106 protein-coding genes, 4 tRNA genes, 2 rRNA genes and 3 pseudogenes (2 of these 115 running past the window's edge) are annotated in these 113,042 nt (G+C 63.3%); 29 read left to right on the top strand and 86 right to left on the bottom strand.

Annotated elements, in window-relative coordinates:
- A protein-coding gene (locus tag LOKO_RS00830; protein ID WP_066443741.1) for a sensor domain-containing diguanylate cyclase crosses the window boundary here: on the top strand, positions 1 to 778 show its 3' portion. 554 nt of this gene lie to the left of the window's left edge; the window shows 778 of its 1,332 coding nt (coding positions 555-1,332); its start codon lies off the left edge, out of view; the stop codon is at positions 776 to 778.
- Between the two features lie 51 nt (positions 779 to 829).
- On the opposite strand, the gene LOKO_RS00825 is transcribed toward LOKO_RS00830, so the two are convergent.
- From LOKO_RS00825 to LOKO_RS00815, 3 genes are all read right to left on the bottom strand, one after another.
- Positions 830 to 2,338 carry an SLC13 family permease gene (locus tag LOKO_RS00825; RefSeq protein WP_316935849.1) on the bottom strand — a complete coding sequence of 503 codons (1,509 nt, stop codon included), beginning with the start codon at positions 2,336 to 2,338 and terminating at the stop codon, positions 830 to 832.
- A gap of 72 nt (positions 2,339 to 2,410) precedes the next feature.
- Positions 2,411 to 3,991 carry a phospholipase D family protein gene (locus tag LOKO_RS00820; RefSeq protein ID WP_235588908.1) on the bottom strand — a complete coding sequence of 527 codons (1,581 nt, stop codon included), beginning with the start codon at positions 3,989 to 3,991 and terminating at the stop codon, positions 2,411 to 2,413.
- Positions 3,978 to 4,217, bottom strand: a complete 240-nt coding sequence (locus tag LOKO_RS00815) for a hypothetical protein (RefSeq protein ID WP_066443740.1) — start codon at positions 4,215 to 4,217, stop codon at positions 3,978 to 3,980. Before LOKO_RS00815 ends, LOKO_RS00820 begins: the two co-directional genes overlap by 14 nt.
- Positions 4,218 to 4,349: 132 nt before the next feature.
- Here LOKO_RS00815 and LOKO_RS00810 point away from each other — a divergent pair, with 132 nt between their 5' ends.
- A complete protein-coding gene (locus tag LOKO_RS00810; protein ID WP_066443739.1) occupies positions 4,350 to 5,150 on the top strand; it encodes a TlpA disulfide reductase family protein in 801 nt (266 codons plus the stop codon).
- A gap of 135 nt (positions 5,151 to 5,285) precedes the next feature.
- Positions 5,286 to 8,246, top strand: a complete 2,961-nt coding sequence (gene rapA, locus LOKO_RS00805) for an RNA polymerase-associated protein RapA (RefSeq protein ID WP_066443736.1) — start codon at positions 5,286 to 5,288, stop codon at positions 8,244 to 8,246.
- A gap of 16 nt (positions 8,247 to 8,262) precedes the next feature.
- Here the strand turns inward: rapA and LOKO_RS00800 are convergent, their stop codons facing one another.
- The gene (locus LOKO_RS00800; RefSeq protein ID WP_066443734.1) at positions 8,263 to 9,174 is read right to left on the bottom strand and encodes a TIGR01777 family oxidoreductase; all 912 of its coding nucleotides are present in this window, start codon (positions 9,172 to 9,174) and stop codon (positions 8,263 to 8,265) included.
- Positions 9,175 to 9,277: 103 nt separating this feature from the next.
- On the opposite strand from LOKO_RS00800, the gene LOKO_RS00795 reads away from it, so the two are divergent.
- From LOKO_RS00795 to LOKO_RS00760, 8 genes are all read left to right on the top strand, one after another.
- Positions 9,278 to 10,312 (top strand): NAD(P)/FAD-dependent oxidoreductase, encoded by a 1,035-nt coding sequence (locus LOKO_RS00795; RefSeq protein WP_066443731.1) that lies wholly within the window; start codon positions 9,278 to 9,280, stop codon positions 10,310 to 10,312.
- 192 nt (positions 10,313 to 10,504) lie between these two features.
- On the top strand, positions 10,505 to 11,419 hold the full coding sequence (locus LOKO_RS00790; protein WP_066443729.1) for a MerR family transcriptional regulator: 915 nt from the start codon (positions 10,505 to 10,507) through the stop codon (positions 11,417 to 11,419).
- A 24-nt stretch (positions 11,420 to 11,443) separates the two neighbouring features.
- Positions 11,444 to 12,859, top strand: a complete 1,416-nt coding sequence (phrB, locus tag LOKO_RS00785; protein ID WP_066443727.1) for a deoxyribodipyrimidine photo-lyase — start codon at positions 11,444 to 11,446, stop codon at positions 12,857 to 12,859.
- A 24-nt stretch (positions 12,860 to 12,883) separates the two neighbouring features.
- Complete coding sequence (locus LOKO_RS00780; RefSeq protein ID WP_066443724.1) at positions 12,884 to 13,324, top strand: nuclear transport factor 2 family protein; 441 nt, start codon at positions 12,884 to 12,886, stop codon at positions 13,322 to 13,324.
- A 35-nt stretch (positions 13,325 to 13,359) separates the two neighbouring features.
- Positions 13,360 to 14,151, top strand: coding sequence for an SDR family NAD(P)-dependent oxidoreductase (locus LOKO_RS00775; protein ID WP_066443722.1), 792 nt, complete (start codon positions 13,360 to 13,362; stop codon positions 14,149 to 14,151).
- Positions 14,148 to 15,494, top strand: coding sequence for an NAD(P)/FAD-dependent oxidoreductase (locus tag LOKO_RS00770; RefSeq protein ID WP_066443720.1), 1,347 nt, complete (start codon positions 14,148 to 14,150; stop codon positions 15,492 to 15,494). The genes LOKO_RS00775 and LOKO_RS00770 overlap by 4 nt, the downstream gene beginning before the upstream one ends.
- On the top strand, positions 15,491 to 16,264 hold the full coding sequence (locus LOKO_RS00765) for a DUF1365 domain-containing protein (RefSeq protein ID WP_066443718.1): 774 nt from the start codon (positions 15,491 to 15,493) through the stop codon (positions 16,262 to 16,264). Before LOKO_RS00770 ends, LOKO_RS00765 begins: the two co-directional genes overlap by 4 nt.
- 77 nt (positions 16,265 to 16,341) lie before the next feature.
- On the top strand, positions 16,342 to 17,529 hold the full coding sequence (locus tag LOKO_RS00760; protein ID WP_144439702.1) for a class I SAM-dependent methyltransferase: 1,188 nt from the start codon (positions 16,342 to 16,344) through the stop codon (positions 17,527 to 17,529).
- A gap of 13 nt (positions 17,530 to 17,542) precedes the next feature.
- Here the strand turns inward: LOKO_RS00760 and LOKO_RS00755 are convergent, their stop codons facing one another.
- Complete coding sequence (locus tag LOKO_RS00755; protein WP_066443712.1) at positions 17,543 to 19,405, bottom strand: putative bifunctional diguanylate cyclase/phosphodiesterase; 1,863 nt, start codon at positions 19,403 to 19,405, stop codon at positions 17,543 to 17,545.
- A gap of 248 nt (positions 19,406 to 19,653) precedes the next feature.
- Here LOKO_RS00755 and fabA point away from each other — a divergent pair, with 248 nt between their 5' ends.
- Both fabA and fabB read left to right on the top strand, forming a co-directional pair.
- Positions 19,654 to 20,169 (top strand): 3-hydroxyacyl-[acyl-carrier-protein] dehydratase FabA, encoded by a 516-nt coding sequence (gene fabA / locus LOKO_RS00750; RefSeq protein WP_043513722.1) that lies wholly within the window; start codon positions 19,654 to 19,656, stop codon positions 20,167 to 20,169.
- A 13-nt stretch (positions 20,170 to 20,182) separates the two neighbouring features.
- Positions 20,183 to 21,400: a beta-ketoacyl-ACP synthase I gene (fabB, locus tag LOKO_RS00745; protein WP_066443710.1), complete on the top strand. Its 1,218-nt coding sequence runs from the start codon at positions 20,183 to 20,185 to the stop codon at positions 21,398 to 21,400.
- A 94-nt stretch (positions 21,401 to 21,494) separates the two neighbouring features.
- Here fabB and LOKO_RS00740 read toward each other — a convergent pair whose 3' ends face one another.
- From LOKO_RS00740 to LOKO_RS00725, 4 genes are all read right to left on the bottom strand, one after another.
- Positions 21,495 to 22,262 carry a lysophospholipid acyltransferase family protein gene (locus LOKO_RS00740; protein ID WP_066443707.1) on the bottom strand — a complete coding sequence of 256 codons (768 nt, stop codon included), beginning with the start codon at positions 22,260 to 22,262 and terminating at the stop codon, positions 21,495 to 21,497.
- Positions 22,259 to 23,143: a sugar nucleotide-binding protein gene (locus tag LOKO_RS00735; protein ID WP_066443704.1), complete on the bottom strand. Its 885-nt coding sequence runs from the start codon at positions 23,141 to 23,143 to the stop codon at positions 22,259 to 22,261. The genes LOKO_RS00740 and LOKO_RS00735 overlap by 4 nt, the downstream gene beginning before the upstream one ends.
- A gap of 31 nt (positions 23,144 to 23,174) precedes the next feature.
- On the bottom strand, positions 23,175 to 23,783 hold the full coding sequence (gene ssb / locus LOKO_RS00730; protein WP_066443702.1) for a single-stranded DNA-binding protein: 609 nt from the start codon (positions 23,781 to 23,783) through the stop codon (positions 23,175 to 23,177).
- A gap of 79 nt (positions 23,784 to 23,862) precedes the next feature.
- Positions 23,863 to 25,254: an MFS transporter gene (locus LOKO_RS00725; protein WP_066443700.1), complete on the bottom strand. Its 1,392-nt coding sequence runs from the start codon at positions 25,252 to 25,254 to the stop codon at positions 23,863 to 23,865.
- Positions 25,255 to 25,416: 162 nt separating this feature from the next.
- Between LOKO_RS00725 and uvrA the strand changes: the two genes are divergently transcribed.
- Positions 25,417 to 28,278 carry an excinuclease ABC subunit UvrA gene (gene uvrA, locus LOKO_RS00720; RefSeq protein WP_066443696.1) on the top strand — a complete coding sequence of 954 codons (2,862 nt, stop codon included), beginning with the start codon at positions 25,417 to 25,419 and terminating at the stop codon, positions 28,276 to 28,278.
- Between the two features lie 250 nt (positions 28,279 to 28,528).
- On the opposite strand, the gene rplQ is transcribed toward uvrA, so the two are convergent.
- The 53 genes and pseudogenes from rplQ to ilvC all read right to left on the bottom strand — a co-directional run bounded on the left by rplQ (position 28,529) and on the right by ilvC (position 67,427).
- Entirely contained in the window at positions 28,529 to 28,924 is a 396-nt protein-coding gene (rplQ, locus tag LOKO_RS00715; RefSeq protein WP_066443693.1) for a 50S ribosomal protein L17, read from the bottom strand.
- 39 nt (positions 28,925 to 28,963) lie between these two features.
- Positions 28,964 to 29,962, bottom strand: coding sequence for a DNA-directed RNA polymerase subunit alpha (locus LOKO_RS00710; RefSeq protein ID WP_043518283.1), 999 nt, complete (start codon positions 29,960 to 29,962; stop codon positions 28,964 to 28,966).
- An 82-nt stretch (positions 29,963 to 30,044) separates the two neighbouring features.
- Positions 30,045 to 30,665, bottom strand: a complete 621-nt coding sequence (gene rpsD / locus LOKO_RS00705) for a 30S ribosomal protein S4 (protein WP_043518281.1) — start codon at positions 30,663 to 30,665, stop codon at positions 30,045 to 30,047.
- 12 nt (positions 30,666 to 30,677) lie between these two features.
- Positions 30,678 to 31,064, bottom strand: coding sequence for a 30S ribosomal protein S11 (gene rpsK, locus LOKO_RS00700; protein ID WP_043518279.1), 387 nt, complete (start codon positions 31,062 to 31,064; stop codon positions 30,678 to 30,680).
- A 39-nt stretch (positions 31,065 to 31,103) separates the two neighbouring features.
- Positions 31,104 to 31,460, bottom strand: coding sequence for a 30S ribosomal protein S13 (rpsM, locus tag LOKO_RS00695; RefSeq protein ID WP_066443688.1), 357 nt, complete (start codon positions 31,458 to 31,460; stop codon positions 31,104 to 31,106).
- Between the two features lie 121 nt (positions 31,461 to 31,581).
- Positions 31,582 to 31,695, bottom strand: a complete 114-nt coding sequence (gene rpmJ, locus LOKO_RS00690; RefSeq protein WP_009099023.1) for a 50S ribosomal protein L36 — start codon at positions 31,693 to 31,695, stop codon at positions 31,582 to 31,584.
- Between the two features lie 51 nt (positions 31,696 to 31,746).
- Positions 31,747 to 33,078, bottom strand: a complete 1,332-nt coding sequence (gene secY, locus LOKO_RS00685; protein WP_066443685.1) for a preprotein translocase subunit SecY — start codon at positions 33,076 to 33,078, stop codon at positions 31,747 to 31,749.
- Positions 33,079 to 33,513, bottom strand: coding sequence for a 50S ribosomal protein L15 (gene rplO, locus LOKO_RS00680; protein WP_066443682.1), 435 nt, complete (start codon positions 33,511 to 33,513; stop codon positions 33,079 to 33,081).
- 3 nt (positions 33,514 to 33,516) lie between these two features.
- Positions 33,517 to 33,699, bottom strand: coding sequence for a 50S ribosomal protein L30 (rpmD, locus tag LOKO_RS00675; RefSeq protein ID WP_066452141.1), 183 nt, complete (start codon positions 33,697 to 33,699; stop codon positions 33,517 to 33,519).
- 5 nt (positions 33,700 to 33,704) lie between these two features.
- Positions 33,705 to 34,205, bottom strand: a complete 501-nt coding sequence (gene rpsE / locus LOKO_RS00670; protein ID WP_066443679.1) for a 30S ribosomal protein S5 — start codon at positions 34,203 to 34,205, stop codon at positions 33,705 to 33,707.
- Positions 34,206 to 34,216: 11 nt separating this feature from the next.
- On the bottom strand, positions 34,217 to 34,567 hold the full coding sequence (gene rplR / locus LOKO_RS00665; protein ID WP_066443671.1) for a 50S ribosomal protein L18: 351 nt from the start codon (positions 34,565 to 34,567) through the stop codon (positions 34,217 to 34,219).
- Positions 34,568 to 34,576: 9 nt separating this feature from the next.
- Entirely contained in the window at positions 34,577 to 35,107 is a 531-nt protein-coding gene (gene rplF, locus LOKO_RS00660) for a 50S ribosomal protein L6 (RefSeq protein ID WP_066443669.1), read from the bottom strand.
- Between the two features lie 9 nt (positions 35,108 to 35,116).
- The gene (rpsH, locus tag LOKO_RS00655; protein WP_066443667.1) at positions 35,117 to 35,509 is read right to left on the bottom strand and encodes a 30S ribosomal protein S8; all 393 of its coding nucleotides are present in this window, start codon (positions 35,507 to 35,509) and stop codon (positions 35,117 to 35,119) included.
- A 32-nt stretch (positions 35,510 to 35,541) separates the two neighbouring features.
- The gene (rpsN, locus tag LOKO_RS00650) at positions 35,542 to 35,847 is read right to left on the bottom strand and encodes a 30S ribosomal protein S14 (RefSeq protein ID WP_066443658.1); all 306 of its coding nucleotides are present in this window, start codon (positions 35,845 to 35,847) and stop codon (positions 35,542 to 35,544) included.
- A gap of 10 nt (positions 35,848 to 35,857) precedes the next feature.
- Positions 35,858 to 36,397, bottom strand: a complete 540-nt coding sequence (gene rplE, locus LOKO_RS00645; RefSeq protein WP_066443653.1) for a 50S ribosomal protein L5 — start codon at positions 36,395 to 36,397, stop codon at positions 35,858 to 35,860.
- A gap of 18 nt (positions 36,398 to 36,415) precedes the next feature.
- A complete protein-coding gene (rplX, locus tag LOKO_RS00640) occupies positions 36,416 to 36,733 on the bottom strand; it encodes a 50S ribosomal protein L24 (RefSeq protein WP_066443651.1) in 318 nt (105 codons plus the stop codon).
- A 14-nt stretch (positions 36,734 to 36,747) separates the two neighbouring features.
- Positions 36,748 to 37,119 (bottom strand): 50S ribosomal protein L14, encoded by a 372-nt coding sequence (rplN, locus tag LOKO_RS00635; RefSeq protein WP_008959163.1) that lies wholly within the window; start codon positions 37,117 to 37,119, stop codon positions 36,748 to 36,750.
- 39 nt (positions 37,120 to 37,158) lie between these two features.
- Positions 37,159 to 37,419, bottom strand: a complete 261-nt coding sequence (gene rpsQ, locus LOKO_RS00630) for a 30S ribosomal protein S17 (protein ID WP_066443648.1) — start codon at positions 37,417 to 37,419, stop codon at positions 37,159 to 37,161.
- A 1-nt stretch (position 37,420) separates the two neighbouring features.
- Positions 37,421 to 37,612 (bottom strand): 50S ribosomal protein L29, encoded by a 192-nt coding sequence (gene rpmC, locus LOKO_RS00625; protein ID WP_066443645.1) that lies wholly within the window; start codon positions 37,610 to 37,612, stop codon positions 37,421 to 37,423.
- Positions 37,612 to 38,025, bottom strand: coding sequence for a 50S ribosomal protein L16 (gene rplP, locus LOKO_RS00620; protein WP_066443642.1), 414 nt, complete (start codon positions 38,023 to 38,025; stop codon positions 37,612 to 37,614). Before rplP ends, rpmC begins: the two co-directional genes overlap by 1 nt.
- 15 nt (positions 38,026 to 38,040) lie before the next feature.
- Complete coding sequence (gene rpsC, locus LOKO_RS00615) at positions 38,041 to 38,739, bottom strand: 30S ribosomal protein S3 (RefSeq protein ID WP_066443639.1); 699 nt, start codon at positions 38,737 to 38,739, stop codon at positions 38,041 to 38,043.
- 11 nt (positions 38,740 to 38,750) lie between these two features.
- The gene (gene rplV / locus LOKO_RS00610; RefSeq protein WP_018917732.1) at positions 38,751 to 39,083 is read right to left on the bottom strand and encodes a 50S ribosomal protein L22; all 333 of its coding nucleotides are present in this window, start codon (positions 39,081 to 39,083) and stop codon (positions 38,751 to 38,753) included.
- An 18-nt stretch (positions 39,084 to 39,101) separates the two neighbouring features.
- Positions 39,102 to 39,377: a 30S ribosomal protein S19 gene (gene rpsS / locus LOKO_RS00605; protein WP_008959165.1), complete on the bottom strand. Its 276-nt coding sequence runs from the start codon at positions 39,375 to 39,377 to the stop codon at positions 39,102 to 39,104.
- 33 nt (positions 39,378 to 39,410) lie between these two features.
- Positions 39,411 to 40,241 carry a 50S ribosomal protein L2 gene (rplB, locus tag LOKO_RS00600; protein ID WP_066443637.1) on the bottom strand — a complete coding sequence of 277 codons (831 nt, stop codon included), beginning with the start codon at positions 40,239 to 40,241 and terminating at the stop codon, positions 39,411 to 39,413.
- A gap of 17 nt (positions 40,242 to 40,258) precedes the next feature.
- On the bottom strand, positions 40,259 to 40,555 hold the full coding sequence (gene rplW / locus LOKO_RS00595) for a 50S ribosomal protein L23 (protein ID WP_066443635.1): 297 nt from the start codon (positions 40,553 to 40,555) through the stop codon (positions 40,259 to 40,261).
- Entirely contained in the window at positions 40,552 to 41,157 is a 606-nt protein-coding gene (rplD, locus tag LOKO_RS00590) for a 50S ribosomal protein L4 (RefSeq protein ID WP_043518300.1), read from the bottom strand. The genes rplW and rplD overlap by 4 nt, the downstream gene beginning before the upstream one ends.
- A gap of 14 nt (positions 41,158 to 41,171) precedes the next feature.
- A complete protein-coding gene (rplC, locus tag LOKO_RS00585; RefSeq protein ID WP_066443633.1) occupies positions 41,172 to 41,810 on the bottom strand; it encodes a 50S ribosomal protein L3 in 639 nt (212 codons plus the stop codon).
- A 150-nt stretch (positions 41,811 to 41,960) separates the two neighbouring features.
- On the bottom strand, positions 41,961 to 42,272 hold the full coding sequence (gene rpsJ / locus LOKO_RS00580) for a 30S ribosomal protein S10 (RefSeq protein ID WP_016419080.1): 312 nt from the start codon (positions 42,270 to 42,272) through the stop codon (positions 41,961 to 41,963).
- A gap of 164 nt (positions 42,273 to 42,436) precedes the next feature.
- Positions 42,437 to 43,630, bottom strand: coding sequence for an elongation factor Tu (gene tuf / locus LOKO_RS00575; RefSeq protein ID WP_066443631.1), 1,194 nt, complete (start codon positions 43,628 to 43,630; stop codon positions 42,437 to 42,439).
- 32 nt (positions 43,631 to 43,662) lie between these two features.
- Positions 43,663 to 45,783: an elongation factor G gene (fusA, locus tag LOKO_RS00570; protein WP_066443628.1), complete on the bottom strand. Its 2,121-nt coding sequence runs from the start codon at positions 45,781 to 45,783 to the stop codon at positions 43,663 to 43,665.
- Between the two features lie 42 nt (positions 45,784 to 45,825).
- Entirely contained in the window at positions 45,826 to 46,296 is a 471-nt protein-coding gene (gene rpsG / locus LOKO_RS00565) for a 30S ribosomal protein S7 (RefSeq protein WP_066443625.1), read from the bottom strand.
- A 125-nt stretch (positions 46,297 to 46,421) separates the two neighbouring features.
- A complete protein-coding gene (gene rpsL / locus LOKO_RS00560; protein WP_010626462.1) occupies positions 46,422 to 46,796 on the bottom strand; it encodes a 30S ribosomal protein S12 in 375 nt (124 codons plus the stop codon).
- A 148-nt stretch (positions 46,797 to 46,944) separates the two neighbouring features.
- The gene (rpoC, locus tag LOKO_RS00555; RefSeq protein ID WP_066443622.1) at positions 46,945 to 51,165 is read right to left on the bottom strand and encodes a DNA-directed RNA polymerase subunit beta'; all 4,221 of its coding nucleotides are present in this window, start codon (positions 51,163 to 51,165) and stop codon (positions 46,945 to 46,947) included.
- An 11-nt stretch (positions 51,166 to 51,176) separates the two neighbouring features.
- Positions 51,177 to 55,256, bottom strand: a complete 4,080-nt coding sequence (rpoB, locus tag LOKO_RS00550) for a DNA-directed RNA polymerase subunit beta (RefSeq protein ID WP_066443621.1) — start codon at positions 55,254 to 55,256, stop codon at positions 51,177 to 51,179.
- 231 nt (positions 55,257 to 55,487) lie between these two features.
- Positions 55,488 to 55,856 carry a 50S ribosomal protein L7/L12 gene (rplL, locus tag LOKO_RS00545; RefSeq protein WP_066443619.1) on the bottom strand — a complete coding sequence of 123 codons (369 nt, stop codon included), beginning with the start codon at positions 55,854 to 55,856 and terminating at the stop codon, positions 55,488 to 55,490.
- Positions 55,857 to 55,945: 89 nt separating this feature from the next.
- Positions 55,946 to 56,449 carry a 50S ribosomal protein L10 gene (rplJ, locus tag LOKO_RS00540; protein ID WP_043514693.1) on the bottom strand — a complete coding sequence of 168 codons (504 nt, stop codon included), beginning with the start codon at positions 56,447 to 56,449 and terminating at the stop codon, positions 55,946 to 55,948.
- A gap of 313 nt (positions 56,450 to 56,762) precedes the next feature.
- Positions 56,763 to 57,455: a 50S ribosomal protein L1 gene (gene rplA, locus LOKO_RS00535; protein WP_066443610.1), complete on the bottom strand. Its 693-nt coding sequence runs from the start codon at positions 57,453 to 57,455 to the stop codon at positions 56,763 to 56,765.
- 2 nt (positions 57,456 to 57,457) lie between these two features.
- Positions 57,458 to 57,889: a 50S ribosomal protein L11 gene (gene rplK, locus LOKO_RS00530; RefSeq protein WP_043514686.1), complete on the bottom strand. Its 432-nt coding sequence runs from the start codon at positions 57,887 to 57,889 to the stop codon at positions 57,458 to 57,460.
- Between the two features lie 89 nt (positions 57,890 to 57,978).
- The gene (gene nusG / locus LOKO_RS00525; protein ID WP_043514683.1) at positions 57,979 to 58,512 is read right to left on the bottom strand and encodes a transcription termination/antitermination protein NusG; all 534 of its coding nucleotides are present in this window, start codon (positions 58,510 to 58,512) and stop codon (positions 57,979 to 57,981) included.
- A gap of 8 nt (positions 58,513 to 58,520) precedes the next feature.
- Entirely contained in the window at positions 58,521 to 58,889 is a 369-nt protein-coding gene (gene secE, locus LOKO_RS00520) for a preprotein translocase subunit SecE (RefSeq protein ID WP_066443608.1), read from the bottom strand.
- Between the two features lie 72 nt (positions 58,890 to 58,961).
- Positions 58,962 to 59,037, bottom strand: a tRNA-Trp gene (locus LOKO_RS00515).
- 143 nt (positions 59,038 to 59,180) lie between these two features.
- A tRNA-Thr gene (locus LOKO_RS00510) sits at positions 59,181 to 59,255 on the bottom strand.
- Positions 59,256 to 59,316: 61 nt separating this feature from the next.
- A tRNA-Gly gene (locus tag LOKO_RS00505) sits at positions 59,317 to 59,390 on the bottom strand.
- Between the two features lie 49 nt (positions 59,391 to 59,439).
- A tRNA-Tyr gene (locus tag LOKO_RS00500) sits at positions 59,440 to 59,523 on the bottom strand.
- Positions 59,524 to 59,639: 116 nt separating this feature from the next.
- Positions 59,640 to 60,479, bottom strand: a complete 840-nt coding sequence (locus tag LOKO_RS00495; protein ID WP_066443606.1) for a type III pantothenate kinase — start codon at positions 60,477 to 60,479, stop codon at positions 59,640 to 59,642.
- Positions 60,476 to 61,459, bottom strand: coding sequence for a biotin--[acetyl-CoA-carboxylase] ligase (locus tag LOKO_RS00490; protein ID WP_066443604.1), 984 nt, complete (start codon positions 61,457 to 61,459; stop codon positions 60,476 to 60,478). The genes LOKO_RS00495 and LOKO_RS00490 overlap by 4 nt, the downstream gene beginning before the upstream one ends.
- Positions 61,460 to 61,704: 245 nt before the next feature.
- A 5S ribosomal RNA gene (gene rrf, locus LOKO_RS00485) occupies positions 61,705 to 61,820 on the bottom strand.
- Positions 61,821 to 62,243: 423 nt separating this feature from the next.
- Positions 62,244 to 62,393, bottom strand: coding sequence for a type II toxin-antitoxin system RelE/ParE family toxin (locus LOKO_RS20545; protein WP_470303289.1), 150 nt, complete (start codon positions 62,391 to 62,393; stop codon positions 62,244 to 62,246).
- Between the two features lie 126 nt (positions 62,394 to 62,519).
- Positions 62,520 to 62,840, bottom strand: coding sequence for a CopG family ribbon-helix-helix protein (locus LOKO_RS00475; RefSeq protein WP_235588907.1), 321 nt, complete (start codon positions 62,838 to 62,840; stop codon positions 62,520 to 62,522).
- Between the two features lie 88 nt (positions 62,841 to 62,928).
- Positions 62,929 to 63,048: pseudogene (locus LOKO_RS20540) on the bottom strand (ABC transporter substrate-binding protein); the annotation flags it as partial.
- A gap of 56 nt (positions 63,049 to 63,104) precedes the next feature.
- Positions 63,105 to 64,645: ribosomal RNA gene (locus LOKO_RS00470) — 16S ribosomal RNA — on the bottom strand.
- Positions 64,646 to 65,382: 737 nt separating this feature from the next.
- On the bottom strand, positions 65,383 to 66,261 hold the full coding sequence (pssA, locus tag LOKO_RS00465) for a CDP-diacylglycerol--serine O-phosphatidyltransferase (protein WP_066443602.1): 879 nt from the start codon (positions 66,259 to 66,261) through the stop codon (positions 65,383 to 65,385).
- 149 nt (positions 66,262 to 66,410) lie between these two features.
- A complete protein-coding gene (gene ilvC, locus LOKO_RS00460; protein ID WP_066443599.1) occupies positions 66,411 to 67,427 on the bottom strand; it encodes a ketol-acid reductoisomerase in 1,017 nt (338 codons plus the stop codon).
- A 178-nt stretch (positions 67,428 to 67,605) separates the two neighbouring features.
- Between ilvC and ilvY the strand changes: the two genes are divergently transcribed.
- The gene (ilvY, locus tag LOKO_RS00455; RefSeq protein ID WP_066443596.1) at positions 67,606 to 68,493 is read left to right on the top strand and encodes an HTH-type transcriptional activator IlvY; all 888 of its coding nucleotides are present in this window, start codon (positions 67,606 to 67,608) and stop codon (positions 68,491 to 68,493) included.
- Between the two features lie 51 nt (positions 68,494 to 68,544).
- Here the strand turns inward: ilvY and ilvN are convergent, their stop codons facing one another.
- From ilvN to rluD, 6 genes and pseudogenes are all read right to left on the bottom strand, one after another.
- Positions 68,545 to 69,036, bottom strand: a complete 492-nt coding sequence (ilvN, locus tag LOKO_RS00450) for an acetolactate synthase small subunit (RefSeq protein ID WP_043511804.1) — start codon at positions 69,034 to 69,036, stop codon at positions 68,545 to 68,547.
- The gene (locus LOKO_RS00445) at positions 69,036 to 70,760 is read right to left on the bottom strand and encodes an acetolactate synthase 3 large subunit (protein ID WP_066443590.1); all 1,725 of its coding nucleotides are present in this window, start codon (positions 70,758 to 70,760) and stop codon (positions 69,036 to 69,038) included. Before LOKO_RS00445 ends, ilvN begins: the two co-directional genes overlap by 1 nt.
- 540 nt (positions 70,761 to 71,300) lie before the next feature.
- Positions 71,301 to 73,883, bottom strand: coding sequence for an ATP-dependent chaperone ClpB (gene clpB / locus LOKO_RS00440; RefSeq protein WP_066443586.1), 2,583 nt, complete (start codon positions 73,881 to 73,883; stop codon positions 71,301 to 71,303).
- Between the two features lie 179 nt (positions 73,884 to 74,062).
- A pseudogene (gene pgeF / locus LOKO_RS00435) lies at positions 74,063 to 74,758 on the bottom strand (peptidoglycan editing factor PgeF); the annotation flags it as partial.
- Positions 74,673 to 74,945 carry a laccase domain-containing protein gene (locus LOKO_RS19075; RefSeq protein ID WP_144439584.1) on the bottom strand — a complete coding sequence of 91 codons (273 nt, stop codon included), beginning with the start codon at positions 74,943 to 74,945 and terminating at the stop codon, positions 74,673 to 74,675. The gene LOKO_RS19075 and the pseudogene pgeF, both read right to left, overlap by 86 nt.
- Positions 74,942 to 75,901 (bottom strand): 23S rRNA pseudouridine(1911/1915/1917) synthase RluD, encoded by a 960-nt coding sequence (gene rluD / locus LOKO_RS00430; protein ID WP_066443583.1) that lies wholly within the window; start codon positions 75,899 to 75,901, stop codon positions 74,942 to 74,944. Before rluD ends, LOKO_RS19075 begins: the two co-directional genes overlap by 4 nt.
- 120 nt (positions 75,902 to 76,021) lie before the next feature.
- Between rluD and LOKO_RS00425 the strand changes: the two genes are divergently transcribed.
- Positions 76,022 to 76,843 (top strand): outer membrane protein assembly factor BamD, encoded by an 822-nt coding sequence (locus tag LOKO_RS00425; protein WP_066443581.1) that lies wholly within the window; start codon positions 76,022 to 76,024, stop codon positions 76,841 to 76,843.
- Between the two features lie 53 nt (positions 76,844 to 76,896).
- Here LOKO_RS00425 and LOKO_RS00420 read toward each other — a convergent pair whose 3' ends face one another.
- Positions 76,897 to 78,528 (bottom strand): NAD+ synthase, encoded by a 1,632-nt coding sequence (locus tag LOKO_RS00420; protein ID WP_066443578.1) that lies wholly within the window; start codon positions 78,526 to 78,528, stop codon positions 76,897 to 76,899.
- 239 nt (positions 78,529 to 78,767) lie between these two features.
- On the opposite strand from LOKO_RS00420, the gene LOKO_RS00415 reads away from it, so the two are divergent.
- Together LOKO_RS00415 and LOKO_RS20460 are read left to right on the top strand one after the other, a co-directional pair.
- A complete protein-coding gene (locus LOKO_RS00415; protein ID WP_066443575.1) occupies positions 78,768 to 79,040 on the top strand; it encodes a PP0621 family protein in 273 nt (90 codons plus the stop codon).
- Positions 79,041 to 79,180: 140 nt separating this feature from the next.
- Positions 79,181 to 79,585, top strand: a pseudogene (locus LOKO_RS20460) (GspH/FimT family pseudopilin); the annotation flags it as partial.
- Between the two features lie 14 nt (positions 79,586 to 79,599).
- Here the strand turns inward: LOKO_RS20460 and LOKO_RS18465 are convergent.
- The 7 genes from LOKO_RS18465 to LOKO_RS00375 all read right to left on the bottom strand — a co-directional run bounded on the left by LOKO_RS18465 (position 79,600) and on the right by LOKO_RS00375 (position 88,571).
- Positions 79,600 to 79,995 carry a hypothetical protein gene (locus LOKO_RS18465; RefSeq protein ID WP_470303288.1) on the bottom strand — a complete coding sequence of 132 codons (396 nt, stop codon included), beginning with the start codon at positions 79,993 to 79,995 and terminating at the stop codon, positions 79,600 to 79,602.
- A 300-nt stretch (positions 79,996 to 80,295) separates the two neighbouring features.
- Positions 80,296 to 81,396, bottom strand: a complete 1,101-nt coding sequence (gene hppD / locus LOKO_RS00400; RefSeq protein WP_066443568.1) for a 4-hydroxyphenylpyruvate dioxygenase — start codon at positions 81,394 to 81,396, stop codon at positions 80,296 to 80,298.
- A gap of 261 nt (positions 81,397 to 81,657) precedes the next feature.
- On the bottom strand, positions 81,658 to 81,966 hold the full coding sequence (locus LOKO_RS00395) for an MTH1187 family thiamine-binding protein (RefSeq protein ID WP_066443560.1): 309 nt from the start codon (positions 81,964 to 81,966) through the stop codon (positions 81,658 to 81,660).
- A 43-nt stretch (positions 81,967 to 82,009) separates the two neighbouring features.
- Positions 82,010 to 82,882, bottom strand: a complete 873-nt coding sequence (locus tag LOKO_RS00390) for a DUF7281 domain-containing protein (protein WP_066443557.1) — start codon at positions 82,880 to 82,882, stop codon at positions 82,010 to 82,012.
- A 66-nt stretch (positions 82,883 to 82,948) separates the two neighbouring features.
- The gene (locus LOKO_RS00385; protein WP_066443554.1) at positions 82,949 to 84,238 is read right to left on the bottom strand and encodes a hypothetical protein; all 1,290 of its coding nucleotides are present in this window, start codon (positions 84,236 to 84,238) and stop codon (positions 82,949 to 82,951) included.
- Positions 84,238 to 84,864, bottom strand: a complete 627-nt coding sequence (locus LOKO_RS00380) for a condensin complex protein MksE (RefSeq protein ID WP_066452140.1) — start codon at positions 84,862 to 84,864, stop codon at positions 84,238 to 84,240. The genes LOKO_RS00385 and LOKO_RS00380 overlap by 1 nt, the downstream gene beginning before the upstream one ends.
- Positions 84,865 to 84,890: 26 nt before the next feature.
- A complete protein-coding gene (locus tag LOKO_RS00375) occupies positions 84,891 to 88,571 on the bottom strand; it encodes an ATP-binding protein (RefSeq protein ID WP_066443550.1) in 3,681 nt (1,226 codons plus the stop codon).
- A 278-nt stretch (positions 88,572 to 88,849) separates the two neighbouring features.
- On the opposite strand from LOKO_RS00375, the gene LOKO_RS00370 reads away from it, so the two are divergent.
- Complete coding sequence (locus LOKO_RS00370) at positions 88,850 to 90,835, top strand: RecQ family ATP-dependent DNA helicase (protein ID WP_066443542.1); 1,986 nt, start codon at positions 88,850 to 88,852, stop codon at positions 90,833 to 90,835.
- A 15-nt stretch (positions 90,836 to 90,850) separates the two neighbouring features.
- On the opposite strand, the gene LOKO_RS00365 is transcribed toward LOKO_RS00370, so the two are convergent.
- Positions 90,851 to 92,410 carry a sigma-54-dependent transcriptional regulator gene (locus LOKO_RS00365; protein WP_066443539.1) on the bottom strand — a complete coding sequence of 520 codons (1,560 nt, stop codon included), beginning with the start codon at positions 92,408 to 92,410 and terminating at the stop codon, positions 90,851 to 90,853.
- 210 nt (positions 92,411 to 92,620) lie between these two features.
- Between LOKO_RS00365 and phhA the strand changes: the two genes are divergently transcribed.
- From phhA to LOKO_RS00350, 3 genes are all read left to right on the top strand, one after another.
- Positions 92,621 to 93,562 carry a phenylalanine 4-monooxygenase gene (gene phhA, locus LOKO_RS00360; RefSeq protein ID WP_083517352.1) on the top strand — a complete coding sequence of 314 codons (942 nt, stop codon included), beginning with the start codon at positions 92,621 to 92,623 and terminating at the stop codon, positions 93,560 to 93,562.
- Between the two features lie 35 nt (positions 93,563 to 93,597).
- Positions 93,598 to 93,939: a 4a-hydroxytetrahydrobiopterin dehydratase gene (locus LOKO_RS00355; protein ID WP_066443530.1), complete on the top strand. Its 342-nt coding sequence runs from the start codon at positions 93,598 to 93,600 to the stop codon at positions 93,937 to 93,939.
- Positions 93,940 to 94,240: 301 nt separating this feature from the next.
- A complete protein-coding gene (locus LOKO_RS00350; RefSeq protein ID WP_410505378.1) occupies positions 94,241 to 94,462 on the top strand; it encodes a ComEA family DNA-binding protein in 222 nt (73 codons plus the stop codon).
- Positions 94,463 to 94,551: 89 nt separating this feature from the next.
- Here LOKO_RS00350 and LOKO_RS00345 read toward each other — a convergent pair whose 3' ends face one another.
- Positions 94,552 to 95,313: an SDR family oxidoreductase gene (locus LOKO_RS00345; protein ID WP_066443524.1), complete on the bottom strand. Its 762-nt coding sequence runs from the start codon at positions 95,311 to 95,313 to the stop codon at positions 94,552 to 94,554.
- A 231-nt stretch (positions 95,314 to 95,544) separates the two neighbouring features.
- On the opposite strand from LOKO_RS00345, the gene LOKO_RS00340 reads away from it, so the two are divergent.
- Positions 95,545 to 96,066, top strand: coding sequence for an FxsA family protein (locus LOKO_RS00340; protein ID WP_066443521.1), 522 nt, complete (start codon positions 95,545 to 95,547; stop codon positions 96,064 to 96,066).
- On the opposite strand, the gene LOKO_RS00335 is transcribed toward LOKO_RS00340, so the two are convergent.
- The 5 genes from LOKO_RS00335 to LOKO_RS00315 form a co-directional block, all read right to left on the bottom strand.
- Positions 96,063 to 96,359, bottom strand: coding sequence for a hypothetical protein (locus LOKO_RS00335; RefSeq protein WP_066443518.1), 297 nt, complete (start codon positions 96,357 to 96,359; stop codon positions 96,063 to 96,065). The genes LOKO_RS00340 and LOKO_RS00335 overlap by 4 nt on opposite strands.
- A gap of 316 nt (positions 96,360 to 96,675) precedes the next feature.
- Positions 96,676 to 99,549 (bottom strand): FAD-binding and (Fe-S)-binding domain-containing protein, encoded by a 2,874-nt coding sequence (locus LOKO_RS00330; protein WP_083517351.1) that lies wholly within the window; start codon positions 99,547 to 99,549, stop codon positions 96,676 to 96,678.
- Complete coding sequence (locus LOKO_RS00325) at positions 99,546 to 100,214, bottom strand: LutC/YkgG family protein (protein ID WP_066443515.1); 669 nt, start codon at positions 100,212 to 100,214, stop codon at positions 99,546 to 99,548. Before LOKO_RS00325 ends, LOKO_RS00330 begins: the two co-directional genes overlap by 4 nt.
- Positions 100,211 to 101,641 (bottom strand): LutB/LldF family L-lactate oxidation iron-sulfur protein, encoded by a 1,431-nt coding sequence (locus LOKO_RS00320; protein ID WP_066443512.1) that lies wholly within the window; start codon positions 101,639 to 101,641, stop codon positions 100,211 to 100,213. The genes LOKO_RS00325 and LOKO_RS00320 overlap by 4 nt, the downstream gene beginning before the upstream one ends.
- The gene (locus tag LOKO_RS00315; RefSeq protein WP_066443510.1) at positions 101,638 to 102,393 is read right to left on the bottom strand and encodes a (Fe-S)-binding protein; all 756 of its coding nucleotides are present in this window, start codon (positions 102,391 to 102,393) and stop codon (positions 101,638 to 101,640) included. The genes LOKO_RS00320 and LOKO_RS00315 overlap by 4 nt, the downstream gene beginning before the upstream one ends.
- Before the next feature lie 374 nt (positions 102,394 to 102,767).
- On the opposite strand from LOKO_RS00315, the gene LOKO_RS00310 reads away from it, so the two are divergent.
- The 3 genes from LOKO_RS00310 to LOKO_RS00300 are packed head-to-tail and all read left to right on the top strand — an operon-like array spanning position 102,768 to position 106,854.
- Complete coding sequence (locus LOKO_RS00310; protein WP_066443507.1) at positions 102,768 to 103,541, top strand: GntR family transcriptional regulator; 774 nt, start codon at positions 102,768 to 102,770, stop codon at positions 103,539 to 103,541.
- 12 nt (positions 103,542 to 103,553) lie between these two features.
- Entirely contained in the window at positions 103,554 to 105,479 is a 1,926-nt protein-coding gene (locus tag LOKO_RS00305) for an ATP-binding protein (RefSeq protein WP_066443504.1), read from the top strand.
- Complete coding sequence (locus LOKO_RS00300; protein ID WP_066443501.1) at positions 105,472 to 106,854, top strand: sigma-54-dependent transcriptional regulator; 1,383 nt, start codon at positions 105,472 to 105,474, stop codon at positions 106,852 to 106,854. The genes LOKO_RS00305 and LOKO_RS00300 overlap by 8 nt, the downstream gene beginning before the upstream one ends.
- Here the strand turns inward: LOKO_RS00300 and LOKO_RS00295 are convergent.
- From LOKO_RS00295 to LOKO_RS00285, 3 genes are all read right to left on the bottom strand, one after another.
- Complete coding sequence (locus LOKO_RS00295; protein WP_066443500.1) at positions 106,830 to 107,501, bottom strand: metal-dependent hydrolase; 672 nt, start codon at positions 107,499 to 107,501, stop codon at positions 106,830 to 106,832. The two genes, LOKO_RS00300 and LOKO_RS00295, sit on opposite strands and share 25 nt — an antisense overlap.
- A 95-nt stretch (positions 107,502 to 107,596) precedes the next feature.
- Entirely contained in the window at positions 107,597 to 108,145 is a 549-nt protein-coding gene (locus LOKO_RS00290; RefSeq protein WP_066452138.1) for a gamma carbonic anhydrase family protein, read from the bottom strand.
- Positions 108,146 to 108,181: 36 nt separating this feature from the next.
- Complete coding sequence (locus LOKO_RS00285) at positions 108,182 to 109,522, bottom strand: sodium-dependent transporter (protein WP_066443497.1); 1,341 nt, start codon at positions 109,520 to 109,522, stop codon at positions 108,182 to 108,184.
- Between the two features lie 170 nt (positions 109,523 to 109,692).
- Here LOKO_RS00285 and prlC point away from each other — a divergent pair, with 170 nt between their 5' ends.
- From prlC to LOKO_RS00270, 3 genes are all read left to right on the top strand, one after another.
- Positions 109,693 to 111,744, top strand: coding sequence for an oligopeptidase A (gene prlC, locus LOKO_RS00280; RefSeq protein ID WP_066443495.1), 2,052 nt, complete (start codon positions 109,693 to 109,695; stop codon positions 111,742 to 111,744).
- 78 nt (positions 111,745 to 111,822) lie between these two features.
- Positions 111,823 to 112,068, top strand: coding sequence for a YheV family putative zinc ribbon protein (locus LOKO_RS00275; protein ID WP_066443493.1), 246 nt, complete (start codon positions 111,823 to 111,825; stop codon positions 112,066 to 112,068).
- Positions 112,069 to 112,115: 47 nt separating this feature from the next.
- A protein-coding gene (locus LOKO_RS00270; protein WP_083517350.1) for a Na/Pi cotransporter family protein crosses the window boundary here: on the top strand, positions 112,116 to 113,042 show its 5' portion. The gene runs 762 nt beyond the window's last position; the window shows 927 of its 1,689 coding nt (coding positions 1-927); its start codon is at positions 112,116 to 112,118; its stop codon lies beyond the right edge, outside the window.

Genomic DNA, 113,042 nt, shown 5'->3' with positions numbered 1-113,042 from the left:
GGCCTTTACCGACATCACGGGGTATGCGGCGGAAGAGGTGGTCGGCCTGACACCGAAGCTGTTCAAGTCCGGGCGCCACGACAAGGCGTTCTACGCCAGGCTCTGGGAGTCGGTACTGGAAACCGGCCACTGGCAGGGCGAGATCTGGAATCGCAACAAGCATGGCGAGATCTATCCGCTATGGCAGTCGATCACCGCCGTGCATGACGAAAACGGCAAGGTCCGACACTTCATTGCCGTATTCCACAATATCGCCGAGCGCAAGCGGATGGAAAGCGAGCTCGAGCACCAGGCCACCCGCGACCACCTGACCGGTGCCCATAACCGCCGCGCCTTCGATGCCACCATGCGCAAGGCGATTCGCCAGGCCGAGCGCAGCGACAACACCTTCTCGTTGCTGTTGTTCGATATCGACCACTTCAAGGCGGTCAACGACCAGCATGGCCACGAAACAGGCGACATCATCCTCAAGCGCCTGGCCGCGCTGGTCAGTCAGACCTTGCGCAGTACCGACCAGCTTGCTCGCTGGGGTGGTGAGGAATTCGCCATTCTGCTGCAGGACACCCCCGTCCAGGGAGGAACAGTCTTCGCCGAGAGACTGCGCCAGCAAGTGGAAGAAACCCGTCTTCACGGCCTGGCCGTGACCATCAGCCTGGGTATTGCCGAATACCATAAGGGCGACAGCCCAGAAGCGATACTGGCTCGTGCCGACAGCGCGCTTTATCGGGCCAAGCGGTCGGGCCGAAACCGGGTGGGCATCGCCAACCCGCCTGCCTGAACCTCCTCAGCTCGCGACATGGCGCAAGCCTGATCCCGCCCAGATGGGGAATTACCCGGCGCTAGCCCAGCCGAAGCCCAGCACCGGCATGGCCAGGGCAAAGAGCACCATGGTGATGATGAGCACGGCTGCCAGACTGACCAAGGCCCCGGCACGCACCATCTCCATCACACTCAACCTGCCGCTGCCGAAGACCACGGCATTGGGTGGTGTTGCCACGGGAAGCATGAAGGCGCAGCTTGCCGCCATGGCCACCGGCACCGCGAGCAGCAGCGGGCTCGCCCCAAGGCTGACGGTCAGCGCCGCGGTCAACGGCAGGATGGCGGCGGCAGTGGCGGTATTGCTGGTGACATGGCTCATCAGCATGACCACCACCACGACCATGCCCACCAGGGTCCACTGCGGCCAGCCGCCGAACGCGGCAAGGCCCTCGGCCACTGTCGCGGCCAGTCCGCTGGTTTCTATGGCGGTACCGAGGCTGAGCCCGCCACCCACCAGAATCAGCACGCCCCAGGGCAGGTGACGGGCACTGTCCCAGTCGAGCAGGAACTGGCGTACCTTCCAGCGGGCGGGTGTCACGAAGAGCAGGATTGCACCGATCACGGCTATCCCCGCATCGGTGAGTTCCAGCCCAGGCAGCAGATTCTGCAGCAGCGGTCGCGATACCCAGGCCAGTGCCACCAGGGCAAAAATGACGGCGACACGCCGCTCAGGCCGGGTCATGCGACCCAGGTCCTCAGCCTGTTCCTGCAGCATCTGCTCGACACCCGGCACGACGTCGCGCGGCAACGGGTACACCAGACGGGTCAATATCCACCAGGCCAGTGCCAGCAGCAGCATCGCAGGCGGTACCGCCAGCAGCATCCACTGGGCGAAGCCGATCTCGATCCCGTAGTTGTCGGCCATGAAGCCGGCCAACAGCGCATTGGGCGGGGTGCCAATCAGAGTGCCCATACCGCCGATATTGGCGGCCAGGGCGATACCCAGCAGAAGGGTCAGCGCCATGTTGCGACTGGCGCCGACGCCACCCTGACGCTCCAGCAGCCCCAACACCGACAGGCCGATCGGCACCATCAGTGCTGCCGTGGCGGTGTTGCTCACCCACATGCTCAAGCCGGCCGTAGCCATCATGAAGCCCGCCACCAGCTGGTGAGGGCGGTGCCCGGAAACTTTCAATACCACCAGGGCAATGCGACGGTGCAGGCCCCAGCGCTGGATCCCCTCGGCCAGCAGGAAGCCACCAAGAAACAGGAAAATCAAGGGGTTGGCATAAGGAGCGGCAACCTCGGCAATGGGTGATGTCCCCATCAATGGCAGTACCGCCACTGGCAGCAGCGCCGTCACGGCGATGGGTACCGGCTCGGTCACCCACCAGAGGGCCATCCAGAGGGTAAGTGCCATGACCTGCCATGCCGCCGGCGACATGCCTGCCGGCGGTGCCATCCAGACCAGCCCCAGGGCCAACAGCGGCCCCGAAAGCAGTGACAGTGCCAACCATAGCCGCTTCAGCATCTCAGGTCGGGCCTCGCTGACGATTTCCTCATTGCGCGGTTCAGTCACCCCCTCCTCCTTGTCAGCATCTCAGCACTCCGGCCGCTGCCATGCGGTCAGCACTCGATTTTCCGTCAGGGCCTAAAGCCAGGCATCCACAGGCAGCAGCCGGCTGATGAGAGCACCCAGGTGGCGCCAGAAGCCACCTGGCTCGCTGATCAACCATACCGACTCACCGCCGATTTCAGTCTGCCAATAGCGCTGCCCGTCATCCCCCCGGTCAACCCGATAGCTGAGCACCGGACTCTTGCCCAGGTCGGCCAGCGCCTGAAGCTCGGCGGCCAGACTCTCGCTGTAGGCCAGTACGCCCACTTCGGTATTCCACCACACCGAGCGCGGGTCGGCGTTGGCCGAGCCCACGAACACCCGGTCGTTGTCGATACCAAGGGCCTTGATGTGCAGAGCGGAGGCCGAGCCCCCGACGCTGATCTCCCCCTCGCTGCCGGGCTCCCGCTCGGCGCGCAGCTCATGGAGCCGGATACCGCTCTGCAGCAGGCTGTCACGGCGAGCCTGATAGGCGCCGTGAACGACGGGCACATCGGTGGCCTCCAGAGAGTTGGTGAACACCGCCACCTCGACCCCGGCATCGGCCAGCGAGCGCAGGTATTGCGTGCCGGCCCTGCCGGGCACGAAGTAGGCGGAGATCACCACCAGTCGTTCGCTCGGCTCACCCACTTCGGCGAGCAGTTCCCCGGCCATGGTGCGCTGAAAGGCGGGACGGCCGGGCCAGGCGGGCTTGCCCGGTGGATCCCACAGCGCCACCCCGTCGCCCCAGTGCAACCTCCCAACCAACGGACCCTGCCTCGTATCAGCGTAGCGTTCCCGCAGCCCGGTAAAGTAGGCATCGTCGCCATTGTCGCCGACCCACTCTCCCAGGGAAGCCTGAAGCTCGCGCCAGGCCCCCTCCTCGGCGCGATGATAGCGGCCAATAGGCTGCGCCAGGCCGTGGTTCCAGTAGAGGGAATAGCTTCTTGCGAGGGGCTCGACCACCGGGCCGATGACCATCATGTCCAGGTCGGAGAAGTTGCGCGGCTCACTGGCGCTGTAGTACTCGTCGCCCAAGTTGCGCCCGCCGACCAGGGCCACCGCACCATCGGCGAGCCACAGCTTGTTGTGCATGCGCCGATGCTGGCGTCCTGCCCGGGGGATCGAGGCCAGCACCCGGGTCGTCAGGTAGCCCCGCCCCAGGGCGAGCGGGTTATAGACGCGCACCTGGACGTTGGGGTGGCTATCCAGTGCGGCCAGGCGCCGCCCCTGCCCCACCGCGCCGATATCGTCGAGGAGCAGCCGTACTTTCACCCCCCGCTCGGCGGCATCCAGCAGTCGGGCGAGCAGCACGCGGGTGGTCAGGCCATCCCCCATCAGGTAGGTCTGGATATCCAGCCGCTGATCGGCCTGCTCGCTGAGCAGGACGCGCAGGCTGAAGGCGTCCTGTCCGCTGGATACCAGGGCGAAGCCGCTCTGGCCATCATGCGGGGCGGCGCTCTGGGCGGCCCACTGGCCCAGCCAGGTCGTTTCGATGTCATCCGGCGTCATCGCCGCGCCGTGCTCACGGGGGACGGAACTTCCGGCACAACCTGCCAGCAGCCACACCAGGGCAAACACCAGACAGACAGGCAGCCTTCGAGCCCAGGCGCCGGCTCGGCCTTCAGGTATCGTCATCGTCATCCGCCAGGCGACGGTCCATGGCCTTGCGTGCCTTGTTGCGACGGTAGAGCCGCGCCAGGGCCAGACACAGGGCGCAGAGCACCATGACCGCAAGCGTCGCGCCCTGCCAGGGCCGGGCCGCATCGCCCATTACGGTTTCCAGCGTGATGATCAGAATGAATCCCAGCGCCTGACTGGCGATGGCCAGGACTCGAAGGGTATCGAAAGAGGACTTTGCCATGTTGGCTCCCGCCAGGTGACAGACCATTGCTCGCGCAGTAGGCTTTGCACAGCCTGCGCTGTGATGTAAACAAGTGTGCGATTCTACCCGGTCCTGCCGCCAACGCCGACCCCGTTCTCGGAGCTGAACCCAATGGATGCCTTTGCCCTGGGCCCCGTGCTGATTTCCGTACCCCGACTCTATGCCATCGGCTGCGCCTTGCTGTTGCTGCTGGCCGCCTGGCTGCTGCTGGGGCTAACAACCGGCACCCGGGTTCGCTGGTTCAACGGCCTGATACTGGCCTGGCTGGTGGGCGCTCGACTGGGGTACGTGGCAATGAACCTGGACGCCTACGCCGCCGCCCCGCTGGACGTGCTGAAGCTCTGGCAACCCGGCTTCCACGGTATCTGGGGGCTGCTGGCGGCGTTGATCTGGACCGCCTGGTCGCTGCGCGAACACCTGTTGTCGATGATCGGCGCCATGGCTCTTGCTATCGGCACCTCGGCCCTGTGGCTGGTGCTGGTCACCCTGGCACCGCTGGGCGGCGACATGGGGATACGCGAACTGCCCCATGTCACCCTGGAGAACCTCGACGGCGAGCCGGTCAATCTGCAGTCACTGCGCGGTGAGCGGGTCGTGGTCAACCTGTGGGCCACCTGGTGCCCGCCCTGCCTGCGCGAGATGCCGCTACTGGCCGAGGCCGACACCCGGGAGGGTGTCACGGTGGTGGTGATCAATCAGGGTGAGGAATTGCTGCAGGTGGTACGCTATCTCGACGAGCAGGCGCTGGCCTTTCGCTACCCGCTGCTCGACCCCGGCCAGGTAATGATGAGAACCATGGAGTCACCCGGCCTGCCAACCACAGTGCTGTTCAACCCCGAGGGTCGCGCCGTGGAGCGTCATGTAGGCGAGCTCTCCCGCGCCCAGCTCGACAACTGGCTGAGCCGGCACTGAGGGGTCTCGCCCCCTACCACTTCCTGTCGCACATCACCACTCTTAAGCCACGGCGGGCTTTGCGTTAGAATCGCCCGCCCTGTTGCTGCCGACTACACTGGCGGCGCGCACCGTTTTCAGCATTTCCGAGGCATCATGAGCGATTTTTCACCCGGCCAACGCTGGATCAGTGACGGCGAGGCCGAGCTGGGTCTGGGCACCATTCTCAGTTGCGACCAGCGCAGCGTCACCGTGCTGTTCGGCGCCAGCCAGGAAACCCGCACCTATAGCAGTCGACAGGCACCCCTGACGCGAGTTGCCTTCGACAGCGGCGATCGCATCCAATCTTCCGACGGCTGGCAGCTGCTGGTCGAGGACAGCAAGGAGGTCGACGGGCTGATCGTCTATATCGGTGAGGATGCCCAGGGCCAGCTGCGAGAACTGCCCGAAGCCAAGCTTGCCGATACCATGCAGTTCGATCAGGCTCGCGATCGCCTGCTGACCGGCCAGGTGGACCGCAACGACTGGTTCGACCTGCGCTTTCGCACGCTCCACCACTTCAACCGTATCGAGCAGAATCCCGCACTGGGCATGTCCGGCCCCCGTATCGACCTGATCCCGCACCAGCTCTATATTGCCGACGAGGTCTCCCGCCGGCATGCCCCTCGGGTGCTGCTCGCCGATGAGGTGGGCCTGGGCAAGACCATCGAGGCGGGCCTGATCCTGCACCGGCTGCTGCTGACCGGCCGCGCCGAACGGGCACTGATCCTGGTGCCGCCGAGCCTGACCCACCAGTGGCTGGTGGAACTGCTGCGCCGCTTCGCCCTGGACGTGACCCTGCTCGACGAGCAGCAGAGCCTGGCCCAGGCCGAGTCCAACCCCTTCGAGTCCGGCCAGCTGGTGCTCGCCAGCCAGGATTGGCTGTTCGCCAACCCGCATCGCCAGGCCCAGGCCGAGGCCTGCAGCTGGGACCTGCTGATCGTCGACGAAGCCCATCACCTGGACTGGAGCGCCGAGAGGGTCGGCCCTGGCTACGCCTGCGTGGATCGCCTCGCCTCGACGGTACCCGGCGTGTTGCTGCTGACCGCGACACCGGAGCAAATGGGGCTGGAGAGCCACTTCGCCCGCCTGCGCCTGCTCGACCCGGACCGCTACCACAGTCTCGAGCGCTTCCGCGACGAGGAGCAGCACTATGTGGAGGTGGCCCGGGCCATCGATGCCCTGGAGCGCCTGCCTGCAGGCGACGGCAGCGACGGGGAGAATCGCGGGCGGGTTGCGGCGGTGATTGAGGAGCCCGACAGCCTGGCCCTGCTGGCCACCCTGACCAACCCCGAGAGCGACGCACACCAGCAGGAGAGCGCTCGCAATCAGCTGCGCGACCAGCTGCTGGACCGCCACGGCACCGGCCGGGTGATGTTCCGCAACAGCCGCCGTCACGTCGGCGGCTTCCCCGAGCGCCGCCTGCACCTGGCGACCCTGGCCCCGCCTTCCCCCTACCGGCGCGCCTTCCGCAAGCTCGAGCGCGACGAGGACTACCTCGACGAGCTGCTGATCGAGACCGGACTCGATCATCCAGATGTGTTGATCTACCCGGACGCCATGTATCGCGCCCTGACCGAGGATCCGCTCAACGCCGAGCCCTGGTGGCAATTCGACAACCGGGTAACGTGGCTGATGGAGCGGCTGAGCGATGACGGCGAGCACGGCTTCGCTGGCGACAAGGTGCTGGTGATCGCCCACGGCCGCGAAACGGCCGAGGAGCTTGCCGAGGCACTGCGGGTGCTGGGTGGCATCCATGCCCCGGTCTTCCATGAAGGCCTGAGCCTGGTGGAGCGGGACCGTGCCGCCGCTGACTTTGCCGACGAGGAGGAGGGCAGCCAGCTGCTGGTCTGCTCGGAGATCGGCTCGGAGGGGCGCAACTTTCAGTTCTGTCGCCACCTGGTGATGTTCGACCTCCCCCAGCATCCCGACCTGCTCGAGCAGCGCATCGGCCGCCTGGATCGCATTGGCCAGCGCCACGCCATCGAGATCCATGTGCCGCTGTTCGAGGGCAGTCCCGCCGAGCGACTGCTGCGCTGGTACCGGGACGGCATGGATGCCTTCCTGGCACCCCACGGTGTGGGCAACGAACTCTTCGATGCCTTCGGCGACGCTCTCTCCGAGGCCCTGCTCGACGATGAGGCGCTGGAAGAGGTCATTGCCGAAACCCGCATGCTCTTCCTCAGCCGCCTGGCCGAGCGTGATGCCGGACGCAACCGGCTGCTGGAACTCAATGCCTGCCGTCCGGCACGCGCCGAGGCGGTGGCCAGTGCCATCCGCGAGCTGGACGACGATGCCGCACTGCCCCGTTACCTGGATCAGGCCATGGATGTCTTTGGCGTCGACAGCCAAGAGCTTGGCAACGGCCTGCTGCACTTGCAGCCAGGCCAGCACATGCTTGATGGCCTCCCGGGCCTGGCCAAGGGCGAAGAGGGTTTTACGGCAACCCTCTCCCGGTCCCGCGCCCTGGCCCGCGACGATGTTCAGCGGCTCTCCTGGGAGCACCCGCTGCTGCGCGAGATGATGGGACGGATCATCGATGGCACCATGGGCAATACCGCCCTGTCTTTGCTAAAGCATCCGGCGATTCCCGCTGGGCGACTGATGGTGGAGCTGGTCTTCCGCACTCACTGTCCAGCACCGAGGCAGCTGCATGTGAACCGCTTCCTGCCGCCCACCGCCGTGCGGGTACTGCTCGACGAATCCGGCGCCGTACTCACCGACAAGGTCTCCTTCACGGGGCTGTCGAAGAACCTGCAGAAGGTCAAGAAGGCGATGGCAAGGGATTTGATCCGCAGCCGTCACGATCAGCTGCGTGGGCTGCTCGCCCAGGGCGAGTCGGAAGCCGAACGGGAACTGCCGAGCATCATCGAAGCGGCCCAGACCCGCATGCGCAGCGAGCTGGATAGCGACCTCGCCCGCCTGGAGGCCCTGGCCCGGCTCAACCCAGCCGTGCGCGAGGAGGAACTCGACGCCATGCGGCGCGAACGCCGTGCGCTGGACACGTCCATTGATGGAGCCCGGCTACGGCTTGACGCCGTGCGGGTAATCGTCACGGTGGACCAGGATAGCCGCTGAGCGCCTCTGGGCAGGCTCAGCGCCTGCCCAGGATCTCCGCCAGCGCCTCTTCCAGGGTGGGGTAGCGAAACTCGAAGCCCGCGTCGAGCAGCCGCCGGGGACGCATGTCGGCACCGGTCAGCAGCAGCCGCGCCATCTCGCCGAAGGCGGTCTCCAGGGCGATGGCGGGTACCGGTAGCGCGGCGGGACGATGGAGCTGACCTGCCAAGGGCCGGGGGAATTCAGCGTTGGTCACCGGCTTGGGGGCGCTGCCGTTGAAGGGACCTTCCATCTCGCCGTGCTCCAGCAGGAACAGGATGATGCGCACCAGGTCCTCGCGATGGATCCAGGGCATGAACTGCTTGCCGTCGCCGAAGCGCCCCCCCAGCCCAAGCTTGAAGGGCGGCAGCATCTTCTGCAGGCTGCCGCCTCCAAGGTCCAGCACCAGCCCGGTACGCAGCAAGGCAACCCGGGTACCGAAGTCCGCCGCCTCCCGGGCGGTGTCCTCCCAGCGCTTGCAGAGGCGGTGGGCGAACTCATCATGGGGCGGCGTCTCTTCGGTGACCTCGCGGTCGCCCTGGTCGCCGTAGTATCCCATGGCCGAGCCCGACACCATCACACGCGGTGCCTGTCCCCCCGACTGCTTGAGCTGCTCACAGAGAATCACCAGGTCACGGGTGATATTGACTCGGGAGTCGATCAGCCGCTTCTTCTGGTTGTCGCTCCAGCGTCGCGCCGCTATCGGCTCACCGGCCAGGTTGACGATGGCGTCCGGTGGCGCGTCAACGAAGTCCAGCACGGAGCGACGAACATCGGTGCCCGCCGGAAGCTGCCCCTTTGCATCATTGGGGTCTCTCGAGACCACCTGCAGGCGATGCCCCGCCTCCTTGAGGCGCTGGCAGAGGCGCTGCCCCACAAAGCCACTGCCACCCGTCATCAGCACACGCATAGCTCTCTCCTCCCCTGGATTCATGACCGCGCACATAAAGTTATACAGTCGTTGTACGCTTCTGCTAGTCTAACGTAAATACCGCCCCCTGCGTGAGGTCTTCATGTCATCACCGACACGCCCCACAGCCGCCATCATCGGCGCAGGTATCGCCGGCCTGGCCTGTGCGCGCGTCCTCGACGAAGCCGGCTGGCGGGTCACCCTGTTCGAGAAATCCCGCGGCCCCGGCGGTCGCATGACCAGCCGGAGCCTCGCTGCCGCCACGGTGGATATCGGCGCGCAGTTCTTCAGCGTCAGACACGAGGCCTTTCGCCGTGAAGCCGAAACCTGGCTGAAGGCCGGCCTGATAGCGCCCTGGCCTTGGAAACTTTGGCGGGTCACGAACGATAGCTGGCACTACCGTCATGATGGCAGAGAACGCTACGCAGGCAAGCCACGCATGAGCGCGGTAACGCGCCATCTTTCCCGGGGACTGGCCCTGGAGGTGAGCTGTCGTATCGTCTCGCTGGCAAGAGACAATGGCCGGTGGACGCTTCAGGATCAGGCCCGGCAGCACCATGGTCCCTTCGACCATGTCGTGATCACGGCGCCTTCGCCCCAGGCCCAGGGACTGGTGGCGCCGCATGACTCCCGGCTGGCGGAGGCATGCGAGGGCGTCATCCAGCGCCCCTGCTGGGCGGCATGGGCCTGCTTCGACCAGCCGCTGGCCACGGCGCCGGGGGTTTCCCCCGACTGGCAGGCCGTGATGTTTTCCGACGGCCCGCTGCGCTTCGTCGCCCGCAACGACCACAAACCCGGCCGTGAGCAGCAGGGTGAAAGCCTCACCCTGCTGGCCCGGCTGGAGTGGAGCGAAGCGCACCTGGAAATGCATGAAACCAGCGTGGCAAACAGTCTGCTGACCGCCTTTCGCAAGACCTTGCCGGATACGACTGCACTGCCCGCCATCACGGCGATCGGCGGCCACCGTTGGCGTTACGCCCAACCCGACGTCTTCGCCGCTGGCGAGGCTATCAATCGGGACTATCGGCTCTCGGCCAACGGCCTTGCGCTTTGCGGCGACGGCTGGCGTGGGCCACGGGTGGAGGATGCCTGGCTCTCCGGCCATCACCTGGGGCATGCCCTGGCGGCTAGCGACTGACATCGTGTCCCACTGGCTTCATAGCGGCTCGCCCAACCGTTTGGCGAGCTGCTTGCACTGATCGCAACAGCAACGGTTGTACATCACGCGATTGATGTACAATATTGTCCACCATGGAGAGTCGCGCCCGGATGCCAGGCATCCTTTGGCGGCCTGGAACGGCCCTGACAACAGCGAGAGGCAGATGTGAGCATGACCGACAAGGCAACCCACCCGGCCGACACGCCGCTCTATCCGATCCGCGAAGTGTCGCGCATAACCGGTGTCAATTCGGTCACCCTGCGCGCCTGGGAGCGTCGTTATGGGCTGATCCGCCCTCAGCGTACCCCCAAGGGTCACCGCCTCTATGCACGCGAAGACATCGAGCGTGTCGAGCAGATCCTGCAGTGGTTGAGCCGCGGCGTGCCGGTCAGCCAGGTCAAGGAACTACTCGACCAGCCCGAAGCGCCCCCCCTCTCCGAGCCCGCCTCCGGGGACTGGCCGAGCCAGCGTCGCCAGTTGGTCGCCGCCGTGGAGGCACTGGACATGGCGCAGCTGGAGCGCCTGTTCAACCAGAGTCTGGCGCTTTACCCGGTGACCACCAGCCTGGAAGAACTTTGGCAACCCACCATACGCGAGCTGGAAGAGCATTGGGACGACCAGCTCGGCGCCAGGCTGCAACGGGTCAACCTGGAAACCTTCCTGCGCACGCTGATCGGCACCCGGCTCTTTCATGCCAATCAGGTCGTCAAGGGGCCGGTTGTACTGATGTGCGCGCTGCCCGATGACCCAGGCCCGCTCTGGCTGCTGCTGGCAGCCCTGGCCGGCAGCGATGCCGGCTATCGTATCCAACTGCTCGACGGCTCCGTGCCTTTCGGTGAACTGCCGCTGGCGGTGGAGCGCCTGAAGGCCTCGGCACTGATGCTGGTCAGCGGCCGTGCCGAGCGCCCTGACCTGATTCGCCGGCAGCTTCCACGCCTCGCCGAGCAGCTCGATGTTCCCCTGGGCCTCTGCGGGCCGGTAGCGCGCATACGCGGCAACGACCTCGTCGATACCCATGTGGAGCTGCTGGGAGATGACCTCCCCCTGGCGCTGGCGAGGCTACGCTCCCTGCTTCACAACGCCTGATTGTTCCCCAATCCAGGAGCCAGCATGACCTGCGTACTGATGTGGTTTCGCAGCGACCTGCGAGTCCATGACAATACCGCACTGGCTGCCGCAGCACGCCAGGGCCCTGTGGTAGCGGTCTTCCTGCGCTGCCTGCCCCAGTGGCAGCGCCATGGCCATGGCGCCAACAAGCTCGACTTCTGGCACCGTGGCGTATCGGCACTGCGCAGGGAGCTGGCCGGCCTGAACATTCCGCTGCTGCACCGGGATATCGAGGCCTACGACCAGGCCCCGACAACCCTGCTCGCCCTGGCTCGGGAAACCGGTGCGCAGAGGCTGCATTTCAATCGCGAGTACCCGCTGGACGAACAGCGCCGCGATCAGACCGTAATCACCGACTTCGAGCGGGCCGGGCTCTCCGCCAGAGGGCATCACGACGCCACGGCCTTTGCCCCCGGCGAGCTGCTGACGGGAAACGGGGGCTACTATCGCGTCTTCACTCCCTTCGCCAAGGCTTGGCACCGGCAGCTCAGCGCCGAGCGCCTGACCCTTCACGATACCCCTCCTCCCCAGTCACCCCCGGCCATTGCCAGCGACCCACTGCCGCCCTCTCCCCATCTCGGCGAACAGCCCGTGGCCACCGAGGATTGGCCTGCCGGCGCAGAACCGGCGGCCGACCGGCTCGAGCGTTTTCTGCGCTTTCGTGGTCGGCACTATGCGCGGCAGCGTGACATTCCGGCCATCCAGGGCACCAGCGAGCTCTCGCCCTACCTGGCACTGGGAATGGTTTCCCATCGCCAGTGCCTGCAGGCGGTGCTTGGCGAAAACCATGGCCGCTTGGCCGAGGGGGATGCCGGCCTCGTGGCCTGGGTGAACGAACTGGTCTGGCGTGAGTTCTACCAGCACGTGGCTGCGGGCTTTCCGAGGGTGTGCCAGCACCGCGCCTTTCAGCGGCATACCGAATACGTGGCGTGGCGCAATGACGAAGCCGGCTTTCGTGCCTGGTGCGAAGGGCGTACCGGCTACCCCCTCGTCGATGCCGCCATGCGCCAGCTGGTGCAGACCGGCTGGATGCACAACCGCCTGCGCATGATCACCGCCATGTTCCTCAGCAAGCACCTCTTGATCGACTGGCGACGCGGCGAGAGCTTCTTCCTGCATCATCTTGTCGACGGCGAATTCTGCGCCAACAACGGTGGCTGGCAGTGGGCGGCTTCCACCGGCACCGACGCCGCACCCTATTTCCGCGTCTTCAACCCGACCACCCAGTCGAGTCGCTTCGACTCCGAGGGTGCCTTCATCGCCAAATTCGTGCCGGAGCTGGCCGCGCTTCCCCCCAAGGGCAGGCTGGCTCCGTCCGCGGAGCAACGTCAACAGACCCATTACCCACCACCGGTCGTCGATCACAAGGTCGCCAGGCTAAGAGCGATTGACGCCTTCAAGGCACTGAAACCCGACTGACCCCACCCACGGGAGAGCCACCCCATGAGCCAGGAACCTGCCCTGGAGGCCTTCTGCGCCTTCTTCAATAAACTAGACACAACCTATACAAATAAACTGTACGAGGTATATACTGAGGATGTGGTCTTCACCGACCCTCTGCACCATATCCAGGGACGGGATGCGCTGGAAAGGTACTTCCGTGGGTTGTACGAAAATGTGACCGAGTGCAGCTTCGAGTTCCACGACCGCCTGCACCAGGGCCACGAGGCCTGTGTGACCTGGACGATGCGGCTGATCCATCCGCGTCTGGCCCGCGGCCGCCCCGTCTCGGTGGATGGGTGCTCAAGGCTGTCTTTCCCGGCTGAAGACCCACGGCGGGTGTGTCGACATCGTGATTTCTTCGATGCCGGCGCCATGCTCTACGAGCACCTGCCGATTCTGGGCCCGACGGTTCGCTTGCTGAAGCGCCGCCTGGGCGAGTAACCGGCACTGCCCAGCGGTGCGCTCAGGGAGGCGGCATGGTGGCATTGAGTGGAAGGCGGGTTGTCTGGCTGACTGGAGCGACCTCGGGTATCGGGCGCGCATTGGCCACGCGCCTGCTGGATGAAGGGCATCACGTGGCACTCAGTGCCCGTAACCTCGACGCCTTGGCCGAACTCGCCGGCGCCCGAAGCAATGCTCTGCTGCTGCCGGTGGACGTGAGCGACCGTGAGGCGGTACGCGCCGCGGGGGATCATCTCGACGACCTGTTCGGCCGTCTGGACCTGGCGATATTCAATGCCGGCACCTGCGAATACTTGGACGCACGGCGGTTCGATCTCGACCTGGTGCAGCGAGTCTTCGCGCCCAATTTCTTCGGCGTCCTTCACTGCCTGGATGCCGCACTGCCGCTGCTGCGCAAGGCTCGTGCCGAAGGCAGTCGCCCGCTGCTCGCCGCGACCTCAAGCGCCTCGGCCTACGTGCCGCTGCCCCGGGCGGCCGCCTACGGCGCATCCAAGGCCGCCCTGAGCCATTTCCTGGAGTCGCTGCGCCTGGACCTGTACGACGAAGGCATCGATATCAGCCTGATCCACCCCGGTTTCGTCGACACGCCCCTGTCGGCGCGCAACGACTTCCCCATGCCCATGCGGATCTCTGCCACCGCGGCTGCCGACGCGATTCTCGACGGTCTCGAGCGACGCCGGCTAGACATCCATTTTCCCCGCCGCTTCACCCTGGGAGTGCGACTGATGGGCATCCTGCCCCCGACCCTGCGTCATCGCCTGGGCCTTCGCCTGGTGCGCCCAACGCCCAGTGAGCCCCGCCCATGACCGCCTCCTTCTCCCCCGGCAACCCAGATTCGCCAGCCGCTCAGCACGTCGCCGTGGTGGGCAGCGGCATCAGCGGCATGGCCGCCGCCTGGTACCTCAGCCAGCGTCATACGGTGACGCTGTTCGAGGCCGCCGACCGGCTGGGCGGGCATACGGCGACCGTTGATGTGGAGCTGGGAGGCCAACACCACGCCATCGATACCGGGTTCATCGTCTTCAACGACCGCACCTACCCTCATTTTCAGCGCCTGCTCACCGAACTCGGCGTTGCCAGCCAGCCCACTGAGATGAGTTTCTCGGTGCATGAGACGCCGCTGGATTTCGAGTACAACGGACATACCCTGGGCTCCCTGTTCGCCCAGCGCAGCAACCTGCTGAGCCCCCGTTTCTATCGCCTGCTGGCCGATATCCTGCGCTTCAACCGGCGTGCTCTTCACGAACTGGAGAGCGGTAGCCTTGGCGGCGACATGAGCCTCGGTGACTACCTGGACCAGGCCGGCTACGGCCGCGATTTCCAGCGCCGCTACCTGCTGCCCATGGGCGCGGCCATCTGGTCGGCAAGTGTTCGCGACATGCGCACATTCCCGGCCCTCTTCTTCCTGCGCTTCTTTCATCACCACGGCCTGCTTTCGGTCAACGACCGACCTCAGTGGTACACCCTGGTGGGCGGCTCTCGCGCCTACATTCCGGCACTGACCGCGCCCTATGCCGAGCGCATCCGGCTGGCCACCCCGGTGCTCGGCATCCACCGTGGCCCGGAAGGCGTGTTCATCGATTCCCGGGCGGGCCGGGAAAGGTTCGATCAGGTGGTACTGGCCTGTCATGCGGACCAGGCCCAGGGGCTGCTGGTGGACGCCACCCCCGACGAGCGCGACATACTCGCCGCGCTGCCCTATCGAGACAACGACGTGGTACTGCACACCGACACCCGGCTGCTGCCCCGCCGCCGCCGCACCTGGGCAAGCTGGAACTACCGCCTCGATGGGCGGGGCGAAGACGCCCGGGCCGCCGTGACCTACAACATGAACATCCTGCAGCGGCTCGATACCGCGCACACCTTCTGCGTCACGCTCAACGACAGTGCTGCCATCGACCCGACGAAGGTGCTCGGGCGATTCCGCTACGCGCACCCCCAGTTCTCGCTGGCCGGGCAGGCGGCGCAAGCCCGCCACGCCGAGATCTCCAGCGTGCGCCGGCGCACCCATTTCTGCGGCGCTTACTGGCGCAACGGCTTTCACGAGGATGGCGTGTGGAGCGCCCTGCGTGTGGCGCGCGCCCTCGGCTGCGACGAACAGCGGCCCCCTGCCGCTACGCCCCCGCTTGCCCTGGAGGCGTCGTCATGACCGCCGCCCCCCGGTCACGGGTCTATCACGGCACCCTGCGACACCGCCGCTTCCTGCCGCGGGAGCATGCCTTCGTCTATCGGCTGTGGATGGCCTGGCTCGACCTGGATGAACTGCCCACGCTGTTCGATGGCGTCCCCGGCTTCAGCGCCCGGCGGCCGGCCCTGGCGCGCTTTCGTCGCAGCGACTACCTGGCACCCCATGACCGGCCACTCAAGCAGGCCGTGCGAGAGGAGGTCGAGCGCCAGCTCGGTGTCGCCCCGGAGGGCCGCATCTGCCTGCTGACGCAGCTGCGCACCCTGGGCTCGGGCTTCAACCCCCTGTCGCTCTATTACCTCCACGACAGCGACGGCAGCTTGCGCGCCCTGCTCGCCGAGGTAACCAATACGCCCTGGGGAGAACGCACCCGCTACGCCTGCCGCGTTGACCCTGAGCGGAGCCATCACACCGCCAGCTTCGACAAGGCGATGCATGTGTCTCCCTTCCACCCCATGGACATGACCTACCGCTGGCGCTTCAACACGCCGGGTGGCCGGCTGCTGATGCATATGGAGAACTGGCGTGAGCAAGAGCGTCACTTCGATGCCACCTTGCTCCTCGCCGCCAGGCCGGCCACCCGACGAGTGCTGCTGGAAACGTTGGCGCGTCAGCCCTGGATGAATCTCAAGAGCCGAGCCGCCATTCACCTGGAGGCGCTGCGTCTATGGCGCAAGGGTGTGCCGATCCATGACCATCCCGCTTGTTCCACCCGCGAGGAGACTTCACCGTGACGTCCTTACGTTCCGCTTCCTGCCGCCCGGTGCCCGTCAACGGCGGGCGCCTGACACGCTGGCTCCGACCTCGGGTGATGGCCCAGCTCGACCGCCTGGAGGGCGGCCGGATCACCCTGATCGAAGGCAGCCACTGCCACCTTCTCGGCCAGGACGGCCCGCTGCGCGTGACGCTGGTGGTTCGCAATCCACGGGCCTGGCAGCGCCTGGCCCTGGGGGGTAGCGTGGGGGCGGCCGAAGCCTACCTCGACGGCGACTGGGATGCAGACGATCTGGTAGCGCTGATCCGCCTGTTCGCCGCCAACCTGGAACGAGTCAATCGTGACATGGAAAACGGCACCGCCCGGATGGGTCGATGGTTGCTGGCCGCCCTGAACGCCTTGCAGCGAAACACTCACCGCGGCGCCAAGCGTCACATTGCCGCCCACTACGACATCGGCAACGACCTGTTCGCCACCTTTCTGGACCGCGAACACCGGATGTATTCCAGTGCCGTCTTCCCCCGTGCCGATGCCACTCTCGAAGAGGCCTCGACCCACAAGCTCGATCTGATGCTGGCAAAGCTCGACGTCCGGCCGGAGCATCATCTGCTGGAGATCGGTACCGGCTGGGGCGGGCTGGCCATCCATGCGGCGAAGACGCGCGGCTGTCGTGTCACCACCACGACCATTTCCGCCGAGCAGTACGCCTATACGGCACGGCGCATCCGTGAAGAAGGGCTGGAGGAGAGGATCACGCTGCTGCAACAGGACTACCGGAAGCTGGAGGGCCGCTTCGACCGGCTGATATCGGTGGAGATGATCGAGGCCGTGGGGCATCAGTACCTGCCGACCTACCTCAAGACGCTGGATCGACTGCTGAACGCCGATGGCCTCGCCCTGTTGCAGGCCATCACCATACGCGACCAGCGCTTCGAGGCCGCCAAGCGCGAGATGGACTTCATCAAGCGTCACGTCTTTCCCGGAGGCTTCCTGCCCTCTCACCGGGTCATCCTCGACGCCATGGCCCGCCATACCTCGCTCAACGTGCTGGCACTCGACGAGATCGGCCCCCATTACGCCCGCACGCTGCGGGAGTGGCGCCACCGCTTCGAGGCGAACCTGGAGACGGTGAGAAAGCTGGGCTACGAGGAGCGCTTCATTCGCCTGTGGCGCTATTATCTCTGCTACTGCGAGGGGGGCTTTCTCGAGCGGACGATCGGTACCTGCCACCTGCTGCTGGCCCGCCCCGGCGCCCGTCCGGCACCGCTGGAGGGTCAGCCGTGATCACAGGCAGCGATCAGACGACGGGGGTGGTGCCCAGTTGGACTGTCGACGACTGGCCGGCGAGGCTCTGCCAGTGCTCCGCCAATGCGCCGACCGCCATTGGGCGGGCGAAGTAGAAACCCTGCACCAGACGACAGCCGGCATCGCGCAGGAAATCAAGCTGTCCCTGGGTCTCCACCCCTTCGGCAATGACATCCAGCGACAGCCCCCGGGCCATGGCCAGCACCGCACTGACGATGGCGGCATCGGCGGGGTCGTCAGGCAGCGAGCGGATGAAGGCCCGGTCCAGCTTGATCTTGTCCAGCGGCAGGCGCTTGAGGTAGCCCAAGGACGAATAGCCGGTACCGAAATCGTCGATGGCAATGCGGTGGCCACGCTCTCGCAGGGCCTCGAGGCGCGGGACGATATCGCCGGCGCGTTCGTCGAGCAGCACCGACTCGGTCAGCTCGAGGCCAAGCTGGCCGGCCGCGATACCGTGGCGGGCCAGGCCGGAGGAGAGCGCCGACTCCAGCTCGCCCTGAAACATCTGGATGGCCGAGATGTTGATCCATACCGGCAGCTTGGGCATACCCATTTCCTGCCAGCGCGCCATCTGCCCCAGGGCCTCGTCGATGACCCAGTTGCCAAGCATGCCCATCAGGCCGTGCCGCTCGGCCAGGGGAATGAAGTCGCCCGGCGAAACGAGGCCGTGCTCGGGATGCCGCCAGCGCAGCAGGGCCTCCAGCCCCACCACTAGGCCATCGCTGGTACGATGCTGGCTCTGGTAATAGAGTTCCAGCTGGCCGCCGTTGGCCAATGCGTCACGCAGGCTATAGACGAGCGCCATCTGCGGCGTGTCCTGAACGTCCAGTGCCGGCCGGAAGCGCTGGCTGACGTTGCGGCCGTGACGCTTGGCCGAGTAGAGCGCCGACTCGAGCCGCTGGAAGAGTACTCCGGAGTCGCTGCCGTCTTCGGGGGCTCGGCAGCTGCCGATCGACAGTCCCAGCCGCAGGGAGCGGTGATCGATCTCGAAGGGCTCGCCCAGGTGTTCACGCAGGCCGGCAATCCACTTGTCATGGTCGTCGAAGGTGGTGGTGCGGATCACCAGGAATTCGTCGCCGCCCAGGCGCCCCACCACGCCACCCGCCACATGCCCCGCCAGGCGCTGCCCGAACCTGGCCAGTAAACGGTCGCCCTGATCGACACCCAGGCTGTCGTTGACCGACTTGAAGCCGTCGATATCGATGATCGCCATATCGAGACTTTCGCCGGCTCTCAGGTGACGCAGGCGCGATGTCATCAGATCATGCAGTCGACGCCGATTGGGCAAGCCGGTGAGCGGGTCCTCGAAGCCGATGCGCCGCAGGTCCTGCTCGCGGGCCTTGTGAACGGAAATGTCGGTGAAGGTGCCGACATAGTGGGTGATCCTGCCTTTCCTGCCCACCACTGCCTTGACGCGCAGCCACTCGGGGTACTCGTCGCCCTGCTTGCGCCGATTCCATATCTCACCCTCCCAGCGTCCCTTGCTTTCCAGGGTTTGCCAGAAGCGCTTGAAGAAGCTGGAGTCGTGCCGGGACGCCACCAGGTTGGCCGCATTGACGCCTCGCACCTCCTCCTCGGTGAAGCCGGTGATTCGGGTGAAGGCTGGGTTGACCGCCAGGATACGGTTCTCGGCATCGGTGATCTGCACGCCCTCCTCGGAGAGCATCAGCGCCTGCTGCATCAGGTCGGCATTCTGTCGCTCACGTCGCAGCTGCCGCCATATATGGGAAAGGCCAGCGACCACGATGGTCGCCGCCATCAGGCGCAAGCCAGGACCAGGCAGCCAGACGCATGCCAGCAGCGCAGCCATTGCGGCCCAGGCCAACGGGCGATTGATCGCGAAAGGTGACCACATGTCGTATCCCGGTCTGACGGATGAAGGGGAAGTCGCGCCCGTGCCGTGCATCGAACTAACAGTCGATTATCGACTGCAAACGCATTCACTTTAATCGCTCCGGCACCTCGCGTCATGCCTGACGTGCAATCACCGGCCTCCGCCAGTAGACTAGGCAGGGCCGCCCAGGGCGGGACGGCCCAAGAGCCAATGCCGCGTCCGCTATACTCGCGGGAAGGCCCACAACAACTGCGACTCGGAACGACTCAGTGACCAAGCAACACTCTTTCGTACGCGAAGAACTGCTGGCGTGCAGCCGCGGTGAGCTTTTCGGCCCCGGCAATGCCCAATTGCCGGCCCCCAATATGCTGATGCTCGATCGCATCACGCATATCCACGAAGCGGGAGGCCAGTTCAACAAGGGCGAACTGACCGCCGAACTGGATATACACCCCGACCTCTGGTTCTTCGACTGCCACTTCCCCGGCGACCCTGTCATGCCCGGCTGCCTGGGGCTGGACGCCATGTGGCAGTTGGTGGGCTTCTATCTGGGCTGGCTCGGCCACCCCGGCAGGGGGCGCGCACTCGGCTGTGGTGAGGTGAAGTTCACCGGCCAGATTCTGCCCGATGCCAAGAAGGTCACCTACCAGATCAATATCAAGCGCATCATCACCCGGCGCCTGATACTGGGCATGGCCGATGGCACAGTGACTGTCGACGGCCGCGAGATCTATCAGGCACACGACCTGCGTGTCGGCCTGTTCACTTCTACCGCGAATTTCTGATCAGGAGGCTTCCATGCGACGAGTGGTAGTCACCGGCCTGGGCATCGTATCTTGCCTGGGCAACGACCGGCAGGCGGTCGTCGAGGCGCTAAGGAACGGGCGCTCGGGCATTCGCTTCAAGGAAGAATATGCCGAACGCGGCTTTCGCAGCCAGGTGGCCGGCGCCGTGGATATCGACCTCGATTCCCTCATCGACCGCAAGCTGCGCCGCTTCATGGGCGATGCGGCGGCCTATGCGTATGTCAGCATGGCCCAGGCCGTCGAGGATTCGGGGCTTACGCCGGAACAGGTCTCCCATGAGCGAACCGGCCTGATTGCCGGCTCCGGCGGCGCTTCCAGCGCCAACCAGGTCGAAGCCGCCGATGTCATGCGCGAAAAAGGCCTGCGCCGGGTCGGTCCCTATCGGGTCACCCGCACCATGGGCAGCACCGTTTCCGCCTGCCTGGCCACGCCCTTCCAGATCAAGGGGGTCAACTATTCGATCTCCTCGGCCTGCGCCACCTCGGCCCACTGCATCGGCAACGCCATGGAGCAGATCCAGCTGGGCAAGCAGGACATCGTCTTCGCCGGCGGCGGCGAGGAGGAGCACTGGACCCTCTCCTGCCTGTTCGATGCCATGGGCGCCCTGTCGACGCACTACAACGACACGCCCGAGAAAGCCTCACGGCCCTACGACAAGGCCCGCGACGGCTTCGTCATCGCCGGTGGCGGTGGCATGCTGGTGCTCGAAGAGCTGGAACACGCCCGCGCCCGCGGCGCGAAGATCTACGCGGAGCTGGTCGGCTATGGCGCCACCTCCGACGGCCACGACATGGTGGCCCCGTCGGGTGAAGGCGCGACTCGCTGCATGCGCCAGGCGCTGGCCACGGTGGAAGGCGATATCGACTATATCAACACCCATGGCACCTCGACGCCGGTGGGGGATGTCGCCGAACTCAAGGCCATCCGTGCGGTGTTCGGCGACAGTACGCCGGCCATGAGCTCCACCAAGTCGCTGACCGGTCACTCGCTGGGCGCTACCGGCGTACAGGAAACGATCTACTCGTTGCTGATGATGGAGAACGACTTCATCGCCGCTTCGGCCAACGTCGAGGAACTCGATGACCAGGCCGCCGGTTTCGATATCGTCACCAGCCGTCGCGACGGCGTATCCATCGAACGCGTGCTCTCCAACAGCTTCGGCTTCGGCGGCACCAACGCCTGCCTGGTACTCCAGCGTTATCGCGACTGAGCCGGTCTATTACTGAAATCTGTCGCACCCTCAAAAAAGGCGTCCGCTTCGCGGACGCCTTTTTAGTGCCCCGGTTTTCTCCTGACCGGCACATTTATGACGTGGAGCGGACACGCCTTCCGCGGTCAGGCGCAGGGGCCTCGGGCCGCGGCACTTCGGAAATCTCCGTCAGGCGAGCCTCGATCCACGCCTCCACCTCGACCAGCACCTCTTCGGGCGTGCGGCCCTCGGTGGCAATGGGCTCACCCACCACGACACTCAGCAGCCCCGGGTTCTTGACCCAGTGTCGACCCGGCCAACGCTCGCCGGCGTTATGCGCCACAGGCAACACCGGCACCCCCGCACGGCAGGCAATCACCGTTCCGCTCTTGTTGTAGCGCCGACGCTCGCCCGGCGCTACCCGGGTACCCTCGGGAAATATCAATACCGACAGACCCTCGTTCAGCCGCTGCACACCCTGGGTCAGGACCTGACGCATGGCCCGCGCCGGCTTCGAGCGGTCCAGTGCAATGGGGTGCAACAGTCGCAGCCCCCAACCGAAGAGGGGAATTCGGAGCAGCTCCTGCTTGAGCACCGTACACACCGGCGGCTTGAGAATCTGGAGATAGATGGTTTCCCATTCACACTGATGATTGGCCAGGATCACGCAGGGGCCTTCGGGCAGGTGCTCCCTGCCGCTGACCCGGTAGCGCACCCCGCAGGTCCAGCGAAACCAGGCGGTAATGAAATGATTATAGAGGTTGAGCAACCGGTATCGGGCCTGCAGTGGCAGAAGCGGCGCCACCGGCAGGAACAGCCCCCCGCATACCAGAATGGCCAGAAAATAGCCCAGATAAAACAACAGGCTGCGAATAACATTCATGGGGGAGCGTCACCCTCCTCGAGTGGTCGCCGCGACTGACACCAGTCATCCAGCAGGCGCCCCACCTCCAGCCGCCAGGGCTTCTGATGCACGCCGAAGGCCTCCAGCACGCGGCGACAGTTGAGCACGCGTCGCAGCGGCTGGTCGTGATGATGCTTGAGCGCCTTCACCTCGCCCAGTACCACCTGCTCCCCCAGCCCCTCGAGGCGAGTCGACAGTTGCGTGCGAACCATGGTGGTGAAGGTATAGGCGCTGACCGGCTCCGTGCCCGCCAGGTGATAGGCGCCCCAGGCGGTGGAACCGCAGCCAAGCTGATGCAGCATGCCGATCAGTGCCATGGCCACGGCATCGGCCGAGGTTGGGCAGAAGATGACGTCCTGGGCGGCCCGAACATCCTCCCCGCCCATCAGGCTGTCGATCACCCCACTCAGCCAGGCATGCCCGCCCTCCAGGGCGAACAGCGGACCCAGCCGCACAATCAGGTGACGGGGGTGGCTGCTGCGGATTCGATCCCCGATGGCGATCAGGCGCCGCAGGCTTTCGTCCCGCGGCGCCGGGATCACATGCTCGTCGATCGGGGTATCGAAGCCATCCTGGTAGAGCTGATCGGAGACGCACCAGACCAGTGGCGTATCGGTCTCGCGGCAGGCTTCCAGGACGATATCCACCCCTTCGCCATGGCGCACAACGGCGGCGGGCTGGATCTCCATCGGCGCAGATAGTGGCGGAATGATCACCGCATCCGGCTTCAATTCGCGCAGATAGACGGCATCAATGGCGATACCGGGCTCGATGACCAGTTCGGTATCGCTTCTGCGGTGGGCCACCCGAGCCAGCGCCAGGTTCAGGCAGTGACCGGCATCCAGTATCAACAGCTTCACTCAACGCCTCCGCCAGTCATGGCCTGGACACTCAGAACGGGATCTCGTCGTCGAAATCGTCGAAGCTGCCCGGGTCGGGGGCACCATAGTTGCCGTGCTGCTGGCCACCCTGCTGTTGACCACCCTGCTGTTGCCCACCTTGCTGATGGCCACCCTGTTGCGGGGGGGCCGCCGGGGCCGGGCGCGGCTGGGGCTGCCCGCCGCCATAACCGCCCTGCTGATGTGGAGCGTTGCCGTATCCCCCCTGCTGGGGCGCCTGGGCCTGCGCGCCAAAGCCCGCACCCTGGCCGGGGGCATCGCCGCCTCGGCTATCGAGCATCTGCATGTCGTTGACCACGATCTCGGTGGTATAGCGATCCTGACCGTCCTGCCCCTGCCACTTGCGTGTCTGCAGACGACCCTCGAGATAGACCCGGGAGCCCTTCTTCAGGAATTGCTGGGCGATCTCGGCCAGTCGGTTGAAGAGCACCACCGAATGCCACTCGGTGCGCTCCTGCTTCTGGCCGCTCTGCTTGTCGGTCCACGTGTCGGTCGTGGCGACGCGCAGGTTGGCGACGGGACTGCCGGACGGCATGAAGCGGACCTCGGGGTCCTGCCCCAGGTTGCCGATGAGAATGACCTTGTTGACGCCACGGGCCATGCTGGACTCCCTATTGGTTGTATACACTCGTTGTCATGAATTCCCGGCGGAGCCCTGTCGGCACCCGCCGAGCTGCCGGTCAGTTACCGCGGTCCTGGTCCGGCCGAACCAGACGGGCCAGGGCGTCCCTGTCGAGACGCCGCCGGTCCACCTTAAGATAGGCCAGCCGCTCCTCGGGCACGACCAGCACGTCTTCAACGCCGGCCACTTCGGCGAAGCTCGCCATCAGGGTATCCAGCGCATCGTCCTGTTGGTCTTCATCCAGCTCGACCACTTCGCTCGAGAGGTGGGGCGGCGCCGGCATGCCCAGCATCAGCAGCCACCATATGCCGGCCAGCAGGGCGCTGCCAACGAAGACGGCAGGCAACCCCCACTGCTGGGCCAGAAAACCACCCAGCAAGCCACCCAGAAAGGCACCCAGGAACTGGCTGGTGGAGTAGACGCCCATGGCCGTACCCTTGGCCCCAGCCGGGGCCAACTTGCTGAGCATCGACGGCAGCGTCGCCTCGAGCAGATTGAAGGCCGTGAAGAACAGCAGCAACCAGGCGAACAGCGCCCAGGCGCCGGTACCGATACCGGCCAATCCCGCCAGGCTGACGGCAATGGCCCCGATCGCCAGCAGGCACATGTCCTTCATGCGCTGGCGCTTCTCGGCCAGCACCACCAGCGGCACCATGCAGAGGAAGGCCAGCAGCATGATACCCAGATAGGTCAGGCCGTGCCGCTCGGCGCCGATGCCAGCCTCGAGAAGGCGAAAGGGCACCGCGACGAAGATTGCCATCAGCACCAGGTGCAGGGCAAAGATCGACAGGTCGAGACGCCACAGGTCGGCCCGGGTGAGTATGACCTTCAGCTGCTGCCGGTCGATACCCACGTCGCGATGGCGCATGCGGCGAGGCGCCGGCGGCACCAGCTTCCACAGCACCAGGATCCCCACCGCAGCCAGCATGGCGGTAAACCAGAACACCGACGACAGCCCGAAGGACGCCGCCAGCCAGGGGCCGAGCACCATGGCCACTGCGAAGGCCACGCCGATGGAGAGCCCAATGGTGGCCATGGCGGCCGTACGCACCTGCTCCCGGGTCTGGTCCGCCAGCAGCGCCATGATCGCCGCGGCAACGGCACCGCTACCCTGAAGGCAGCGACCCAGGATCACGCCACCGATGGTATCCGCACCGGCAGCCACCACGCTGCCGAGCAGGAACAGCAGCAGTCCGCCGGCGATCACCGGCTTGCGACCGACACGATCGGAGAGCAGGCCGAAGGGAATCTGCAGTATCGCCTGGGTCAGGCCGTAGACCCCCAGGGCCAGCCCTATCAGTAGCGGCGTGGCGCCGGCCAGCTCGTCGGCATAGAGCGCCAGCACCGGCAGTACCATGAACAGCCCCAGCATCCGGGTGGCATACAGGCTCGCCAGGCCGGTGATGGCCCGCCGTTCGGTGGCTAGCAGCAGTCCAGAGACCTTGCGCATAGAGTGACGAGAATCCATGGGTAGGCGGGCTCGAGGCCCTTAGGTGAACCGCCTATTCTATCGGTTCCGGACCATACAGGAAACGCCCTCGCCACAGCCGCTTTGCTGCCCGGTGTGCCGCGGACGTATAATCGAGGTTTTGCCGTGCGTCACGAGGTGGGAATGGACAGAATACTGGTCAGGGGTGCCCGCACTCACAACCTCAAGCAGATCGACGTCGACCTGCCCCGGGACAGCTTGATCGTAGTGACGGGACTTTCGGGCTCCGGCAAGTCTTCGCTGGCGTTCGATACACTCTATGCCGAAGGCCAGCGCCGCTACGTCGAGTCGCTCTCCACCTATGCCCGTCAGTTCCTGTCGATGATGGAAAAACCCGACGTGGACCATATCGAAGGCCTGTCGCCGGCGATCTCCATCGAACAGAAGTCCACCTCGCACAATCCTCGCTCCACCGTGGGCACCATCACCGAAATCTACGACTATCTGCGCCTGCTGTTTGCCCGTGCCGGCACACCGCGCTGCCCTGAGCACAGCGAGGATCTCGAGGCGAGCACTATCTCGCAGATGGTCGACCAGGTGCTTGCGCTGCCAGAAGGCAGCAAGCTGATGCTGCTGGCCCCGGTGGTCAAGGGGCGCAAGGGCGAGCATCTGCAGCTGATTGCCGAGCTCCGTGCCCAGGGCTTCGTGCGCGCCCTGATCGACGGCCAGGTGCTCGAACTCGACGACATCGCCCCGCTGGACAAGAACAAGAAGCATGACATCAGCGTAGTGGTCGACCGCATCAAGGTTCGCCAGGGCCTTCAGCAGCGGCTGGCGGAATCCTTCGAGACGGCGCTGGGCCTCTCCGACGGCATCGCCATGGTTCACTTCATGGACGGCGAAGCCGAAGACATCATCTTCTCGGCGCGCTTCGCCTGCCCGGTGTGCGGCTACGCCATTGCCGAACTCGAGCCCCGGATGTTCTCGTTCAACAACCCGGCCGGCGCCTGCCCTACCTGCGACGGCCTTGGGGTGCAGCAGATCTTCGATCCCCACAAGCTGATCAGCCACCCGGAGCTGTCGCTGGCCGAGGGCGTGATCAAGGGCTGGGACCGGCGCAGCGTCTACTACTTCAGCCAGCTCCAGGCGGTGGCCAGCCACTACCGCTTTGCCCTGGAGACGCCCTGGCAGGAGCTGGCCCGCCATGAACGGGACGTGATCCTGCATGGCAGCGGCAGCGACGATATCGCTTTCAGCTACGTCAACGACCGCGGCCGCAAGGTCACCCGGGAGCACCCCTTCGAGGGGGTGCTCCCCAACATGCAGCGCCGCTACCGCGAGACGGAATCGAGCATGGTCCGCGAGGAGCTGGCGCGCTATATCGCCGACCAACCCTGTCCCAGCTGCCACGGCTCACGCCTGCGCCTCGAGTCGCGCCACGTGTTCATCGACGAACGCACCCTGCCCCAGATCGTCGAGCTTCCCATCGGCGAGGCCTGGGACTACTTCCGCCAGCTCACGCTGCCCGGTCGCCGCGGCGAGATCGCCGAAAAGATCATCAACGAGATCCATGCCCGGCTGGAATTCCTGGTCAACGTCGGCCTCGACTATCTCAACCTGGAGCGCAGCGCCGACACCCTCTCGGGTGGCGAAGCCCAGCGTATCCGCCTGGCAAGCCAGATCGGCGCCGGCCTGGTCGGCGTCATGTACATCCTCGACGAGCCCTCCATCGGCCTGCACCAGCGCGACAACGACCGCCTGCTCAAGACGCTGATTCACCTGCGCGACCTGGGCAACACCGTGATCGTGGTGGAGCACGACGAGGATGCCATCCGCGCCGCCGACCACGTGCTGGACATCGGCCCCGGCGCGGGTGTGCATGGCGGACGGATCGTCGCCCAGGGCACCCCCGAGGATGTCATGGCCAGCCCCGACTCCCTGACCGGCCAGTACCTCTCCGGCAAGCGCCGCATCGAGATACCGCCCTGGCGCATCCCCGGCAACCCCGAGAAGCAGCTGCGACTGACCGGTGCCAGCGGCAACAACCTGCACGATGTGACCCTCACCCTACCACTGGGGCTGTTCATCTGCGTCACCGGCGTCTCCGGGTCGGGCAAGTCGACGCTGATCAACTCGACGCTGATGCCCATTGCCGCCAGGGAGCTCAATCGCGCCACCACCTTGACGCCTTCCGCCTATGAGACGATCGAGGGGCTCGACCAGCTCGACAAGGTCATCGACATCGACCAGAGCCCCATCGGACGCACCCCGCGCTCCAACCCGGCCACCTACACCGGCATCTTCACGCCGATCCGCGAACTCTTCGCCGGCACCCAGGAGTCTCGCTCACGGGGCTACAAGCCCGGGCGATTCTCGTTCAACGTCAAGGGCGGCCGCTGCGAGGCGTGCCAGGGCGAGGGGATGATCAAGGTCGAGATGCACTTCCTGCCGGACATCTACGTTCCCTGCGATGTCTGCAAGGGCAAGCGCTACAACCGCGAGACCCTGGAGATCCACTACAAGGGCAAGAGCATCCACGAAGTGCTGGAGATGACCGTCGAGGAGGCACTGGAATTCTTCAGCCCGGTGCCGGCCATCGCCCGCCGCCTGCAGACACTGCTCGACGTGGGGCTCTCCTACATACGCCTGGGGCAGAGCGCCACCACCCTCTCCGGCGGTGAAGCCCAGCGCGTCAAACTCGCGAGGGAGCTGGCCAAGCGCGATACCGGCAAGACCCTCTACATCCTCGATGAACCCACCACCGGGCTGCACTTCGAGGATATCCGCCAGCTGCTGACCGTTCTCCACCGCCTACGCGACCACGGCAATACCATCGTGGTCATCGAGCACAACCTCGACGTGATCAAGACCGCCGACTGGATCGTCGACCTCGGGCCCGAGGGCGGCTCCGGCGGCGGGCGCATCATCGCCGAGGGCACCCCGGAGCAGGTGGCGAAGATGGAGGCCTCCCATACCGGGCGCTTCCTCAAGCCCATGCTGGAACGGGCCAAGGCCAGCAAGGCAGTGCCAGAAACAGCCAACTGACTGGAGGGCAGGCACAACGCCCAGCGGCGCCGGGGATAGGTCGTAGCGGGGGTCCGATTCCAGGGAAGGAATCGGTAGTGTACAGGGAAGTATTCACAGCGCCCCCGCGAAGACCTATCGCCGGGCAGGCCGCGGATCAAGACCCACCGAAGCAGCAGCTCACCGGGCAGAGATAAAAAAACCCGGCTTCGTGAGAAGCCGGGTTTTTCGTATTGCTACAGCGTTGCCGGGCCAGGCCCGAAGCCGAGGATCACTCCTCGACGGCAACCTCTTCCTCGGACTCGACGATCGGACGATCGACCAGCTCGACGAAGGCCATCGGCGCGTTATCGCCGGTGCGGAAACCGCACTTGAGAATACGGACGTATCCGCCCGGACGCTCGGCGTAACGCGGACCCAGCTCATTGAAGAGCTTGCCGACCGCTTCCTTCGAGCGGGTACGGCTGAAGGCGAGACGACGGTTGGCGACGCTGTCCTGCTTGGCCAGGGTGATCAGCGGCTCGATGACGCGACGCAGCTCCTTGGCCTTGGGCAGGGTTGTCTTGATCACTTCATGTTCGACCAGCGAGACGGACATGTTCTTGAACATGGCCTGGCGGTGCGAGCTGGTACGATTCAGGTGACGACCACTCTTACGATGACGCATGGTTGCTATTCCTTACCAAACTGGGACTCGAGTCGACGCTCACGCAGAGGCCTTGTCGTCCTTCAGGCTTGCCGGAGGCCAATTCTCCAAACGCATGCCCAGGGACAGACCGCGTGCTGCCAACACGTCCTTGATTTCGTTCAAAGACTTCTTGCCGAGGTTCGGCGTCTTCAGCAGCTCGACTTCGGTGCGCTGAATCAGATCGCCGATGTAGTAGATATTCTCGGCCTTCAGACAGTTGGCGCTGCGGACGGTCAGCTCGAGATCGTCTACGGGGCGCAGCAGGATGGGATCGATGTGATCCTCTTCCTCCTCGACTTCCTGTTCCTTGTCGGCTTCCAGGTCGACGAACGCTGCCAGCTGCTCCTGCAGGATGGTGGCGCTGCGACGGATGGCCTCTTCCGGATCCAGGGTGCCGTCGGTTTCCAGGTCGATGATCAGCTTGTCGAGGTCGGTACGCTGCTCGACACGCGCGGCATCGACGGCATACGAAACACGGCGCACGGGGCTGAAGGTGGCATCCAGCTGCAGGCGGCCGATGGCACGGGACTCATCGTCGGCGCCGACACGTGCATCCGCCGGCTCGTAGCCACGACCACGGGCAATCTTCAGCTGCATCTTGAGTTCAGCGCCCTCGTTAACGTGGGCGATGACGTGATCCGGATTGACGATCTCGACATCATGATCAAGAACGATGTCACCCGCTGTCACCACGGCCGGGCCCTGCTTGTTCAGCGAGAGCACCGCCTCGTCACGACTGTGCATGCGGATGGCCACGTCCTTGAGGTTCAGGAGGATCTCGATGACATCTTCCTGTACACCCTCGATCGCGCTGTACTCATGCTCGACACCCGAGATCTCGACTTCCACCACGGCACAGCCGGGCATGGACGAGAGCAGAATGCGACGCAGCGCATTCCCCAGGGTGTGACCAAAGCCACGCTCGAAGGGCTCGAGTACGATCTTCGCGTGATGCGCGCTGATCTCTTCGACCTTGATATCGCGCGGACGGAGAAACTCTGTCACTGAACGCTGCATAACTACACCTTTGAGGCTGCCTATCGGTTACTCGGTACTCGTTGCCGGCCCCGAAGGACCGGCACGACGCGATCAGCGACGCTTACTTCGAGTACAGCTCGACGATCAGGTTTTCGTTGATGTCGGCAGACAGGTCGCCGCGTTCCGGGATAGCCTTGAAGGTGCCTTCCATCTTCTTCGCGTCCACCTCGATCCAGACCACCTCACCGCGGTTGGCGGCAATGGAGAGCGCACTCTGGATGCGCGCCTGGTTCTTGGCTTTCTCGCGAATGGAGACCACGTCACCGGGCTTGACCTGGTAGGACGCCACGTTGACGGTGCGGCCGTTGACGGCGATGGCCTTGTGGCTCACCAGCTGACGTGCTTCAGAGCGGGTGGAACCAAAGCCCATACGGTAGACGACGTTGTCCAGTCGGGTTTCGAGCAGCTGCAGAAGGACTTCGCCGGTGGCGCCGGAGCGACGGGCGGCTTCCTTGTAGTAGCTGCGGAACTGCTTTTCGAGTACGCCATACATACGACGCACTTTCTGCTTCTCGCGAAGCTGCAAGCCGTAGTCTGAAAGACGCTGACGGCGCTGGCCGTGTACACCCGGGATCTGCTCGGATTTACACTTCTTCTCGAAGGGAGTCACGCCACTCTTCAGAAAGAGATCGGTGCCTTCACGACGAGACAGTTTGCACTTCGGTCCAATATAACGAGCCATGAATCTGTCTCCTTAAACGCGGCGTTTCTTCGGCGGACGGCAGCCATTGTGGGGAATGGGCGTCGCGTCGGTGATGCTTTGCACGCGGAAGCCGGCAGCGCTCAGAGCGCGAACGGCGGATTCACGGCCAGGACCGGGGCCCTTGACCAGCACGTCGACGTTTTTCACACCATACTCGGCTGCAGCAGTTGCTGCACGTTCGCTTGCCACTTGAGCAGCGAACGGGGTGCTCTTGCGAGAACCACGAAAACCCGAACCACCGGCAGTCGCCCAAGAGAGAGCGTTGCCCTGGCGGTCTGTGATCGTCACGATCGTGTTGTTAAAAGAGGCGTGGATATGCGCGATGGCATCCACTACCTGCTTTTTAACCTTTTTACGGTTGCTACGCGGGTTAGCCATGTTGATGTCGTTTCCTGTCTTTACGCCAGAACGTGCGTGTTACTTGCGAATCGGCTTGCGCGGGCCCTTGCGGGTACGCGCGTTGGTCTTGGTACGCTGACCACGCAGCGGAAGACCGCGACGATGACGCAGACCACGATAGCAACCCAGGTCCATGAGACGCTTGATGTTGAGCGTCACATCACGACGAAGGTCGCCTTCTACGGTGTACTTGCCGACTTCACTACGCAGGGCATCCACTTCTTCAGAGGAAAGCTCCTGAATCTTGGCAGTCGGCGCGATGCCGGTGGCGGCACAAATCTGCTGTGCACGCGTGCGGCCAATCCCGAAGATATAGGTCAGCGAGATCGCCGCATGCTTGTTGTCCGGGATATTGACGCCTGCAATACGGGCCATCAGCTTACTCCGAAATTTGAGCGGCTTGCTCGTTTAGTCACTACAAAAGGCGCAACAGCATACCCCTTTACCCGATGAAGGGCAAGGGGCATGCCGGCACCGCTTTCAACACGCGCCAGAATCAACCCTGGCGCTGCTTGTGCCGCGGTTCGATGCAGATGACGCGAACGGCGCCATTGCGACGAATGATCTTGCAGTTACGGCACATTTTCTTTACGGAAGCTCGAACTTTCATCGTTCCTTACTCCAAAATCGGCTCGCGGCGCAGATGCTCCGGCTCTGCGCTTCAGCGCATGATGCCGCCGCTGCCATAGCCTTTCAGGTTGGACTTCTTCATCACCGAGTCATACTGATGCGACATGAGATGCGACTGCACCTGGGCCATGAAGTCCATGATCACCACGACAATGATCAGCAGCGCGGTTCCGCCGAAGAAGAACGGCACGTTCCAGGCCACGATCAGGAACTGGGGCATCAGGGAAACCGCAGCGATATACAAGGCACCGAACAGGGTCAAACGCGTCATGACCTTGTCGACATAGCGAGCGGTCTGTTCACCAGGGCGTATGCCCGGCAGGAATGCGCCTGACTTCTTGAGATTGTCGGCGACATCCTTGGGGTTGAAGACCAGCGCTGTGTAAAAGAAGCAGAAGAATATCACCGCCGCGCCGAAAAGCAAGATATACAGTGGCTGACCTGGGCCGAGCGCCTGAGATGCACGCTGCAACCACTCCATGCCGTCGCCGGCCCCTACCCACTGCCCCATCGATGCGGGGAACAGCAGAATGCTGGAGGCGAAGATGGCCGGAATGACGCCCGCCATGTTCACCTTCAGCGGCAGGTAGCTGCTCTGGCCGGCATACATCTTGTTGCCGACCTGACGACGCGGATAGTTCACCGTAATCCGGCGCTGCCCGCGCTCGATGAACACCACGAAAGCCACGGTGGCGACACCCAGTACGGAAAGTGCCAGCAGCGGCAGCACGTTCCAGGCACCTTCGTTGCGGGCCAGCTCGAAGGCTTGCCCCACGGCACCCGGAAGCCCGGCGACGATGCCGGCGAAGATCAGCAGCGAGATGCCGTTGCCGATGCCCTTCTCGGTGATCTGCTCGCCCAGCCACATCAGGAACACCGCACCGGTCACGAAACTGACGATGGCGGTGAAGTAGAAGCTGAAGTCGGCCGTATACGCGATGCCCTGGCTGGCCAGGCCCACCGACATACCGGTGCCCTGGACAAGCGCCAGCAACACCGTGCCGTAGCGGGTGTACTGGCTGATCTTGCGGCGGCCGGCCTCACCTTCCTTCTTGAGCTGCTCAAGATGGGGTGAGACCGCGGTCAAGAGCTGCATGATGATCGACGCCGAGATGTACGGCATGATCCCCAGCGCCATGATGCTCATGCGCTCCAGCGCACCACCCGAGAACATGTTGAACATGCCCAGGATGGTACCCTGCTGCTCCCTGAACAAGGCAGCAAGCTGGTCAGGATTGATACCGGGCACGGGAATATGGGCACCGATACGGTACACCACGATGGCGAGGAGCACGAAGCGCAGACGCGCCCACAGTTCACTCAGACCGCTGCCCATCGCCGGCATGTTTCCTGACTTGGCCATTTAGTCCTCTACCTTGCCACCGGCGGCTTCGATTGCAGCACGGGCACCCTTGGTGACCTTGATGCCGCGCACGGTAACCGCCTTGTTGACGTCGCCGGAAAGGATGATTTTCGCGTGTAGCGTGGCATCCTTGAGCACGTTGGCTTCCTTGAGAGTCGCCATGGTGACTTCATCACCCGCCACCTTGGACAGCTCGCCCAGGCGAACTTCTTCGGAGACCAGCGACTTCGCGGAGGTGAAGCCGAACTTGGGCAGGCGCCGCTGCAGCGGCATCTGACCGCCCTCGAAGCCAGGCTTCACGGTGCCGCCACTGCGCGACTTCTGGCCCTTGTGGCCACGGCCGCCGGTCTTGCCCAGACCGGAGCCGATGCCACGACCGACACGCTTTTCGGCGTGCTTGGAACCCGGTGCCGGGCTCAGGCTATTGAGTTTCATGGATTACTCTCCCTCAACACGCACAAGGTAATTTACCTTGTGGATCATGCCGCGAACGGCAGGGGTGTCTTCCAGTTCAACCGTATGACCAATGCGACGCAGACCCAGGCCTTTCATGGTTGCCTTGTGCTTGGGCAGTGTGCCGATGGTGCTGCGGGTCTGGGTAACCTTGAGTGTTGCTGCCATGGTATTCACCCCGTGATCGCGTCGACAGACAGGCCGCGCTTGGCGGCGATGTCGTCCGGCGACTGCATGGAAGCGAGGCCCTTGACGGTTGCCCGCACCACGTTCACCGGATTGGTGGAACCGTAGCACTTGGCCAGGACGTCATGGACGCCTGCCAGCTCGAGCACGGAGCGCATGGCACCGCCAGCGATGATCCCGGTACCTTCGGAAGCCGGCTGCATGTACACCTTGGAGGCACCGTGACGGGCCTTGACCGGGTACTGCAGCGTGTGGCCCTTCAGGCTGACCTTGACCATGTTGCGGCGCGCCTGGTCCATGGCCTTCTGGATCGCGACCGGCACTTCACGCGCCTTGCCACGACCGAAGCCCACACGACCATTGCCGTCGCCGACGACGGTCAGAGCGGTGAAGCCGAATATCCGGCCACCCTTGACCACCTTGGCGACACGGTTGACCTGTACGAGCTTTTCCTGCAGGTCGCCGGTGTTCTGTTCGTTCTTCGCCATCGTAAAACCCTTTAGAATTCCAGGCCGCCTTCACGTGCGGCGTCGGCCAGGGCCTTGACACGGCCGTGGTACTTGAAGCCGGCACGATCGAAGGCTACCTGGGTGATGCCTGCCTGCTTGGCACGCTCGGCAATCAGCGCACCCACCTTGGCAGCGGCGTCCGAATTACCGGTCGCACCCTCGCGCAGATCCTTGTCCAGCGTGGAAGCGCTGGCCAGCACCTTGCCACCATCCGGCGAGATAATCTGCGCATAGATGTGACGCGGGGTACGGTTGACGCACAGGCGATACACGCCCAGCTCGCGGATCTTCGCGCGAGCGCGGCGGGCACGACGGAGACGAGATTCTTTCTTCGCGTTCATAACCCTGCCTTACTTCTTCTTGGCTTCTTTGCGACGCACCTGCTCGTCGGCGTACCGTACACCCTTACCTTTATAGGGTTCCGGGGGACGGAAGGCGCGGATTTCCGCAGCGACCTGGCCGAGCTTCTGCTTGTCCGCGCTTTTCAGCACGATCACGGTGTTCTTGGGCGTTTCCGCCGAGACACCATCAGGCAGTGTGTAGTCGACCGGGTGCGAGAAGCCCAGTGTCAGGTTGAGCGTCTGGCCCTTGGCCTGGGCACGATAGCCGACGCCGATGATTTCCAGGGACTTGGTGAAGCCCTCGGAGACGCCGGTGACCAGGTTCTGGACCAGTGCGCGTGTGGTGCCGGCCATGGCCCAGGACTTGGCGGTCTTGCTCGGGTTGAAGGTCAGCTGACCCTCTTCCTGGGCGACCACCACGTCCGGATGAACGGTCATGGACAGCGTGCCCTGGCTGCCCTTGACGGTCAGCTGGTCGCCATCAAGCTTGATGTCGACGCCGGCAGGCACTTTAACCGGATATTTGGCTACGCGGGACATTCCAAACTCCTAGAATACGGTGCAGATGACTTCGCCACCGACGCCCGCCTGGCGAGCGGCACGGTCGGTCATCACGCCCCGGGAGGTGGTGACGATCGCGACACCCATGCCATCCGCCACCTTGGGCAGTGCAGACTTGCCCTTGTACTGGCGCAGAGACGGCTTGGAAACCCGCTGCAGGTGCTCGATGACCGGCCTTCCCTCGAAGTACTTGAGGGTTACGGTCAGCTCGGGCTTGGTGCCTTCAGCCACCGCGAAGTCGGTGATATAGCCCTCTTCCTTCAATACGCGGGCCACCTCGACCTTCAGCTTCGAAGACGGCATGGTAACCGTCTCCTTGGTGGCCATCTGCGCATTGCGGATACGAGTGAACATATCCGCCAGAGTGTCTTGCATGCTCATTTACGTTGCGCTCCTGATGATTCCGTGGCGGCTTACCAGCTGGACTTCTTCAGCCCAGGGACTTCGCCACGCATAGCGGCTTCGCGCAGCTTGTTGCGGCCCAAGCCGAACTTGTTGTAGTAGCCGTGCGGACGGCCGGTGATACGACAGCGGTTACGCTGGCGTACCGGGCTCGAGTCACGCGGCAACTGCTGCAGCTTGAGCGTTGCGTCGAAGCGCTCTTCTTCAGAAGTGTTCACGTTCTGGATGATCGCCTTGAGCTCGGCGCGGCGGGCCGCATACTTCGCGACCAGCTTGGTGCGCTTGAGCTCACGCTCTACCATGCTCTTCTTTGCCATGATCCAACCCTTATTTCTTGAACGGGAAGTTCAGCGCGCTCAGCAGCGCACGACCTTCCTCGTCGGTGTTGGCAGTGGTGGTGATGGTGACATCCAGACCACGAATCCGGTCGATCTTATCATACTCGATCTCCGGGAAGATGATCTGCTCACGCACACCCATGGAGTAGTTGCCGCGACCGTCAAAGGACTTCGGGTTGAGACCACGGAAGTCACGCACGCGGGGTATCGCGATGTTGACCAAGCGATCGAGGAATTCCCACATACGCTCACTGCGCAGGGTCACCTTGATGCCGATCGGCCAGCCTTCGCGCACCTTGAAGCCCGCAATGGACTTCCGTGCCTTGGTCACCAACGGCTTCTGACCGGAGAGCTTCTCCAGGTCGCCGACGGCATTCTCGATCAGCTTCTTGTCGCTGGTTGCGTCGCCGATGCCCATGTTCAAAGTCACCTTGGTGACCCGCGGCACCTGCATCACATTGGCGTAGCTGAACTGCTCTTTGAGCTGAGCCACCACCTCGTTCTGATAACGTTCTTTCAAGTTCGCCATTTTGCTACCCGACTCGCGTTAGGCGTCGATCTGCGTCTGCGTCGACTTGTAGATACGTACCTTGGTACCGTCTTCCTTAACCTGGAAGCCGACGCGATCCGCCTTACCGGTCTCCGAGTTGAAGATCGCCACGTTGGACGCGTGAATCGGAGCCTCGCGCTCGACGATACCGCCCTGCTTGCCCGCCATAGGATTGGGCTTGGTGTGACGCTTGATCATGTTCACACCGGACACCACAAAACGTTCCTCTCCGAGGACGCGCTTTACCGTGCCACGCTTGCCCTTATCCTTGCCGGCGATGACGACCACTTCATCGTCACGTTTGATCTTTTGCATATCCGCCTCGCTCCTTACAGCACTTCGGGCGCCAGGGAAATGATCTTCATGAACTTCTCGTTGCGAAGCTCACGTGTCACCGGTCCGAAGATACGGGTACCGATCGGCTGCTCGTTGGTGTTGTTCAACAGAACTGCCGCATTTCCATCGAAGCGGATCAGCGAGCCGTCGGGACGACGGACACCGCTGCGGGTGCGAACCACCACCGCCTTGAGGACCTGGCCTTTCTTGACCTTGCCACGCGGAATGGCTTCCTTCACCGTGACCTTGATGATGTCACCCACGCGGGCGTAGCGACGGTGAGAACCGCCAAGCACCTTGATGCACTGCACCCGGCGCGCTCCGCTGTTGTCGGCGACATCCAGCATTGTCTGAGTCTGAATCATCGGTTTTCTCCAAACCTAATCTGACTGCTCTCGCCGAGCTCAGCCTTTGGCCTGCTCGACCACCTCGACCAGGGACCAGGCTTTCTTCCTGGACAGCGGACGGCATTCCTGAATGGAAACCGTGTCGCCGACCTTCGCCTGGTTTGTCTCGTCGTGGGCGTGCAGCTTGGTGGAGCGCTTGACGTACTTGCCATAGATCGGGTGCCGCTCACGGCGCTCGATCATGACGACGATGGACTTCTCCATCTTGTCGCTCACCACCTTGCCGGTGAGCGTACGAGCTTTCTTTTCTTCGGCCATCTCAGTCACCTGCCTTCTCGTTGAGCACAGTCTTGACGCGGGCGATATCCCGACGGACCTGCTTGAGCAGATGAGTCTGGCTCAGTTGGCCAGTGGCCTTCTGCATGCGCAGGTTGAACTGCTCGCGGAGGAGTTCGAAGAGCTGCTCACGCAGTTCGTCTACTGACTTTTCACGAATTTCCTGGGCTTTCATCACATCACCGTCCGTTTCACAAAGGTGGTGGATATGGGCATCTTCTGGGCCGCCAGGGAGAAGGCTTCACGAGCCAGCTCTTCCGACACCCCTTCGATTTCATACAGGACCCGACCAGGCTGGATCTGTGCGACCCAGTACTCGACGGAGCCCTTGCCCTTGCCCATACGAACTTCGAGCGGCTTCTTGGAAATCGGCTTGTCAGGGAATATGCGGATCCAGATCTTGCCGCCACGCTTGACGTGACGAGTGATCGCACGACGGCCGGCTTCGATCTGACGCGCCGTGATACGGCCGCGACCGGTTGCCTTCAGGCCATATTCCCCGAAGCTGATCTTGCTTCCGCGATGCGCCAGGCCACGGTTGCGGCCCTTCATCATCTTGCGGAATTTCATGCGCTTGGGTTGTAACATCGACTCGCTCTCCCCTTACCTGGAACCTTTCTTCTTGGAGGGCGCGGCCTGCGGCTGTTTAGCCTTGGCGCGGACCTCTTCGATGCCCCCGAGGATTTCACCCTTGAAGACCCAAACCTTGACACCGATGATGCCGTAGGTGGTTTTTGCTTCGTAGGTGGCGTAGTCGATGTCCGCACGCAGGGTGTGAAGCGGCACGCGGCCTTCGCGGTACCATTCGGTACGTGCGATTTCCGCACCACCGAGGCGACCCGACAGCATCACCTTGATACCACCGGCACCCAGGCGCATGGCGTTCTGCACGGAACGCTTCATGGCACGACGGAACATGACGCGACGCTCGAGCTGGCCGGCGATGTTCTGCGCGACGAGCTTGGCATCCAGTTCCGGCTTGCGGACTTCTTCGATGTTGACGTGCACGGGCACGCCCATCATCGCCGTGACGTCACGACGCAGACGATCGACGTCTTCACCCTTCTTGCCAATCACGATGCCCGGACGGGCGGTGTGAATGGTAATGCGGGCGTTGTTCGCCGGACGCTCGATGTGGATGCGACTCACGGACGCATTCTTCAGTCGCTCCTCGAGGAAACGACGCACTTCGAGATCATTATTCAGCTTGTCGGCGTAGGCACCGCGCTCGGCATACCACACCGAGGAGTGATCCTTGACGATACCCAGCCGAATACCTGTCGGATGTACTTTCTGACCCATCTGGTCGACTCCTACTTCTCGGCTACCTTGACGGTGATGTGGCAGGTGCGCTTCAAAATGCGATCCGCACGGCCCTTGGCACGCGGCTTGATGCGCTTGAGCGTCATGCCCTCATCGACGCAGATGGTCGAGACACGCAGCTCGTCGATATCCATACCGTTGTTTTCTTCCGCATTCGCGATGGCGGACTGAAGCACTTTCTTGACCAGCTTGGCAGCCTTCTTCGGTGAGAAGGTCAGCAGGTCAATTGCTTCGGCGACCGGTTTACCGCGCACCTGGTCAGCCACCAAACGGGCCTTCTGGGCGGATAAACGAGCGCCACGCAGCTTAGCTGTGACTTCCATCTCTCAATCCTCTCTGGCTTACCGTTTGGCTTTCTTGTCCGCCGCATGCCCGCGATACGTGCGGGTGGCAGCGAATTCGCCCAGCTTGTGGCCAACCATTTCCTCGGAGACATGCACCGGGACGTGTTGGCGACCGTTATGGACAGCAATGGTGAGCCCGACCATATTCGGCAGGATCATGGAGCGACGCGACCAGGTCTTGATCGGTTTGCGGTCGCTCTTCTCCACTGCAGCCTCAACCTTCTTCAGCAGATGAAGGTCAATGAAGGGACCTTTCTTCAGTGAACGTGGCACAGCCGTTACCTCTTAATGTCTTGGCGTATGGTCTCAGCCCCGTGCCTTGCGGCGACGGATGATGAGCTTGTCGGTGCGCTTGTTCTTGCGCGTCTTGTGGCCCTTGGTGGGAACGCCCCACGGGGACACCGGGTGACGGCCACCGCTGGTGCGGCCTTCGCCACCGCCGTGCGGGTGATCAACCGGGTTCATGGCCACACCGCGAACGGTCGGACGCACGCCTCTCCAGCGCTTCGCACCGGCCTTGCCAAGTTGACGCAGGCTGTGCTCGGAGTTGCTCACTTCCCCCAGGGTCGCGCGGCACTCTGCCAGCACCTTGCGCATCTCGCCGGAGCGCAGACGCAGGGTGGCATAGTTGCCTTCACGAGCGACCAGCTGGGCACTGGTACCGGCGCTGCGCGCGATCTGAGCACCCTTTCCGGGCTTCAGTTCGATGCAGTGCACGGTGGAACCCAGCGGGATGTTACGCAGCGGCAGGGTGTTACCCTTCCTGATCGCCGCGTTGACACCGGACTCGAGACGGTCGCCGGCCTTCACGCCCTTGGGCGCGATGATGTAGCGACGCTCGCCGTCCAGATACTTCAGCAACGCGATGTGGGCGCTGCGGTTCGGGTCGTATTCCAGGCGCTCGACGACGGCGGGAACGCCATCCTTGGGGCGCTTGAAGTCCACGAGCCGATAATGCTGACGGTGACCACCGCCCACATGGCGGGTGGTGATGCGGCCGTTGTTGTTACGTCCACCGGAGCGCGACTGCTTCTCGAGCAGCGGTGCATAGGGCTTGCCCTTGTGCAGATCCTCGCTGACGATCTTGACGACGTGGCGACGACCGGCGGATGTGGGTTTTGTCTTGACGATTGCCATGATCCGTACTCCTGCCCTTATTCGGCGCCAGTGAAGTCTTCGAGCGTCTCACCGGCGGCCAGGGACACATAAGCCTTGCGGTAGCCCTGGCGACGGCCCAGACCATTCGCGGAGCGCTTGGTCTTGCCCTTGACGTTCAATACCTGGACGCGATCGACCTTCTTGCCGAACAGGACCTGAACGGCCTGCTTGATTTCCGGCTTGGTCGCGTCACTGGCCACCTTGAACACGTACTGGTTGTTCTCAGCGGCGAAAGCGGCCTTCTCGGTCACGTGCGGACCAAGCAGAACCTTGAATACGCGTTCCTGGTTCATGCCAGCTTCTCCTCGAATTTACGCAGAGCAGAGACGGTGACCAGCACCTTGTCGAAGGCGATCAGGCTCACCGGGTCGGCAGCAGCCACATCCACCACATCCACGTTGGGAATGTTGCGGGCGGCCAGATAGAGCTTCTCGTCGACTTCCTCGGTGACGATCAGCACTTTCTCGAGGTTCAGCTCCTTGAGCTTGGCCACCAACTCCTTGGTCCGGGGCGCTTCGACGGTAATCTCGTCGATCGCCACCAGACGCTCCTGGCGAACCAGCTCGGAGAGAATCGCGCGCATGGCCGCACGGTACATCTTGCGGTTGACCTTGTGGGAGTGATCCTGCGGGCGAGCCGCAAAGGTCACACCACCGCTACGCCACAGGGGCGAGCGAATGGTACCGGCACGAGCACGACCGGTGCCCTTCTGGCGCCACGGCTTCTTGCCACCGCCACGCACGTCGGAACGGTTCTTCTGGGCACGGGTTCCCTGACGACCACCGGCCAGATAGGCGGTGACGACCTGGTGAACCAGCGCCTCGTTGAATTCTTTGCCAAAGGTGGCGTCGGCAACTTCGACAGTGCCCGCGCCTGCAGCTAGATTCAGATTCATCGGTTCTATCCCCTTCAGCCAGCCTTGACGGCGCTGCGCACAATGACGTCGCTGCCGGTAGCACCGGGCACGGCGCCCTTGACCAGCAGCAGGTTGCGTTCGGCGTCGACACGGACAATTTCCAGGCTCTGCACGGTGCAGCGGACATTGCCCATCTGGCCGGCCATCTTCTTGCCTTTGAAGACGCGACCCGGGGTTTGACACATGCCGATGGAACCCGGCGCGCGGTGCGACAGTGAGTTGCCGTGGGTGGCATCCTGGGTACGGAAGTTCCAGCGCTTGACGGCGCCCTGGAAGCCCTTGCCCTTGGAGGTACCGGTCACATCAACCATCTGACCAGCTTCGAAGAGGGATACGGTGAGTTCGCCGCCCACTGCCGGAGCCTCATCGCCTTCTGCAAGGCGGAACTCCATCAGCGCACGACCGGCCTCGACACCTGCCTTGGCATACTGACCTGCCTGGGCCTTGGTGAGGTGCTTGGCCTTGCGGGAGCCGGTTGTGACCTGAATCGCTGCGTAGCCGTCGGCTTCGACAGACTTGACGCTGGTGACGCGATTCGGCTCAACCTCGATCACGGTTACGGGCACAGAGGCGCCATCTTCGGTAAAGACACGGGTCATACCGGCCTTTCTACCGACTAAACCGATAGTCATTCTCAGTCTCCTTTAGTGTACGGGGCTATCACCCGCTATGGCTGCCCTTTCCAGAGCATTCCACTAGCACGTTGTATGACGCCATCTCGGCGTGGCGGCTGCTGCTCATGTCTCGCCTATGAGCGCTGGGCCGCGGGGTGTCTAGTGTAGTCAGTCGAGCTTGATCTGAACGTCCACGCCAGCGGCGAGGTCGAGCTTCATCAGCGCATCGACAGTCTTCTCGGTCGGCTCGACGATATCGAGCACACGCTTGTGTGTGCGAATCTCATACTGATCGCGCGCGTCCTTGTTGACGTGCGGTGAGATCAGGATGGTGTAACGCTCACGATTGGTCGGCAGCGGGATCGGCCCACGGACCTGAGCACCGGTGCGCTTGGCGGTTTCAACGATCTCCGCGGCGGACTGGTCGATCAGGCGATGGTCGAACGCTTTCAACCGAATGCGAATCTTCTGGTTCTGCATTTGCCCTAAACTCCAATGGATGTCGACGGCGCCTGCCGTCTACCCACGCATTCAAAGGATGCGCATTATAGGCACGTCGCCAGCGAGAGTCAAACACTCTGGCTGCGATGCGCAGAAAGGGGGCTCCAATCGGAGCCCCCTTCGATCATTCCAGCGAAAACCGCTTACTGGATGATCTTGGCCACGACGCCGGCGCCGACGGTACGGCCGCCTTCGCGGATGGCGAAGCGCAGGCCGTCATCCATGGCGATCGGAGCGATCAGGGTGACAACCATCTTGACGTTGTCGCCCGGCATGACCATCTCGACGCCTTCCGGCAGTTCACAGGTACCGGTCACGTCGGTGGTACGGAAGTAGAACTGCGGACGGTAGCCCTTGAAGAACGGCGTGTGACGACCACCCTCTTCCTTGGACAGCACGTAGACTTCGGCTTCGAAGACGGTGTGCGGGTTGATGGAGCCCGGCTTGGCCAGCACCTGGCCACGCTCGACGTCATCACGCTTGGTGCCACGCAGCAGGGCGCCAACGTTCTCACCGGCACGACCTTCGTCGAGCAGCTTGCGGAACATCTCGACGCCGGTCACGACGGTCTTGGTGGTGTCGCGAATACCGACGATCTCGACTTCTTCGCCGGCCTTGACGATGCCACGCTCGATACGACCGGTCACCACGGTGCCGCGACCGGAGATCGAGAACACATCCTCGATCGGCATCAGGAACGGCTGGTCGATGGCACGCTCAGGCTCCGGGATATAGTCGTCCAGGGCCTTGATCAGGTTGGCAACGGCGGTGGTGCCCATGCCGTTGTCGTCCTTGCCTTCCAGCGCCATCAGAGCAGAGCCGGTGATGATCGGGGTGTCGTCGCCCGGGAAGTCGTACTCGCTCAGCAGCTCGCGAACTTCCATCTCGACCAGCTCAAGCAGCTCTTCGTCGTCGACCATGTCGGCCTTGTTCAGGAACACGACGATGTAAGGCACGCCGACCTGACGGGAGAGCAGGATGTGCTCGCGAGTCTGCGGCATGGGGCCGTCAGCAGCGGAACAGACCAGGATAGCGCCGTCCATCTGGGCAGCACCGGTGATCATGTTCTTGACGTAGTCAGCGTGTCCCGGGCAGTCGACGTGAGCGTAGTGACGCTGCTCGGACTGATACTCGACGTGAGAGGTGGCGATGGTGATACCGCGCTCACGCTCTTCCGGTGCGTTGTCGATGGTGTCGAATTCGCGCCAATCGCCGCCGAAGACCTCAGCAGAAACACGAGTCAGGGCCGCAGTCAGAGTGGTCTTGCCGTGGTCGACGTGACCGATGGTGCCGACGTTGACGTGCGGTTTGGAACGTTCGAATTTTTCCTTAGCCACTTCGATAACCTCTTTACGTTAGCTAAAACGGTTTAACCTTTCTGGTTGATGACGGCTTCTACGATGCTGGAGGGCGCCTCGTCGTACTTCGAGAACTCCATAGTGTAGCTCGCACGACCCTGGGACTGAGAGCGCAGATCGGTTGCGTAACCGAACATCTCGCCCAGCGGCACCGTCGCGCGGATGATCTTGCCGGAGGAAGAGTCATCCATGCCCTGCACCAGACCGCGACGACGGTTCAGGTCGCCCATGACGTCACCCATGAATTCCTCGGGGGTCACGACCTCGACCTTCATCACCGGTTCCAGCAGCACGGCTTTGGCCTTGCGGGCCCCTTCCTTGACAGCCATGGAAGAGGCAACCTTGAACGCGTTCTCGTTCGAGTCCACGTCATGGTAGGAGCCATCGTACAGCGTGACCTTGACGTCGATCATCGGGTAGCCCGCGATGACGCCGTTCTGCAGCTGCTCAAAGGCCCCTTTCTCGACGGCACCCACGTACTCCTTGGGCACCACACCGCCGACGATCTCGGAAGCGAACTTGAAGTGCATGTCTTCGTCTTCGCCCTTGTCCGCCTCGGTCAGCGGCTCGATACGCAGCCAGACGTGGCCATACTGGCCGCGACCGCCAGACTGGCGCACGAACTTGCCTTCCTGCTCGACGCTGCCGCGAATGGTTTCACGGTAGGCGACCTGGGGCTTGCCGATGTTGGCCTCGACCTTGAACTCGCGACGCATGCGGTCGACGATGATATCGAGGTGCAGCTCACCCATGCCGGAGATGATGGTCTGCCCGGTTTCCTCGTCGGTCTTGACGCGGAACGACGGGTCTTCCTGGGCCAGCTTGCCCAGCGCGACACCCATCTTCTCCTGGTCGGTCTTGGTTTTCGGCTCCACGGCCACGGAGATTACCGGATCCGGAAACTCCATGCGCTCCAGCACGATCTTTTCATTCAGATCGCACAGGGTATCACCCGTGGTGACGTCCTTCAGGCCGATACAGGCAGCGATGTCACCAGCCAGAACTTCCTTGATCTCTTCGCGGGAGTTGGCGTGCATCTGAACGATACGACCCACCCGCTCCTTCTTCTGCTTGACCGAGTTGTAGACGCTGTCGCCAGAGTTGAGCACCCCGGAATAGACGCGAATGAAGGTCAGCGTGCCGACGAACGGATCGGTGGCAATCTTGAATGCCAGGGCAGCGAAGGGAGCACTGTCATCCGCCTCGCGGGTGGCGATGGTGCCATCCTTGTCGTCCAGCTCACCCTCGATGGCCTTGACCTCGGTGGGTGACGGCATGTACTCGATGACGCCATCGAGAACCGCCTGCACGCCCTTGTTCTTGAACGCAGAGCCGCAGGTGACAAGCACGATTTCGTTGGCCAGGGTGCGGCGACGCAGACCGGCCTTGATCTCTTCGATGGTCAACTCACCACCCTCGAGATACTTCTCCATCAGCTCTTCGGATGCCTCGGCGGCAGCCTCGACCATCTCTTCGCGATACTTCTCCGCGGTCTCCTGGAGCTCGGCCGGGATATCAACGAGGTCATAGCTCATGCCCAGGCTGTCTTCGTCCCAGAGAATGGCCTTCATCTGGATCAGATCGACGACGCCCTTGAACTCTTCCTCGGTGCCCCAGTTGATCTGGATCGGCACCGCGTTGGCTCCCAGCTTTTGCTTCAGCTGGTCAACCACCATGAAGAAGTCGGCGCCGGTGCGGTCCATCTTGTTGACGAACACCATGCGCGGGACTTCGTACTTGTTGGCCTGGCGCCAGACGGTCTCGGTCTGGGGCTGAACGCCGGACGAGCCGCACAGCACCACCACGGCACCGTCGAGCACGCGCAGGGAGCGTTCGACTTCAATGGTGAAGTCAACGTGCCCGGGCGTGTCGATGATGTTGATGCGGTGCTCATCGAACTGCTGATTCATGCCCTTCCAGAAGGTAGTGACAGCAGCCGACGTGATGGTGATGCCACGCTCCTGCTCCTGCTCCATCCAGTCGGTGGTAGCAGCGCCGTCATGCACCTCGCCGACCTTGTGGGACAGGCCGGTATAGAACAGCACGCGCTCGGTCGTGGTGGTCTTGCCGGCATCGACGTGAGCGACGATGCCGATATTACGGTAGCGTTTTAGTGGAGTCTTGCGAGCCACGGTGGAACTCCCCGTTGGTTGGCGATGCGTTTAGAAGCGCACTTAGAAGCGGTAGTGCGAGAACGCCTTGTTGGCTTCGGCCATGCGATGCACGTCTTCACGCTTCTTGACCGCGGAGCCCTTGCCCTCGGCGGCGTCGAGCATCTCGCCAGCGAGACGCTGCACCATGGTCTTCTCGCCGCGCTTGCGCGCCGCGTCCACCAGCCAACGCATGGCCAGCGCCTGACGGCGCGAAGGGCGGACCTCTACCGGAACCTGATAGGTCGCACCGCCAACGCGGCGGGACTTGACCTCGACCATGGGCTGGATGGCTTCCAGCGCCTTGTCGAAGATCTCCAGCGGCTCTTCCTTGCTACGCTCGGCAACCTTGTCCAGCGCACCGTAGACGATGTGCTCGGCCACGGACTTCTTGCCGCTGTACATCAGGTGGTTCATGAACTTCGCCAGGCGCTCACTTCCGAACTTGGGATCCGGCAGGATTTCGCGCTTGGCTACTACTCTTCTTCTAGGCATGACAAGCCCTCTATCGAAGGGTCTTTCAGGCAAACCCGGAACTCTCGCACGCTCTTTTCGAACTCGCGACGCCCGGCCTTACTCTTATCAGACCGAAATTGATTCTGGATGCGTACCGATGTCGATCAGGACTTGGGACGCTTGGTGCCGTACTTGGAACGGCCCTGCTTGCGGTTCTGCACGCCGGAGGTGTCCAGGGCGCCGCGAACGGTGTGATAGCGCACACCCGGCAAATCCTTGACACGGCCGCCGCGGATCAGCACCACAGAGTGCTCCTGGAGGTTGTGACCCTCACCGCCGATGTAGGACGACACTTCGAACCCGTTGGTCAGGCGCACGCGGCAGACCTTACGCAGGGCCGAGTTCGGCTTCTTCGGGGTGGTGGTGTAGACGCGGGTGCAGACACCGCGTTTCTGCGGACAGGCCTGCAGCGCCGGCACGTCGCTCTTGGCGGCGGGGCGCTTGCGCGGCTTGCGCACGAGCTGATTGATCGTTGCCATGTTGTGTAGCTGACTCCAATGGTTGCCTTGCCTTCCAGCGGGCGCGGGCACACCCACCCCACTGTTAAAGGCTGCGCATTCTAATGTCTAGCGGGGTCGGGCGTCAAGCCGGGAGCACTGCTCGCGGCCTGACACCCTTGCACGCCGTCTACAGGTCGTCATCGTCCGAGTCGAGCGCGGTGAGCTGGGCGCCCAGCTCCTGCTCGACATCGAAGGCCGACGGGTGGAGCAGACGCTCGGTGTCTTCACGCTTGCGGCGACGCTCCTGGTGGTGAGCCAGACCGGTTCCTGCCGGAATCAGTCGGCCGACCACCACGTTCTCCTTCAGGCCGCGCAGGTAGTCGCGCTTGCCGGTAACCGCCGCCTCGGTCAGCACCCGCGTGGTCTCCTGGAAGGAGGCCGCAGAGATGAACGACTCGGTGGCCAGGCTGGCCTTGGTGATACCCAGCAGCACCCGCTGGTACTTGGCCGGGAACTTCTCGGCCTTCTCCAGGCGTGCATTCTGCTCCAGCACCCGCACCAGTTCGACCTGGTCGCCCGGGATGAAGTCGGAATCACCAGAATCGGTGATCTCGACCTTGCGCAGCATCTGACGCACGATCACTTCGATGTGCTTGTCGTTGATGCCCACGCCCTGGAGGCGATAGACCTCCTGGATCTCGGCGGTGATGTACTTGGCCAGCTCCGCCACGCCCAGCAGTCGCAGGATGTCGTGCGGGTTGCTCGGGCCGTCGGAGATCACCTCGCCCTTCTCGACGCTCTCGCCTTCGAAGACAGCGATCTGGCGCCACTTCGGAATCAGCGCCTCGAACGGATCGCCACCGTCCTCGGGAGAGATCGTCAGGCGACGCTTGCCCTTGGTCTCCTTGCCGAAGCTGATCACGCCGCTGACTTCGGCGAGGATTGCCGGCTCCTTCGGCTTGCGCGCTTCGAACAGGTCGGCCACGCGGGGCAGACCCCCGGTGATGTCCTTGTTGCCGGACGCTTCCACCGGGATACGGGCGACGATCTCGCCAATGCCGATCTTTGCACCGTTCTCCACCGAGACGATGGACTTGCCCGGCAGCAGGTACTGGACGGGCGTATTGGACCCGGTGACGCTGATCGGCTCGCCGGCTTCGTCGGTGAGCAGGATCATCGGACGCTTCTCGCGACCGGCCTGGGGACGGGCGGCGGACTCGATCACCTCGATGGACGAGAGGCCGGTCATCTCATCCACGCTGCGGTGAATGGTCATGCCCTCGTCCATGTCGGCGTAGTGCACCTTGCCCTCGACCTCGGCAATGATCGGGTGGGTGTGCGGATCCCACTTGGCCACGGCCTGGCCGGCATCCACGGCATCGCCATCCTTGATGGAAAGCTCGGCACCGTAGGGGAGCTTGTAGTACTCGCGCTCGCGGCCATGGTCGTCGGCGACGGCCAGGGCGCTGGAGCGGGAGACCACCACCAGCTTGCCGTCGGCGCGCTCGACGACCTTCATGTTGTGCAGGGGTCCGCGACCGCCGTGCTTGACCTGGACGCTGTCCACCGCCGAGGCACGCGATGCCGCGCCACCGATGTGGAATGTCCGCATGGTCAGCTGGGTGCCGGGCTCACCGATCGACTGGGCGGCGATGACACCCACCGACTCGCCGATGTTGACCTGATGGCCACGGGCCAGATCACGGCCGTAGCAGCAGGCACAGACGCCGTGCGCAGACTCGCAGGTGATGGCACTGCGCACCACTATTTCGTCGACACCCATGGTGTCGAGATGCTCGCACCAGGCTTCGTCGAGCAGGGTGCCCTTCTCGATCAGCACCTCGTCGGTGGCCGGATCGATGACGTCCTGGGCCACCACACGGCCAAGCACACGCTGGGCCAGGGAGACGATGATATCGCCGCCCTCGATGACCGGGTGCAGGGTCAGACCGCGCTCGGTGCCGCAGTCGGTCTCGGTGATCACCATGTCCTGGGCCACGTCGACCAGGCGACGGGTCAGGTAACCGGAGTTGGCGGTCTTCAGTGCCGTATCCGCCAGGCCTTTCCGCGCGCCGTGGGTCGAGATGAAGTACTGGAGTACGTTAAGGCCTTCACGGAAGTTGGCGACGATCGGCGTCTCGATGATCGAGCCGTCCGGCTTGGCCATCAGGCCACGCATGCCCGCCAGCTGGCGGATCTGGGCGGCACTACCCCGGGCACCGGAGTCGGCCATGATGAAGACGCTGTTGAAGGAGTCCTGCTCGACCTCGTTGCCGTCACGGTCGATCACGGTCTCCTTCTCGATCCCGCGCATCATCGCCTTGGCCACCTTGTCGTTGGCCTTGGACCAGATATCGATGACCTTGTTGTACTTCTCGCCAGCGGTGACGAGGCCCGAGGAGAACTGATCCTCGATCTCCTTCACTTCGGCCTCGGCCGCATCGACGATCTCGACCTTGGCATCCGGGATGACGAAGTCGTTGACGCCGATGGAGGCGCCGGACCAGGTCGCCATGCGGAAACCGGTGTACATCAGCTGGTCGGCGAAGATAACCGTCGGCTTGAGGCCGGCACGACGATACACCTCGTTGAGCAGCTTGGAGATCGCCTTCTTCTTCATCGGCTGGTCGACCAGCTCGAAGGGCACGCCGTCGGGCAGGATACGGAACAGCAGGGCACGACCGGCGGTGGTGTCGTAAATGGTACGCACCGTGCTCTGTTCGCCGGTCTCCTCGTCGATCACCACCTCGGTGAGACGCACCTTGACCCGGGCATGCAGCGAGACGCTCTGGGTGCCGAAGGCGCGCTCGACCTCGTTGAGACCGGAGAACACCATGCCCTCGCCCTTGGCGTTGATCTTCTCGCGGGTCATGTAGTACAGGCCCAGCACCACGTCCTGGGACGGCACGATGATGGGATCGCCGTTGGCCGGTGACAGCACGTTGTTGGTGGCCATCATCAGCGCCCGCGCCTCGAGCTGGGCTTCCAGCGTCAGCGGCACGTGTACCGCCATCTGGTCACCGTCGAAGTCGGCGTTGTAGGCGGCACACACCAGCGGGTGCAGCTGGATCGCCTTGCCTTCGATCAGCAGCGGCTCGAAGGCCTGGATCCCGAGACGGTGCAGGGTCGGCGCGCGGTTGAGCAGCACCGGGTGCTCGCGGATAACCTCGGCGAGGATATCCCACACCTCGGGCAGCTCGCGCTCGACCATCTTCTTGGCCGCCTTGATCGTCGAGGCATGACCCTGCGACTGCAGCTTTGAATAGATGAACGGCTTGAACAGCTCCAGCGCCATCTTCTTGGGCAGGCCACACTGATGCAGGCGCAGGGTCGGGCCGACGGTAATGACCGAACGGCCGGAGTAGTCGACGCGCTTGCCCAACAGGTTCTGACGGAAACGCCCCTGCTTGCCCTTGATCATGTCGGCCAGGGACTTCAGCGGGCGCTTGTTCGAGCCGGTGATGGCCCGGCCGCGACGGCCGTTGTCCAGCAGGGCGTCGACCGCCTCCTGGAGCATGCGCTTCTCGTTGCGCACGATGATGTCCGGCGCATTGAGGTCGAGCAGACGCTTCAGGCGGTTGTTGCGGTTGATCACCCGGCGATACAGGTCGTTCAGGTCGGAGGTCGCGAAGCGGCCGCCGTCCAGCGGTACCAGCGGACGCAGGTCCGGCGGCAGTACCGGCAGCACCTCCATGACCATCCACGCCGGCGCGTTGCCGGAATTGTGGAAGGCTTCCAGCAGCTTGAGCCGCTTGGAGAGCTTCTTGATCTTGGTCTCGGAGTTGGTCTGCGGGATCTCCTCGCGCAGCCGGTCGATCTCTTCCGGCAGCTCGATGTCCTTGAGCAGCGCCTGGATCGCCTCGGCGCCCATGCGGGCGTCGAAGTCGTCACCGAACTCCTCGAGGGCCTCGAAGTACTGCTCGTCGTTGAGCAGCTGGCCGCGCTCCAGGGTGGTCATGCCCGGATCGATGACCACGAAGCTTTCGAAGTAGAGCACCCGCTCGATGTCGCGCAGGGTCATGTCCAGGAACATGCCGATGCGTGACGGCAGCGACTTCAGGAACCAGATGTGCGCAACCGGCGAGGCCAGCTCGATGTGGCCCATGCGCTCGCGGCGCACCGCGGCCTTGGTCACTTCGACGCCGCACTTCTCGCAGATGATGCCGCGGTGCTTCATGCGCTTGTACTTGCCGCAGAGGCACTCGTAGTCCTTCACCGGGCCAAAGATCTTGGCGCAGAACAGGCCATCCCGCTCCGGCTTGAAGGTACGGTAGTTGATGGTCTCGGGCTTCTTGACCTCACCGAAGGACCAGGAGCGAATCATGTCCGGCGAGGCGAGCGAGATCTTGATCGCATCGAACTCTTCGGACTGTGACTGCGATTTGAGGACTTTCACCAAATCTTTCATGGAGTCGGCTCCTAGCTCTCTAACTCGATATCGATGCCCAGCGAACGGATTTCCTTAACGAGTACGTTGAAGGATTCCGGCATGCCGGCATGCATGGTGTGGTCGCCGTCCACAATGCTCTTGTACATCTTGGTGCGACCTTCCACGTCGTCGGATTTCACCGTCAGCATCTCCTGCAGGGTGTAGGCGGCACCGTAGGCTTCCAGCGCCCAGACCTCCATCTCCCCGAAGCGCTGGCCACCGAACTGCGCCTTGCCGCCCAGCGGCTGCTGGGTGACGAGCGAGTAGGAGCCGGTGGAACGCGCGTGCATCTTGTCGTCGACCAGGTGGTTGAGCTTCAGCATGTACATGTAGCCCACCGTGACCGGCCGGTCGAAGGCGTCGCCGGTACGACCGTCGTAAAGGGCCATCTGGCCAGAGTCCGGCAGATCCGCCAGGCGCAGCAGGTGCTTGATCTCGCTCTCATCGGCGCCGTCGAACACCGGCGAGGCCATCGGCACGCCGCTGCGCAGGTTCTTGGCCAGGGCGATCACCTCGTCGTCGCTGAGGGTGTCGAGGTCCTCGACCCGGGTGCCGGTAGCCGAGTTGTAGACCTTGTCCAGGAACTCGCGGATCTCGGCCACCTGCTGGCCGCGGGCGTCGCGGAGCATGGCATCGATCTTCACGCCCAGCCCCTGAGCCGCCAGGCCCAGGTGAGTCTCGAGGATCTGACCCACGTTCATGCGCGACGGCACGCCAAGTGGGTTGAGGACGACGTCCACCGACACACCGTTGTCGTCGAAAGGCATGTCCTCGACCGGCATGATGGCGGAGATGACACCCTTGTTACCGTGACGACCGGCCATCTTGTCACCCGGCTGGATGCGACGCTTGACCGCCATGTAGACCTTGACGATCTTCAGTACGCCCGGCGCCAGATCATCGCCCTGGGTGAGCTTGCGCTTCTTGTCCTCGAAGCGCTCCTCCATTTCCTTGCGACGGTTCTCCAACTGCTCGTCAGCCTGGGCCAGCAGCTCGTTGAGGGACTCCTCCTGCAGGCGCAGCTTGAACCACTGCTGGCGCGGCAGCTCCTCCAGGTAGCTCTCGGAGAGCACGTCGCCCTTCTTGAGCTTGGGCCCGCCATGCACCACCTCGCCATTCAGGGTGCGCTTGAGGCGCTCGAAGGTGGCGTCCTCGGCGATGCGGTAAGTCTCCTGCAGGTCCTTGCGCACCTCGTCGAGCTGCATCTGCTCGATGGCCAGTGCGCGGGAATCCTTCTCCACGCCGTCGCGGGTGAAGACCTGGACGTCGATGACCGTACCCTTCATGCCGGTGGGCGCACGCAGCGAAGTGTCCTTCACGTCGGAGGCCTTTTCACCGAAGATCGCCCGCAGCAGCTTCTCTTCCGGTGTCAGCTGAGTCTCGCCCTTGGGCGTGACCTTGCCCACAAGGATGTCACCCGGACCGACTTCGGCACCGATGTAGACCACGCCCGCCTCGTCCAGCTTGGAGAGCGCCGACTCACCCACGTTGGGAATATCGGAGGTGATCTCCTCCGGCCCCAGCTTGGTGTCGCGGGACACACAGGTCAGTTCCTGGATGTGGATGGTGGTGAAACGGTCTTCCTGCACCACCCGCTCCGACAGCAGGATCGAGTCCTCGAAGTTGTAGCCGTTCCAGGGCATGAAGGCGATGCGCATGTTCTGGCCCAGGGCCAGGTCACCCATGTCGACGGACGGGCCGTCGGCCAGGATATCGCCACGCGCCACGGTATCGCCGGGACGCACGATCGGGCGCTGGTTCATGCAGGTGTTCTGGTTGGAACGCACGTACTTGGTGAGGTTGTAGATATCGACGCCGGCCTCGCCACCGATGATCTCGTCCTCGTTGATACGCACCACGATACGCTTGGCGTCGACCGAGTCGATCACACCGCCGCGACGTGCCACGGCGCAGACGCCGGAGTCACGCGCAACGAAGCGCTCCATGCCGGTACCCACCAGCGGCTTCTCGGCACGCAGGGTCGGCACCGCCTGACGCTGCATGTTCGAGCCCATCAGGGCGCGGTTGGCATCGTCGTGCTCGAGGAACGGGATCAGCGCCGCGGCCACGGAGACCACCTGGCGCGGAGAGACGTCCATCAGCGTCACCTGCTCGGGACGCATGAAGGTGGTCTCGCCCTTGTGGCGCACCTGAACCAGGTCGTCGTCCAGCTTGTTGGACTCGTCCACGGCAGCCGAGGCCTGGGCGATGACGTAATCGCCCTCCTCGATGGCCGAGAGGTGCACCACCTCGTCGGTCACCTGGCGATCCACCACCTTGCGGTACGGCGTCTCGAGGAAGCCGTAGCTGTTGGTGTGGCTGTAGGTGGCCAGGGAGTTGATCAGACCGATGTTCGGCCCTTCCGGCGTCTCGATGGGGCAGAGGCGACCGTAGTGCGTGGCGTGAACGTCGCGCACCTCGAAGCCGGCCCGCTCACGAGTCAGGCCGCCCGGCCCAAGCGCGGAGACGCGGCGCTTGTGGGTGACCTCGGAGAGCGGGTTGTTCTGGTCCATGAACTGCGAGAGCTGGCTGGAACCGAAGAACTCCTTGACCGCCGCGGCGACGGGCTTGGCGTTGATCAGGTCCTGGGGCATCAGGCCCTCGCTCTCGGCCATGGAGAGACGCTCCTTGACCGCACGCTCGACCCGCACCAGGCCGACGCGGAACTGGTTCTCCGCCATCTCGCCGACGCAGCGGATGCGGCGGTTGCCCAGGTGATCGATATCGTCGACTTCGCCGAAGCCGTTACGGATATAGATCAGTTCCTTGAGCACATCGAGAATATCGCGGTTGTCGAGTACCCCGGAGCCGGTATCGGCGTCACGACGCAGGCGACGGTTGAACTTCATCCGACCGACGCCCGACAGGTCGTAGCGGTCCTCGGTGAAGAACAGGTTGTGGAACAGGGTCTCGGCGGCTTCCTTGGTGGGCGGCTCACCGGGACGCATCATGCGGTAGATCTCGACCAGCGCCTCGAGCTGGGAGCCGGTGGTGTCCAGCCGCAGCGTGTCGGAGACGAAGGAGCCACAGTCGAGATCGTTGGTGTAGAGCGTCTCGATGGTGGTGATGCCGGCCTGCCCGAGCCTCTCGAGCAGCTCGGGAGTGATCACGGTATTGCAGGGGCAGATCAGCTCACCGGTACTGGAATCGACCTGATCCCGCGCCAGAGTCTTGCCGAAGAGGTAGTCCATCGGCACGTCGAGGCGCTCAAGCCCAGCCTTTTCCAGCTGGCGGATATGCTTCTGGGTGATGCGCCGGCCTTCCTCGACGATGAGGTTGCCCTCGCCATCCTTGATATCGAAGGTGGCGGTTTCGCCGCGCAGGCGCGACGGCACCAGCTCCACAGAGAAGCCAGATTTCTCGATGTGGAAGGTGCTGGTCTCGAAGAATTCGTCGAGAACTTCCTCGGCGGTCAGGCCCAGCGCACGCAGCAGCACCGTGGCCGGCAGCTTGCGGCGACGGTCGATACGAACGAAGACGTTATCCTTGGGATCGAACTCGAAGTCGAGCCAGGAGCCGCGGTAAGGGATGACCCGGGCCGAGTAAAGCAGTTTGCCGGATGAATGGCTCTTGCCCTTGTCGTGATCGAAGAACACGCCGGGAGAGCGGTGCAGCTGGGAGACGATGACGCGCTCGGTACCGTTGACTACAAAGGTACCGTTCTCGGTCATCAGGGGGATTTCCCCCATGTAGACTTCCTGCTCCTTGATATCCTTGATGGCCTTGTTCGAGGAGTCCCGATCATAGATGATCAGGCGAACCTTGACCCGCAGGGGCGCCGAGTACGTAACGCCACGCAGCTGGCACTCCTTGACGTCGAAGGCCGGCGCGCCGAAACGGTAGCTGACATACTCGAGCGCGGCGTTGCCGGAGAAGCTCTCGATCGGGAACACGGACTTGAACGCCGCGTGAAGCCCGGTCTCGAGACGCTCATCGGCCGAGCGGTCCTGCTGGAGGAAGTCGTAATAGGAATCAAGCTGGATCGCCAGCAGGTAGGGCACATCCATCACTTGGGGCAGTTTGCCGAAATCCTTGCGGATGCGTTTTTTCTCAGTGTATGAGTAAGCCATCTGTATTCCCCAGCTTGTTCACCATGGTGACCGATGCGTGGTCGGCGCCACCCGACGGGCTCGACCCCGTCAGGCGCTGACGGCAAGCTCCACAAAGGTAGCTCGCCGTCGGGATTCTTCTAGCGACGCTGCGTCAGCAAGGCGCTAGTGCAACAGAAAAAGGCCGGCAGCGGGAGGGCCCGCCACCAGCCGTGGAAGCTTACGCAGCGCGTGAAGCCATGGGCACAAGGGTTACTTGAGCTCCACGCTCGCGCCGGCTTCTTCCAGCTTCTTCTTTGCCGCTTCGGCGTCGTCCTTGGACAGACCTTCCTTGATGGTAGCCGGTGCGCCGTCGACGGCACCCTTGGCTTCCTTCAGGCCCAGGCCGGTCAGTTCGCGAACGGCCTTGATCACGTTGACTTTCTTGTCGCCAGCGCTGGTCAGGACCAGGTCGAACTCGGTCTGCTCTTCAGCAACTTCGCCAGCGGCAGCCGGGCCAGCCATGACAGCGGCGGCGGCAGAAACGCCGAACTTCTCTTCCATCGCTTCGATCAGCTCGACAACTTCCATGACGGACATGTCGGAGACGGCGTTGATGATATCTTCTTTGGTCAGTGCCATTTTGGTCTTCCTAACTTTGCGGGAGCCTCGGCGCGCCGAGCGCTCGTCTATTCAGAGTTCGATTCAGGCTGCAGGAGCGAGTTCGCCGATCAGGCGGCCGCTTCCTGCTTCTGGTCGCGCAGGGCGGCCAGGGTACGAACCAGCTTGCCGGCAGATGCTTCCTTCATGACGGACATCAGCTTGGCGATGGCCTCGTCATAAGTCGGCAGCGTTGCCAGTCGATCGATGTCGCTTGCCGGAATCAGCTCACCTTCGTAGGCCAGCGCCTTCACTTCAAAGTTCTGATCCTGCTTGGAAAACTCCTTGAACAGGCGGGCTGCAGCGCCCGGATGCTCGGTGGAGAAAGCCAGCAGTGTCGGACCGATGAAGCTCTCGTTCAGGCATTCCCACTGGGTGCCTGAGAGGGCGCGGCGTGCCAGGGTGTTGCGGACAACACGGATCTGCACGCCATTCTCGCGGGCCTGCTTGCGCAGGTCGGTCATCTTCTCGACCGTGACACCACGAGAATCGGCAACTACGACGGAGAGTGCGCCCTTGGCCGCTTCACTGACCTCGGCAACAATCGCCTTCTTGCCTTCGAGTGCTAGTGGCACAGTGATCACTCCTTCGTGCCGGAACCTCGCCATGCGGGCTCCGGGGGTTACCATCTCTTCCGCAGGCCGCCTCGCGACGGACTTCGGAAGTCCCGGGTGATGGTGCTCACCAGCGATCTGGCGGCCACACCATCTGCGCAGGCACCCCATGCCGGGGACATTAAGCCGCCACTCGTGAGCGGCGGCGCCTGCGGTCTTTGACGGCGCCCCTCGCACCCTGCCTGGCAAGGCGCTCGGGGACCGCAAAGTTCATGCAAACTACACTTGCTTCGCTGCCGGCATTGATGCCCGACAGCAACCTCTCTCGCCCTGCTTACGCCAGGCCGGAGTGGTCCAGGGTCAGCCCCGGGCCCATGGTAGTGGACAGGGTGACCTTCTTCACATAAATACCCTTGGACGTACTCGGCTTGAGACGCTTGAGGTCGGCTACCAGCGCTTCCAGGTTGCCCTGGATGGCGGTCGCATCGAAATCGACCTTGCCCAATGTGGTATGGATGATGCCGTTCTTGTCGGTGCGGAAACGCACCTGGCCCGCCTTGGCGTTTTTCACCGCAGTGGCGACATCAGGCGTTACGGTGCCGACCTTGGGGTTGGGCATCAGGCCACGCGGACCGAGAATCTGGCCCAGCTGGCCGACAACGCGCATGGCGTCCGGCGAGGCAATGACCACGTCGAAGTCGAGCTGGCCCTTCTTGACCCGCTCGGCCAGATCGTCCATGCCGACGATATCGGCACCGGCTTCCTTGGCGGCATCGGCATTGGCACCCTGGGTAAAGACGGCAACGCGCACGTCCTTGCCGGTGCCGTTGGGCATTACGGTGGCACCGCGCACGACCTGATCGGATTTGCGCGGATCTACGCCCAGATTGATGGCGACGTCGAGGGATTCCTTGAACTTGACGGTGGACAGCTCATTGAGCAGTGCCACGGCCTCTTCCAGGGAGTACGCCTTGGCCGGATCGACCTTCTCGCGAATCACCTTGGCGCGCTTGGACAGTTTAGCCATGATCAGAGACCCTCCACGTTCAGGCCCATGCTGCGGGCGCTACCGGCAATGGTACGCACAGCGGCGTCGAGATCGGCAGCCGTCAGATCCGGCTCCTTGGTCTTGGCGATCTCCTCGAGCTGCTCGCGGGTCACGGTGCCGACCTTCTTCTTGTTCGGCTCGCCGGAGCCGGACTTGATGCCAGCCGCCTTCTTCAGCAGGACAGCCGCAGGGGGCGTCTTGGTGATGAAGGTGAAGCTGCGGTCGGAGTAGACGGTGATAACCACGGGAGTCGGCAGACCCGGCTCGATCTCCTGCGTAGCCGCATTGAAGGCCTTGCAGAATTCCATGATGTTGACACCGTGCTGACCCAGCGCGGGACCCACGGGGGGACTCGGATTGGCTTTACCGGCTGCAACCTGCAGCTTGATGTAAGCCTGTACTTTCTTGGCCATGATGGACTCCAGTTGGGTAATAGCGCCTTTCGGCTCCCCGGGTTATACGGCCGCCTCAGCGGCCAGACAGCAAATACGGGACGAGGAGACTACTCCTTCTCGACCTGGGCAAATTCCAATTCGACTGGCGTCGCCCGACCAAAGATCAGCACGCTGACCTGGAGGCGACTCTTGTCGTAGTTGACTTCCTCGACCACGCCATTGAAGTCGGCAAAGGGGCCGTCAACGACACGCACGGACTGGCCCGGCTCGAAGATGGTCTTGGGCCGCGGCTTGTCGGTACCGTCTTTCACCCGGCGCAGGATGGCATCGGCCTCCTTCTGGGTGATCGGTGCCGGCTTTTCCTTGGTCCCACCGATGAAGCCCATGACACGCGGCGTCTCATTGACCAGGTGCCAGGTGGCGTCATCCATTTCCATCTCGACCAGCACATAGCCGGGATAGAACTTGCGCTCGCTCTTGCGGCGCTTGCCATCTCGCATCTCGACGACTTCTTCGGTCGGCACCAGAATCTCGCCGAAGCGATCTTCCATGCCATACATCTTCACGCGCTCCAACAGGGAGCGCATGACATGCTTCTCGAAGCCGGAGTAGGCGTGAACGACGTACCAACGCTTGGACATGAAAACTCCTAACCGATGACGCCGGACATCGCCCAGCCAAGAAGGGTGTCGATCAACCACAGCATCAGACCGACCACCAGCACGGCGACAAGCACGATAGCCGTGGTCTGCACGGTTTCGGGGCGGGTTGGCCATACCACCCGCTGAATTTCTTTCTTGGCGCTCTTGGCCAGCTCGGCCAGATCGCGTCCTTTGGCAGTAGTCAGCGCTATGACTGCAGCTGCAGCACAGAGAATGACGACACCCAGCACACGGTAGAGGATGGCCTGGTCGGCAAAGTAGGTATTCCCCACGACAGCCACGGCCAGCAACGTGATGACCACCGCCCACTTGAGCCCGTCGTGGCGCGACTCCTGCACCTCGGCGTTATGTTTCATGAAACGTGACTCCTCAGGGTGCGGCAATCGAATCTTTATAACTGATAGATGGGGTGCCAACCTGGGGGAGGCTGGCAGGCCAGGAGGGAATCGAACCCCCAACCTGCGGTTTTGGAGACCGCTGCTCTGCCAATTGAGCTACTGGCCTGTATCTGATGCGCGCCACCCCTTGCAGGCAGCATGCACAACAGCGGGCGCCATGATAGCGAAGGTCTCGCCTGCTGACAACCCCTTCCTGCGCTACTGCGCCGAAAAAGAGAAAGGCGAGCCTTGGCTCGCCTTTCTCAAACTTGGAGCTCATGGACGGATTTGAACCGTCGACCTCACCCTTACCAAGGGTGTGCTCTACCCCTGAGCTACATGAGCAAAACCCTTTGGCACATCTCGCATGCCCTGCACCGACAACCTTCGTCAGCGCTTTCCATACTGGAGCGGGCAGCGGGGATCGAACCCGCATCATCAGCTTGGAAGGCTGAGGTTCTACCATTGAACTATGCCCGCCTACCCACTCTGGCAGCCGAATCGCCAAAGTCGATCTCGGCATGAAACTTGGTGGAGGGGGAAGGATTCGAACCTTCGAAGCTTTCGCGGCAGATTTACAGTCTGCTCCCTTTGGCCACTCGGGAACCCCTCCAGCTGGCGGATCATTCTACCGCCTCCACGCACCGTGTCAAGTCCTTGTTTATCAGCAACTTGCCTGAACTTCCTTTAGCCGGAAGCTCCCTCGACCGTGGAACGCGCTGCATTGTGTCAAAGCAGCATGGAGAAAGCAAGGCCCGCGCGGATTTTTTCCAACCCCGCCGGCTGGGGCACCCGCGGCGCGCCCGACATGCGCCCGCCTCGCTCGGCAGCGGTCAGCGGAAAGCACGCCTCCAACCCTCCGTATACCATGTCGGGCCAGACCGCGTGGGGAGACTGCATGCCGCGCGACACGACGCGCGCATCTCCACCGGTGAGCAACATTGGCAGCGCCACGCCCTCCCGGTCGCAAACTTCCGAGTAGATTCGGTTGATGGCACTGACTGCGGCCATATAGATACCATGGTTAACAGCCTCAACGGTACGCTGCCCGGGCAGCAGCAGCTCTTCAGCTTCGCTGTCCGGATCAATGGCCACGTTGCGGGTGCCCAGCTTGAGGCTCTCCTTCATCAGGCGCAGCCCGGGAATGATATACCCGCCCAGATGCCGCCCACCGGGCAACACGAAATCGACGGTAATCGCACTACCGCAGTCCACGGCGCAACAGCCCCCTGCCAACTGGTAGCCCGCCAACACGCCCATCCAGCGATCCACCCCCAGTCGATGAGGCTCCTCATAGCCGTTGACGACGCCAAGCGCCTCCGGCGTGGAGCGAGCCACATGCACGCCGCGCACTCGACTGTGCAGCAACTCCACGGTCTGCTCCAACACAGCCTCTCGAGCCACACTGGAAATCCTTACCGCCTCGACCACATCCAGGTCAGGAATATCGGAACCAGGCTTCCACTCCTCGCGGGTCCAGACGGCACCGCGTGAACGGATCTCGCTGCTGTCGGCATCCTTGAGGCGCCACTTCGACAGCGTATTACCGATATCCAGGTCAAGGATCATGAGCGTCCACGCACGCTGATTTCGCCCCCAGCCAAGCACTCGCGCCGCCCTTTCCGTTGAATCCAGAGATTCCCCGACTCGTCGACGTCTTCAGCTGTTGCCGCCAAACGCTGCCCTCCCCGCAGCACATCGATCTCACAGCCGCCAAAGGCATGCCTGGCATTCCACTCGTCGCGCCAAGCAGCGAAGCCCTGGCTTTCATAGCCAGCAAGCAGCGGCAGAAGTTCATCCAGCAGCTCGTACGCCAGCTGGTTCCGAGACAAGCCCTGGGCCTGATCATGCACCGCCGCGACAGGCTGCTCGATCGTCTTGCGAAAGTCCTGGGGCAGGCTGACGTTGATCCCCATACCGATCACTACCTCGCAGGGGCCAGCCGTATCCCCGCTGATCTCGACCAGGATGCCGGCCAGCTTGCCCAGCCCCCCGTCGTCGCACCCCAGGAGCACATCGTTGGGCCACTTGAGCCTCGGCGCGAGCCCGTGCCGCTCGAGCACCCGGGCCAGCACCACCCCCACGGCCAGGCTGAGTCCTTCCAGAGCCGCGACGCCGGAATCAAACCTCCAGCCAAGCGAAAGCATGAGGGCACGCCCCCAAGGAGTCGTCCAGGCACGACCACGGCGCCCACGGCCTTCGCTCTGCTGCTCCACCAGGCATACCTCACCATGGCCTGCACCCTGATCAAAGCGCTGGCGGATAAACAGATTGCTTGATGGCAGCGTCTCTTCAATGAACAGGCGGGTAAGATGTTGCCTGCCTTGCCGCGACAGACCGGCCACGATGATCCCACCATCGAGAAGCTCCAGTGGTCCCGAGATCCGGTACCCCTGCCCCTTGACAGCTTCCAGAGGAATTCCCAGCGCTTCGAGCTTTTTTAGCTGCTTCCATACCGCCGTACGCGACACGCCCAGCCGCTCGCCCAATTGCTCGCCGGAGTGAAACTCTCCGTCACTCAGCAGGCGGATCAGATCACCGATGGTCATGCCCTGTGCCCCAACCGGGAAAAATCCCATTCTAGCGGAACTGCCGCAGGCACTGCACTGATCACAAAAAGAAAAACCCCAGCTTCTTTCGAAACTGGGGTTTTGGACAGGCACCTGACTATAGTTCGGGCCGGCCATCCGACGAGGAGCCGGCCCGCGAAGCGGCCCCACATATAAAGAGCGGGTCTCCCCATGCCCATGAAAAAACCCCAGCCTCTTTCGAGACTGGGGTTTTTGGAATAAATGCCTGACGATGACCTACTCTCGCATGGGGAGACCCCACACTACCATCGGCGCTGAGCGGTTTCACTGCTGAGTTCGGCATGGGATCAGGTGGTTCCCGAACGCTATGGTCGTCAGGCAAAACGGGTCCTGTTACCGCTCGACTTGCATGTGTTAAGCCTGCCGCCAGCGTTCAATCTGAGCCATGATCAAACTCTTCAGTTTAAAATCATTGCGGTTCTTGCTCAGCCACCACCCGAAGGCATACCCTGTTCACGGAATGTGCCTCCTGCGCCCACTTGGATGCAAACAACATAGTCAGTAGTGCTGACCACCACCACGCTGCGGGTGGCGAGATGAGGCTATGGCACTGGCCGAGTACCGCCAGCTCCCCCCCTGCTGCTGCCCGGGCTGATCGTCAGCCATGAACTGAACTTGGGTAGTGTGGTGCCTACTCGCATGAATGATCAGCGAGGCTTCCGGTGCGGGCCAAGTGCAGCTTCTCATCCACTACCAGCCGCGCCGACTCGAACGGCGCGGCTGGGCATGGTGCGCATCCAGGCTAGCGGGCCTCACTGGTATGCCACAGACGTAGCAGATAGTTGGTGGAACCCGTGATCTCGTAGCGCATCTCGTAATGCCCGACCAGAATCCGCCGCACGTCACGCGGCTGGAACTCTTCCAGCAGCTCACCGATACGCGGGTTGGTCAGCAGGGTGGGTCGGTGCAGAGGTGAGCTGCTGCACCGTGCGGGCCGCTGCGGGCTGATTCACTGGTGCCAGAAACTCGTAGAGACATGCCAGATCGGATAGGGCCTTGCTCGTCCACTTCAATTCCATCAGCGTGGCACTGACAGGGGGATATCGGTGCTCAGGCTGTCGGCCCAGGCCTGCACAGCCTGATGGTCGATGACACTACCGGCATCCACATCGGTCAGAGCCTCGCGGGTCAGGCGGTTACGCTCCTCTTCCTGATCAAGCCAGGCGACCAGGGCTTGCTTGACGATGCAGTTTTTGGAGCGATCCAGACGATTGGCAATGTCATCGACTCGCTCGGCCAGCTCACAGGGAGGTGGGCAGTAACGGCTCTGGTCTTGGCGGTGGTGGCCATCGTGACTTCCGTGGCCAGCGCTGCCACGGAAGACGAAGTGCAACGCCATCTTGTGCTCTATGGGAAGCGTCTTACCCATGCCCTAAATGATGAGGCGCTCGCGGACCTAAGTAGCATCCCAGCCCAAGTCGGGGTAAGCCCTCGGTGGGCAGCGTGAAATCCGTTACCACTTCAGGGTTGTGTTCGGGAAAGGTTAGGGGGAAGTGGGGCAGGGAATCTGCAAATGGACCGAACAGAAGGTCGTTGGCCCGCATTGCTCTGGTCGATCAGGTAATTCATTGTGAGCACTTGCCGCGAGGCGTGATTCGTCGTTTAAGGAGGTGATCCAGCCGCAGGTTCCCCTACGGCTACCTTGTTACGACTTCACCCCAGTCATGAACCACACCGTGGTGATCGCCCTCCCGAAGGTTAGGCTAACCACTTCTGGTGCAGTCCACTCCCATGGTGTGACGGGCGGTGTGTACAAGGCCCGGGAACGTATTCACCGTGACATTCTGATTCACGATTACTAGCGATTCCGACTTCACGGAGTCGAGTTGCAGACTCCGATCCGGACTGAGATCAGCTTTATGGGATTAGCGCACTCTCGCGAGTTGGCAACCCTTTGTACTGACCATTGTAGCACGTGTGTAGCCCTACCCGTAAGGGCCATGATGACTTGACGTCGTCCCCACCTTCCTCCGGTTTGTCACCGGCAGTCTCCTTAGAGTTCCCGGCATTACCCGCTGGCAAATAAGGACAAGGGTTGCGCTCGTTACGGGACTTAACCCAACATTTCACAACACGAGCTGACGACAGCCATGCAGCACCTGTCTCTGCGCTCCCGAAGGCACCAAGGTATCTCTACCAAGTTCGCAGGATGTCAAGGGTAGGTAAGGTTCTTCGCGTTGCATCGAATTAAACCACATGCTCCACCGCTTGTGCGGGCCCCCGTCAATTCATTTGAGTTTTAACCTTGCGGCCGTACTCCCCAGGCGGTCGACTTATCGCGTTAACTGCGCCACAAAGTCCGCGAGGGACCCAACGGCTAGTCGACATCGTTTACGGCGTGGACTACCAGGGTATCTAATCCTGTTTGCTACCCACGCTTTCGCACCTCAGTGTCAGTGTCAGTCCAGAAGGCCGCCTTCGCCACTGGTATTCCTCCCGATCTCTACGCATTTCACCGCTACACCGGGAATTCTACCTTCCTCTCCTGCACTCTAGCCTGACAGTTCCGGATGCCGTTCCCAGGTTGAGCCCGGGGCTTTCACAACCGGCTTATCAAGCCACCTACGCGCGCTTTACGCCCAGTAATTCCGATTAACGCTCGCACCCTCCGTATTACCGCGGCTGCTGGCACGGAGTTAGCCGGTGCTTCTTCTGCGAGTGATGTCCTTCCTGGTGGGTATTGGCCACCAGGCTTTCTTCCTCGCTGAAAGTGCTTTACAACCCGAAGGCCTTCTTCACACACGCGGCATGGCTGGATCAGGGTTGCCCCCATTGTCCAATATTCCCCACTGCTGCCTCCCGTAGGAGTTCGGGCCGTGTCTCAGTCCCGATGTGGCTGATCATCCTCTCAGACCAGCTACGGATCGTCGCCTTGGTAGGCCTTTACCCTACCAACTAGCTAATCCGACATAGGCTCATCCGATAGCGCAAGGTCCGAAGATCCCCTGCTTTCCCCCGTAGGGCGTATGCGGTATTAGCCTGGGTTTCCCCAGGTTATCCCCCACTACTGGGCAGATTCCTATGCATTACTCACCCGTCCGCCGCTCGTCAGCATCCAGCAAGCTGGACCTGTTACCGCTCGACTTGCATGTGTTAAGCCTGCCGCCAGCGTTCAATCTGAGCCATGATCAAACTCTTCAGTTTAAAATCATTGCGGTTCTTGCTCAGCCACCACCCGAAGGCAACAGCTGAAAGCGAACCAATCTTGGCTCAAGGTCAAAGCTTCTCAAAAAGACCCGAAGGTCTTCGACGAGTCGCTTGCCTTGAAATGGTGTGACTTCTCACCACCTCATCGACAAGCGCCCACATGAATTACCTGATCGATTGTTAAAGAGCGGCTCCCTTCTCTCTTCAAAACCAGCATGAAGAGCGGAGCGTCTCGCTTGCTGTCGTGGCGACCGACTCTGTCGGCGGCCTCGCCAGCGCCCTGCGAGGAAGGCGTATTCTACTGAAGTGGCTGAGTTTGTCAACTCTCTTCGCTGGCCTCACCGGGGTGATTTTGCCGCGAAGCGCCGCTCTTGCCGGCTGCCTTCAGCGTGGCGTGCATTCTACCGTCTCCGGCGCTTCTGTCAATCGCGAATCTCACCAGCCGATCCGGAAAAACCAAACAGAAACAAGCACTTTCTCCACTTCCACCGCCGGTAACGTTTGCCCGTTGCCGGCAGCGGATGCGTACTTTACGGGCTGGGGGCCGCGGCCGCAAGGACTTTTGTCGGAAAATTTCACCGCCCGCCCGAAGCGCCTATCCACAGGCGGTTTCGGGCGAGTAGCTGTGGACAAACATGCCCGCGCGCTGCACCGATCCTCCAGCGCGACGCCCGCACAGCGCGACGCCCCCACAAGGCGGGCGGCGCAACGAAAGGCCAGAGAGAAACCGGACTTCAGCCCGTGGCAGGGGGCTGCTTCATCTTGCGCATTATCGCTTGAGTCGGGCCGGATGCCACATAGGCACCGAACAGCAATAGCAGCATCACCGAGGGCTCCACCGAGATCACCACGAAACCCAGCACGATGGCCAGCAGCACCACGAAGGGAACCGGCCCCTTGAGGTCGATCTCCTTGAAGCTGTAGTAGCGGATATTACTGACCATCAGCACGCCAGCGGCAGCCACCACCAGCAGCATCAGCACTTTGAATCCAACGGCATCGGCATCGAAGCTGTGAAAGGTCCATACACTTGCCGCCACGAAGGCGGCAGCCGACGGGCTAGGCAGGCCAACGAACCACTTCTTGTCGACGCTGCCGACCTGCACGTTGAACCGCGCCAGGCGCAAGGCAGCACAGGCCACATAGAGGAAGGCCACCACCCAGCCGGTCTTTCCGATGTCCTGAAGGATCCAGGTGAAGGCCACCAGCGCCGGCGCCACGCCGAAGGAGACCATGTCGGAAAGGCTATCGTATTCGGCACCAAAGGCACTCTGGGTATTGGTCATGCGGGCGACACGCCCATCCAGGCCATCGAGCACCATGGCGATGAAAATGGCCACCGCGGCGGCAGTGAAGTCACCATTGATACCGGCCACCACGGAGAAGAAACCGGCAAACAGCGCCGATGTCGTGAACAGATTGGGCAGCAGATAGATTCCCCTGCGCCTCACCTTCTTGCCGTCTTCAATGGATTCCTCGATAACCTCCGTTTCGCGAACGAAAGCGGCGGCCAGGTCTTCCTCGGCAGGGGGGAGGCGTTCGTGCTCGGCCGGGGCGGACTCAGCACTCTCATCACGTGGGTCATGCTCGGTATTACGGGGATCCTGACTCATTCGTCTCGTCCATTGCCAGAATGGGGTCGCCCAAAGGCGATGCCTTCATTCTACACGCTGTCACCGAAGCGCATAGCGCAGTGGATACCTTCGGATATGCCAAGGGCGCGGAAATCCGCGCCCTTGGCATTGTACTGTCGAGCCGAGACTCAGTTCTTGGACTTGTCCACCAGTTGGTTGGCGGCAATCCACGGCATCATGCCGCGCAGCTTGGCACCGACCTGTTCGATGTCGTGCTCGGCATTCAGGCGACGACGGGCGGTCATCGACGGATAGTTACTGTTGCCTTCGTTGATGAACATCTTGGCGTATTCGCCGGTCTGGATGCGCTTGAGTGCGTTGCGCATCGCCGCACGCGACTGCTCGTTGATGATCTCGGGGCCGGTCACGTACTCGCCATACTCCGCGTTGTTGGAGATGGAGTAGTTCATGTTGGCGATGCCGCCCTCGTACATCAGGTCAACGATCAGCTTGAGCTCATGCAGGCACTCGAAGTAGGCCATTTCCGGGGCGTAACCAGCCTCGGTCAGGGTCTCGAAACCGGCCTTGACCAGCTCGACCGCACCGCCGCACAGCACGGCCTGCTCACCGAACAGGTCGGTCTCGGTCTCGTCCTTGAAGGTGGTCTCGATGATGCCGCTGCGGCCACCGCCGACGCCGGCAGCATAGGAGAGCGCCAGCTCCTTGGCGGTGCCGGAGGCGTCCTGATGGATGGCGATCAGATCGGGGATGCCGCCACCCTTGACGAACTCGGAGCGCACGGTGTGACCCGGCGCCTTGGGCGCGATCATGATCACGTCCAGGTCGCGGCGCGGCTCGATCTGGTTGTAGTGGATGTTGAAGCCGTGGGCGAAGGCGAGGGTGGCACCCTGCTTCAGGTTCGGCTCGACCTCGTTCTCGTAGATAGCCTTCTGGTTCTCGTCCGGCGCCAGGAGCATGACCACGTCGGCGCTCTTGCACGCCTCCGGCACGCTGGCGACCTTGAGGCCTGCGGCCTCGGCCTTGGCCGCAGAGGACGAGCCGGCGCGCAGGGCGACGGTGACGTCGACACCCGACTCCTTCAGGTTGTTGGCATGGGCATGGCCCTGGGAACCATAGCCGACAATGGTGACCTTCTTGCCCTGGATGAGGGAGAGATCGCAATCCTTGTCGTAATAAACGCGCATGTTGTGCTCCTGAAGTGGCTAACCGAAGGTTTGAGGTGTCAGCGTTGATGGCCACCCGCGCCGTCTGTCGCGGCACTGGGATTCCTGCCATCCGATGCCGCCACCTTACGCCAGCACCGACATTGCGTAAAACGCTATATTTGCAATATGACATGCCGAAATATGAAATAATCAGAGCATGGACATGCGACCCCTCAAGCAATTTCTCGCCCTTGCCGATACGCTGCACTTCGGCCGTGCCAGCGAACTCTGCCACGTCAGCCCTTCCACGCTCTCGCGCACCATTCGCCAACTGGAGAAGAATCTGGAAGTACCGCTGTTCGAGCGCGACAACCGCCATGTGACCCTGACTCCACAGGGCCTGCTCTTCCAGGACTACGCCAGGGACACCCTGGCGCAGTGGGAAGTGCTGCGCCACACGCTGAGCCGACATGCCGACGAACTCGCCGGCGAGATCAGCATCTACTGCTCGGTCACCGCCAGCTACAGCTTTCTCTACGACTTGCTCAGCGATTTTCGCCTGCGCCACCCGCGAATCGAACTCAAGCTGCATACCGGCGACCCCGCCGAATCCATGTCACGGGTACTCGACGGCGAAGAGGACATGGCGATCACTCCTCGCCCCCGTAGCGTGCCCGGTCCGCTGGCCTTCAAGTCGCTGACTCGCTCGCCGCTGGTCTTCATCGCCCCCGCCGCCCAGGCCGACTGGATTCCCGGCACGCCCGAATCCCCCTCCGCCACCCAGTGGCAGAACGTGCCGATGATTCTCTCCGAGGCAGGTCTGTCGCGGGAGTACAGCGACACCTGGTTCAAGGCCCTGGGCGTCGCCCCGCGCATCTATGCCCAGGTCGCCGGCCACGAGGCGATCGTCAGCATGGTCGGCCTGGGCTTCGGGGTCGGCGTGGTGCCGAAGATCGTGCTCGACAACAGCCCGCTCCTCGAGCGGGTCAGGGTGCTGCCGGTCAAGCCGGAGCTGCCCCACTACGACGTCGGGCTGTGCGTGCTCAATCGCCGCCTGAGAAGCCCGCTGATCCAGGCCCTGTGGGACGAGGTAGTGGAACGCTGAGACGAAAAAGCCGCCCCGAAGGGCGGCTTGAAAGGCGTCAAGCGGCACGCATCAGAGGCTGAGGACTTTATCCCCGCGGGCAATACCGGATACCCCCGTCCGTGCCACTTCGAGAATGCCCACCGGCCCCATGGCCTGGAGGAAGGCATCCAGCTTGCCGGCGTCACCGGTGATCTGCACCGTGTAGAGGCTCGGCGTCACATCGACAATCTGCGCGCGGAAGATATCCACCGTGCGCTTGACCTCGTCGCGGGCCGCCCCCAGGGCCTTGACCTTCACCAGCATCAGCTCGCGCTCGATGTGGTTGCCCTCGGTGAGATCGACCAGCTTGATCACGTCGATTAGCTTGTTGAGATGCTTGGTGATCTGCTCGATGACCCGGTCGTCGCCCACGGTAGTCACGGTCAGCCGTGAGAGCGACGGGTCCTCGGTGGGCGCCACGTTCAGCGTCTCGATGTTGAAGTTGCGCTGTGAGAACAGCCCCACCACACGAGACAGAGCGCCCGGTTCGTTTTCCATCAGAATCGAGATGATATGACGCATCAGGTCCGCTCCGTCTTGGAAAGCAGCATGTCACGCATGGAGCCCAGTGGCACCTGCATCGGATAAACGTGCTCGCGCGGGTCGACGATGACGTCGAGGAACACCAGCTCATGGTTGTCGGCGAAGGTGCGCTCGAGCGCCGGGCCGAGCTCATCCTTCGTCTCCACCCGCAGCGCGGTGAAGCCATATGCCTCGATCAGCTTGCTGAAGTCGGGCAGCGACTCCATGTAGGAGTGCGCATGGCGCGACTTGTAGTTGAGGTCCTGCCACTGCCGCACCATGCCCAGCGAGGCGTTGTTCAGGTTGACGATCTTCACGCCGCCGCCGAACTGCTTACAGGTCGACAGCTCCTGCATCATCATCTGGAAGCTGCCTTCGCCGGTGACGCAGATCACCTGTTCATCCGGGAAGTTCTGCTTGATGCCCATGGCCGCCGGGAAGCCGAAGCCCATGGTGCCGAGCCCGCCGGAGGTAATGAAACGATTGGGCTTGTCGAACTTGTAGTACTGGGCCGCGAACATCTGATGCTGACCCACGTCGGTGGTCACGTACGCCTCGCCACGCGTGGCCTCGCAGAGCGCCTCGATCACCTCCTGCGGCTTGAGCGCCTCACCCGACTGAGAGGGTTCGTAAAGCTTGCCCGCCCGCTCCTCGCGCCAGCCTTCGATCTTTTGCCACCACTCGCCCAGCGCGTCGGGATGCTCGATCTCCTTGCCTTGCAGCAGGCTGATCATCTCGTTGATCACGCTACCCGCCGGCCCGACGATGGGCACGTCCGCCCGCACGGTCTTCGAGACCGAGCTGGGGTCGATATCTACATGCACGATCTTGGCCGTGGGACAGAACTTGGAGGTGTTGTTGGTGACCCGGTCGTCGAATCGCGCCCCGATGGCGATAATCAGGTCGGCATGGTGCATCGCCATGTTCGACTCATAGGAGCCGTGCATGCCCAGCCAGCCCAGGCACTGACGATCGCTCTGCGGGTAGGAGCCGATGCCCATCAGCGTGGTGGTGATCGGATAGCCCAGCCGCTTCACCAGATCGGTGAGACCTTCGCTGGCCCGACCGGTGACCACACCGCCGCCGGTGTAGAACATCGGCCGCTTGGCCTTGAGCATCAGGTCGACGGCCTTCTTGATCTGGCCGGTGTGGCCACGGGCCACCGGGTTGTACGAGCGCATCTTGATCTTCTTGGGATAGACGTACTCGTAACGTTCGGTAGGGGCGGTCATGTCCTTGGGAATGTCCACCACTACCGGGCCGGGACGGCCGGTTGAAGCCAGGTAGTAGGCCTTCTTGAGCACTTCCGGAATCTCGGACGGGTGCTTGATCGAGAAGCTGTGCTTCACGATGGGCCGCGTCACCCCGATGATATCGGTCTCCTGGAAGGCATCTTCGCCGATAAGATGGCTGGCCACCTGGCCGCACAGCACCACCATGGGTATCGAGTCCATGTAGGCAGTGGCGATGCCGGTAACGGCATTGGTAGCGCCGGGACCTGAGGTCACCAGCACCGTGCCGGGCTTGCCCGAGGCCCGAGCATAGCCGTCGGCGGCATGGGTCGCCGCCTGCTCGTGGCGCACAAGAATGTGCTTGACCTTGTCCTGGCGGAACAGCGCATCGTAGATGTGCAGCGCCGCGCCACCGGGATAGCCGTAAATATATTCGACGCCCTCATCCTGCAGGAATCGGGCAATCATGTCCGCGCCGGAAAGCAGTTCCACGTGTGTTTCTCCCCTGGAGGTCTCGAGTGCGATCCGCGCCCACAGGCGGGCACGGGTTCGAGTGCGACGGTATGTCGCTGCCGGATACGCCGGCACCTGATGCCAAACCCTGGCAATTGGCCCTGTTGGGGCCTGCACTCTCATTCGGGAACTCAGATTTATTGCTGCGCTCGCGCCATAAATCATGCGTTCCCTTCACGGCGGTTAACCGCGTCGGGGCGTTGGCCAGGACGGGCGGTTGGCCCGGTCCCGGTAGTCCTTCGGCGGGTAGAGGCGACACGGCCTACCCGTCACGCGGTAATGGGGGGTTGCCCGCAGAGTCCGCGCCCGCAAATCAGGAACGGTCAAGATTCCAATAGCGCCGCAGCAGTGTCAACCGCCAAGCGATTTTTGCTAGCCCAGGGGGTGAATCTCCGCAAGATTTAAAATAAAAAAGCCCGCCGGTAAAAGGCTGGCGGGCAAGGGGGTTACAGGACGCAACCTGTATTCAGTGTAGACAGTCGGCAATATCGTGGCCGACCAACTGCGTAACGCTTTGTGTCAGGCGCTGAACGACAATTTCCCGTTCTCGGCGGTCACACGTATCACGTCGCCGGGACGAAACTTGCCCGCCAGCAGATCCTGGGCCAACGGATTCTCGATGCGGCTCTGGATCGCTCGCTTGAGCGGCCGGGCACCATAGACCGGGTCGAAGCCCACCACGGCCAGTTGGGCAAGGGCTTCGTCGCTGACCTCCAGCCCCAACTGATACTCGGCGAGCCGAGCGCGAAGGCGATCAAGCTGGATGCCGGCAATGGCCTGGATCTGCTCTTGCATGAGGGCGTGGAACACCACCACCTCGTCGATGCGGTTGATCAGCTCCGGCCGGAAGTGGTCCCCGACCACCGCCATCACCATTTCCTTCATCTGCTCGTAGTCACTGTCATCACCGCCCATGCGCTGAATGATGTCCGAGCCCATGTTGGAGGTCATTACGATCACGGTATTGCGGAAGTCCACGGTGCGGCCCTGGCCATCGGTCAGGCGACCGTCCTCCAATACCTGCAGCAGGATATTGAAAACATCCGCATGGGCCTTCTCCACCTCGTCGAGAAGCAGCACCGAGTAGGGCCGGCGACGTACCGCCTCGGTAAGGTACCCCCCCTCCTCGTAGCCGACATAGCCGGGAGGCGCACCGATCAGCCGTGCCACGGAGTGCTTCTCCATGAATTCCGACATGTCGATGCGCACCATGGACTCCTCGGTGTCGAAGAGGAAATGGGCCAGCGCCTTGCATAGCTCCGTCTTGCCCACCCCGGTGGGGCCAAGGAACAGGAAAGAGCCGTTGGGGCGATTGGGGTCCGAGAGACCTGCTCGAGAGCGGCGCACGGCGTTGGCCACGGCGGTAACCGCCTCATCCTGGCCGATCACCCGCTCATGCAGTGATTCCTCCATGCGCAGCAGCTTGTCGCGCTCGCCCTCCAGCATCTTGGCCACCGGGATGCCGGTCCAGCGCGATACCACCTCGGCGATCTCCTCCTCGGTGACGTTGGAGCGCAGCAGCTGGTGCCGGGAGGTATCGGCTTCCGCCTCGCTGCTCTCGGCGATCTTTCGCTCCAGCTCGGGAATCACCCCGTACTGTAGCTCCGACATGCGTGCGAGATCGCCCTGGCGACGCGCCTGTTCCAGGTCGATGCGCGCGCGCTCGAGCTCCTCCTTGAACTGCCCCGCCCCCTGAATGCTGGCCTTCTCGGCCTTCCAGACCTCGTCGAAGTCGGCGTATTCACGCTCGAGATCGTCGATCTGCTCCTGGAGGCTTTCGAGCCGCTTCTTCGACGCCTCATCGGTCTCCTTCTTGAGGTGCTCGCGCTCCATCTTCAGCTGGATCAGCCGCCGGTCGAGCCGGTCCATCACCTCCGGTTTGGAGTCCAGCTCCATGCGGATGCGCGACGAGGCCTCGTCGATCAGGTCGATGGCCTTGTCGGGCAGCTGCCGGTCGGTGATGTAGCGGGTCGAGAGCTTGGCCGCGGCGATGATCGCCCCGTCGGTGATATCGACCTTGTGGTGTACCTCGTAGCGCTCCTTGAGCCCGCGCAGGATCGCCACGGTGTCCTCCTCGGAGGGCTCTTCTACCAGCACCTTCTGGAAGCGGCGCTCCAGGGCAGCGTCCTTCTCGATGTACTTGCGGTACTCGTCCAGGGTGGTGGCACCCACGCAGTGCAGCTCGCCGCGGGCCAGCGCCGGCTTGAGCATGTTGCCGGCGTCCATGGCACCCTCCGCCTTGCCGGCGCCGACCATGGTGTGCAGCTCGTCGATAAACAGGATCACCCGGCCCTCCTCCTGAGCAAGCTCCTTGAGCACCGACTTGAGGCGCTCCTCGAACTCGCCGCGGAACTTGGCCCCTGCCAGCAGCGAGCCCATGTCCAGCGACAGCACCCGCTTGTCCTTGAGCCCTTCCGGCACCTCGCCGTCGACGATGCGCTGGGCCAGGCCCTCGACGATGGCGGTCTTGCCCACGCCGGGCTCACCAATCAGCACCGGATTGTTCTTGGTGCGACGCTGCAGCACCTGGATAGTACGGCGGATCTCGTCGTCGCGGCCGATCACCGGATCGAGTTTGCCGCTGGCGGCCCGCTCGGTGAGGTCCAGTGTGTATTTCTCCAGAGCCTCGCGCTGCTCCTCGGCATTGGGGTCCTCGACCCGCTCGCCACCCCGCAAGCTATTGATGGCCGTCTCCAGTGACTTGCGCGTCACGCCGGCCTGGGTCAGCAGCTTGCTCACGCCATGCCGCATTTCCAGCGCCGCCAGCAGCACCAGTTCGCTGGCAATGTACTGATCACCGCGTTTCTGCGCCTCGCGGTCGGTGAGATTGAACAGCTTGATCAGGTCACGGGAGGGCTGCACCTCCCCCTCGAACTGGCTGACCTGGGGCAGGTCGTCGAGATAACCCACCAGGCTGTCGCGCAGCCGGGCAGGGTCGCCGTCGGCTCGCTGTATCAGCGCCTTGACGCCGGTGTCGCTGGCATCAAGTAGCGCCAGCAGCAGGTGGCCGGGGTCGAGCTGGTTGTGCCCACGCCCCACGGCCAATGATTGTGCATCAGCCACGGCGTTCTGCAGCTTGCCGGTAAACTTGTCGAATCGCATTCGATCACTCCTCCATCGGGGTGGCGGCGCTGCTTGGACGCGCCGCTTGGCCCTGTCATATCGCGTTTGACAGTATCAATGGAGTCAGCGTGGCCGGCTTTCAAGTCGCCCGCCAGGGAAAGGGGGTTCAGGTTGACACAGGTCAGGCTATGCCAGAGAGCGGCGCCTGAAAGCCAAGCTCACCTTAGCCAGATCACGCTGGCCATCCGCCCGGTTCGGCCGTCATCACGGCGATAGGAGTAGAAGCGCGACTCGCAGGCGGTACAGAAGTGGCCGCCGCTGACATGAGACACGCCAAGCCGCTCCAGCCGCAGCCGGGCCAGCTTGTATAGATCGCCCATGAAATGACCCAGGCGATAGGGGCTCGGGTCGAAGGCGGCCTCTGCCTCGGGGTGGACCCCAGAGAACGCTTGCTGCACCTCGGGGCCGACCTCGAACTGGGCATTGGAGATCGCCGGACCCAGCCAGGCCATTACCTCTTCCGGTGGCACGCCCAGCGCCGCCACCGAGGCTTCCAGCACGCCGCCGGCCAGCCCGCGCCAGCCCGCATGGGCCACGCCCACCCGGGTGCCCTGCCGATTGCAGAAGAAGACTGGCAGGCAGTCGGCGGTAAGTACCACGCACGCGTAGCTTGAATCGAAGGCCACGGCGGCATCGGCATCGGGCATGGCCTCGGAGTAGCTGGCCTGAACCCGGGCGCCATGTACCTGATTCAGCCACAACAGCGGCCTGTCTCTGTCGACTTCATCCGTCAGCAGCCGGCGGCAGAGCGCCACATGATTGGGGTTGTCACCCACCCGGTCGCTCAGATTGAAACTGGCGAAGTCTCCCTGACTGGGACCGGACTCGCGAGTGGTTACGAAGGCACCGACACTCCGTCAGCAGCCGGCGGCAGAGCGCCACATGATTGGGGTTGTCACCCACCCGGTCGCTCAGATTGAAACTGGCGAAGTCTCCCTGACTGGGACCGGACTCGCGAGTGGTTACGAAGGCACCGACACTCAGGGGAGCCGGCCAGTCCGGCTCGATCAGGGTGGGCTGCAGGTGAGGAGCATCGCTCATAGCATTGCCTCGCGGTCGTCGCGGAGATAGTCGATCAACATCAGCAGATCATCGGGCAGGGCGGCACGAAACTCGACTCGCTCGCCACTGGCAGGGTGATCGAAGGCCAGCTTGCGGGCATGCAGCGCCTGGCGGGGAAAGCCGCGCAGCAAATCCTTGAGCCCCTCACTGGCGCCTGGCGGCAGCTTGAGGCGCCCCCCATAGACCGGGTCGCCGATCAGGGGAAAGCGTTGATGGGCCAGGTGGACGCGGATCTGGTGGGTGCGCCCGGTCTCTAACCGGCAACGTACATGGGTGTGGGCGCGGAATCGCTCCACCACCCGGTAGTGGGTCACCGCGGGCTTGCCGTTGGCGGTGACCGCCTGTCGCTTGCGGTCCTTGGGGTGCCGACCGATCGGCGCATCCACGGTTCCCCCGGCCGTCATTACTCCCACCGACACGGCATCGTATTCCCGCGAGACCGTGCGCGTCTGCAGCTGGTCGACCAGCGCGGTCTGGGCGGTCAATGTCTTGGCGACCACCATCAACCCGGTGGTGTCCTTGTCCAGGCGATGCACGATCCCCGCCCTGGGCACCATGGCGAGCGTCGGGCAGTGATACAGCAGTGCATTGAGCAGCGTGCCGTCGGGATTGCCCGCCGCCGGGTGGACCACCAGCCCCGCCGGCTTGTTGATGACCAGCACTTCGTCGTCCTCATGGACCACGTCAAGGGGAATATCCTCAGCCTCGAAGCGGGTATCATCCTCGAGCTCGGCGACGAGGCGCAGCCACTCGCCGCCAGCGACCTTGTCCTTGGGCTTGCCGGCCAGGCCATCCACCGTCAGGGCACCCTGCTTGATCCAGCCCTTGAGCCGTTCGCGTGAATGGTCGGCAAAGAGCTCTGCGGCAGCCTGGTCCAGTCGGACTCCGGCAAGGGAAACGGGCACTCGTTGCTGGGCTTCCAAAATCTGGGGCATATAGGGGCTATCGCTGGGAAGGCACCGGAGGACTGCGTTTTCACGCAAGGTGCTTTATAGTGGACGGGTTACGGCCAATCCTACCATGGCCGACACGGGATGTTAGACACGAGGATCAGGATGCGCGTTTCCACCATCGCTACACGCCTTGTCGCCCTGCTGCTGGCCACTGCCCTGGTCACCGGTTGCGCCGGCAGGTCAGGCTCGAACGACCAGGACGAGTTCGCCGGCGTCGCCGAACAAGAGCTCTATGAAGAGGCCCGGGAGGCTCTGGAGAGAGGGCGCCACACCACGGCGATCTCTCGTCTCGAGGCGCTCGATACCCGCTTTCCCTTCGGCCGTCATGCCGAACAGGCGCAGCTTGAGCTGATCTACGCCTACTACGAGACGAATGACTGGGAGGCCGCCCGCGCCGCAGCCAGCCGCTTCATTCGCCTGCACCCCACCCACCCTCAGGCCGACTACGCGCTCTACATGCGCGGACTCTCCTCCTGGCAAGCAGGCCGCTTCAGCCTGGAGCGACTGCGCTTGATCGACATATCGAAGCGTGATCTCGGTGCCTCGCGGGACGCCTATACCGACTTCCGTGAACTGGTCAGCCGCTATCCAGACAGCGAGTACGCACCGGATGCCCAGCAGCGCATCGTCTACCTGCGCAACCTGCTGGCGCGGCATGAACTCCATGTCGCCGACTTCTACCTGCGCAAGGGCGCCTATCTGGCGGCCGTGGAGCGCGGCCGCTGGGTGGTCGAGAACTATCCCGAGGCCGAAGCCACCCGCGACGCACTGGCGGTGATGGTGGAAGGCTACCTGGGCCTCGACATGCGCGATCGCGCCCGCGAGGTGCTGCAGGTGCTGATCGAGAACGATCCCGGCAACGAACGGCTGCGCGGCCGAACCTTCCGGCCTCAACATGTCAGCGCCCAGGCACTTTCCGCCTGAGCCACGGCCTGCAATAAAAAAACCGCGATGAGACATCGCGGTTTTTTTTCGGCCTATTCGCCCGGCTGCCAGCCGTTGACGATGGGGTAGCGACGATCACGACCGAAGCCCCGCGGCGTCACCCGCACCCCTACCGGCGCCTGACGCCGCTTGTATTCACAGCGGTCGACCAATTGGACCACCCGATAGACGTCGTCACGATCGTATCCCGACTCGATTATCGCCTCCGCACTCATGTCGCCCTCGATATAGCGCATCAGGATGGCATCGAGCACATCGTAGTCGGGCAGCGAGTCACTGTCCTTCTGGTCCGGCGCCAGCTCGGCAGAGGGGGGACGCTCGATGACCCGTTCGGGTATCGCCGGTGACTGGGTATTGCGCCAGCGGGCCAGCCGATAGACCCAGGTCTTGTAGACATCCTTGAGGGCATTGAAACCACCGACCATGTCGCCATAGAGCGTGGCATAGCCCACCGCCATCTCGCTCTTGTTGCCGGTGGTCAGCACCATCAACCCCTTCTTGTTGGAGATCGCCATCAGCAGCACGCCACGACAGCGCGACTGCAGGTTCTCCTCGGTGGTATCCCGCTGTGTGCCGGCGAAGGTCTCTACCAGGGTCGCCATGAAGGCATCCACCATTGGCTCGATCGGCAGGACCTGATAGCCGACACCCAGCATCCGGGCCTGCTCGGCGGCGTCCTCGCGTGAGATATCGGCAGTGTAGCGGTACGGCATCATCACCGCCTGGACCCGCTGCGGACCCAGCGCATCCACGGCGATGGCAAGCGACAGGGCGGAATCGATGCCACCGGACAACCCCATCACCACGCCATCGAAGCCGCTCTTGTTGACGTAGTCGCGCAGGCCGCTGACCAGGGCACAGTAGAGGCTCTCCTCCGGCTCCTCCGGGGGCTCGATCTCCCCCTCCTGCGGCACCCAGCGCCCACCCTCCTGCACGAACTGGACCGGCATCAGGCCCGCCTGCCAGTAGGGAGCCAATACGCGCAAGACGCCACTGCCATCCACGCAGGCCGAGCCACCGTCGAACACCAGCTCGTCCTGACCGCCGATGGTATTGACATAGACCACCGGAAGCCCCACCTCGGCGGCACGCTGCTCGAGCAGGCGCAGGCGCTCGCCCGGCTTGTCCTGATGGTAGGGAGAGGCATTGAGGGTGAGCAGTATCTCGGCGCCATCATCGCGGGCCTTTCGAACCGGCGCGCCATCCCACAGGTCTTCGCAGATCAACAGGCCGAGCTTCGCTCCCTTGTGCTCGATCACCAGGCTCTGCTCACCGGTAGCGAAGTAGCGCCGTTCATCGAACACCTGGTAGTTGGGCAGCACCTGTTTGGCGTACTCGTCGAGCCATTCACCGTTGTAAAGCAACCCCGCCAGGTTGTAGCCGTTACCCTCCCGGCGTCCGGGATAGCCGATGATCACCAGCACGTCACGGACAACCTTGGCCGCCATCCGGGAACGTGCCTCGCGCAAACGGGTCTCCATGGAAGGTCGCAGCAGCAGGTCCTCAGGCGGATAACCGCTGAGATACAGCTCGGGGAACACCACGATATCGGCACCATGCTCGATACGCGCCTCACGTACGGCCTCGATGGCACGGTCGGCATTGCCGGGAATGTCCCCCACCAGCGGGTCCAATTGAGCCATTACCAGCGTCAAGTCTTGCATGGGCGTAGAAATCTCTTGAGAATCCAATGTATTCATATTGTCCCGCAAGGGCGTCCGGCTGGCAAAGCCGCTCGCCCCAGAGGGAGTTTACGAACCTCACGAGCGACGGCCAGGCAAGACGAAACCCGATGAAAACCAGAGCTTACGCGCTTTTTTAAAGCGCGTTGAGGTTGGTTTCAATATCGCATGGCTAACGTATTAGCTTAGTAGACACCCTCTCATCAGGGAGCCAGAAAAGGATGAACCTATTGCTCATTCGTTTGATCATCTTCGCCGTGCTGTTCTTCGCCGGCCTCAAACTCTACCGCATGTACCGCGAATGGAAGCTCAATCAGGAGGAACTGCTTGAGGATGACAAGCGCCAGGAGGGTGGCCAGATGGTTCGCTGTCGCTGGTGCCAGGTCCACGTACCGGAAAACGAGGCCCTGCGCGACCGGGGCGAGTGGTTCTGTTCCAGCGCCCACCGCGATCGCTACCTGCAGGAGCAGAAGCCCGAGAAGCCCGAGGAGTAAGCACCACCCTCGCCGTTCGCATACAGCCCGTTCGGCAGGATGCCTACACACTCTGTCAGACATCGCTTACGGAAGCCTCGCCAGGCCCGACTAGAGTGAAAAAGCCCATCTGATAAGGGATTTCACTCTGGGAGAGCACCATGCGCACGGACGCTCCAGTCGGCGCCGCCTTGCTCGGCGGTCCCGCTTCTCTGGCCGACCAGCGCGGCCTGACCCTGGTCGAGCTGCTGGTCGCCATTGCGGTCATGACCCTGCTGTTCGGCTGGGCCATCCCCGCCTTCCAGACACTGAGCGCTCGCCAAGAGGTATCGGCCGAGGTGCTGCGGCTCAAGTCGGCACTGGCGTTGGCCCGCAACACGGCCATCGCTCGCCGTGCCACTGTCACCGTCTGCCCCAGCCACGATGCCCTTAGCTGCAACAACGGTGACTGGACGGCCCCGCTGATGGTGATACAGGGCCGTGCCGAAGGAGGCAATATCGGCAGCGACGAGGTGCTCCGTATTCTGGACGACAGCCGTGTGGTATCCGTCAGCTATCGTCAGGATGGTCGGCCGGTGCGCTATGNCATCAGGCGCTCGACCTCGCCGAAGGCCTCGTCCTGGCTCTCGCCCACCCGGACAACCTCGGCGGCCAGCGTCTCGATGGCGGCCACCTTGTTGGCCGGCACCAGGTGCGACAGGCAGATCGTCGCCGGCACGCCGAGCCGCTCGGGCAGGGGATGGGAATAGCGAAGCCCCTCGTTATTGCCCACCACCACGTAGCGCGCACCGGTCTCGCGCCGGATGCGTTCGGCAATGGGCTGGATGGTGGCGCTGGGGTCGGGGTCGTCGAAGGCGGCAATGAGCTCGGGGATGCTGGCCACGCTCAGCGCCACGGCCAGGGCTCGCTGGCCAATCTGGTCACTGATGATCTCGCCCTTGCGGTGGTTGAGGTAGGCGCCCTGGGCCAGCAGCATGCCGGCCAGCAGAACGCCGACCAGCAGCATCACCTGCAGGCGAAAGCTGCGCGTGAGCCAACCACGCCTCGGTCGGCCACGACGCATACGCTGGAGCTCGGCAATGGATTCTCTGCGCGGGGAGGACATGGGCTGAGGCTCGGCGCTGGTGAAAGCATCATTGTCGCATGCTGCCGAAGCCGAGGCACCCCAGCGATTCTGGGCAGTGGGCAAGCCCATCGTTGTCGACCGATAGGCTTGCGGAGGTCAGCCAGCCAGCGTCTGATGCAGCCACTGGCTTACCATTGGATCGTGGATCGGTCAGTCGTCCTTGAGCACACCACGACGGATCTGATCCTCCTCGATGGATTCGAACAGGGCCTTGAAGTTGCCCTCGCCGAAGCCGTCGTTACCCTTGCGCTGGATGATCTCGAAGAAGATCGGGCCGATCACGGTCTCGGTGAAGATCTGCAGCAGCACGCCCTCGTCGGGGCCGCCATCGACCAGCAGGCTCAATTCGCGCAGGTCCTCGACATTCTCCTCGTGGTTGGGCACACGCTGGTCCACCTTCTCGTAGTAGGTGTCCGGCGTGGAGAGGAAGGTCACACCGTTGGCGCGCAGGGCACGCACCGTGGCGTAGATGTCGTCGGTGGCCATGGCCAGGTGCTGGATGCCCTCGCCGTTGTACTCGCGCAGGAATTCGGCGATCTGCGAGGTGTCGTCGGCGGACTCGTTGATCGGGATGTGCATCTTGCCGCAGGGCGCGGTCATGGCGCGGGAGTGCAGACCGGTCTTCTTGCCCTTGATATCGAAGTAGCGGTTTTCGCGGAAGTTGGCGATATCGGTGTAGAAATTCGCCCAGAAGTCCATCTGGCCACGGTCGACGTTGTGGGTCAGGTGGTCGAGCACCTGCAAACCCACGCTGCTGTCCTGCGGGGTGCGGCCGGGGATGGGCTCGAAGTCGATGTCATAGATGGTGCGCCCTTCACTATCGACCTTGTTGTCGACGAAGTAGAGCAGCGAACCGCCGATGCCGCGAACCGCGGGAATGCCCACCTCGTCGGGGCCGACCGGATTCTCCATCGGCTCGGCGCCATGAGCCACGGCGTAGTCGAAGGCCTGCCTGGCGTCGGCCACCTTCCAGGCCATGGCACAGGCACTGGGGCCATGCACGCGAGCGAACTTGGCGGCGTGGCTCTCCGGCTCGGCGTTGAGCACGAAGTTGACGTTCTCTTGCTGGAACAGGAACACCTGCTTGGAGCGGTGCTTGCGGGTCTCGGTGAAGCCCATGCGGTTGAACAGCGCACGCAGTTCCTCGATGCCCTCGGGGGTAGGGGCGGTGTACTCGACGAACTCGAAGCCGTTGGTGCCGATGGGGTTGTCTTGGCTGATGGGGGCGACGGTCTTGGCAGGCGCGTTCATAGAAATTCTCCAAGGGTTTGGCCAGGGTTTGACACAGTTGTTATGGGCGCCCTGCGGCGCCGTGATGTGCCCCCAGCCTAGTGCCCCGCCGCTCCCACCGGAACGTCCGGACACCCCCTTACTACCGCTGTCGTCGTCGGCTCCACCCCGGCCACCGTAAAGCAATGCTTACACCCTTCCGAAGCCGGCCTGTCGCGCCAGTAGACCGGTTCAAAAACCTGACAGGGCGTAACGAAATCCTGACACCTCAAGTATTGGGAGTCACATTTGACCGCCTAGCTTGTCCTCCACGCTGGTTATCTTGTCGCCCATGCTCTGCTCGCGGTCGGTCCGGGTCCCCAGCTTGATGGTGGTGGTGATGCGCGGCGCACCCATTTCATGCACCACTTCATGGCAGCGTTTTACCACCGCCATCACCTCGTCCCAGGGCCCCTCGATATTGGTGCCATAGGCGTGCATATGATGCTCGAGGCCCGATGCCTGGATGACGCGCTGGCAGGCGGCGATCTGCGGTGAAACCGATACCCCCACGCCCAGTGGGACTACGCAAAGATCGATGATGACGTTCATGGTGAACCTCTTTTCAGCCTTGGCATGGTGTCAAATATACCCTTCAACCAAGTGGCACGGGGGTCAATTCACTACCGAACCACTGCTGGAGCAGGCCTCGCTGATCACTGAGCAGAACTTTCAGGTAGTTGGTGAGCGGATGATCTGCGGGCAGGCTGCCGGCCAGATCACGCAGTGCGGACTGGTACTCCTGCTGCTTCGCTGGCAGGTGCTCAGCATGAGCGCTCTGTGCAAGCGCTGCAAACGGCGGCAGCAGCAGATGGGTGGCGCGGCTTGAGATGGCGAGACTGACACCCTTGGCATCGAAGTCCCCCAGGTAGAGGTGTATCTTTCCGGTGCTCGCCCAGGCCTCGGCCACCTTGGGGAAAGCACCACCATAGAAGCTGTCGCCGCGGTAGAGTACCAAGGGGCGGAGCCATTCAGTCAGGGGTGGAATCACTGGGTCGAAGGCGTAGAAGCCATCGAGGTTCTCGACCTGAACCAGCACATCGAATTCGGATAGCGCGATATCGCGCCAATCGAGATCGAGAAAGTCACGGGCCTGGCTTTCAAGTCCTGACCGAGGAGCGCCAGCGGGCAGGCTGGCCAGCACACGGTTCTCACGTGGACTTTCGCGCACACTCTTCTCTTCGCGATTGCCGAACCGAGCCTGCTCGCTGCTTGTCAGTCCGCTCAGGGCAGTGTGGGTTGTGGGATGGCCCAGGGCCGCCAGGGTGTCATCGATCTGCGCCAATAGCTCACGATCGAGGTAGAGTCGATCGTGGGTCAGTCGTAAGCCAAGCTCGATATCATGCTCCCGACACCAGGCCACGATCTCATCCACTACCTTGCTGCGGCGTTTCGCCAAACGGGGAGCACCCTGCAATGACTGAGTGGCGTCACGCAGCAGGTTCCTGGCGCGGGGTGAAAGAATCATTTGACCTCCTCCTTACAGCACCTTTTCCAGAACCTTGCTACAGAGCCTGGAAACAACACCGGCCACCTACCGCGCCTCTCGTCGGACCGCCTGCGGAGTCTCGCTCCCACCGCCCCAGGAGAGCTGAATGATGACGTCGTGGATCAATCGCAGGTGGTTGAAGGGGCTGGCCTGGGTCTCCTGCTGGCGCAACCGGAAGGCCCGCTGTTCTCCTCGCGGGAGGCCCTGATGCTCGGCGATAACCTGAAACAGCCAGATCTCTTCGCCCCACTCGAACTCACCCTCCTGCAGGTACTCCAGCGCGCTGAGTGGCTCACCGCCACGATCCACCACCGAAAGATAGAAGCGCTCCACGTCCTCCTTGAGCGCCTGGTGGCGAGTGGCCACCAAGGTGTTCTCCTGCAGCGCGGCGACACCAGCGGCGGTGACCGGTTCGGGTCGCGACACGGGCCTGGGCAGGCCATGGAGCAGATCGGTCAGTACGCGGGGGTCGCTGTCGTGGTCCAGGGCGGCGGCGCCAGCGGCAATCAGTGGCGCCGCGCGGTTGACCAGGGTTGGCACTTCGCTGCGCCGGGCGTAGTTGCCTGGCGCGAAGCCGGGATGCTCGCGCAGGAAGGCGGCCATACCTGCCACCAGGCGGCTGCGCGACTGCTGCTGGCGAAAACGCGCCAGCAGCTCGATCATCCGCCGCTGCACCTCCCGCAGGCTGGTGTAGTGCTGGGTGAGCTGCTGCTGCAGCCCGCTGACCAGCAGCTTGCGCAGGGCGCCATCGCCACCTACCAGCTCGATCAACTCGGTGAAATCGATCAGTTCCAGGCCATCGAGCAAGCGCACGATCTGCTTCTGGGCGCGCTCATTCTCGCGAATCTTGTCGCCCAGGTGGCTGACGAAGCCGAAGTCGCTGTTGAGACGCCGCCACAGGCTATCGATGGCGTCGGCAAAGCGGCCGTTGAGGTCATCCACTTCCTGGCGCAGGCGCAACAGCTGCTGCTCCTGGCGCCAATATTCGCCCGCCTCGCGGGCCTTCCGGTAGCTCTGCACCAGGCTACGCAGAAGCTCCAGAGTCTCGGCCACGTCGGCGTTCACATGGCGGCGGGTCTCGTCGGCCAGCATCTCGGCGATCAGCTCGCGCACCTTGGGGGCGAGCTTGACCCCACCCTGCTCGTCCGGGCGCCACAGGATCCGTGCGGCGAGTAGCCGGTTCAGCGCGGTCTTGCTCAGCCCAGCCAGCGGCACCTCGTCCCGGGCATAGCCAGCCATCAGCGCCTCGGCGTGCTTTCCAAGCAACGCCAGGCGCTCGGCGCCAGTGCTGATCAGGCGGCTCTCAAGGGCGTGGGGGTCGCTGGCACCATCCATCACAACAGGCTCTCCTGGCTGGAAGGTGCCTGGTCGTCTATCGGCAGGTTCTCCTCGTCGCGAATGAAACGTACCAGGTCGATCAGGTAGTCGATCTTGGCGGTCACCACGAAGTACTGCCGGTCGGCGTGGGGCTGGAGCAGGTAGCCATGCTCCTTGAGACGCTTGAAGACCTGCTTGATCTGGGCGTCGAGCTGCTCGCTCTGGGAGCCGAAAAAGGGGTCAGTCGCCAGACGTTCGAGACGCTCGCGCAGGCCCTGGTTATCCTCGCTGCGGGAGCTGAAGTCAGCGGGCTTGAGGACGTCGCCGGGAGCGGCCAGGCCGTCACGCCCCAGCGTTTCCTGCACCAGCTGAAGCCACTCCAGCAGCGGTAGCAGGCTGTTCACCGTGTCGGCCAGCTGGCGCGAAAGCTGCTCACGGGCGGACTCGTCAATGATGCGCCAGGCGAGGAAATAGACACTGCCCTCCTCGTTGGTGGCCAGACGACGATTGAGCGGGCGCAGGTAGCTATCGAGATGCTCGCGCGTCTCGTCATCTTCCAGCTTGCGGAAGGCGCTCTCGTCGCTCACCGCGCAGATGAACTCCCCGGTCAATAAACGTTCGAGCAGGGGCCCCAGTTCAACCATCGAGTGTGCAATCATTGCGCGCTCGGTCATGAGGCGACCTCCTCGGCGCGGGCCTGCAGGCGCTGAGCCAGCCGGCTCAGGCGCGGTTCAATGCGTTTCAGGCGGCGCTTGTCCGGGGCTGCATCGTCGCGGTCGATCAGGTAGCGGTTGTGGAACAGCAGCAGCACATCCGACTCCGGGTTGGGAAAGGCGCCGACGATATGAATGCGATTGTTGTCGCAAGCCTCGAACAGCTTCTCGACATTGTGGTAAGCCAGGGTACCGATTTCGTCGATGGGCCAGTGGATGGCAATCTCGGCCTGTCCGCGCAGCAGGCGGGTGAAGGCGAGCAGGAACTTGCACAGGATCAGGTAGGCCATGCCGTGGCTGGAGGACTCCAGCAACTGGCGATCGTTACGAATCACCAGGTCGGTGCCACCCTCGCTGAGGTGCAGCTCCAGGCGCAGCAGGCTCTCGAAGCTGTATTGCTGGTCGCTACGCAATAGCTCCACGACATCGGCCAGGGCATCCAAATAGTCGTCGCTTGGCAGCGGCTGGCCTGATTCGCGCCACTCACGGTAGCGCTGGGCGAAGCGCTTGAGCGGCTCCCAGAAGCCCAGCTCATCGATAGTGGATTGGATCTTCACCTCGGCACGGCCGATGCCCTCCAGCTTCAGATCGTCGGCCACCTCATCGGAAAGGCGCCGGCTCTGGGCGTTGATGCGTCGGTTGAGGTCACGGAACACCGTGAAGAACTTGTCCAGATCATCGCTGAGATTACGGCCCTCCTGCAGCAGCTGCTGCTGCTGCCCCTCGAGCAGTTGAAGCATGTCGCGCAACACGCCGAGCAGGCGACGCGGACTGGGATCCTCGAGCTTGGCGCGCTCGGACTCCAGGGCATCCTGGAAATCGGCGCTGGCGCCCTTGACTAGCTCGACCTCGATCTTCTCGCAGCCACGGCGCAGCTCGTCCAGCGTCCGGGCGTGATCGCCCAGCGCCTGACGAGCCCGCTCGATACGCTCAGCGGCATCGCCAGGGGCCTCACTGATGGGTTCGGGAGCCGGTGCCACGGCCAAGGCCGCGAGCTTGTCGAGTAGCGGGGCGAGAGTCTCGACCAGCGCCTGCTCGGCATCGCGCCTGGCCTTGAGGTCACGGACCGCGGCCTGGTGTTCCTGGCTGGCCGCACGGAAGTCGGCCCTGTACTGATCACGCTCGCGCTCGGCTGCCTGGTGCTCCCGGGCGAGCGACGCCTCCTTCTCTACCAACCGCGGCTTACGCTCGCCCCATTCCACGCGCATGAAGCGGGTGTACTCGTTCAGCTCTTCACGCCGTCCCTCGGTCGTTCGAATGCGCTTGCCAAGCATGTCGAGTCGCGAGCGGGTCTCGTTGAGTCGCAGGGTGTCGACGCCCTGCTCGGCCAACTCCCGGTCGAAAGCGGCCTCCAACTCCTCGCGCTGGCGGCGATTTTCCTCCTTGAGCTCACCGAGCTGGCGGCGATACTGCTGGATCTGCTGCTCGAATCCGGCCAGCCGGCCCTGGTAATCGGCGGTGAGTTCGAGGCGCTGGGCATGGTGGGTATCGGCCAGAGCGTTCAGTGCCTGGCGCTGCTCGTCGCGCAGCACGTGCTGTACTGCCTCCTGCTCCTCCATGGCCTCACGGCAGGCCGCCTGGCGAGCCTGCTGGGCGGCGGCGTGGCGCTCCTGGCACTGACGGCGTGCCTGCAGGGCGTACTCCACCTCTTCACCTGCACGGCGCTGAGCGCTGCGCGCACGGTCGAGGCGAGCAGACACTTCCAGCACTTTCTCATGGCGCGCCTTGAGCACTTTCTCCGACGCTTGAACCGCAGCCTGTGCCTCGCGGAGGGCATGGTCAGCGGCCTCGATCTCGGCCAGCAGGCTGGCTTCGTCCTGGGCGTAGTCGGGCAACGCGATGGCCGCCAGATCCAGCGCCAGCCCAAAGAGGTCGTCACTGGCGTCATCATTGAACTGGGGGGCCAGGTCGCGGCGTTCGAGCAGTTCCGGGGCGATCACCTTGCCCAGGGTCTGCTCCCAGCCCGGGCGGTGGTGGCGCAGGAAATGGCGCAGGCTGCCCTGGGCGGGGTCGCGCTGGATCAGCAGGGCGTCGTGGTGAACCTCGGCGCGGGAGCGCTGCGCCCGGGCCAGTTCCAATTCACGCTCGGCGGCCTCCCGCCCAGGCTTACGCTCATCGAGCTCACCCCGCAAACTCTCGACGACAGTCGCAGCGGTGTGCTGATCGCTCTGGACCTGATCGACGCGGGCCTGGACCTGCTCGGCTTCGCGGGCCTCATTTGGCGTCTGGGCGTTGTGGGCAAGTTGCGCCTTGAGCTCTGACAACCTGGCGGTGCCCTGCTCCAGGCGAGCGCGGTAGTCGTCATCCAGAGTCTGGCGGCGGGCCTGATAGTCGGTCTCGAGCCGGTGCTCGGCCTCGCTCTGTGCCTCGCGGCAGGACTCCTTTTCCTCTCCCAAGGCGTCAATCAACGCCTGGACCTCGTCGCGGTGCTGCTCGAGCAGATCACCCAGTTCCACCAGGCGTGCCTCGAGCCGCGCCTTGCTCTCCTTGAAGGCATGTTCCATGACCTCAAGGTGGTCGCGCAGCTGTTGCTGCTGTTCACGCCACTGGGGCAGCGCCTTGAGGTCCTGCTCGAGGCCGGGCATGTCGGCCTCCTCGAATGCCTCGAACCGCTGCTGCAGGTCATCGAGATCGTGTCGGGTCTGATCCAGATCGCTGTCTAGCTGGCTTATGCGTTCGTTGAGGGTGGCGCGGGCTTCCTCGTAGTCCTGCTCACGGGCCTGGAAATCTCGCTGGCGCTGGGCCAACTGCGCATCGAGGTCGGCTTGGGTGCGCTCGGCGCGGTGGCGGTCAGCCTCGAGCTGAGGCCCGAGCTGCCATAGCGATGCCTCGAGATCGGCGATTTCACGATCCAGGCTCTCCAGGGTGGCCAACGAGCGCTGCAGGGGCTCCAGCCGCATGGACTGGCGCATACGCGCGATCCACTCCCGCGCCTTGGTGTTGCGGATGCGGGTAACCGGCAGTTCGACACCGTCCTCCTCGAAGATTGCCGCCAGCATGGTCTTGAGGGTGTCCATCTTGCCCTCCTTCGCATGCACCGCCGAGACCAGCTTCTCCATATGGCGGATGCGTTGCCCGGGGCGCACCAGGCTGAAGCGGGCGGCGACCTGGCGCAGACGCAGCCCGTCGCGACTGTTGCCCCGGGGCTGGGAGGGAACGGACTGGGTGAAGTCATTCTGAATCACCGACCGGTACTCGGAAGTGGCGCCAAGCTTGGGCGATAGCGAAACGCCCTGACGACGCAGGCCATTGGCCCACTGGGCGTAGTCCAGAGCGGAAACGCCGGCGTCGCTCTCAACCAGGTAATCCTCAGGGCGATAGGGGGCGCCCACGAAGCGGTACTCCACGCCACCCTCGCCCTTGCGGGTCAGCACCGCCTGGCAGACGTCGCCTTCCTCGCGACGATACTCATAGATCAGATAGCTGTTGCGGTGCGGCAGGTAAAAGGCGTCGAACTTGAGCCTCGTCTTTGGTACCACCCGATTGGGTAGCTCACCGAAGAACACCGGCACCAGACGCTGCAAGGTGGTCTTCCCCGAGGCATTGGTACCGCAAATGTTGGTGTGGCCATCCACATTGAGTTCGATGACGCCTTCGAGGTGGCCGTGAATCATCACGATGCGTAGCAGGTGAGCCATGCCGCGTCCTTGAGCAGATGATGTTGTCGCAAACGGGCATTCTACCCACTGTACGCGAGCAGGACTAACCGATTGTTCCCATCATTCCGTCGCGACATGCCTTGCCGGAAAGCACGCCATCCAGGCGCAGCCCCAAGAACACCGTGCCGGTGATGGCAACGATACACTCGCGGGATCGGACACTCGTCGAAGCCGACGATATGCGAGAATATTCGGTGCCACCCGGTGGTCGTCATGATCCCGGATTTCAGGCCAATAACAGTGCAGGGAGCGCCTACATGATTGAACAGACGTTACAGCAGGTCTTCGGCTACGGCGATTTCCGCCCCGGCCAGCGCCCGGTGATCGAGGCGATAACGGCGGGCCGTTCGGCGGCGGCGATCTTTCCCACCGGCTCCGGCAAGTCGCTCTGCTACCAGTTGCCCGCCCTGCACCTGCCCCACCTGACCCTGGTCATCTCGCCGTTGCTGGCACTGATGCAGGACCAGCTGGCGTTCCTCGCGCGCCACGGGATCGCCGCCGCCAGCATCGACTCGGGCCAGAGCCGCGAGGAGGCCGCCGCCGTGATGGAGGGCGTCAAGCGGGGCGATATTCGGATCCTGATGATATCGGTGGAACGGCTCAAGAACGAACGCTTCCGCGCCTTCATCCGCCGCGTACCGATCTCGCTGATGGTGGTGGACGAAGCCCACTGCATCTCGGAGTGGGGCCACAACTTTCGGCCGGACTACCTCAAGCTGCCCGACTACCGGCGCGAGTTCGGCATTGCCCAGGTACTGCTGCTGACCGCCACGGCCACCCCGCGGGTGATCGCCGACATGCGCTCGCGTTTCGACATCGCCGAGAGCGACGTCACCGCCACCGGCTTCTATCGTCCCAACCTGCATCTGGAGGTGGCGCCGGTGCCGGCCGAGACGCGCCCGCGCCGCCTGGTCGCGTGGCTGCGACCCAAGCTCGACGCCCAGCCCCCCGCGCCCACCATCGTCTACGTCACCCTGCAGCAGACCGCCGAACGCCTGGCCGCCTACCTGAGCAAGGCCGGGCTCCCCGCCACCGCCTACCACGCCGGGCTCGACAGCGAGATCCGCGAGCGCATCCAGCGCGACTTCATGGCGGGCCAAATGCCCTGCATCGTCGCCACCATCGCCTTCGGCATGGGCATCGACAAGGCCGACATTCGCAACGTGGTGCACTTCGACCTGCCCAAGTCGATCGAGAACTATAGCCAGGAGATCGGCCGGGCCGGCCGCGACGGGCAGCCTTCCGACTGCCTGATGCTGGCCGGACGCGATCACCTCAACGTGCTCGAGAACTTCGTCTTCGGCGACACCCCGGAACACTACGGCATTCGCCAGGTGATCGACGAGGTGGTCGCGGTGAGCCGGGGCGGCGCCGGCAGCCAGTGGGAACTGATGCTCAACAGCCTCTCGCAGCAGAGCAACATTCGCCCACTGCCGCTGAAGACCCTGCTGGTTCAGCTGGAGCTGCGCGGCATCATCGCCCCGCGCTACAGCTACTTCGCCGAATACCGCTTCCGCCTGGGCGAGGAGCCCGAGGCACTGGTCGCCCGCTTCGAGGGCGAGCGTGCCGCCTTCGTGCAGGCGATCCTCGACGCCTCCCAGCGCGCCCGGACCTGGTACACCCTGGATTTCGAGGCACTCGCCCGCCTGGGCGGCGAACGGGGCGTGAACACCGAGCGCGGCCGGGTGATCACGGCACTGGACTACTTCGTCACCAAGGGCTGGATGACGCTGGAAAGCAAGCAGATGACCGAGGTCTACGAGGTGCTGCGCCAGGACATCGATCCGGCCGCCCTGAGCGATGAACTGCATGGCTATTTCCGGGACAAGGAGCAGACGGAGGTGGAGCGACTCCACGCCATGCTGGCCCTGTTCGAAAGCGAGGCCTGCCTGAGCCGTCGCCTGGCGGAGTGGTTCGGCGATGACCGAGTGCCACAGCACTGCGGCCACTGCTCCGCCTGTCACGGGCAGGTCGCCCGCCTGCCCCAGGGCGAGGCGCCACCACCGCTGGCAATCGACGCCGTCGAGGGGCTGGCGGGCGAGCTGATCCAGCAGCTCGCCGCCAGCCAGGATCGCCATCCGCTCACTCCCGACCTGATCACACGCTTCCTGTGCGGCCTCACCACGCCGCTGCTCACCCGACTCAAGGCGCGGCGGTTAGCCGGCTTCGGTGCTCTGGAGGCTCACCACTACGCCGAGGTGCGAGAGCTGGTGGTCCAATCGGGGCTCAGCCCTACAACCTGACCTGCCAGCCTGACGCTATCCGTCCGAGCCGATGCCGTGGCGGTTCAGCTTGTTGGCAATGGTCGTATGCGAAACGCCCAGGCGCTTGGCCAGCTGGCGACTGGAAGGATGGTGCGGATAGAGCGTTGCCAGTACACGCCGCTCCACCTCGCCCATGATATCCGCCAGGGTGCCGTCCAGATCCATGCCCGAGAGTCCCGGCGCCTCGCCCACATCCGGCAGCCGCAGATGAGAGGGCTCGATGGCCTCGCCTTCACAGAGCGAGACCGCCTGGAACAGCACGTTCTCCAACTGGCGTACGTTGCCGGGCCAGTGGTAGGCGGAGAGCCGGGCCAGGGCCGCCGGTGACAGCGATGGCGCTCGGCAGCCTATCTGCCGCGCGGCCCGGTCGATGAAATGATTGGCCATCGCCTCGATGCCATCCAGGCATTCCCGTAGCGGCGGAACCGCCAGCGACAGCACGTTGAGGCGATGGTACAGGTCATGGCGGAAATGGCCTTCGGCGCAGAGCCCTGGCAAATCCTGCTGGGTGGCACAGATCACCCGCACGTCGAGGTAGGTCTCCTCGTCGCTGCCCACTCGGCGAAAGCCGCCATCCTGCAGGAAGCGCAGCAGCTTGACCTGCAGCCGCGGACTCATCTCGCCCACCTCGTCAAGGAAGATGGTGCCACCCGCCGTCAGCTCCAGAAGCCCCAGCTTGCCTTCGGGGCGCGCGCCTTCGAAGGCCCCCGGCGCATAGCCGAACAGCTCGGTCTCGGCCATGGATTCCGGCAATCCGGCGCAGTTCAATGCCATGAACGGCGCCTGCCCCCGGGAGCTTGCCAGGTGACAGGCCCTGGCCAATAACTCCTTGCCGGTGCCGGTCTCGCCCTGGATCAGCAGCGGCGCCTCCAGCGGCGCCATGCGACGCGCCTCACGAATCAGCGACGCCAGCCTGGGACTGGCCTGGAACAGCGCATCGAAGCCGCGCAGCTCCTGACGCTGGACTTGGTAGATCCGCTCACCGATACGATCGACGCTGTGCAGGGTCACCACCGCCCCGGCCAGCGACGCCACGTCATCGAGGTGCTCCCGGTGCAGTGGCGCGATATCGGCCAGGAAGGTGGCGTCGCGCAGCGTGATACGCAGGCCGTTGACCCGTGCGTTGTTGCGGCGGATCAGTGCCGGCAGATCGATATCCGGCAAGTAGCGGTTCAGCGACAGGCCCGGCACTTCGTCGATGCGGACACCAAGCAGCTGGCCGGCTGCCCGGTTGGCCGCCACGATATGCCCCTCCATGTCGATGGACATCACCGGGTCTGAGAGCGACGACAGCAACGCATCGAGCTCCAGGTGGCGACGTTCGCTGGGCATCAGGTTGACCCGGCGGACGCCGAACACGCCGGGTACGGCTTCCAGAACCGGCTTGAGGGTCGCAAGCTGGGCGTTGAGCAGATTGGGTACGTGCAGATAGATGGCGTTGCCGTGCTCTCCCCCCACCTCCCCGCGCGCCACGTTGAGCCCATAATCGACGAAGTGCGACACGATATCACGCAGAATGCCGATGCGATTCTGGCAGTGGAACCTCAGTCTCATCAGGGTGTACTCGAATCAGAAACGGGCAAATGGTTGGCGTGGCCGCGACGCCGGGAAAGAAAGGCGTCAAGCCATCGTGACTCTACCGTCAAGATAACGTGACACTCGCGCAACCTCAAACCAGCCTGCCCGGGACTTCTCCCCCTCAAGGCAAAGGGTTAATTCTATTGTAAGGTTTTCTTTACAGAACGACCCGCGCATTACACCTCGATGAGGCGTAATGCGGGCGCTTTCCCGCTGCGTACCTGTCTAGACTCGAAGCCATTCCAAGGCACGTACAACAGTCACGAAGACAATCATAAACCGCCAGCGGGAGATCCCATGACGTCATCCAACGCTCATCTCAGCGATGTTGCCAGCAAGACCGGCTATCGCGCACGCCTGCCCGACGAGAGTGGCCATATCGCCTGGTCGGAGCAGGACAACGCCACCTGGCAGACACTGATGCAGCGCCAGCTCGGCATGATCGAGGGACGCGTCTGCCAGGAGTATCTCGACGGGCTCGAGCGGCTGGCCCTGCCGGAAGACCGGGTACCCCAGCTCGCCGATATCGACCGGGTACTCAAGGCCAGCACCGGCTGGGAAACCGCCCAGGTGCCGGCGCTGATCCCCTTCGACACCTTCTTCGCCCTGCTCGCCAGCCAGCGCTTCCCGGTAGCCACCTTCATTCGTACTCCGGAGGAACTGGACTACCTCAAGGAGCCGGACATCTTCCACGAGATCTTCGGCCACTGCCCCATGCTCACCAACCCGGCCTTCGCCGAATTCACCGCGACGTATGGGCGGCTGGGTCTGGCGGCATCGCCCAAGGAGCGGGTCTATCTGGCTCGCCTCTACTGGATGACGGTGGAGTTCGGGCTGGTGGACACGCCGGCGGGTCGACGCATCTACGGCGGCGGCATCATCTCCTCGCCCAAGGAGACCCTGCATGCCCTCTCCGATGCACCGGTACACGAGCCATTCGACCCGGTCGAAGCACTGCGCACGCCCTACCGCATCGATATCCTGCAGCCGCTCTATTACGTGCTTGACGACCTCAAGACCCTGCACGACCTTTCCCAAAAGGACATCATGGGCATGGTGCAGCAGGCCATGGCGCTGGGCCTGCACGAGCCGCTCTTCGAGCCGGCCCCCAAGCGCACCAAGGCATGAACAACGACAACCCCCGACGACGACAAGGAGACGGCATGAGCCAACTATCCGAACAGCAGTGCGAAGCCTGCGGCTGGGACGCCCCCCATGTGAGTGACGAAGAGATTCAGGCCTACCATCGCGATATCCCCGAGTGGGAGATCGTCGAACGCGATGGCGTCAAGCAGCTCGAGCGCGTATTCAAGTTCCGCAACTTCAAGCAGGCGTTAGCATTCACCAACCGTGTCGGTGAGATCGCCGAAGAGGTGGGCCATCACCCCGCCCTGCTCACCGAATGGGGCAAGGTCACGGTGACCTGGTGGTCCCACGAAATGAAGGGCCTGCACAAGAACGACTTCATCCTGGCAGCCCGTACCGACGAAGCCGCCACCGAGTAAGCCCCCGCCCCTCGCTTACCTGCGCTTAGTGCCGGTTCAGTTCTCGCCCGACCCGCCTGCTGGCGGAGTCGGGCGAATTTATGTGTTTTCGCACAAATGGCGTCGCAAATGTCGACCACGATAATCGGCTTTTTCTTACATAGAAAACCGTCATATACCGACCCCGTCATCGCCCCCTTTCTTATAGCGTTTAACGGGACACGTCAGGTGTCACAAAACACGATACAAAAGGAGAAGAAAAATCATGAAAGGAAACATTCATGGGGCGGCGCTCGGCTTGATTCTGTGTGTACTGCTGGCCATGGCCTCCACGGCCCAGGCCCAGGAGTTGGCGCCAATCAACGTCAACACGGCAGATGCCGAGCTGCTGGCCGAACTGCCAGGCATCGGACCCAGCCGGGCCGAAGCCATCATCGAGGAGCGCGAGACCAACGGCAGCTTCGAGAGTGCTGACGACCTTACACGAGTCAGCGGCATCGGGCCGGCGACGGTGGAGGCGTTCCGCGATCAAGTCGAATTCTGAGTATGGGGGCGCTACCTTGAAACGCGACGAGGCCGGCGGTTTTCACCGCCGGCCTCGTCGTTCAGCCCTTACCGCTTAGCGGCATGCACTCAGAGGCGCAGCCCACCATCGCATTCGATCACGCGGCCGGTGAAATAGTCGTTCTCGAAGATGAATGACACGCTCTGGGCGATGTTGTCCGGATCCCCGAGCCGCTTGAGCGGCACACCCGCGGTGAGCTTCTCCAGCATGTCCTCACGCATCGAGGCCGTCATGTCGGTCTCGATGAAGCCCGGCGCCACGGCACCCACGCGAATCCCGTAGCGCGCCAGCTCCCTGGCCCAGGTGGTGGTCAGCGACACCACGGCGGCCTTGGCTGCGGCATAGTTGCTCTGGCCCATGTTGCCGGCCCGCGAAATGCTGGAGATATTGACGATGACGCCTTCATGGCCCGCCTCAACCATCTGTGAAGCCGCTTCACGGCCGCACAGGAAGACCCCGGTCAGGTTGACGTCGATGACCTGTTGCCACGCCTGCAGGGACATGGTCTTCTCGACCTTCCCGTCCTTGGCCTTGACCAGCAGCGCATCGCGCAGGATACCGGCATTGTTGACCAGGCCGCTGACCGGCCCCAGGGAGGCAGCCACATCCCCGAAAGCCTGCTTGACCGATGCTTCGTCGGCCACATTGACTTTAAAGGCACCTGACTTGATGCCTTCGCCATGAAGTGCCGATACCGCCTGGTCCAGTGCGCCGGAATCCATGTCGAGCAGAGCCAGCCTGGCACCCTGCTTACCCAGGCGACGTGCCATGGCGAAGCCCAAGCCGCGAGCCCCACCGGTAATGGCGATGACAGTCTTGTCCAGTTTCATAGGATTCCTCAGGAAATGGTATGCAGCGGCATGAGCGCCGCCCGTCATTATTTGTTTCGGCTCTCCTGCTTTTTCGGCCGCAATGGTGGAAAGCTTTAGTCCCACCTTAGCATCTTTGTGCAATGCAGCAAATGATAGCCCGCTATCAAGCTCTCCTTTCGTGCCTTCGCCAGGCTTGATTTTCACCAATTTGCCCCCATCCTTTCGGCAACCGTCCCTCCCGGAGCCGTCATGCCTTTACTGCTTATCTTCACGCTCTTTGCCCTGCTCGATTTTGTCATTCTGTTTTCGGTGGGCAGCAACATCGGTCTGCTGACCACGCTGGGGCTGGTACTGGCCACCGGTTTCGCCGGGCTCTACCTGATCCGCCGGGAAGGCACCGCCGCACTCTCACGTGCCCGTCAACGCATGGAGCTGGGGGAGCTGCCTTCAAGCGAGTTGCTCACCGGCGCGGCGCTGATCTTCGGTGGCGCCCTGCTGCTGGCCCCCGGCTTCCTCTCCGATGCACTGGGCTTTCTCTGCGTCATCCCCGGGGCCAGGCGCCTGCTTGCCAGGCTGCTCGCCGCGGCCCATGTCCGGTTGCAGGTAATGGCCGCACGCCGAGATGGCAAAGGACCAGGTCAGGCCGACGGCTGGCAGCAAGCCCGAGGCGAACAGGCAGGCAAGGATCGAGGACACGGCCCGGGCCAGTACGATAACGGTGAGCGGCCGCTGGAGGGAGATTTCATCAGCCGTGACGAGACGAGTCGCTAAGTCACTGTGTCGATGAGGCTCATTGCATAAAAAAAATTCGTTCTGACCCTTGAAAGGGATTTGCTCGGCCCCATTTCACGGTCAGCACCAGGCTTCGGTGCCGAGCAGCGCTCGGCACCTTCGACAAGGAAGGCGTCCTCGCCTCCACCTTCCAGGTGACTGGAAGGGTGAAGATGAACCGCCATGTCTTTAATCATGGCACTGCAAACCATCAGGGAGCGGTCAAAGGCGCGTCGATTGGCGGCGCCGGTCAGGTGATCGCGGCTGGCTTCATGAACCAGCGCCTGCTCCACCTGCTTGCGCTCGGCGATATTGTGAAAAACCGACAGCGCCGCTCTTGCCGGCTGCCTTCAGCGTGGCGTGCATTCTACCGTCTCCGGCGCTTCTGTCAATCGCGAATCTCATCAGCCGACCCGGAAAAACCAAACAGAAACAAGCACTTTCTCCACTTCCACCGCCGGTAACGTTTGCCCGTTGCCGGCAGCGGATGCGTACTTTACGGGCTGGGGGCCGCGGCCGCAAGGACTTTTGTCAGAAAATTTCACCGCCCGCCCGAAGCGCCCGCCCACAGGCGGTTTCGGGCGAGTGGCTGTGGACATGTGGACGCTCTCAGCTCGCCGCTTGCTGCCGGCTTGCCCGGTCAAGCAGCGACAGGATCGAACGATAGGGGATCCCTCCATGCAGCGCCAGCCCGATCTCACAGGTCTTGGAATTCGAGTAGCCCGCATCGCAATCTGCCACCTGGGCGGCCAGCCCCTTCAGCGCCGAGGCATTGAGCTCCGGCGTGGAAAGTCCCTTATCACCGGCGAAGCCGCAGCAGGTGATCTCCGCCGGCACCACCACCTCACGGGCACAGGCCCTGGCCAGCGCCACCATGCGCTCGCCAAGCCCCATATGAGTACTGGAGCAGGTGACATGTACCGCGACGCGCTCATCCAGGGGTGTGAGCTCGAGCCGTGGCAAGAGGTGGTCATGGGCGAAGGCAACCGGCTCCTGCACTGACAGACGCTCATCCAGGCGTGATTGCATATGCAGCACACAGGGGCTGGTGTCGCTGATGATCGGATAGCGACCGTTCTGGCTGGCCACCAGCAACTCGCGATTGAGTTCACGGGCCTTGTGGGTCGCCTCGTCGAATTGCCCCTTGGAGTGAAACGCCATGCCGCAGCAGAGATGGCCCGTCATCTCGGGCAGTATCACCTCGAAACCCGCCCGCTCCAGCAGCGACAGGGTTATCTCCATGATCGAGCGGCTCTCGGCATCGCCATGGGTGGCGCCGAACACTCGAGTCGCACAGGAGGGCAGGTAGACCACCTTGTCCTTTGACCCATCAGCGGGTGAACGCTGCTTGAGTACACGTATCGGTGCCGCCTTGGGCAGGGTGGGCACCCACTGGGGCACTCGGTTGCCACTGACCTTCGTTATCGTACCGCTGACGCGGGAGAGTCCCTTCTCGCCCAGCACCGCACGGCCAACGCCTGCCATGTTCAGCGCGCCCCGGGCAACACGCGTCACCCCGGAGAAGTGGCGCCCCACCCGCCGCGACAGATCGGCATGCTTCGCCAGTCGCTCATGACGCATCTCCCGGATCAGCTCACCGGTATTGATACCCACCGGACACTGGGTGGCGCAGAGGCCGTCGACGGCACAGGTCTCGTCGCCGGCGTAGCGATAGTCGCGGCGCAAGGTGGCCAGCCGTTCGGCATCCTCCCCGTCGATGGCATCGCCCAGCGCCTCGAGCCTTGCCATCTCACGGGCAATGACGATGCGCTGGCGCGGCGTGAGGGTCAGGTCCTTCGACGGGCAGACGTGCTCGCAGAAACCGCACTCGATGCACTTGTCGATGATGTCATGGGCCGCCGGCAACGGCTTGAGGTTCTCCAGGTGCAATGTCGGGTTGCGGCTGAGGATGACCTCGGGATTGAGCAGATTCTCTGGGTCGAACAGCGCCTTGATCTGCCACATCAGGGCGTAGGCTTCGGGCCCCCACTCCAGCTCGACATAGGGCGCCATGTTGCGTCCGGTGCCATGCTCGGCCTTGAGCGAGCCGCCGTACTCGACGCCGACCAGCTGCGCCACTTCGTCCATCAGAGCCTGGTAGCGCTCTACCTCGCCGGGCTTCTCGAAACCCTGGGGGAATACGAAGTGCAGGTTTCCTTCCAGGGCGTGACCAAAGAGGATGGCCTCCGGATAGCCATGGCGATGGAAGGCATCGGTCAGCGCCTGAACGCCTTCGTCGAGGCGCTCGATGGGGAAGGCCACGTCCTCGATGATCACCGTCGTGCCGATGTCACGCACCGCGCCCACCGCGGGAAAGAGGCCCTTGCGAATCTTCCAGTAGAGCTCGTAGATACCCTTGTCGCGGGTGAAGGTAACGGGCTCCAGGGTGTGAATGCCCTCAAAGATGTCGTGCACCGCCTGAAGCCGCGCTTCGAGTTCGCCCTCGTCATTGCCGCGTACATCGATCAGCAGCGCCGCCGCTCCTTCCGGCAGCGTCTTCAGCACCTCTGGCATTCCCGGCTTGCGCTCCACCGAGCGCAGCGCGGCGCGGTCCATCAGCTCCACCGCGGAAACCGGTGCCGGCTTGAGGGCGATGGTCGCCCGGCAGGTGGTGGCCATATCCGGCAGGAAGAGCAGAGCCGCGGCCTTCAGCGGCTCATCCACCACGGTGTCATAGGTGATGGTGCTGATGAAGCCCAGCGTCCCTTCGGAGCCGATCATCAGATGCTTGAGGATCTCGATACCGTCGGTGAAGTCGACCAGGCTATTGAGCGCATAGCCGGTCGTATTCTTGAGCCGGTACTTGTGACGTATCTTCTCGGCCAGGGGCGCATTGGCCCGGGTCTCGGCGGAGAGCCGCTCAAGCCCTTCGACGAGCTCGGCATGGCTACGCCGAAACGCCTCACGGCTGGCCGGGTCGGCGGTGTCCAGCCGGGTGCCGTCGGCCAGGATCACGCGGATATCGCGTACCGTACGATAGCTGTTCTGTGCCGTACCGCAGCACATGCCCGAGGCATTGTTGGCCGCGATACCGCCGATCATGCAGCTGCCGATGGAAGCCGGGTCGGGGCCGATTTTACGGCCGAAAGGGGCCAGAACCTGGTTGGCCCGGGCGCCGATCACCCCGGGCTGCAGGCGGATCGCCTGCCCACCCTCGAGGATCTCATGGCCGCGCCAGCCCTGACCCATCTGGATCAGCACGGAGTCGGTAACCGCCTGGCCGGAAAGCGAGGTGCCGGCGGCACGGAAGGTCACCGGCAGCCGGCGGGAACGACACGCCGCCAGCACTGCCATCAGCTCGTCCTCGCTCTCGGGGCGCACGATCAGTTTGGGAATCAGACGGTAGAAGCTGGCATCGGTGCCGTAGGCTAAGGTGCGCAGCGGATCATCGATCAGCCGCTCGGCGGGCATGATCTCGAGCAGCTCGCTCTTCAGATCATGCCAGGCCTCGGGCGTGGCCGGGTCAGGGGTTGCAGGCGTCATGGGCGCTCCTCGGCATGGCGTACAAGCACGATCAACTCACGGGGGCCGTGGACCCCGTAGGCCAGGGTCTGCTCGATGTCGGCGGTCTTGCTCGGGCCAGAGACAAGCAGGGCATTGGTGGGCATGCCGCCGGCCCAGCCATGGGCCTCGATCACGTCGAAGAAAGTGTCCTCGATAGTGTCGGCATCCAGCACGGCGATGTGTATTGGCGGCACCAGGCTGATCAGGCGGGGCTCATCCGGGGTGGGCCACAGCCAGAGGCTGCCGGTCTCGGCGATGCCGCCACGAGTGGAGGTCAGGCCGGCGTCTGTGGTCTCAAACTGCTCCAGCTGCCACTCCTCTACGTCACGATCGGCGTCGATCAGGGTCACCTCCCCTTCGGCCAGGGCGGCTCGCGCCTCGGCGGCAACCGGATGCTCACGTCCCAGGGCGAGACGGCGAATGCCCTTGGCTTGCAGCAGTGCCACCAGATCGGTTGTCCAGCTGTCACGGGTGGTATGGAGCACCTCCCCATGCACGGAGCTGATCCAGCGTTCGAAGCGCTCGAGACGCTCTTCGGCACTCCAGCCACGTCCAGTCACTACGCCAAAATCGCTGTCAGGTGCCGTGAGCGGGCCATCGGTGCGCTCACGCAGGCGCTTGAGAATGTTATCGCGGGCGCTCATGACTCACCCTCCCCTTCCCGGCGGTGCGACTTGACCAGCGCATGCAACGAGCGCTTTGCCAGCTTTGGCGCGGTGCGGTATTGCGTCCAGGGTCCCAGCTTCGATGGTGTCAAGGCGCGCAGCTTCCCAGCCATCGTCAAGCTTCCCCGCCAGGCCGAGGGATGGGTCGCCAACCACTGCCAGGTTTTCCAGGCAGCCACCTCTTTCTTCGTGCGCTTTACCCCGGCGCCGTGAACGTTGCCACGCCCTTCTCCCACCGCCTCGCGGCGCAGGCGCACCAGCAGGTCGGGAATCGGGATCTTGACCGGGCAGACCTCGCCGCAGGCACCGCACAGGCTCGATGCTGTCGGCAGGTCCTTGGTTTCCTCGAGCCCCAGCATGTGGGGCATCAGGATGCTGCCGATGGGACCGGGGTAGGTGGTGCCGTAGCTATGACCACCAACGCGGGTATAGACCGGGCAGTGGTTCATGCAGGCGCCACAGCGGATGCAGCGCAGGGTATCGAGCAGCTCATCGTCCTGATAGATGCGGGAGCGTCCGCTGTCGACCAGCACCAGGTGGACTTCCCGGGGGCCATCATGCTCCCCCGCCTTGCGCGGACCCGAGATCATGTTGAAGTAGGTGGTGACATGCTGGCCGGTGGCCGAGCGAGTCAGCAGGGCATAGAGCGGCGGCACATCGCGCAGGTGCTCGACCACTTTCTCTATGCCCGTCACGGCAATATGAACCGGGGGCACCGTGGTGGTCATGCGGCCATTGCCCTCGTTCTCCACCAGGCAGAGAGTTCCCGTCTCGGCCACGGCGAAGTTGACTCCCGAGACACCCACGTCGGCATTCATGAAGCGCTCACGCAACTGGGCCCTGGCGGCAGCGGTCATGTAGTCGACATCACGGGTGCGGTCGGTCCCCGTCTTATCGTGCATGATGTCGGAGATCTCGTCGGTATTGAGATGGATCGCCGGCATGATGATATGCGAGGGTGTCTGCTCGTTGAGCTGTACCAGGTACTCGCCGAGGTCCGACTCGAGGGCCTCGATGCCGGCCGCCTCCAGGTGGGCATTGAGGTGCATCTCCTCGGAGACCATCGACTTGCCCTTGATGACCGATTTCGCGCCATGCGATTCACACAGCTCACGAATGATCCGGCATGCCTCCTCGCCATCTTCCGCCCAGTGAACCCGGATACCGTTGGCCTCGCAGTTCGCTTCCAGTTGCTCCAGCAGGTCGGGCAGCCTGGCCAGTGCCCGCAGGCGAATGTTGGCGCCCAGCTCGCGCAGGGTCTCCAGGTCCCAGTCGCTGAAGACATCGCGACGCTTGGTCATCAGGCCATCCATGGCTCGGCGAAAGTTGGAGCGGATCTGCGGGTTGCCCAGGGCATCATGGGCCTGGCGGTGAAAGGCCCGCGGCGTATAGGTCTCGACAGTCATGAGGTTCTCCGCCACAGGTAGCTGGCGATATGCTCGCCCTGGATCGCCTTCTTCTGGTGTTCGAAGCGGCCGTTGATGTTCATCAGGCAGCCGCAGTCGGACGAGACGAAGTGGCTGGCGCCCGTCGCTTCGATGGCCTGGACCTTGTCTTCCACCATGGCGGCAGAGACTTCGGGGTGACGAACGGCAAAGGTACCGCCGAAACCACAGCATTCGGCAGCCCGCTCCTGCTCCACCAGCTTGACCTGGCCAAGCCTGGCCAGCAGCATCGGTCCTGTCTCGGCCAGCCCCATCTCTCGTCGCGCACTGCAGGAAGTATGCATCGCCACCGTTTCAGCCCGACCACGATCGTCGAGCTGGAGATGGCAGACATGAACCAGGTATTCCGTGAGCTCATACACCCGGCTCGCGACCTCACCGGCCAGTGACTCCTGATCGGTGCCGGCAAACAGCTGCGAATAATGGGTCCGCATCATGCCACCGCAGGATCCCGAAGGAACGATGATCGGCCAGGGCTCCGGGAATAACTTGAGCTGTGCCGCCGCCACGGCACGAGCCTCGCTCTGGTAGCCGGAGGTATAGGCCGGCTGTCCGCAGCAGGTCTGGTCTTCGGGAAAGAGTACCTCGATGCCTTCGCGCTCCAGCAGCCGAATGCCATCCAGACCCGCTTCGGGGTAGAACATATCGACGAGACAGGTGCCGAAGAAGTAGACCTTTTCTGACTTGGGGGGATAGAGCTTGACTGGCGTCATGAGGTGCCCTCACGGTCGGCCCGCGCCATGCTGCGGACTGCGGTAGGAATTGCTGTGTCACACAACTGTTTATTGTCTTTGGATGACGTCGAAACTTCGCACAGAGTTTGCTTTGCTTCTCTTCACTCGGTAAATTGGTAATACCAATTTACCGAGTGAGAAAAAGGCACATTAGGGCTCGGCATACACAGTGTCAAACGACACGCCACGTTTTGCCGTGCCGAAAAGACTATACTTTGGTCGATGTAATTAATTCAACTACAGCAAGCCTATGATAGTTAGCCAGATTTCTGTGCCTTATTCTGATTGCATCGTAGCGTCAATCGGGCCAATATTGGTCAGACCAATTATAGTCGCCCGCCAGGAAAACCTGCATGTCCTACCATACCGTTCGCCAACCCAAACTGGCCGATGTTATCACCGAACGTCTCGAAGCCATGATTCTCGAGGGTAGCCTCAAGCCGGGGCAGCGGCTCCCGCCGGAACGGGAGCTCGCCGAGCGCTTCGGTGTCTCCCGCCCGTCGCTGCGCGAGGCCATTCAGAAACTGGCCACTCGCGGACTTTTGACCAGCCGCCAGGGTGGCGGCACCTTCGTGACCCGCGAACTCAACAGCGGCTACAGCGACCCCCTCCTGGACATGCTCTCCCGCCATCAGGAATTCCATCTGGACCTGCTGGAATTTCGCGATGCCATGGAGGGCATATCGGCCTACTATGCCGCCTTGCGCTCCACGCCAGCCGACAAGGCCATGTTGATCAAGCGATTCGACGAGCTGGAAGCCTGTTTCGCTGGCCGCAACCCGGCACTTGAAGCCAAGGCCGATGCAGCCTTCCATCTGGCGATCGCGGAAGCGGGCCACAATGTGCTGCTGCTGCATACCATTCGCGGTATCTTTCACCTGCTGGAAAAGAGCATCGTCGACAACCTGGCCCACCTGTTCGAAAAACCCCAATCTCGTCCGTTGCTGATGAAACAGCACCGTGCCCTGCTGGATGCCATACTCGAAGGCCGGGCCGAAGACGCACGAGCTCGTGCCCATGAGCATCTGGTCTTCGTCGAGGAGGAGTTGCTGGAAATGGAGCGTGCCGAGACTCGGGCCCAGCGGGCCCTGCGACGTGCCCAGGCACTACCCGAAATCCCGAGCTGAGGACATTCCCGTTTGAAAGGTCCGCATCGCCCACCGAGAATTTCTCGCTCCCTGCGCCGACTGTTGCTGCTGCTGATACCGCTGGGCCTGGTCATCGTCGTGTGGCAGGCATCCCAGACCGCCCGCGAGCAGGTCCTGCAGAACATGGTGCGAGAGGCCGAGAATGAGCTGCGCCTCTCTGCCTCTGGCCTGGAAGGCCACCTGACGCGACATGACTATCTCCCTCAATTGCTGGCTTCACGCGAAATGGTAAGGCGATTCCTGGCCAACCACTGGAACCAGAATCCCATGCCGCTGAACCTGCTGCTAGACCAGTTCCGCGCCATCGCCGATGTCTCCGATGTCTACCTGCTGGATCGCATGGGCACGACGCTGGCGGCCAGCAACTGGCATCTGGAAAACACCTTCATTGGCCACAACTACGCCTTCCGCAGCTATTACCAGGACGCCATCGAAGGCCAGCGCGGCCGCTTCTTCGGTCTTGGCACCCAGTCACTGGAGCGAGGCTACTACTTTTCGGCCCCGGTATGGCTCGATGATACGGCCCCGGATGCCCAGCCCTATGGGGTGATGGTCATCAAGGTACTCCTCGATGCTGTCGAGGAGGGCTGGGCAGAGCAGGACGCCGAACTGCTGGTCACCGATGCGGATAACATCATCTTCATGGCCAGCCGGCCCGAACTGCAGATGACTGCGCTCTACCCTCTCTCCGAACAGGAGCACCAGTCTCTGCTTGCCACCCGGCGCTATGCTGACGAGCCGCTCTCCCCGTCGGGCATCGAGGCATACGAATACCGGGAAGACGGGAGTCGCCTGGTACGGTTCGCCGATGGCCCCCTGGCCGAAGGCAACTATCTTGGCCTGACCCGGCATATGGAGGAGCTCGGCTGGAACATGCATATCCTCAAGCCGCTCGACCCGGTAAACAATGCGCAGTGGCTGGCCGCGCTGCTTGCCGGGGGCCTCTATGGCGTGGTCGTGCTGGCCGGCGGAGTCGGCTGGCAACGTCTCAGGCTGCGTCGCGAGCGTGAGCTGTTCGCCGAACGCGAACGCCGCACCCTTGCCCGCGCCAGGGACGAACTCGAGCGCAATGTGGAACACCGCACCCGTGACCTGGTGGAAACCAACCGCCTGCTCTCCGACGAGATCGAGGAGCGCCGTCGGGCCGAGGAGAGCCTGCGCCAGACCCAGGATGAGCTGATCCAGGCGGCCAAGCTCGCCGTCCTCGGCCAGCTTGCCGCCGGTATCAACCATGAGCTCAACCAGCCACTGGCTGCCATCCGCGCCTATGCAGAGAACGCCAGGGCCTTCCTCGCCCGCAGCCGACAGGATGCCGCCGATGCCAACCTGGCTCAGGTCGTCGAGCTCACCGAACGCATGGCGGAGATCAGCGCCCAGCTGCGCCAGTTTTCGCGCAAGAGCGGCGGCGCCATGACCGCCGTTTCGGTACAGGCCTGTATTGACTATGCGCTGCGCCTCTACCAGGCACGGCTGCGCAGCAGCGAGGTGGAGATCATACGTCACTGGACTGATGAAGCGATCTGGGTCCATGCCGATCTGGTCCGCCTCGAGCAGGTGCTGGTCAACCTGATCGGCAATGCCCTGCAGGCCATGGCCGACACCCCAGAACCAAAGCTGACTCTCGCTATCGATGCCGACGACCGCCACGTGCGTATCAGCGTTGCCGACAACGGGCCGGGCATACCCGAGGAGCACCTGTCACGCATCTTCGAGCCCTTCTTCACCACCAAGACACCCGGTAGCGGACTGGGGCTAGGGCTTTCGATATCGTCACGCATCATCGACGACCTGGGGGGGCGGCTCAATGCCGCCAACCTCACTGGTGCCGGCGCCCTCTTTACCATTACCCTGACCCGTGACGGCGATCCCGAGAGATCCCGCCTCGCACAGACCCAGGAGCCAACCTCCCATGCATGACCCGGCGGCCGCACCGGTACTGATCGTCGATGATGAACCCCATTTGCGCATCACAGCCGGCCAGACCCTGGAGCTGGCCGGCTACCTGCCCGAGCCTCACTCCAGCGCGGAGAGCGCTCTGGAAAAGCTCATGCCCGATTTTCCCGGCGTCATCGTCAGTGATATACGCATGCCCGGGATGGACGGCATGGCCCTGCTGAAAGAGGTACGCCTGCGCGACCCCGACCTGCCAGTCATCCTGATCACCGGCCACGGTGACATTTCCACCGCCGTGGAGGCGATGCGGGAAGGCGCCTGGGACTTCCTGGAAAAACCCTTTGCCGGCGAGCGCCTGGTGGAGATGGTGCGCCGCGGCGTCGACAAGCGCCGCCTGAGCCTGGAGAACCGCCGGCTCAAGGCCGAGCTGGAAGCGCAGCAGGCCGCTCCAGGCCCGCGCCTGGTGGGGCGCACCCTGGCCATCCAGCGCCTGGCCTCCATGATCCAGCGTATCGGCCAGGTCCAGACAGACGTTCTGCTGTTCGGCGAAACCGGTACCGGCAAGGACCTGGTGGCTCGCGCCATCCATGAGCGCAGCCCACGCGGCGGACACCCGTTCGTCGCCATCAACTGTGGGGCGGTACCGGAAAGCATCATCGAGTCGGAACTGTTCGGTCACGAGAAGGGGGCATTCACCGGCGCCGTGGAGCGCCGTATCGGCAAGTTCGAACATGCCAACGGCGGCACCGTCTTCCTCGACGAGATCGAGTCCATGCCCCTGGCGCTGCAGGTCAAGCTGCTGCGTGTACTGCAGGAGCGCTGTGTCGAACGGCTGGGCGCCAATGAACCGGTGCCGTTGGATATCCGGGTCATTGCCGCCACCAAGGTCGACCTCAAGGTCGCCGCCGAAGAGGGCCACTTCCGCGAGGACCTCTATTACCGCCTCAATGTGGTCACCCTGCCGATTCCACCGCTGCGGGATCGTCGTGAGGACATCCCTTTGCTCTTCCAGCACTTCGCTGTGGTCGCGGCCAATCGCAGCGGCCTGGAAGCGCCCCCCCTCGACACACGCGGCATTTCGGCGCTGATGGCCCATGACTGGCCGGGCAATGTTCGCGAACTACGCAACCTGGCCGAACGCTACGTGCTGCTGGGTTCGGCCTTCGACTATCGCCTCGACGACCTGCTCGAAGGCGTAGAGACCACCGGCGCCGATCTCGCCCTGCCGCAACAGGTAGAGCTGTTCGAAAAGAGTCTTATCAGCCAGTCACTGGCCAGCCACCGAGGCCGCATCAACGAGGTCTGCGAACACCTGGGCCTGCCACGCAAGACTCTCTACGACAAGCTGAAGAAATACGGCCTCAAGGCCGAAGACTACCGCCATAAGGTCAAGCCCTGAGCGACCAGCTCGCCCAATACCGACCAGGACGGCAGCCAGGGCACCAAGCCGGCCACCATCAGCAACATGACAAGGGAGTTGCCTGGAGCACGGTAGTCGAACAGCTTGAGCGCCGTGCCGAAGGAGCGCTTTAGTCGCGCCCCGGAGAGATCCACGCTATAGAGCTCGTCCAGCGCGAGATGGATCAGATAGCCCAGCGCCAGCGCCAGGCCCTGAGCCCAGGCCAACCTACCCTCCTGGGCCAGGAAGTGGTAGCCGGCCACGCTGGTCGCCAGTCCGCACAGCACGGCGGCCAGCAGCGAATGCCAGATTCCGCGATGCACGGAGAAGCGCTTGAAGATCGGGCTCAGCACGTGGCGCACCCCGACGTAGAGTCCTCCACAGACCATCAGCAGCGCCCCCGGCTCGAGCCGGGCGTGCAGCAACAGGACTCCGATCACCACTGCCAGGACGGCCATGGTATTGAAAATCAGGCGAACGGCATGGGATTGATCGGCATCGATATCGGGCAGGATACCGCCGAAGGCAGTCAGCGCTGCCAGCGGCAGTGCTTCCGCCGGCGTCCAGAGACCACTCTGCCAGCCGGTGACAGCCAGCAGAACACCGCCACCCACGGCGGCACTGAGGTGGGTGCGAAAATCGGCCATGCCGGGTCGGACTCCCTGAAGCCTTGGACAAGAAATACTGGATAAATTACCAGATTATCGCCCAGCTCGGCATGAAAAAACAACGTGTTAGAGGGTTATTCCTGTGCTGCCAGGTACTCATCCTTGAGCTTCACGTAGTTGCCCGCGGTATAGGGAAAGAAGGCACGTTCGCTCTCTTTGATCGGCCGCATCGCCCTGGCCGGATTGCCGGCATACACATGCCCGCTCTCCAGACGCTTGCCTGGCGTCACCAGCGCCCCGGCGGCAATGATGACCTCATCCTCGACCACGGCGCCATCCATGACGATGGCCCCCATGCCTACCAGGATGCGGCTGCCCAGCGTGCACCCGTGCAGGACCGCCTTGTGGCCGATGGTCACGTCATCGCCGATGGTGAGCGGGAAGCCATCGGGATTGAAGTCGCTGGCATGGGTGATGTGCAGCACGCTGCCATCCTGGACGCTGGTGCGCGCCCCGATACGAATGCGGTGCATGTCGCCACGGATGACCGTCATGGGCCAGACCGAACTGTCGTCGCCCAGCACCACGTCGCCCAGCACCACGCTGGACGGGTCCACATAGACCCGCTCTCCCAGACTCGGGGTCACACCCTTCCAGCTGCGAATAGGGTTCCCTGCTTGCATCTCGCCTCCCTTGACCAACACGTTGGCCATCACATGTCATAGCAGCCCGGCAGCCAGCACCAGGGCCGTCAGCGGAATCGAAACCCAGCGTACCACTCCCAGCCAGAGGCGAAAGCCCGGCTCGCCGACACCCAGGGCATCACGGGCGGCCGCTCTCGGCATGACCCAAGCTGCGAAGATGGCTATCAGCAGGCCCCCCACGGGCAGAAATATCTCGGTGGGAATGGTCGTCACCAGGTCGAAGACGTTCATGCCCGCCAGCGGACGCCATTCGGCCAGCGTCGAAAACGAGAGTACCGACAGCAACCCCACCAGCCACACCGATACGCCGATGACCGCAGCCGATTGGCCGCGCCCGAGCCCAAGGCCCTGCAGCGTGGCGACCATCGGCTCGGCCAGGTTGATCGACGACGTCCAGGTCGCCAGCAGCAGCAGCAGGAAGAAGGTGCTCAACCAGAGCGCGCCCCAGGGCAACTCGGCGAAGGCAATCGGCAGCGTCACGAACATCAGGCCCGGCCCCTCGGCGGGGTCCATGCCCTGGGCGAACACCACCGAGAAGATGGCAATACCCGCCAGCAGAGCCACGCCCACATCGAGAGTCGCCACCGCGGCGGCGGCACGGGGCAGGCTCTGCCGCTCGGGCATGTAGGCACCATAGGCCATCAATGCACAGGCTCCCACTGCCAGGGTGAAGAAGGCGTGACCCATGGCATGCATCACGACGAGGGGCGTTATCATTGCGAAGTCGGGCTGAAACAGCCACGCCAGGGCCGGCCGGAATCCTGCCGTGGTCGCCGCATAGCCGGCCAGCAGCAGAAGGAGCAGATAAAGCAGCGGCATCAGAAGATTGTTGAGCCGCTCGAGCCCCTTGGCCACGCCGGCGGCCACCACACTCATGGTCATGAAGAGGAAAAGCGTGTGATTGAAGGTCATGCGCCGTGGGTCGGCAAGAAAGGCGTCGAAGCCAGCCCCGATCTCGGCGGCGCTGCGCCCCACGAAGCTGCCGTTGACCGATGCCACCAGAAACTCGATCGACCAGCCCGATACCACCGAATAGAACGAGAGAATGCAGAACACCGTAAAGGCGCCGAAGAGCCCCAGCCAACGCCAGTGGCTGCTGGCACCGGCAGCTGAGGCAAGATGCCCCAGCGACTGCATCGGCGAACGGCGGCCAGCGCGCCCGACCAGGATCTCGGCCATCATCACCGGCAGCCCCAGCAGCAGCACGAATGCCACATAGAGCACCAGAAATGCGGCCCCACCGTTCTCACCCGTGATATAAGGAAAACGCCAGATATTTCCGAGCCCTACGGCTGCACCGGTCACCGCCAGGATAAAGGCTCGCCGGGTACTCCAGCGCTCCAGGGTTGCGTTCATGCCGTCGGCCTCTGCTTCGTGAAGGCCGCAAGCCTATCAGGCCGGCTCGATGGCACCAACTCCCTCGATACCCCATGATGCATTGAAACCCAGCCTGTCCGGCCGCATCTAAAGCCAATCACGTCTTACCCTGACGACTATCAACCATCAGCCCTGTCCACGAGGTGTGCATGTCCCACAATCCGCTGCTCGACTCCCACGACCTGCCACCCTTTGCCGATATTGCCCCGGCCCATGTGGCACCCGCCATCGAAAAGCTGATTGCGGAAAACCGTGCAGCCATCGAGACGCTGGTTGCACAGGCAGAGCAAAAGAGCCCGACCTGGGAAAGCCTCGCCGCTCCCCTGGAGGCCCTCAACGATCGCCTCTCCCGGGCCTGGTCGCCGGTCTCTCATCTCAATGGCACCATGAACACACCCGAGCTTCGCGAAGCGTATCAGGCCTGCCTCGGCCAGCTTTCCGACTACAGCACCTGGCTTGGCCAGCACGAAGGCTTGTTCCGGGCCTGGCAGGGGCTGAAGGAGGGCATTGACTGGAACTCGCTGGATGAAGGGCAGCGCCGCAGCATCGACAATACCCTGCGCGACTTTCATCTCGCCGGCGTCGACCTCCCTGTGGAGAAGAAGCGTCGCTACGGTGAGATCAAGTCGCGGCTCTCCGAACTATCGAACACCTTCTCCAACCAGCTGCTGGATGCCACCCAGGCATGGCACAAGGACATCGACGACGCTGCCCAGCTGGCCGGCCTGCCGGAGAGCGCCCTGGCGACGCTTGCCGCCAACGCTGAGGCCAAGAATGCGCGCGGCTATCGCATCACCCTGGACTTTCCCAGCTTCTATCCGGTGCTGACCTTCGCCGACGATGCGTCGCTGCGCCGCGAGGTCTACACGGCCTTCGTCACCCGCGCCTCCGACCAGGGACCCAACGCCGGCGAATACGACAACGCACCGATTATCGAGGAGACCCTGCGGCTGCGAAGCGAACTGGCCGAATTGCTCGGCTTTGCCACCTATGCCGACTACTCACTGACCACCAAGATGGCCGAGTCGCCAGAACAGGCGATCGATTTCCTGAACGACTTGGCCAGGCGCGCGGTGCCCCAGGCCCACAAAGAGTTCGAGGAGCTGGCTGAATTCGCCCGCAGCGAGCTGGGCATCACCGAGCTGGCTCCGTGGGATGTGGGCTATGTCAGTGAGAAGCTTCGCGAGGCTCGCCACGCCATTTCCCAGGAACAACTGCGCCCTTACTTTCCGGCTCCCCGGGTGGTGGATGGGTTGTTCCAGGTCATCGAGCGGCTCTATGGCGTCACGTTTCAGGAGGATGACTCGGCCCCGCGCTATCATCCGGAGGTACGCTATTTCCAGATCCTCGAGCATGGCCAGGCCATCGCCGGCTTCTATTTCGACCTTTACGCCCGAGAAGGCAAGCGCGGCGGCGCCTGGATGGACGAGTGCCGGGTGCGACGCTGTCGTGAAGATGGCTCCCTGCAGCTGCCAGTGGCCTACCTCACCTGCAACTTCACCCGCCCGGTGGGCGACAGGCCAGCCCTGCTGACCCATGATGAAGTCACCACCCTGTTCCACGAATTCGGGCACGGGCTGCATCATATGCTGACCCGTCAAACCGTAGCCGATATCTCCGGCATCAACGGGGTTGCATGGGACGCCGTGGAACTACCAAGCCAGTTCATGGAAAATTACTGCTGGGAACGCGAAGGGCTGGCCCTGATTGCCGGCCACGTCGACACCGGGGAGCCACTGCCGGCCGAACTGCTGGAACGCCTGCAGGATGCCAGAAACTTCCAGTCGGCCATGGGCCTGGTGCGCCAGCTCGAATTCTCCCTGTTCGACCTGCGCCTGCATCATGAGCTGGCCGCCCCCACTGCCGCCGATGTGCAGGCCTTGCTCGACGACGTGCGTGCCGCCGTCTCGGTGGTGCCCCGGGCCGATTTCAACCGTTTCCAGAACGGTTTCAGCCATGTCTTTGCCGGTGGCTACGCGGCGGGTTACTACAGCTACAAATGGGCCGAGGTGCTCTCCGCCGATGCCTGGAGCGCCTTCGAGGAAGCCGGGATCTTCGACGTCGAGACCGGCCAGCGCTTTCGCCACGAGATTCTCGAGCAGGGTGGCGCCCGGGATGCCGCCGAGCTGTTCCGGGCGTTCCGGGGCCGCGAACCCAGCGTTGAGCCGCTGCTGCGTCATAGCGGAATTCATGCCGCCTGACCCGATACCACGTCACTCGGGTATCATCGACCGCCATCGGGGCATGTCCGCCCCGTTGGCTGACATATGGGAGTTTCCATGGCCGTTCAGAAACGCTTTATCGCCGGCGCCATCTGCCCTCGCTGCGCCGAGATGGACCGCATCCGCGCCTGGGAGCAGAACGGCATTCGCTATCGAGACTGCGTCAACTGCGACTTCTTCGAGCAGGCCGCCATCGCGGACGATGCCCACGACGAGCTGGAAACCCGGGTCAACCGGGAGCGTGAGGAACAGCGCAACGACACCATTCAGACCGTCAGGATTCTAGATCCCAAAGGGCGCTGATCGTGCCTCGCAGGGACACAGCAGCCAAGGGAGCTCTACCCGGGGAAATGCGCCGCCGCCTGGCGCTGTTCGGGCTTTTCGCGGCAACGGCACTGCTGCTCGCACGACCTGATCTTGCCACCCTGGCGGCAGGGCTTGGCCTGTTCCTGTGGGGCATGTCCCATTTGGAAGAAGGGGTCAAGCGACTCTCCGGCGGCACGCTCGATCGCTGGCTGCACAGCGCCACCCGAAGCCCCGCGCGAGCCATTGGCATGGGCGCGCTAGCCACGGCTCTGGTACAGTCCAGTTCGCTGATCACGCTGCTCGCCATGTCCTTCGTCAGCGCAGGGCTGATAACCCTGGCCGGTGCGATTGCCCTGCTGTTCGGCGCAAACCTGGGCACCACCACCGGCGCCTGGCTCATCGCCAGCGCCGGTCTGCGCTTTGACCTGGCTCACTACGCCATGCCACTGCTGGCGCTCGGGCTGCTCGGTAGCCGTCTCTCACGCGGGGTTCTTTCCGGCATTGCCGGCCTGGTGCTGGGTATCGGGCTGCTTTTCCTGGGCATCGATTTCATGAAACTGGGCTTCGAAACCTGGCAGGACGGGCTCAGGCTCGACGGCCTGGGTGGGGACCAGCTGTGGCACTGGCCACTTTTCGTGTTGTTCGGCATCATCGCCACCGTGGTCATGCAGTCAAGCCATGCCACCCTGCTGCTGACCCTGACCGCCCTCGCCTCGGGGCAGCTTCCCTATCTGCCGGCCCTGGCCATTGCCATTGGTGCCAATGTGGGGACCACGGTAACAGCGGTACTTGGCGCCTTGGCCGCCGGGGCAGCCGCGCGCCGCCTGGCGGGCGCCCATGTGGTCTTCAACCTTGTCACTGCCGCCATCGCGCTGCTGCTCCTGATGCCCCTTGCCTGGCTGGTCGACGGCATTGCGACAGTCATCGGGATGACAGACACGGCCTGGCCACTCAAGCTGGCGCTTTTCCAT

It is taken from the genome of Halomonas chromatireducens (assembly GCF_001545155.1).
In the GTDB taxonomy this organism is placed as follows: Bacteria; Pseudomonadota; Gammaproteobacteria; order Pseudomonadales; family Halomonadaceae; genus Halomonas; species Halomonas chromatireducens.
This window is presented reverse-complemented; position numbering and strand designations above follow the sequence as displayed.

What these genes read in the sequence shown, in the direction of transcription:
- LOKO_RS00820 (WP_235588908.1), bottom strand. Translation starts at nt 3,991, where the DNA reads ATGACGATACCTGAAGGCCGAGCCGGCGCCTGGGCTCGAAGGCTGCCT.
- LOKO_RS00815 (WP_066443740.1), bottom strand. Translation starts at nt 4,217, where the DNA reads ATGGCAAAGTCCTCTTTCGATACCCTTCGAGTCCTGGCCATCGCCAGT.
- LOKO_RS00810 (WP_066443739.1), top strand. Translation starts at nt 4,350, where the DNA reads ATGGATGCCTTTGCCCTGGGCCCCGTGCTGATTTCCGTACCCCGACTC.
- rapA (WP_066443736.1), top strand. Translation starts at nt 5,286, where the DNA reads ATGAGCGATTTTTCACCCGGCCAACGCTGGATCAGTGACGGCGAGGCC.
- LOKO_RS00800 (WP_066443734.1), bottom strand. Translation starts at nt 9,174, where the DNA reads ATGCGTGTGCTGATGACGGGTGGCAGTGGCTTTGTGGGGCAGCGCCTC.
- LOKO_RS00795 (WP_066443731.1), top strand. Translation starts at nt 9,278, where the DNA reads ATGTCATCACCGACACGCCCCACAGCCGCCATCATCGGCGCAGGTATC.
- LOKO_RS00790 (WP_066443729.1), top strand. Translation starts at nt 10,505, where the DNA reads ATGACCGACAAGGCAACCCACCCGGCCGACACGCCGCTCTATCCGATC.
- phrB (WP_066443727.1), top strand. Translation starts at nt 11,444, where the DNA reads ATGACCTGCGTACTGATGTGGTTTCGCAGCGACCTGCGAGTCCATGAC.
- LOKO_RS00780 (WP_066443724.1), top strand. Translation starts at nt 12,884, where the DNA reads ATGAGCCAGGAACCTGCCCTGGAGGCCTTCTGCGCCTTCTTCAATAAA.
- LOKO_RS00775 (WP_066443722.1), top strand. Translation starts at nt 13,360, where the DNA reads ATGGTGGCATTGAGTGGAAGGCGGGTTGTCTGGCTGACTGGAGCGACC.
- LOKO_RS00770 (WP_066443720.1), top strand. Translation starts at nt 14,148, where the DNA reads ATGACCGCCTCCTTCTCCCCCGGCAACCCAGATTCGCCAGCCGCTCAG.
- LOKO_RS00765 (WP_066443718.1), top strand. Translation starts at nt 15,491, where the DNA reads ATGACCGCCGCCCCCCGGTCACGGGTCTATCACGGCACCCTGCGACAC.
- LOKO_RS00760 (WP_144439702.1), top strand. Translation starts at nt 16,342, where the DNA reads ATGGCCCAGCTCGACCGCCTGGAGGGCGGCCGGATCACCCTGATCGAA.
- LOKO_RS00755 (WP_066443712.1), bottom strand. Translation starts at nt 19,405, where the DNA reads ATGTGGTCACCTTTCGCGATCAATCGCCCGTTGGCCTGGGCCGCAATG.
- fabB (WP_066443710.1), top strand. Translation starts at nt 20,183, where the DNA reads ATGCGACGAGTGGTAGTCACCGGCCTGGGCATCGTATCTTGCCTGGGC.
- LOKO_RS00740 (WP_066443707.1), bottom strand. Translation starts at nt 22,262, where the DNA reads ATGAATGTTATTCGCAGCCTGTTGTTTTATCTGGGCTATTTTCTGGCC.
- ssb (WP_066443702.1), bottom strand. Translation starts at nt 23,783, where the DNA reads ATGGCCCGTGGCGTCAACAAGGTCATTCTCATCGGCAACCTGGGGCAG.
- LOKO_RS00725 (WP_066443700.1), bottom strand. Translation starts at nt 25,254, where the DNA reads ATGCGCAAGGTCTCTGGACTGCTGCTAGCCACCGAACGGCGGGCCATC.
- uvrA (WP_066443696.1), top strand. Translation starts at nt 25,417, where the DNA reads ATGGACAGAATACTGGTCAGGGGTGCCCGCACTCACAACCTCAAGCAG.
- rplQ (WP_066443693.1), bottom strand. Translation starts at nt 28,924, where the DNA reads ATGCGTCATCGTAAGAGTGGTCGTCACCTGAATCGTACCAGCTCGCAC.
- LOKO_RS00710 (WP_043518283.1), bottom strand. Translation starts at nt 29,962, where the DNA reads ATGCAGCGTTCAGTGACAGAGTTTCTCCGTCCGCGCGATATCAAGGTC.
- rpsD (WP_043518281.1), bottom strand. Translation starts at nt 30,665, where the DNA reads ATGGCTCGTTATATTGGACCGAAGTGCAAACTGTCTCGTCGTGAAGGC.
- rpsK (WP_043518279.1), bottom strand. Translation starts at nt 31,064, where the DNA reads ATGGCTAACCCGCGTAGCAACCGTAAAAAGGTTAAAAAGCAGGTAGTG.
- rpsM (WP_066443688.1), bottom strand. Translation starts at nt 31,460, where the DNA reads ATGGCCCGTATTGCAGGCGTCAATATCCCGGACAACAAGCATGCGGCG.
- rpmJ (WP_009099023.1), bottom strand. Translation starts at nt 31,695, where the DNA reads ATGAAAGTTCGAGCTTCCGTAAAGAAAATGTGCCGTAACTGCAAGATC.
- secY (WP_066443685.1), bottom strand. Translation starts at nt 33,078, where the DNA reads ATGGCCAAGTCAGGAAACATGCCGGCGATGGGCAGCGGTCTGAGTGAA.
- rplO (WP_066443682.1), bottom strand. Translation starts at nt 33,513, where the DNA reads ATGAAACTCAATAGCCTGAGCCCGGCACCGGGTTCCAAGCACGCCGAA.
- rpmD (WP_066452141.1), bottom strand. Translation starts at nt 33,699, where the DNA reads ATGGCAGCAACACTCAAGGTTACCCAGACCCGCAGCACCATCGGCACA.
- rpsE (WP_066443679.1), bottom strand. Translation starts at nt 34,205, where the DNA reads ATGGCGAAGAACGAACAGAACACCGGCGACCTGCAGGAAAAGCTCGTA.
- rplR (WP_066443671.1), bottom strand. Translation starts at nt 34,567, where the DNA reads ATGAACGCGAAGAAAGAATCTCGTCTCCGTCGTGCCCGCCGCGCTCGC.
- rplF (WP_066443669.1), bottom strand. Translation starts at nt 35,107, where the DNA reads ATGTCCCGCGTAGCCAAATATCCGGTTAAAGTGCCTGCCGGCGTCGAC.
- rpsH (WP_066443667.1), bottom strand. Translation starts at nt 35,509, where the DNA reads ATGAGCATGCAAGACACTCTGGCGGATATGTTCACTCGTATCCGCAAT.
- rpsN (WP_066443658.1), bottom strand. Translation starts at nt 35,847, where the DNA reads ATGGCAAAGAAGAGCATGGTAGAGCGTGAGCTCAAGCGCACCAAGCTG.
- rplE (WP_066443653.1), bottom strand. Translation starts at nt 36,397, where the DNA reads ATGGCGAACTTGAAAGAACGTTATCAGAACGAGGTGGTGGCTCAGCTC.
- rplX (WP_066443651.1), bottom strand. Translation starts at nt 36,733, where the DNA reads ATGCAAAAGATCAAACGTGACGATGAAGTGGTCGTCATCGCCGGCAAG.
- rplN (WP_008959163.1), bottom strand. Translation starts at nt 37,119, where the DNA reads ATGATTCAGACTCAGACAATGCTGGATGTCGCCGACAACAGCGGAGCG.
- rpsQ (WP_066443648.1), bottom strand. Translation starts at nt 37,419, where the DNA reads ATGGCCGAAGAAAAGAAAGCTCGTACGCTCACCGGCAAGGTGGTGAGC.
- rpmC (WP_066443645.1), bottom strand. Translation starts at nt 37,612, where the DNA reads ATGAAAGCCCAGGAAATTCGTGAAAAGTCAGTAGACGAACTGCGTGAG.
- rplP (WP_066443642.1), bottom strand. Translation starts at nt 38,025, where the DNA reads ATGTTACAACCCAAGCGCATGAAATTCCGCAAGATGATGAAGGGCCGC.
- rpsC (WP_066443639.1), bottom strand. Translation starts at nt 38,739, where the DNA reads ATGGGTCAGAAAGTACATCCGACAGGTATTCGGCTGGGTATCGTCAAG.
- rplV (WP_018917732.1), bottom strand. Translation starts at nt 39,083, where the DNA reads ATGGAAGTCACAGCTAAGCTGCGTGGCGCTCGTTTATCCGCCCAGAAG.
- rplB (WP_066443637.1), bottom strand. Translation starts at nt 40,241, where the DNA reads ATGGCAATCGTCAAGACAAAACCCACATCCGCCGGTCGTCGCCACGTC.
- rplW (WP_066443635.1), bottom strand. Translation starts at nt 40,555, where the DNA reads ATGAACCAGGAACGCGTATTCAAGGTTCTGCTTGGTCCGCACGTGACC.
- rplD (WP_043518300.1), bottom strand. Translation starts at nt 41,157, where the DNA reads ATGAATCTGAATCTAGCTGCAGGCGCGGGCACTGTCGAAGTTGCCGAC.
- rplC (WP_066443633.1), bottom strand. Translation starts at nt 41,810, where the DNA reads ATGACTATCGGTTTAGTCGGTAGAAAGGCCGGTATGACCCGTGTCTTT.
- rpsJ (WP_016419080.1), bottom strand. Translation starts at nt 42,272, where the DNA reads ATGCAGAACCAGAAGATTCGCATTCGGTTGAAAGCGTTCGACCATCGC.
- rpsG (WP_066443625.1), bottom strand. Translation starts at nt 46,296, where the DNA reads ATGCCTAGAAGAAGAGTAGTAGCCAAGCGCGAAATCCTGCCGGATCCC.
- rpsL (WP_010626462.1), bottom strand. Translation starts at nt 46,796, where the DNA reads ATGGCAACGATCAATCAGCTCGTGCGCAAGCCGCGCAAGCGCCCCGCC.
- rpoC (WP_066443622.1), bottom strand. Translation starts at nt 51,165, where the DNA reads ATGAAAGATTTGGTGAAAGTCCTCAAATCGCAGTCACAGTCCGAAGAG.
- rpoB (WP_066443621.1), bottom strand. Translation starts at nt 55,256, where the DNA reads ATGGCTTACTCATACACTGAGAAAAAACGCATCCGCAAGGATTTCGGC.
- rplL (WP_066443619.1), bottom strand. Translation starts at nt 55,856, where the DNA reads ATGGCACTGACCAAAGAAGATATCATCAACGCCGTCTCCGACATGTCC.
- rplA (WP_066443610.1), bottom strand. Translation starts at nt 57,455, where the DNA reads ATGGCTAAACTGTCCAAGCGCGCCAAGGTGATTCGCGAGAAGGTCGAT.
- rplK (WP_043514686.1), bottom strand. Translation starts at nt 57,889, where the DNA reads ATGGCCAAGAAAGTACAGGCTTACATCAAGCTGCAGGTTGCAGCCGGT.
- nusG (WP_043514683.1), bottom strand. Translation starts at nt 58,512, where the DNA reads ATGTCCAAGCGTTGGTACGTCGTTCACGCCTACTCCGGCTTCGAGAAG.
- secE (WP_066443608.1), bottom strand. Translation starts at nt 58,889, where the DNA reads ATGAAACATAACGCCGAGGTGCAGGAGTCGCGCCACGACGGGCTCAAG.
- LOKO_RS00495 (WP_066443606.1), bottom strand. Translation starts at nt 60,479, where the DNA reads ATGATCCTTGACCTGGATATCGGTAATACGCTGTCGAAGTGGCGCCTC.
- LOKO_RS00490 (WP_066443604.1), bottom strand. Translation starts at nt 61,459, where the DNA reads ATGACCATCGGTGATCTGATCCGCCTGCTGAGTGACGGAGAGTTTCAC.
- LOKO_RS00475 (WP_235588907.1), bottom strand. Translation starts at nt 62,840, where the DNA reads ATGGCGTTGCACTTCGTCTTCCGTGGCAGCGCTGGCCACGGAAGTCAC.
- pssA (WP_066443602.1), bottom strand. Translation starts at nt 66,261, where the DNA reads ATGAGTCAGGATCCCCGTAATACCGAGCATGACCCACGTGATGAGAGT.
- ilvC (WP_066443599.1), bottom strand. Translation starts at nt 67,427, where the DNA reads ATGCGCGTTTATTACGACAAGGATTGCGATCTCTCCCTCATCCAGGGC.
- ilvY (WP_066443596.1), top strand. Translation starts at nt 67,606, where the DNA reads ATGGACATGCGACCCCTCAAGCAATTTCTCGCCCTTGCCGATACGCTG.
- ilvN (WP_043511804.1), bottom strand. Translation starts at nt 69,036, where the DNA reads ATGCGTCATATCATCTCGATTCTGATGGAAAACGAACCGGGCGCTCTG.
- clpB (WP_066443586.1), bottom strand. Translation starts at nt 73,883, where the DNA reads ATGCGATTCGACAAGTTTACCGGCAAGCTGCAGAACGCCGTGGCTGAT.
- LOKO_RS19075 (WP_144439584.1), bottom strand. Translation starts at nt 74,945, where the DNA reads ATGAGCGATGCTCCTCACCTGCAGCCCACCCTGATCGAGCCGGACTGG.
- rluD (WP_066443583.1), bottom strand. Translation starts at nt 75,901, where the DNA reads ATGCCCCAGATTTTGGAAGCCCAGCAACGAGTGCCCGTTTCCCTTGCC.
- LOKO_RS00425 (WP_066443581.1), top strand. Translation starts at nt 76,022, where the DNA reads ATGCGCGTTTCCACCATCGCTACACGCCTTGTCGCCCTGCTGCTGGCC.
- LOKO_RS00420 (WP_066443578.1), bottom strand. Translation starts at nt 78,528, where the DNA reads ATGCAAGACTTGACGCTGGTAATGGCTCAATTGGACCCGCTGGTGGGG.
- LOKO_RS00415 (WP_066443575.1), top strand. Translation starts at nt 78,768, where the DNA reads ATGAACCTATTGCTCATTCGTTTGATCATCTTCGCCGTGCTGTTCTTC.
- hppD (WP_066443568.1), bottom strand. Translation starts at nt 81,396, where the DNA reads ATGAACGCGCCTGCCAAGACCGTCGCCCCCATCAGCCAAGACAACCCC.
- LOKO_RS00395 (WP_066443560.1), bottom strand. Translation starts at nt 81,966, where the DNA reads ATGAACGTCATCATCGATCTTTGCGTAGTCCCACTGGGCGTGGGGGTA.
- LOKO_RS00390 (WP_066443557.1), bottom strand. Translation starts at nt 82,882, where the DNA reads ATGATTCTTTCACCCCGCGCCAGGAACCTGCTGCGTGACGCCACTCAG.
- LOKO_RS00385 (WP_066443554.1), bottom strand. Translation starts at nt 84,238, where the DNA reads ATGGATGGTGCCAGCGACCCCCACGCCCTTGAGAGCCGCCTGATCAGC.
- LOKO_RS00380 (WP_066452140.1), bottom strand. Translation starts at nt 84,864, where the DNA reads ATGGTTGAACTGGGGCCCCTGCTCGAACGTTTATTGACCGGGGAGTTC.
- LOKO_RS00375 (WP_066443550.1), bottom strand. Translation starts at nt 88,571, where the DNA reads ATGGCTCACCTGCTACGCATCGTGATGATTCACGGCCACCTCGAAGGC.
- LOKO_RS00370 (WP_066443542.1), top strand. Translation starts at nt 88,850, where the DNA reads ATGATTGAACAGACGTTACAGCAGGTCTTCGGCTACGGCGATTTCCGC.
- LOKO_RS00365 (WP_066443539.1), bottom strand. Translation starts at nt 92,410, where the DNA reads ATGAGACTGAGGTTCCACTGCCAGAATCGCATCGGCATTCTGCGTGAT.
- phhA (WP_083517352.1), top strand. Translation starts at nt 92,621, where the DNA reads ATGAGGCGTAATGCGGGCGCTTTCCCGCTGCGTACCTGTCTAGACTCG.
- LOKO_RS00355 (WP_066443530.1), top strand. Translation starts at nt 93,598, where the DNA reads ATGAGCCAACTATCCGAACAGCAGTGCGAAGCCTGCGGCTGGGACGCC.
- LOKO_RS00350 (WP_410505378.1), top strand. Translation starts at nt 94,241, where the DNA reads ATGGCCTCCACGGCCCAGGCCCAGGAGTTGGCGCCAATCAACGTCAAC.
- LOKO_RS00345 (WP_066443524.1), bottom strand. Translation starts at nt 95,313, where the DNA reads ATGAAACTGGACAAGACTGTCATCGCCATTACCGGTGGGGCTCGCGGC.
- LOKO_RS00340 (WP_066443521.1), top strand. Translation starts at nt 95,545, where the DNA reads ATGCCTTTACTGCTTATCTTCACGCTCTTTGCCCTGCTCGATTTTGTC.
- LOKO_RS00330 (WP_083517351.1), bottom strand. Translation starts at nt 99,549, where the DNA reads ATGACGCCTGCAACCCCTGACCCGGCCACGCCCGAGGCCTGGCATGAT.
- LOKO_RS00325 (WP_066443515.1), bottom strand. Translation starts at nt 100,214, where the DNA reads ATGAGCGCCCGCGATAACATTCTCAAGCGCCTGCGTGAGCGCACCGAT.
- LOKO_RS00320 (WP_066443512.1), bottom strand. Translation starts at nt 101,641, where the DNA reads ATGACTGTCGAGACCTATACGCCGCGGGCCTTTCACCGCCAGGCCCAT.
- LOKO_RS00315 (WP_066443510.1), bottom strand. Translation starts at nt 102,393, where the DNA reads ATGACGCCAGTCAAGCTCTATCCCCCCAAGTCAGAAAAGGTCTACTTC.
- LOKO_RS00310 (WP_066443507.1), top strand. Translation starts at nt 102,768, where the DNA reads ATGTCCTACCATACCGTTCGCCAACCCAAACTGGCCGATGTTATCACC.
- LOKO_RS00300 (WP_066443501.1), top strand. Translation starts at nt 105,472, where the DNA reads ATGCATGACCCGGCGGCCGCACCGGTACTGATCGTCGATGATGAACCC.
- LOKO_RS00295 (WP_066443500.1), bottom strand. Translation starts at nt 107,501, where the DNA reads ATGGCCGATTTTCGCACCCACCTCAGTGCCGCCGTGGGTGGCGGTGTT.
- LOKO_RS00290 (WP_066452138.1), bottom strand. Translation starts at nt 108,145, where the DNA reads ATGCAAGCAGGGAACCCTATTCGCAGCTGGAAGGGTGTGACCCCGAGT.
- LOKO_RS00285 (WP_066443497.1), bottom strand. Translation starts at nt 109,522, where the DNA reads ATGAACGCAACCCTGGAGCGCTGGAGTACCCGGCGAGCCTTTATCCTG.
- prlC (WP_066443495.1), top strand. Translation starts at nt 109,693, where the DNA reads ATGTCCCACAATCCGCTGCTCGACTCCCACGACCTGCCACCCTTTGCC.
- LOKO_RS00275 (WP_066443493.1), top strand. Translation starts at nt 111,823, where the DNA reads ATGGCCGTTCAGAAACGCTTTATCGCCGGCGCCATCTGCCCTCGCTGC.